This window comes from Streptomyces sp. NPDC048270, assembly GCF_040652335.1.
GTDB lineage: Bacteria > Actinomycetota > Actinomycetes > Streptomycetales > Streptomycetaceae > Streptomyces.
Genome location: NZ_JBEZLV010000015.1, coordinates 24,240 through 139,582 on the forward strand (window position 1 = coordinate 24,240; position 115,343 = coordinate 139,582).

The window sequence follows — 115,343 nt, forward strand, 5'->3', positions numbered from 1 at the left end:
CGCCGGCGGGGCTGGAAACGCCGGCGGGGCTGGAAACGCCGGCGGGGCTGGAAACGCCGGCGGGGCTGGAAACGCCGGCGGGGCTGGAAACGCCGGCGGGGCTGGAAACGCCGCCGCACGGCACCCCGGCAGGCCGGAACGGCCGCGACGCGCGGGGCGCAGATCAGGCCACGCCCGGGGCCGCCCAGGGACAGAGCCTGGCGGACACCGGGGCACGGGGTCGGGGGCAGAGCCCCACCACCGGTCCCGCGGGCGTTGCCGGCGGGGCGTGTGCGGTGGGTGTGGTCGGGGGCGGTGGGGTGGCCGCCTCTGAGTTGGTCGGGGGGGACCCCGAGGCGCGGCGGGCCGTGGCCTGGGTGTTGCGGGGGCACTTCGTGGTCGGGACGCTCGACGAGGCCGAGGCGTTCGTCGCGGCGCGGCCCGACGCCGTGGCGGTGACCGTCGAGGGCGACGTACTCGGGGCGCACCTCGCGCACGGCGGCTCCGCGGGGGCGCCCAGCCTGATCGAGGTGCAGGCGGCGGTCGACGAGGCGGCGGGCGAGCTGTCCCGGCTCGACGCGCGGTGCCTCGAGCTGGCCGCGGCCCAGTCGGCCGCCCAGGCGCGGCGGCAGGACGCGGCCGCCCTGGTCGAGGAGCTCGCCGAGCGCCGCCGGGCCGGGGAGCGGGCCCGGGCCGGGGTCGCGCAGCAGCTCGGCCGCCTCGCCGGACAGGCGAAGGGCGCGGTCGGCGAGGCCGAGCGCAGCGCCACCGCGGCGGCCAAGGCCCAGGACTCCCTGGAGCAGGCGCTGCTGGACGTGGAGGAGTGCGCCGAGCAGCTCGCGACGGCCGAGGAGATGCCCGCACAGGAGGAGCCGGACACGTCCAGACGGGACCGGCTGGCCGCCGACGGGGCCAATGCCCGGCAAACGGAGATGGAGGCCCGGCTCCAGCTCAGGACCCACGAGGAGCGGGTCAAGGCGCTGGCCGGAAGGGCGGATTCGCTCGACCGGGCGGCCCGCGCCGAGCGGGAGGCCCGCGCCCGCGCCGAGCGCCGCCGGGCCCGCCTGCGGCACGAGGCGGAGGTCGCCCGGGCCGTCGCCGACGGCGCCCGCCAGCTGCTCGCGCACGTGGAGGTCTCGCTGGGCCGCGCCGACGGGGAACGCGCCGGCGCCGAGCACGCCAAGGGCCTGCGCGAGCGGGAGCTCGCGGACGCCAGGAACAGCGGCCGGGACCTGAAGGGCGAACTCGACGAGCTCACCGACTCGGTGCACCGCGGCGAGGTGCTCGGCGCCGAGAAGCGGCTGCGCATCGAAGCGGTGGAGGCCAAGGCGCTGGAGGAGTTCGGCATGGAGGCGGCCGGCCTCGTCGCCGAGTACGGGCCCGACCAGCCCGTACCGCCGTCGCCGCCCGCCGAGGGCGAGGCGCTGCCCGAGGACCCGGAGCACCCCCGCAACCTGCCCGGCCCCTTCGTCCGCGCCCAGCAGGAGAAGCGGCTCAGGGCGGCCGAGCGCGCCTACCAGCAGCTCGGCAAGGTCAACCCGCTCGCGCTGGAGGAGTTCGCGGCGCTGGAGGAGCGCCACCAGTTCCTCAGCGAGCAGCTGGAGGACCTGCGCAAGACCCGCGCCGACCTCCTTCAGGTGGTGAAGGAGGTCGACGAGCGCGTCGAGCAGGTCTTCACCGAGGCGTACCGGGACACGGCCCGGGAGTTCGAGGGGGTCTTCTCGCGGCTGTTCCCCGGCGGCGAGGGCCGGCTGGTCCTCACCGACCCCGACAACATGCTGACCACTGGCGTCGACGTCGAGGCCCGCCCGCCGGGCAAGAAGGTCAAGCGGCTGTCGCTGCTGTCGGGCGGCGAGCGCTCGCTGACCGCCGTGGCCCTGCTGGTGTCCATCTTCAAGGCGCGCCCCAGCCCGTTCTACGTGATGGACGAGGTCGAGGCCGCACTCGACGACACCAACCTGCAGCGGCTGATCCGGATCATGGAGGAGCTCCAGGAGAGCTCCCAGCTGATCGTGATCACCCATCAGAAGCGGACGATGGAGGTCGCCGACGCCCTCTACGGCGTCTCGATGCAGGGCGACGGCGTCTCCAAGGTGATCAGTCAGCGGCTCCGCTGACTTCCCTGGCTCCACGTTAAGTTCACAAAGTGAACACTAAATCGCGCCTTCAGTTGGCATCCATCCGTCCTTGATGCATTTTTCACGAGGCCTTGACTTCAGAAAGTGAAGTCATAAGCTCTGCTGTGCCGTGTCCGACGTTCAGGTGGTGGTGAGCCGCATGCTGTGCGCCACTAGAGGAACACGCGCATAGACACACACCCCCACACCGCCCGCCGTCGGCGCCGGGCCCAGGAGCGCACCTTGACCAGCACAGCGAACGCACCCGCGTCGGGCGGTGGCCGGCCGGCGCAGCCCGATCACCTCGGGCACGTCATCTTCATCACCGCCGCAGCGGCCATGGGCGGCTTCCTCTTCGGCTACGACAGCTCCGTCATCAACGGCGCCGTCGAGGCGATCCGCGACCGCTTCGACGTAGGCTCCGGCACCCTCGCCCAGGTGATCGCCGCCGCGCTGATCGGCTGCGCCCTCGGTGCCGCCACCGCCGGCCGCATCGCCGACCGGATCGGCCGCATCCGCTGCATGCAGATCGCCGCGGTCCTGTTCACCGCCAGCGCCATCGGCTCGGCGCTCCCGTTCGCCCTCTGGGACCTCGCCGTCTGGCGGGTCGTCGGCGGCTTCGCCATCGGCATGGCCTCGGTCATCGGCCCGGCCTACATCGCCGAGGTCTCCCCGCCCGCCTACCGCGGCCGCCTCGCCTCCTTCCAGCAGGCCGCGATCGTGATCGGCATCGCCATCTCCCAGCTCGTCAACTGGGGCATCCTGAACCTCGCCGACGGCGACCAGCGCGGGAAGATCGGCGGCCTGGAAGCCTGGCAGTGGATGCTCGGCGTGATGGTCGTCCCGGCCGTCCTCTACGGCCTGCTGTCCTTCGCCATCCCCGAATCCCCGCGCTTCCTGGTCTCGGTCGGCCGCATGGAGAAGGCCAAGACGGTGCTGCGCGAGGTCGAGGGGTCGGGCATCGACGCCGACGCCCGGGTCCGCGAGATCGACCGCGCCATCCATTCGGAGCAGAAGTCGACGTTCAAGGACCTCCTCGGCGGCCGCTTCGGCTTCCTGCCGATCGTCTGGATCGGCATCGGCCTCTCCGTCTTCCAGCAGCTGGTCGGCATCAACGTGATCTTCTACTACAGCTCCTCGCTGTGGCAGTCGGTCGGCATCGACCCGAGCGCCTCGTTCCTCTACTCCTTCGAGACCTCGGTCGTGAACATCATCGGTACGGTGATCGCGATGGTCTTCGTGGACCGGATCGGCCGCAAGCCGCTGGCCCTCATCGGCTCCGCCGGCATGGCGATCTCCCTCGCGCTCGCCGCCTGGGCCTTCTCCTACAAGTCCGGCGCCGGCGGCGACATCGCCCTGCCGCACGCGCAGGGCATCGTGGCCCTGATCGCCGCCAACTGCTTCGTGCTCTTCTTCGCCCTGTCCTGGGGCGTGGTGGTCTGGGTGCTCCTCGGCGAGATGTTCCCGGGCCGCATCCGCGCCGCCGCCCTCGGCGTCGCCGCGGCCGCCCAGTGGATCGCCAACTGGGTCATCACCGTGTCGTTCCCGACCCTGTCGGACTGGAACCTGTCCGGCGCCTACATGATCTACACGTTCTTCGCCCTGCTCTCGATCCCGTTCATCCTCAAGTGGGTGCCGGAGACCAAGGGCAAGGCGCTGGAGGAGATGGGGTAACCATCCCCCGCCACCGCCCCTTCTCCTCGATGCTGCCCCGGCTCAGTCCTTGAGCCGGGGCAGTACCTGTTCGCACAGCAGGTGCAGGCTGCGCCAGCCCTCGTCCAGGGGCATCCCGCCGCACAGCGGGTGCAGCACCAGGTTCCCCGCCTCGCCGGCGCCGCGGGCGTACGCCACCGCCTCGTCCGGGGTCAGGACGCGGTACACGCCCTCCTCGCGCAGCTCGGCCACCGAGCCCGCGGCGGACCGCACCGCGCTGCGGATGTCCTTGGACTGCCACGACGCGTACATGCTGGCCTCGTGCAGGAAGCGCCCGCCGTGCTCGGCCCAGACCCGGTCGGGGTCCTCCGCGATGTGCAGCAGCGGGGTCTCGGCCGCGGGCATCATGCAGAAGCCCTCCGTGCCGTACTCGGCGAGCCGCTCCTGGTAGTACGCCTCCAGCTCCGGCAGGTGCGCGCTCGGGAAGAACGGCAGGCCCAGCCGGGCGGCGCGCCGGGCCGCCGCCTGCGAGCTCCCGCCGACCAGGAGCATCGGGTGCGGCCGGGTGAACGGCCGCGGGGTCACCCGTACGGTGCGGCCCCGGAACTCGAACGGCTCGCCGGTCCACGCCTTCAGCAGGGTCTCCAGCAGCTCGTCCTGGAGCCGGCCGCGCCGCCCCCACTCCACGCCGTGCTGCTCGTACTCCTCGGGCCGGTAGCCGATGCCCGCCACGGTGACCAGGCGCCCGCCGCTCAGCAGGTCCAGGACGGCGATGTCCTCCGCCACCTTCAGCGGGTCGTACAAGGGGCCGATGATCGCCGAGACGGTGACCGCGATCCGACGGGTGGCGCCGAACACGGCGCCCGCGAAGGCGAAGGGGGAGGGCAGCCAGTTGTTGCCGGTGCCGTGGTGCTCCTCGGTCTGGACGGTGTCGATGCCGCGGTCGTCCGCGTACCGCGCCATCTCCAGCGCCGCCTTGTAGCGGGCGGACAGGGATTCGGGGGTGCCGTTCGGGTCGACGAGATTGAACCGGGCCACGGTGATGGGCATGGAGGAGTCCCCCTTCGCCGGATGTGGGTGGGCGGGCGAAGGGGGACGTTAGCTGACGTAGCGTCAGTTGGACAGGGATCCGGCGAGCTCGGGCTCCTCGGCCGCAGCGGCCGCCTCCGGGGCGGGCGTGCGCGGCAGTGCGGCGTACAGCACGGCCGAGGTGAGGATGCCGGCCGCCCAGCCGAGGCCGTTCTGCCCGATCCAGGTGGTGGCGAGCGGTCCGCTGAACCAGTCGACCTTGGTGAACAGCAGGCCCACGACCAGGGCGAGGGCCCACGCGGTCATCGCCTGCCAGGCGAAACCGCCCTTGTACCAGTAGGCGCTGGTCCGTGTGGTGTCCAGCAGCGCCGGGCCGTCGTAGGCCTTCCGGCGCAGCATGTCCACGCCGAAGACGCCGATCCACGCGGAGAAGGCCACGGCCAGCAGGGTCAGGAAGGAGATGAAGGAGCCGAAGAAGCTGGTCGCCACCACCATCAGCAGGAAGCCGAAGACCAGGCTGATGAGCGCGTTGACGCTGACCGCCCAGGTGCGCGGGACCTTGATGCCGAGGGTCTGCGCGGTGAAGCCGGCCGAGTACATGGACATCGAGTTGATGAGCAGCATGCCGACGAGGGCGATGAGCAGGTACGGGACCGCGATCCAGGTCGGCAGCAGCTCGCCGATGAAGGAGACCGGGTCCTGGGCGCTGGCCAGGTCCGGGGTGCCGACGGCCATGACCGCGCCCATCAGGACCATGGGGAGCACGACCACGCCGGCGCCGCCGATCGTCGCGCCGACCATGCCCTTGGAGGAGGCGGTGCGGGGCAGGTAGCGGGTGAAGTCGGGGCCCGAGGGCACCCAGCTGATGCCGCCGGCGGCGATGGTGCCGATGCCCGCGATCATCATCGCGGTGGAGCCGGCCGGCTTGCCGAAGACGGCGGACCAGTCGGTGGTGGCCACCAGGTACCCGAGGACCAGCACGCTGAAGGCGCCGAAGAGGTACGTCGACCACTTCGAGCAGACGCGCAGCGCGTTGATGCCGAGACCCGAGACGACGAAGGTGCAGCCCACGAAGAACAGCAGGGTGACGACGATCAGCGGGGTGTTGCTCTTGATGCCGAAGAGCAGGTCGAGCACGGTCAGCACGGCGTAGGCGCCGCTCACCGCGTTGATGGTCTCCCAGCCCCACCGGGCCACCCATATGAGGGCGCCGGGGAAGAGGTTGCCGCGCTGGCCGAAGACGGCCCGCGAGAGCGCCATGCCCGGGGCGCCACCCCGCTTCCCGGCGATCGATATCAGGCCCACGATGCCGTACGAGACGACCGGCGCGGCGACCGCGACGATCAGCACCTGCCAGATGTTGAGCTTGTTGAAGATCACCAGTCCGGCGCCCATGGTCAGCAGCAGCACGCTGATGTTGGCGGCGACCCAGGTGGGGACGAGCTCGCGGACCCGGCCGCTGCGCTCGCCGTCCGGCACCGGCTCCAGGCCGCGGGTCTCGATCGCGGTCTCTTCGGCAGACATGCAGTACTCCGTGGGGGAGGGAGTGGAGGGGGAGTCGCTCATCATCGTAGATTTGCCTCTAAAACCACAAATAGAGGCTTACGACCCGGTGGGAACCTCCAAGGTCCGGGTTACGGGGCGGCTGTGGCAGATACTGGGTGGGTTATGGACATCCTCATCCTTGCTGTAGTCATCGCCCTGGTCGCGGTCGGCGCGATCAGCGGGCTCGTGGTCAGCAGCCGCAAGAAGAAGCAGCTGCCGCCCACGGCGCCGTCGAGCACGCCGACCATCACTGCCCCGCCCGCCGAACCCCAGGTGGGGGAGGACGCCGCACCGACGGTCGAAGAGCCGCGCCGCACCATCGAGGAGGTCGCCCTCCCCGACGCCGAGGCCGCTCTCGCGACGCCGCCCGCCGTCGAGGACCCGGTCGTGGAGGCGCCGCCCGCGCCCGCGATCGAGGTGCCCGAGCCCACCGCCGGGCGCCTGGTCCGGCTGCGCGCCCGCCTCGCCCGGTCGCAGAACTCCCTCGGCAAGGGGCTGCTCACGCTGCTCTCCCGGGAGCACCTCGACGAGGACACCTGGGAGGAGATCGAGGAGACCCTCCTCGTCGCCGACGTCGGTGTCGTCCCGACCCAGGAGCTGGTCGACCGGCTCCGCGAGCGGGTGAGGGTGCTCGGCACCCGCACCCCGGCGGACCTGCGCGCCCTGCTCAAGGAGGAGCTGCTGACGCTGCTCGGCACCGACTTCGACCGCGCCGTGAAGACGGAGAGCGGCGAGGACACCCCCGGTGTGATCATGGTCGTCGGCGTCAACGGCACCGGCAAGACCACCACCACCGGCAAGCTGGCGCGCGTGCTCGTCGCCGACGGCCGCAGCGTGGTGCTCGGCGCGGCCGACACCTTCCGCGCCGCGGCCGCCGACCAGCTCCAGACCTGGGGTGACCGTGTGGGGGCCCGTACGGTGCGCGGCCCTGAGGGCGGCGACCCGGCGTCGATCGCCTACGACGCCGTGAAGGAGGGCATCGCCGAGGGCGCCGACGTGGTGCTCATCGACACCGCGGGCCGCCTGCACACCAAGACCGGCCTGATGGACGAGCTCGGCAAGGTCAAGCGCGTCGTGGAGAAGCACGGCCCGCTCGACGAGATCCTGCTGGTCCTGGATGCCACCACGGGCCAGAACGGCCTGACCCAGGCCCGTGTCTTCGCCGAGGTGGTGGACATCACCGGCATCGTGCTGACCAAGCTCGACGGCACCGCCAAGGGCGGCATCGTCATCGCCGTCCAGCGCGAGCTCGGGGTCCCGGTCAAGCTCATCGGGCTCGGCGAGGGCCCGGACGACCTGGCGCCCTTCGAGCCGGAGGCGTTCGTCGACGCCCTGATCGGCGACTGACGGGCCCGCCTTCCCCCCCCCCCCCCCACGTGCGGGTGCCCCCGCGTTCCGGCCGGAACGCGGGGGCACCCACACGTGGGGGGGGAGGCGCTACCGGCGCAGGCGGTGGCAGATGTACGCGAGGGTGCCGAGCAGCAGCCGGGCCTGGGGCGGGCTCCCGGCCGCGTCGAGCGCGGGCGGCCGCAGCCAGCCGGCCTGGCCGAGTCCCGCCCGGTCGGAGGGCGGGGCCGTCACGTGGCAGCCGTGGCCGAGTGCCCGCAGGTCGAGGTCCGCGTCGTCCCAGCCCATCCGGTACAGCAGCTGCGGCAGCTCGGCCGCGGCGCCCGGCGCCACGAAGAACTGCGCCCGGCCGTCCGGGGTCTCGATGACCGGCCCGAGCGGCAGGCCCATGCGCTCCAGCCGGACCAGCGCGCGCCGGCCGGCCTCCGCGGAGACCTCGATGACGTCGAAGGAGGGGCCCACGGGCAGCAGCACCGCCGCGCCCGGGTACTCGCCCCAGGCCTCGGTGACCTCGTCCAGGGTGGCCCCGGCCTTGACCGTGGGGGCGAAGGGGAGGGGATGCGCCCCGGGGGCGGGGCACCGCGCGTCCCCGCAGGAGCAGTCGCGTGCGGGCGCCGCCGCACGAGCCCCCGGGACCACGTCCCAGCCCCACAGTCCGGTGTACTCCGCCACCGCCGTGCACTCCGAGGTCCGGCCGCGGCGCCGGGCGCCGGAGCGGAACTCCCTGGTGCCGCGGCTACCGCCGATCGTGAAGCCCATGCCCATGCCCCCTCCAACGGGTCGGACGCTCCGGTGGTTACGGGACCGGCGGGACCGGCGCACTCCTCGCCGCGTGCGCCCCGAGCGCACTCCTGTCCACCCATCCCTTTTCACCTCGGTGTCAAGTGAATCGCGCCTGGCCGGTGGCGAGTTCATTCAAAGGGGTGGCGAATGGTGGCGTTTCTGGAATCGACCTCGCCGGAGGGGTGATCGTAGGATTACTTTCGGTACATGAACCCCGAAGGCGAACCCATCCGTGGGTATGCCGGAGGCAATACGTGAAGGACTCGTGAAGGTCCGTGGCGACGATTGCCGTTCCCGTCAGGGTTCGTGTGGAAGAGGCTGAGCGGATGGGGGCGTTCCAGTGAGCGGCAACGGCGCAAGCGGAACGGACGAGGATGCTGCGGAGTCCGCAGACCGGAACGTCCAGCTGACGTCGTGGTTCGTCCGCAGCGGCTGGTCGAAGGGCGAACTCGCCCGCCAGGTCAACCGCCGGGCCCGCCAGATGGGCGCGCACCACATCAGCACGGACACCTCCCGGGTGCGCCGCTGGCTCGACGGCGAACAGCCCCGCGAGCCCGTCCCGCGGATCCTCTCCGAGCTGTTCTCGGAGCGCTTCGGCTCCGTCGTCGCCATCGAGCAGCTCGGCCTGCGCACCGCTCACCAGACCCCCTCCGTCTCCGGTGTCGACCTGCCCTGGGCCGGCCCGCAGACCGTCGAGCTGCTCGGCGAGTTCTCCCGCAGCGACCTGATGCTGGCCCGCCGCGGCTTCCTCGGGACCTCGCTCGCCCTCTCCGCCGGCCCCGCCCTCATCGAGCCCATGCAGCGCTGGCTCGTGCCGGCCCCGGCCGCCGACCCGGGGCCGCGTACGGCGGGGCCGGCGGGCACGCTCGGCGGGCCCCGCCCGCCGCGGCTCTCCGAACCCGAGCTCGACCTCCTCGACGCCACCACCGTCATGTTCCGCCAGTGGGACGCCCAGTGCGGCGGCGGACTGCGCCGCAAGGCCGTCGTGGGCCAGCTCCACGAGGTCACCGACCTGCTCCAGGAGAACCACCCGGCGCACGTCATGAAGCGGCTCTTCAAGGTCGCCGCGGAACTCGCCGAACTGGCCGGCTGGATGAGCTACGACATCGGCCTGCACCCCACCGCGCAGAAGTACTTCGTCCTCGCCCTGCACGCCGCCAAGGAGGCCGGGGACAAGCCGCTCGGCTCGTACATCCTCTCCGGGATGAGCCGCCAGATGATCCACCTCGGCCGCCCCGAGGACGCCCTGGAGCTCATCCACCTCGCGCAGTACGGCAGCCGCGACTGCGCCGGCCCGCGCACCCAGGCCATGCTGTATGCGATGGAGGCCCGCGCCTACGCCAACATGGGGCAGCCCAGCCGCTGCAAGCGGGCCGTGCGGATGGCCGAGGACACCTTCGGCGACGTCGGCTTCGGGGGCGAGCCCGAACCCGACTGGATCCGCTTCTTCTCCGAGGCGGAACTGAACGGCGAGAACTCCCACTCGTACCGGGACCTGGCCTACGTCGCCGGGCGCAGCCCCACCTACGCCTCCCTCGCCGAGCCCGTCATGGAGCGGGCCGTCGAACTGTTCGAGAAGGACGAGGAGCACCAGCGCTCCTACGCCCTCAACCTCATCGGCATGGCCACCGTCCACCTGCTCCAGCGCGAGCCCGAGCAGGCCACCGTCCTCGTCGGCCGGGCCCTCGACGTGGCGCAAAAGGTTCGGTCCGAGCGGGTGAACACCCGGCTCCGCAAGACCGTCGACACGGCCGCCCGTGAGTACGGCGACGTCGCCGACGTCGTCCGGCTCACCGACATCCTCGCCGCCCGGCTCCCCGAAGCCGCGGAGGCCGTCTGACGGCCCTCCCGGCCGCCCCCGAGGCCCCGGCCGCGGCAGGCAACCCCGTGAGGCCCGATCAGGCTCCCCCAGCCAGGACATCCGGGTACTGCCGCGGCCGGCTCACGCCGGCCGTCCGTTCATGGACGCGTAACACGCCCGACCTCTTCGTCACGGGCACGAAACACCTTGCGGCGCCGCCGGAAACCGGCCTGCGCGAATCTCAGGGCCAATAACCGGCCAGTCCGGGCCAGCCCTCCACCCGGCCGGACCCCTTAACGCCGCTCAGGTTTTCACGATCGCCCGCACGCGAACGTACCGACGACGAGGAGACGCCGATGGCATCAGCCATCACGACCCTCGCGGCAGACGCCCCGACGCTGTCTGCCGCGAACACCGGGTTCATGCTCATCTGCTCCGCCCTGGTCATGCTGATGACCCCGGGACTCGCCTTCTTCTACGGAGGCATGGTCCGCGTCAAGAGCAGCCTCAACATGCTGATGATGAGCTTCATCAGCCTCGGGATCGTCACGATCCTGTGGGTCCTCTACGGCTTCAGCCTCGCCTTCGGCACCGACTCCGGCTCCCTCATCGGCTGGAACTCCGACTACGTGGGCCTCAGCGGCATCGGCATCACCGAGCTGTGGGACGGCTACACCATCCCGGTCTACGTCTTCGCAGTCTTCCAGCTGATGTTCGCCGTCATCACCCCCGCCCTGATCAGCGGCGCCCTCGCCGACCGCGTGAAGTTCAGCGCCTGGGCCCTGTTCACCGCCCTGTGGGTCACCGTCGTCTACTTCCCCGTCGCCCACTGGGTCTGGGGCGCGGGCGGCTGGCTCTTCGAGCTCGGCGTGATCGACTTCGCGGGCGGCACCGCCGTCCACATCAACGCCGGCGCCGCCGCCCTCGGCGTGATCCTGGTCATCGGCAAGCGCGTCGGTTTCAAGAAGGACCCGATGCGCCCGCACAGCCTCCCCCTGGTGATGCTCGGCGCCGGGCTCCTCTGGTTCGGCTGGTTCGGCTTCAACGCCGGATCCTGGCTCGGCAACGACGACGGCGTCGGCGCGGTCATGTTCGTCAACACCCAGGTCGCCACCGCCGCCGCCATGCTCGCCTGGCTCGCCTACGAGAAGCTGCGCCACGGCTCCTTCACCACCCTCGGCGCCGCCTCCGGCGCGGTCGCGGGCCTCGTCGCCATCACACCCGCGGGCGGAGCCGTCAGCCCGCTCGGCGCGATCGCCGTCGGCGCCATCGCCGGCGTCCTGTGCGCCATGGCGGTGGGCCTCAAGTACAGGTTCGGCTTCGACGACTCCCTCGACGTGGTCGGCGTGCACCTCGTCGGCGGTGTCGCCGGCTCCCTGCTCGTGGGCCTCTTCGCCACCGGCGGAGTCCAGTCCGACGTCGCGGGCCTCTTCTACGGCGGCGGCCTGGAGCAGCTCGGCAAGCAGGCCGTCGGAGTCTTCGCCGTCCTCGCCTACTCTCTCGTCGTGTCCGCGCTGCTCGCCTTCCTCCTCGACAAGACGATGGGGATGCGGGTCACCGAGGACGACGAGGTCTCCGGCATCGACCAGGTCGAACACGCCGAGACCGCCTACGACTTCAGCGGAGCGGGCGGCGGAGCCTCCTCCAGGAGCACCGCCGTACCCGTCCCCGCCGCCGCGAGCAAGAAGGTTGACGCATGAAGCTGATCACCGCGATCGTCAAGCCGCACAAGCTGGACGAGATCAAGGAAGCCCTCCAGGCCTTCGGGGTCCAGGGGCTCACGGTCACCGAGGCCAGCGGCTACGGCCGCCAGCGCGGCCACACCGAGGTCTACCGCGGCGCCGAGTACACCGTGGACCTCGTACCCAAGATCCGCATCGAGGTGCTCACGGACGACGCCGACGCCGACGACGTGATCGACGTCATCGTGCGGGCCGCCGCCACCGGCAAGATCGGTGACGGCAAGGTGTGGAGCGTGCCCGTGGACTCGGTCGTCCGGGTCCGCACCCGCGAGCGCGGCGCTGACGCGCTTTAGGTGACGGGAGCTCCTGGGTGACGAGCGTCGAAGAGACCACGGACCACACGGCCGACTCGGGACCCAGCGGATACGCCGCGGCCCGGCTGCGACTCCTCCAGGAGGAGTCGCGGTCCGGGCCTTCGCGGCGTTCCGCCCTGGCCGGACTGACCGACACATGGCTGAACGCGCTGTTCGCGACCGCCGTCCGGGAGACCGGCGTGCGCGGCGCCTCCCTGGTGGCCGTCGGCGGCTACGGGCGGGGCGAGCTCTCCCCGCGCAGCGACCTCGACCTGGTGCTGCTCCACGACGGCAAGGCCGAGCCGCGGCAGCTCAGCGCGCTGGCCGACCGCCTCTGGTACCCGGTGTGGGACCTGGGCCTCGCCCTCGACCACTCCGTACGGACACCCGGCGAGGCCCGCAAGACGGCCGCCGAGGACCTCAAGGTGCACCTCGGGCTGCTGGACGCCCGCCCGGTCGCCGGAGACGCCGGCCTGCTCGCGGGCCTGCGCACCTCCGTCCTGGCCGACTGGCGCAACCAGGCCGCCAAACGCCTCCCCCAGCTGCACTCCCTGTGCCGGGAGCGGGCCGAGCGCGCCGGGGAGCTCCGCTTCCTGCTCGAACCCGACCTCAAGGAGGCCCGCGGCGGGCTGCGGGACGCCACCGCGCTGCGGGCGGTGGCGGCGTCCTGGCTCGCCGACGCCCCGCGCGAGGGCCTCGCCGAGGCCCGGCGCCGGCTCCTCGACGCCCGGGACGCCCTGCACCTGGTGACGGGCCGGGCCACCGACCGGCTCGCGCTCCAGGAACAGGACCAGGTCGCGGCGCAGCTCGGGCTGCTCGACGCGGACGCGCTGCTCCGCGAGGTGTACGAGGCCGCGCGGGTCGTCGCGTACGCCGGCGACGTGACCTGGCGCGAGGTCGGGCGGGTGCTGCGGGCGCGCTCGGCCCGGCCGCGGCTGCGCGGCCTGCTCGGCACCCGGGCCCCGGCGGCGGCCCCGCGGGCACCGCTCGCCGAAGGGGTCGTGGAGTCCGACGGCGAGGCCGTCCTGGCCCTGGCCGCGCGACCCGACCGGGACCCGGCCCTGGCGCTGCGGCTCGGCGCGGCCGCCGCGCAGGCGGGGCTGCCGGTCTCCCTGCACGCCCTGCGCAGGCTCGCCGCCCAGGCCAAGCCGCTGCCGGTGCCGTGGCCGGCGGAGGCCCGCGAACAGCTGCTGACGCTGCTGGGCGCGGGGGAGCCGATGGTGGCCGTGTGGGAGGCCATGGAGGCGGAGGGCCTGATCACCCGGCTGCTGCCCGACTGGGAGCGGGTCAGGTGCCGGCCCCAGCGCAACCCCGTCCACACCTGGACCGTGGACCGCCACCTGATCGAGACGGCCGTGCGCGCCTCGGCCCTCACCCGCCGGGTCGGCCGCCCCGACCTGCTCCTGATGGCCGCCGTGCTGCACGACATCGGCAAGGGCTGGCCGGGGGACCACTCGGTCGCGGGCGAGACGATCGCCCGCGACGTCGCCGCCCGGGTCGGCTTCGACGCCCGCGACGTCGCCGTCCTGGGCACGCTCGTACGCCACCACCTGCTGCTGATCGACACCGCGACCCGGCGCGACCTGGACGACCCGGCGACCGTCCGCTCGGTCGCCGGGGCCGTGGGGTCGGTGGGGACGCTGGAGATACTGCACGCCCTGACGGAGGCCGACGCCCTGGCCACCGGCCCGGCGGCGTGGAGCGCCTGGCGGGGATCGCTCGTCGCGGACCTCGTCGCGCGCGTCGCGGCCGTCCTGCGCGGGGCGCCGCAGGAGGTGCGGGAGCCGGAGATCCCGACGACCGAGCAGGAGCGCCTGGCGGTGGAGGCCCTGCGCACCGGGGAGCCGGTGCTCGCGCTCCACGCCCGCCAGGAGGAGGACGCGGTCGGCGTGGAGCTGGTCGTGGCCGTCCCCGACCAGCCGGGGGTCCTCCCCGCGGCGGCCGGGGTCCTGGCCCTGCACCGGCTGACCGTCCGGGCGGCGGACCTGCGGTCCGTGGAGCTCCCGGACCGGCTCGGCGAGGTTCTGGTGCTGCGGTGGCGGGTGGCGGCCGAGTACGGGGCGCTGCCCGAGGCCGCCCGGCTGCGCACCGACCTGGTCCGGGCCCTGGACGGCTCGCTGGACGTCCCGTCGAAGCTGGCGGACCGCGAGGCGGCGTACCCGCGCCGGCGCGGGGTGGTCCCGCCGCCGCCCCGGGTCACGGTGGCCGCGGACGTCTCCGCCCTGGCCACGGTCCTGGAGGTGCGGGCCCCCGACGCGGTCGGCCTGCTGCACCGGATCGGCCGTGCGCTGGAGACGGCGGGGGTGCGGGTGCGCAGCGCGCACGTCTCGACGCTGGGGGCCAACGCGGTGGACACCGTGTACGTGGTCGACGGCGACGGCAAGCCCCTGCCCCCGCGGGAGGCCGCCGCCCTGGCCGCCTCGGTGCAGGCCGCCCTTTCGTAGCCCCCCGCGGTCCGATCCCCGCACCCGGGATCGGACCGCAGGGTTCAGTGCGCGGCGCGGCCCGATACCCTGGGGGACGACCACAACGCCCCCGACCCGAGGAATCGCGACCACCGTGTTCGATACGCTCTCCGACCGCTTGGCGAATACCTTCAAGGGCCTGCGCGGCAAAGGCCGGCTGTCCGAGGCTGACATCGACGCAGCGGCCCGGGAAATCCGTATCGCCCTCCTCGAGGCCGACGTCGCCCTCCCGGTCGTCCGCTCCTTCATCGCGAACGTCAAGGAACGCGCGCGCGGCGAAGAGGTCAGCAAGGCCCTGAACCCGGGCCAGCAGGTCCTCAAGATCGTGAACGACGAGCTCGTCACGATCCTCGGCGGCGAGACCCGGCGGCTGCGCTTCGCCAAGACCGCCCCCACCGTGATCATGCTGGCCGGTCTCCAGGGTGCCGGTAAGACCACCCTCGCCGGAAAGCTCGGCCTGTGGCTCAAGGGGCAGGGCCACACCCCGCTCCTGGTCGCCTGCGACCTCCAGCGCCCCAACGCCGTGAACCAGCTCTCCGTCGTCGCCGACCGCGCGGGCGTGGCCTTCTACGGCCCCCAGCCGGGCAACGGCGTCGGTGACCCGGTCCAGGTCGCGAAGGACTCGATCGAGTACGCGCGCACCAAGCAGCACGACATCGTCATCGTCGACACCGCCGGCCGCCTCGGCATCGACCAGGAGCTGATGCAGCAGGCCGCGGACATCCGCGACGCCGTCAGCCCCGACGAGATCCTCTTCGTCGTCGACGCCATGATCGGTCAGGACGCGGTCAACACCGCCGAGGCCTTCCGCGACGGCGTCGGCTTCGACGGCGTCGTGCTCTCCAAGCTCGACGGCGACGCCCGCGGCGGCGCCGCGCTCTCCATCGCGCACGTCACCGGCAAGCAGATCATGTTCGCCTCGAACGGCGAGAAGCTCGACGAGTTCGACGCCTTCCACCCGGACCGCATGGCGGGCCGGATCCTCGACATGGGTGACATGCTCACCCTGATCGAGCAGGCCGAGAAGACCTTCAGCCAGGCCGAAGCCGAGAAGATGGCGGCCAAGCTGCAGAAGGGCCCCAAGGAGTTCACGCTCGACGACTTCCTGGCCCAGATGGAGCAGGTCCGCAAGATGGGCTCCATCTCCAAGCTGCTCGGCATGCTGCCCGGCATGGGGCAGATCAAGGACCAGATCAACAACATCGACGAGCGCGACGTGGACCGCACCGCCGCGATCATCAAGTCGATGACCCCGGCCGAGCGCCAGGACCCGACGATCATCAACGGCTCGCGCCGCGCCCGTATCGCCAAGGGCTCCGGCACCGAGGTCAGCGCGGTCAAGTCGCTCGTGGAGCGGTTCTTCGACGCCCGCAAGATGATGTCCCGCATGGCCCAGGGCGGCGGCATGCCCGGCATGCCCGGCATCCCCGGGATGGGCGGCGGCCCCGGCCGGCAGAAGAAGCAGGTCAAGCAGGCCAAGGGCAAGCGCAAGAGCGGCAACCCGATGAAGCGCAGGGAAGAGGAGGCCGCGGCTGCGGCCCGCCGCGAGCAGGGTCCGCAGGCGGCCGAGCCCGCGCCCGGCGCCAACCCGTTCGGCCTGCCGGCCGGCGGCGGTCAGCCCGGCCAGGACTTCGACCTTCCGGACGAGTTCAAGAAGTTCATGAAGTAGTACCCGCCCAGGCGGGAAGCGCAGGGCCCCGGTCGTGACCCCACGGCCGGGGCCCTGCGCGTTCTGCAGGGGCAATGGGGGGATTTGTCGCTTATCGTCTGCCGGGAGGACGGCAGAAGGAGGCGCCCCGTGCCCACCCCCACCCCGGTACCGCCCCGCGACAGGGCCGACACGCCCTGGCGCTCCGAGGGCGCGCCGCCCGCGCCTCCGCCGAAGAAGCGGATGCCGGGCGGCTGGCGCGGGCTGATCCTCACCGCCTTGATCGTGTACCTGATCACCAACCTGGTGCTGTCCTTCTTCAACGAGGGGGGCGAGCCGACCATCTCGTACACCGAGTTCAGCAAGCAGGTCGCGGCCGGCAACGTCTCGAAGATCTACTCCAAGGGCGACGCGATCCAGGGCCAGCTCAAGGCCAAGCAGCCGAGGCCCGACGGGGACAAGGGCGACTACACCAAGTTCGTCACCCAGCGCCCCGCCTTCGCCGACGACGACCTGTGGGCGAACCTCACCAAGCAGAACGTGAACGTGACCGCCTCCCCGGTCGTCGTCCAGCGCAGCTTCCTGGCCAACCTGCTGCTCTCCCTCGCCCCGATGCTGCTCCTGGTCCTGCTCTGGGTGTTCATCGCGCGCCGGATGAGCGCGGGGATGGGCGGCGGCATGGGCGGGCTGGGCCGCAAGGCGCCGCCCAAGCCGGTGGAGCTGGACCAGGGCGCCCAGCGCACCACCTTCGCGGACGTGGCGGGCATCGACGAGGTCGAGGGCGAGCTCAACGACGTCGTCGACTTCCTCAAGAACCCGCAGGCCTACCGGAAGCTGGGCGCCCGGATGCCCGGCGGCGTCCTGCTGTCCGGCCCGCCCGGCACCGGGAAGACCCTGCTCGCCCGCGCGGTGGCGGGCGAGGCAGGGGTGCCGTTCTTCTCCGCCTCCGCCTCCGAGTTCATCGAGATGATCGTCGGAGTCGGCGCCTCCAGGGTCCGCGAACTGTTCAGCGAGGCCCGCAAGGTGGCCCCCGCGATCATCTTCATCGACGAGATCGACACCATCGGGCGCGTGCGCGGCGGCGGCGGGACCATGGGCGGCCACGACGAACGCGAACAGACCCTCAATCAGATCCTCACCGAGATGGACGGCTTCTCGGGCTCGGAAGGGGTGGTCGTCCTCGCCGCCACCAACCGCGCCGACGTCCTGGACCCCGCCCTCACGAGGCCCGGCCGCTTCGACCGCACGGTGGTCGTCTCCCCGCCCGACCGGGGCGGGCGCGAGGCCATCCTGCGCATCCACACCCGGGACATCCCGCTCGCCCCGGGCGTGGACCTCGCGCAAGTGGCCCGTACCACCCCCGGGATGACCGGCGCCGAACTGGCCAACCTGGCCAACGAGGCCGCCCTGCTGGCCGTCAAGCGGCGGCAGGACCAGGTCACCCAGTCCGACCTGTCCGACGCCCTGGAGAAGGTCCAGCTCGGCGCGGAGCGCTCCTTGGTCATGCCGCTGGAGGAACGCCGCCGCACGGCCTACCACGAGAGCGGGCACGCCCTCCTGGGCATGCTCCAGCCGGGCGCCGACCCGGTCCGCAAGATCACCATCGTGCCCCGCGGCCGCGCCCTCGGCGTCACCCTCTCGACCCCGGACGCCGACCGGTACGCCTACACCGAGCCGTACCTGCGCGGCCGCATCATCGGAGCGCTCGGCGGCATGGCCGCCGAGCACGTGGTCTACGACGTCATCACCACGGGCGCGGAGAACGACCTCGAACAGGTCACCAACATCGTCCGCGGCATGGTCGGCCGCTGGGGCATGAGCGACCGCGTCGGCAAGCTCACCGCCATCCCGTCCGACGGCGGCAGCCCCTACGGCCTGTCCGCCGCCCCGACCACCCTCGACGCCGTGGACCACGAGATGCGGCGGATCGTCGACGAGTGCTACGCGGAGGCCTGCCGCCTGCTGCGCGACAACCGCCCGAAACTCGACGCCCTGGCCGACGCCCTGCTCGCCAACGAGACCCTGGACGAACGGGCAGCGTACGCCGCCGCCGGCATCACCCGCCTGACGAAGGGCCACGACCCCGCGTGAGCACGGCCGTCAGGCCACCCGGGCGATCACATACCGGAAGATGTTCGGCAGCCAAACGGCCCCGTCCGGCCGCTCGTACGGGTGAAGGGCGACCGCCAGCTCCTTCTCCGCCAGCGCCGGATCGGCCATCCCGAAGCGCGCGGCGTCATCGCCCCCGGCGGAGCCGCCGGTGCCCGCCACGGGGTAGAGCCCCGTCGACAGCAGCCCGCGCACCGCGCTGTCCACGTCCGCGTAGCCGAACGGGCAGAACACCCGCCCCGACCCGTCCGGCCGCAGCCCGGCCCGCTCCACGAGCGCGTCCAGGTCCCGCGGCACGGGACCGCCGCCCAGCACCGCCGGCACGGTGCACCTCTCCGCCGGGCCCCAGTCGGCCAGCACCACCGCCCCGCCGCGCCGGACCGCGGGCAGGGCCGGCTCCAGCGCCGCCGGGTCGGGAGAGAAGGCCAGCAGGGCGTCGTACGGACCCTCGGCCGCCGCGGACGGCGGGGCGCACGGCGGAGCCGCCAGCACCTCCAGGAGCCGTTCGCGGGCCAGCGCCCGCCGGGCCGGATCCGCCTCCACGCCGGTGGCGGCGGCTCCCCGCCCGGCCGCGAGCAGCAGGGGCAGCCCGGCCCCGCAGCCGAGGCCCAGCAGCCGGTCTCCCGGCCCGACCTCCAGCCGGTCGTAGACCGCCTCGTACAGCGGTACCAGCATCCGTTCCTGGATCTCGGCCCAGTCCCGGGCGACGAGCGTCGCGGTCGGCGTCGGTGTCATCGAAAGAGCGCTCCTGATTCCATGTCGCCCCCTTGCCCCCGTTGACAGAGAACTCCCCATCCGCCTCCGCGTCCAGAGGAACGAGCCACCCGATTCACGCTCGGCGCGCCGGGCGCCGTACCATTCGCGCCATGGCAAAGGCACCCGTTCTCACCCCGCAGGCGGAGGATTTCCCCCGCTGGTACCAGGATCTGATCAACAAGGCCGAGCTGGCCGACAACGGTCCGGTCCGCGGCACCATGGTCATCCGACCGTACGGCTACGGCCTGTGGGAGCGGATGCAGCAGGAGATGGACGCGCGGATCAAGGACGCGGGCGCCCAGAACGCGTACTTCCCCCTGTTCATCCCGCAGTCGTACCTGACGAAGGAAGCCGAGCACGTCGAGGGCTTCGCCCCCGAGCTCGCGGTCGTCACGCACGGCGGCGGCAAGGAGCTGGAAGAGCCGGTCGTGGTCCGGCCCACCTCCGAGACGATCATCAACGACTACTTCTCCAAGTGGGTCCAGAGCTACCGGGACCTGCCCCTGCTCATCAACCAGTGGGCCAACGTGGTCCGCTGGGAGATGCGCCCCCGCGTGTTCCTCCGTACGAGCGAGTTCCTCTGGCAGGAGGGCCACACCGCCCACGCCACGTACGAGGAGGCCCGCGACTACGCCGCCCGGATCCACACGGACGTCTACGGCGACTTCATGACGAACGTGCTCGGCATCGACGTCGTGCTCGGCCGGAAGACCGCCAAGGAGCGCTTCGCCGGGGCCATCAACACCCTCACGCTCGAGGGCATGATGGGCGACGGCAAGGCCCTGCAGCTGGGCACCAGCCACGAGCTCGGCACCAACTTCGCCAAGGCCTTCAACACGCAGTACCTGTCGAAGGAAGGCAAGCAGGAGCTCGTCTGGCAGACCTCGTGGGGCGTCTCGACCCGCATGGTCGGCGGCCTGATCATGTCCCACGGCGACGACAACGGCCTGCGCGTCCCGCCGCGCCTCGCCCACGTTCAGGTCGTCGTCATGGCGATCAAGGGTGACGAGGCCGTCGCGAAGGTCCGCGAGCTGGGCGCCCAGCTGAAGGCCGCCGGCATCCGCGTGCAGGTCGACGACCGCGTGGACACCCCCTTCGGCCGCCGCGCCGTGGACTGGGAGCTCAAGGGCGTACCGGTCCGCATCGAGATCGGCCCCCGCGACCTGGAGGCCGGCACCGCGATGCTGGCCCGCAGGATCCCGGGCGGGAAGACCCCGGTGCAGATCGACGCGCTCGCCGACCTGCTGCCCAAGGTGCTCGACGAGGACCAGGCGCAGCTGCTGCGCGAGTCCCGCGAGCGCCGCGAGGCCCGCACCTCGGACGTCTCGACCATCGAGGAGGCCGCCGAGGCCGCCATCGCCGGCGGCTGGGCGCGCATCCCGTGGGCGGACCTGGGCCCGGAGGGCGAGGCGAAGCTGGCCGAGCAGGCCGTCTCCGTGCGCTGCCTGATCGCCGCGGACGGGTCGGTCCCGGAGGCGGACGACGCTCCCGGTACGCTCGCGATCGTCGCGCGCTCGTACTGATCCGCGGACCCGCGGACCCGCAGATTCGCTGATCCGCCGATGTGCTGATCCGCTTGTGCGCCCCGTGCGCGCGGCCCGCGCCGCGCGGCGGGGCGTACTCGTCGTTACGTACCGACTCCTCCTGAGATCGGCGCACCCGTCCTCGTCAGGACGCATGAGACTGAACTGACTGGTACGTGCAAAAAATTTGGAATGGCCCGGAATCGGAACACCGGGGCACCCCGGCTCGTTGTCACGACGTGAGCACGACACCACCTGTTCTCGCCGCAGAGCTGGCGCAGGCGTGGGCCGACATTCAGCGGTACCACTCCGAGCTGCCTGACCTTGCCGCGCCCGAGTCCCTGATCGGAGAGTCCTCGTCCGCCTGTGGCGCCGAACTCTCCTTCGAGCGACTGCTGCACGAGGCAGTCCACGGCATCGCCGCCGCCCGCGGTGTCCGTGACACCTCGCGCGCCGGCCGCTACCACAACCGCAGATTCCTCGCGATCGCCGAGGAGATGGGGCTGGACCACTCCGAGGAGCCCCACGCGAGCAGCGGCTTCTCGCTGGTCGCGCTCAACCCCGAGGCGAAGCGGCGCTACCGGCCCACCATCGAGCGGCTGCAGCGCGCGCTGAAGGCGCACACGGCAGCCACGGCCGCCGACACCAAGCGCAGCTTCCGCGGACCGGCCGCCCGGCACGGCTCCTCCGGCGGCGGCGTCCGGGTCAAGGCGGTCTGCGACTGCGGGCGCAACGTCCGGGTGGTGCCTTCCGTACTCGCCCAGGCCCCCATCGTCTGCGGCGGCTGCATGAAGCCCTTCCGCATCCCCGAGGTGGCGGTGGCGGCGGCCTCCTGACCCTCCCCGCCACCGGACCGGGTGGGCGGGGCCACGGCCGTGCCCGCGGGTGTCCCCCGTACGACGCCGGCGGGGTGCGGGCCCCGCCCGCAGGGGCCGGATCACCCCGCTCGGCAGCGCCGCAGGCGTATGGCACAATGGCTAGCTGTACTCGACAGTCGCATAGGACCCCTCTCTCCTCCGGCTGACGCGTCCATCGGGCACCCGAGTACCGCAACCCCACGTGGCATCTCATGTGCCCAACCACGTCAAGTTCAGGAGACACCACTCCAGTGGCAGTCAAGATCAAGCTCAAGCGCCTCGGCAAGATTCGCCAGCCGCACTACCGCATCGTCGTCGCCGACGCCCGCACCCGCCGGGATGGTCGCGCGATCGAGGAGATCGGTATCTACCACCCGACGTACAACCCGTCGCGCATCGAGGTCAACGCCGAGCGTGCGCAGTACTGGCTGTCCGTCGGCGCCCAGCCCACCGAGGCTGTGCTCGCCATCCTGAAGCTCACCGGTGACTGGCAGGCCCACAAGGGCCTCCCCGCCCCCGCGCCGCTGCTGCAGCCGGAGACGAAGGAGAGCAAGCGTCGCTCCTTCGACGAGTTCGCCAAGGCCCTCGAGGGTGGCGACGCCAAGGGCGAAGCCATCACGCAGAAGGCGAAGAAGGCCGACAAGAAGGCGGACGAGGCTGAGGCCGCCGCCGAGTCGACCGAGGCCTGAGCATGCTCGAGGAGGCTCTTGAGCACCTCGTGAAGGGCATTGTGGACAACCCCGACGACGTGCAGGTCGCCTCGCGCAACCTGCGCCGCGGACAGGTGCTCGAGGTCCGGGTTCACCCCGACGACCTCGGGAAGGTGATCGGCCGCAACGGCCGCACCGCACGTGCTCTGCGTACCGTCGTGGGCGCCATCGGCGGCCGGGGGATCCGCGTCGACCTCGTCGACGTGGACCAGGTCCGCTGAGACCCGGTCTGCTAGAAGCGTTGAATCACCGGCACGGGCCGGGGAGGGCATTCGTGCCCGCCCCGGCCCGTCGTCGTCTGAACAGGAGATCAAGGTGGAGTTGGTAGTCGCGCGGATCGGCCGCGCCCACGGCATCAAGGGTGAGGTCACCGTCGAGGTGCGCACCGACGAGCCGGAACTCAGGCTCAGTCCCGGCGCCGTGCTCCGGACCGACCCGGCGTCGGCCGGACCGCTGGCCATCGAGACCGGCCGGGTGCACAGCGGCCGGCTCCTGCTGCGCTTCGAGGGCGTCAAGGACCGCACCGGCGCCGAGGCGCTGCGCAACATCCTGCTGATCGCGGACGTGGACCCGGCGGAGCTGCCCGAAGAGCCCGACGAGTACTACGACCACCAGCTGATGGACCTCGACGTCGTCCTGGCGGACGGCACCGAGATCGGCCGGATCACCGAGATCTCCCACCTGCCCTCGCAGGACCTCTTCATCGTCGAGCGGCCGGACGGCTCCGAGGTGATGATCCCCTTCGTGGAGGAGATCGTCGCCGAGATCGACCTCGAGGAGCAGCGCTGCGTCATCACCCCGCCGCCCGGGCTGATCGACGAGGGCGAAGCGGTCATCGCCTCGACCCGCGACGAGGACGTCCAGAGGTCCGGGGACGACGCCTGATGCGTCTCGACGTCGTCACGATCTTCCCCGAGTACCTGGAACCGCTGAACGTCTCCCTCGTCGGCAAGGCGCGCGCCCGCGGCCAGCTCGACGTGCACGTCCACGACCTGCGGGACTGGACGTACGACCGGCACAACACGGTCGACGACACCCCGTACGGCGGCGGCCCCGGCATGGTCATGAAGACCGAGCCGTGGGGCGAGGCCCTGGACTCGGCGCTGGCCGACGGCTACGAGGCGGGCGCGCACGGCCCCGTCGTGGTCGTGCCCACGCCCAGCGGCCGGCCCTTCACCCAGGAACTGGCCGTCGAACTCTCCGAGCGGCCCTGGCTGATCTTCACACCCGCCCGCTACGAGGGCATCGACCGCCGCGTCATGGACGAGTACGCCACGCGCATGCCGGTCTACGAGGTCTCCATCGGGGACTACGTCCTGGCGGGCGGCGAGGCCGCCGTCCTGGTCGTCACCGAGGCCGTGGCCCGGCTGCTCCCCGGGGTGCTCGGCAACGCCGAATCGCACCGCGACGACTCGTTCGCCCCCGGCGAGATGGCCAACCTCCTGGAAGGGCCCGTCTACACCAAGCCCCCCGAGTGGCGCGGCCGGGGCATCCCGGACGTTCTGCTCAGCGGCCACCACGGCAAGATCGCCCGCTGGCGGCGGGACGAGGCCTTCCGCCGGACCGCCCGCAACCGCCCGGACCTGATCGAGCGCTGCGAGGCCTCCGCCTTCGACAAGAAGGACCGCGAGATCCTGTCCATCCTGGGCTGGGCGCCCTCGGCCGACGGCCGATTTTGGCGCAGGCCCCAGGCCGTGGAAGAATAGGCGGCTGCTGTGTGCTCGCGGACGCCCCTGCCACAGGGGGACCGTCGCCCGCCGAGTACCACGGCTCCCGAATTCTCTACGGAAACCCGCACCGGCGACCTGTGGCGTCGTGCGAAGAAAGCAGACGAAGAACATGTCTCACCTGCTCGATGGCGTCAACGCCGCCGCGCTCCGCTCGGACGTCCCGGCCTTCCGCCCGGGTGACACGATCAACGTGCACGTCCGCGTGATCGAGGGCAACCGCTCCCGTATCCAGCAGTTCAAGGGTGTCGTCATCCGCCGCCAGGGCGCCGGTGTCTCCGAGACCTTCACCGTTCGCAAGGTCTCCTTCAGCGTCGGCGTGGAGCGTACCTTCCCGGTCCACTCCCCGATCTTCGAGAAGATCGAGCTCGTCACCCGTGGTGACGTGCGCCGCGCCAAGCTGTACTACCTCCGTGAGCTCCGCGGCAAGGCCGCGAAGATCAAGGAGAAGCGCGACAACTGAGGTCCCCTCCGGTGTCCCGGGGTGGCCGGATAGGCTCGCCCCGATGGACACCGAAGCACCTCACACACAGCGCGGCCACTCTTCCCCCGGCAAGGGGGAGGGGCGGTCGCGTTTCGCGTTTTCCGCGGCCCTGCGCCCGCTGACCTGGCGACGGGCCGGAGTGCTCGGTGTCATCTGCACCGTCTTCCTGCTGCTGCTCGGCAATTTCGTGGTCCAGCCCTTCCTGATCCCGAGCCGCTCCATGGAGCCGACGCTCGAGGTCGGCGACCGGTTGCTGGTCGACAAGCTGGCGTACCGTTTCGGCGAGCAGCCGCGCCGCGGCGACGTGGTGGTCTTCGACGGCACCGGGTCCTTCGTACGGGAGCGCCCCGCGGGCCATCCGGTCGGCGAGCTGCTGCACGGCGCGGCCTCGGCCCTCGGGCTCGCGGAGCCCTCCGACACCGACTTCGTCAAGCGGGTCGTGGGCGTCGGCGGCGACGACGTGGTGTGCTGCGACGCCGGGGGACGCATCGAGGTCAACGGCGTCCCGCTGGACGAGCCCTACCTCTACCCGGGCGACGCGCCCTCGAAGGTGCCCTTCCGGATCGTCGTACCCCTTGGGACCCTGTGGGTGATGGGTGATCATCGGTCCCAGTCCCGCGATTCGCGGGACCACCTGGGAGAACCGGGCGGGGGGATGGTGCCGGTGGAGAAGGTGATCGGGCGGGCCGGGTGGATCGGCTGGCCCGTCTCGCGCTGGGGCTCGGCCGGCGGCGGCCATGGGTAGCCGCGGGCGCCCGCGCGGCGGGCGGGAACCCGAGCCCGGACCCGAGCCGGAGCCGGAACCCGTGGTGGAGGGCGGCCGGGCCGAGCGGCGCCGGACGGCCCGCCGAGTACGGCGGCGGCGGCGCACGCGCCGGGCGGGCGAGCTCCCCCTGCTGGTGGTCGTGGCGCTGTGCATAGCCCTGCTCCTCAAGACCTTCCTGGTGCAGGCCTTCTTCATCCCGTCGGGTTCGATGGAGCAGACCATCCGGATCGGCGACCGCGTGCTGGTGGACAAGCTGACCCCCTGGTTCGGCTCCGAGGTCGAGCGCGGCGACGTCGTCGTGTTCAAGGACCCCGGCGGCTGGCTCAAGGGCGACGCGGCCCGGCCGGCCCCGGACCCGGTCGGGGTCAAGCAGATCAAGCAGGCCCTCACCTTCATCGGCCTGCTGCCCTCGGCGGACGAGCAGGACCTGATCAAGCGCGTCATCGGGGTCGGCGGGGACACCGTCAAGTGCTGCGACGCCCGGGGCCGGGTCACCGTCAACGGCTCGCCGCTCGATGAGCCGTACGTGAACGCGGGCAACGCGCCCTCGGAGACCCGCTTCGAGGTGCAGGTGCCGCCGGGCAGGCTCTTCGTGATGGGCGACCACCGGGCGAACTCCTCCGACTCCCGCTTCCACCTCGACGAGGCCTTCGAGGGCACCATCGACGAGAACGAGGTCGTGGGCGAGGCCGTGGTGATCGCCTGGCCGTTCGGACACTGGCGCCGGCTGGACACGCCCGCGACCTTCCGGATGGTTCCCGACCAGGCGCGGCGCGAGGCGCACGGGCGTCGTCGGCGCCGTCGGGCGCCACCGTTCGCATAGTGTGTCCTGGATCTCCCGCGCCTTAGGGAACTCCCGCTCGTTAAGGGAGGGGAGGGCCCGTCTTCCGGTCTCGGAGCGGGCGGCGAAACCGAGTGAGGAGTGGATGTGGGGGACGTGGCGGTAGGCGCACGATCCGGACGCGACGAGGGTGAGGAGCGGCCGGACGACGCCGTCAAGCACGAGGCCGAGGAGGACAGCGGCGCCAAGGCGCGCCCGCACCGGTCCTTCTGGAAGGAGCTTCCGCTCCTGATCGGTATCGCGCTGCTGCTGGCCCTGCTGATCAAGACCTTCCTCGTGCAGGCGTTCTCGATCCCGTCCGACTCGATGCAGAACACCCTGCAGCGCGGGGACCGGGTGCTCGTGGACAAGCTGACCCCGTGGTTCGGCTCAGAGCCCGAGCGGGGCGAGGTCGTCGTCTTCCACGACCCGGCGAACTGGCTGTCCGGCGAGCCCACGCCGGAGGCGAACCTCGCACAGAAGATCCTCAGCAAGATCGGCCTGATGCCGGACGCCTCCGAGAAGGACCTGATCAAGCGGACCATCGCCATCGGCGGTGACACGGTCGAGTGCAAGAAGGGGGGACCGGTCGTCGTCAACGGCAAGGAGCTCGACGAGCCGTACATCTTCCCCGGCAACACTCCCTGCGACGACGCCCCCTTCGGTCCGCTCACGGTGCCCAAGGGCAAGATCTGGGTGATGGGCGACCACCGCCAGAACTCCCAGGACTCCCGCTACCACATGCAGGACTCCACCCAGGGCTTCGTGCCGGTCGACAAGGTCGTCGGGCGGGCCGTCGTGGTCGCGTGGCCGATCACCCGCTGGTCCACCCTCCCGATTCCGGACACCTTCGACCAGCCGGGCATCGGCAACCAGGCCGCGGCCACCGCGCTCGGCCTCGGGGCGGCCGGCCTGGCGCCGGTCGGGCTGGCTCCGGCCGCGCTCGGCCTCACGGGCGCCGTGCCGCTGGTCATGTGGCGCCGGCGGAGGCTGACCACGGGCCGTACCGCCGGGTAGGGTGCCGCCCAGGTCGACGATCTCCGACGTGGGGGCGCTGCAATGGGCGGAACACAGGCAATACGCAGTGGCAAGGACGGCCACGGTGGTCTCGGCAACCTGTTGTCGGGCATCGCCGTGGCCGTCGGCTTCGCGCTCTTCCTCGGCGGATTCGTGTGGGGGGCGCTGGTCTACCGGCCCTACACCGTGCCCACCGACTCGATGATGCCCACGGTGCTGCCCGGGGACCGGGTGCTGGCCCAGCGCATCGACGGCGGCGAGGTGCGCCGTGGGGACGTGGTCATCTTCACTGACTCCATGTGGAGCGATCTGCCCATGGTCAAGCGGGTCGTCGGCATCGGCGGCGACACCGTGAAGTGCTGCGGAGCGGGCGGCGAGCTCACCGTGAACGGCACCGCCCTCGACGAGCCGTACGCCGACCTCACCCGGCCCGACCCGGGCCTGGCGATGCCGCCCGGGCAGGCGCCCGCCCCCGGGACCCCCTTCGAGGTGACGGTTCCCGAGGGGAACCTCTTCCTGCTCGGTGACCGCCGGGCCGCCTCCGTCGACTCCCGGTCCCACCTCCAGGACGCCGGGCAGGGCACCGTGCCCCGGTCCACCGTGAGCGCCCGTGTCGATGCCGTGGCCTGGCCCTCCATGGCGATGCTGGAGCGGCCCCGTACGTACGCGGCGCTGCCCGGCGGGATCTCCCCGCACGGGCCGCTGCGGCTCCAGCTCGTGACCGTGGCGGCCGGCGCCGCCCTGGTGCTGCTGGGCGCCGCCCACGGGCCCGTCGTACGGCTCCTGGGGCGCGGGCGGCGGGAGCGGGCCGGTGCCAGCTGACCCGACGGGGGCCGCGGCCCCCGGTCCCCGCAAGGTGTCGCGGCTGATCGTGCTGGACCCGGCGGACCGGATCCTGCTGCTGCACGGCTTCGAACCGGCGGACCCCGCGGACGACTGGTGGTTCACCCCCGGTGGCGGGCTCGAGGACGGCGAGAGCCGGGAGCAGGCGGCGCTGCGGGAACTCGCCGAGGAGACGGGGATCACACAGGTGGATCTCGGGCCGGTGCTGTGGCACCGGTACTGCTCCTTCCCCTTCGACGGGCGCCGGTGGGAGCAGGACGAGTGGTACTTCCTGGCCCGAACCGCCCAGACGGAGACCGAGCCGGGAGGGCTCACCGAGCTGGAGCGGCGCAGTGTCACCGGAGCCAGGTGGTGGACCTCCGAGGAACTTCTCTCGGCACGTGAGACGGTGTACCCGACCAGACTCGCCGAGCTGCTCCGTACGCTGCTCGACGACGGTCCTCCGGGTGCGCCGGTGGTCCTGGCCCCGGAAATCGTTTAGGGGCGCAGGGGCCTGGCGCACAATAGGGGGACGCACGGCTGAAGGGGAACATGCCATGAGTGCCGAGGACCTCGAAAAGTACGAGACCGAGATGGAGCTGAAGCTCTATCGGGAGTACCGCGACGTCGTCGGGCTGTTCAAGTACGTGATCGAGACCGAACGCCGCTTCTACCTCACCAACGACTACGAGATGCAGGTGCACTCGGTCCAGGGGGAGGTCTTCTTCGAGGTCTCCATGGCCGATGCCTGGGTCTGGGACATGTACCGGCCGGCCCGGTTCGTGAAGCAGGTGCGGGTGCTGACGTTCAAGGACGTGAACATCGAGGAGCTCAACAAGAGCGACCTCGAACTGCCGGGCAGCTAGTTCCCGGCGCTGGTTCCTCCGCCGTACGGGTGACCGGGTTATCCACAACGGCGGAGTTGTCCACCAAGATCCACAAGGTGGGCGGGGGCGCGCGATCGTCGGTACCGGAGGTGGTGCCGGATGAACGCGAAGGGCGTGGCACAGCAGGCATTGGGGCGGTACGGCGAGGAGCTCGCGTCGCGGCGGCTGGCCGAGGCCGGGATGACCGTGATCGCGCGGAACTGGCGGTGCCGCGGCGGGGAGATCGACATCGTCGCCCGGGACGGGGACGCCCTCGTCGTCTGCGAGGTGAAGACCCGCCGGGCGGGGGCCTTCGAGCATCCCATGGCCGCCGTGCGGCCGGGCAAGGCCGAGCGCTTGCGGGTGCTCGCCGGGCGCTGGCTCGCCGACCACGGCGGACCACCGCCCGGCGGGGTGCGCATCGACCTGGTCGGAGTCCTGCTGCCACGGCGCGGTGCGCCCGTGGTGGAGCACGTCAGGGGGGTGGCCTGATGGGATTCGCCCGAGCCTGTTCGGTGGCCCTGGTGGGCGTCGACGGCGTCGTGGTGGAGGTCCAGGCCGACCTGGAGCCCGGGGTCGCGGCCTTCACGCTCGTCGGGCTGCCGGACAAGACCCTGGTCGAGAGCCGGGACCGGGTGCGGGCCGCCGTGGTCAATTCGGGTGCGGCCTGGCCGCAGAAGAAGCTCACCGTCGGGCTCAGCCCGGCCTCCGTACCGAAATCCGGGGCGGGCTTCGACCTGGCCGTGGCGGCAGCGGTGCTCGGCGCGGCCGAGGTGGTCGACCCGGGCGCGATCACCGATCTCGTCCTGATCGGCGAGCTCGGGCTCGACGGCCGGGTGCGTCCGGTCCGCGGGATCCTCCCGGCGGTCCTGGCCGCCGCCGAGGCCGGGTACCGGCAGGTGGTGGTCCCGCAGCAGTGCGCCGCCGAGGCCGCGCTCGTGCCGGACGTCTCGGTGCTCGGCGTGCGCAGCCTGCGCCAGCTGATCGCGGTCCTGACCGACGAGCCGGTTCCCGAGGATGATCCGCCCGACCCGCCGGGCCGCCCCGACCCGATGCTGGCCGGGCTGGTCCTCCCGGGGGCGGGCCTGGGCACGGGCCTGGCACCCGGCCGCTGCGGCCAGGGGGACGGGGACTTCCCCGACCTCGCCGACGTGGCCGGGCAGCACACCGCGCGCCGGGCCCTGGAAGTGGCGGCCGGCGGGGGCCACCACCTGTTCCTCAGCGGGCCTCCCGGGGCGGGCAAGACCATGCTGGCCGAGCGGCTGCCCTGGATCCTGCCGCCGCTCACCCGCCAGGACTCCGTGGAGGTCACCGCCGTCCACTCGGTGGCGGGCATCCTCCCGCCCGGCGAACCGCTCGTCGCCCGGCCGCCCTACTGCGCACCGCACCACTCGGCGACCATGCAGTCACTGGTGGGCGGGGGCAACGGGATCCCGAGGCCGGGGGCCGTCTCGCTGGCCCATCGGGGCGTCCTCTTCCTGGACGAGGCCGCCGAGTTCCACGGCCGGGCGCTCGACGCGCTGCGCCAGCCCCTCGAATCGGGTCATGTGGTCATCGCCCGCGCGGCCGGGGTGGTGCGGCTGCCGGCCCGGTTCCTCATGGTCCTCGCCGCGAACCCGTGCCCGTGCGGGCGCCACACCCAGCACGGGTCCGCGTGCGAATGCCCGCCCTCGGTGGTCAGGCGCTATCAGGGCAGGTTGTCCGGGCCGCTGCTCGACCGGGTGGACCTGAGGGTGGAGGTCGAGCCCGTGACCCGGTCCGACCTGCTCGGGCAGGGCGGCCGCGGGGAGTCCACCGCGGTGGTGGCCGACCGGGTCCGGGAGGCCAGGGACCGTGCCGCCGTCCGGCTCGCCGACACCCCCTGGCGGCTCAACTCCGAGGTGCCCGGCCAGGAGCTGCGCACCCGGTGGCGGGCGGGCCCCGGAGCACTGGCCGTGGCCGAGCGGGACATGGAGCGCGGCCTGCTCAGCGCACGCGGGCTGGACCGGGTGCTGCGCGTCGCCTGGACCGTCGCCGACCTGCGGGGGCGCGACCGGCCCGAGGCCCTGGACGTGGGCGTGGCCCTGGAGCTGCGCACCGGCATCGCCCGCGGGGCGACCCTGGTGGCGGGGGCCGGGCCGTGACGGGGGAGGAGGACCTGGAGCCTTCGCCCGCCCTGAGCCACGGGTGGACCGGAAGGCTGACCGGATCTGGGGCGGGGCCCAGGCCGGGGTCCGGCGCGGAGCTGGGGTCCGGGTGGGGGTTCGGGCCGGGGACCGGGGGGCCGCCGCCGCCGGGTGATGCCGGTGGCGGGGGCGGGGATTGCTCGGGCGGGGTCGGGGAGCGGGAACTGCTGGCCAGGGCGGCGCTGACCCGGGTGCTGGAGCCCGGGGACGAGCGGGGCGGGCGCTGGTTGCGGGAGTACGGGGCCGTCGGGCTGATACGCATGCTGACCGGGGCCGAGGCGCGGGCCCCGGCCGGGGTGGGGGCCGAGCGGCTCGCCGGATACCGCCGACGGGCCGCGCTGGCCGACCCCCGGCGGGACCTGGCGGCGGCCGCCGGGTCGGGCAGCCGGTTCGTGTGCCCCGGGTCGCCGGAGTGGCCCACCCAGCTCGACGACCTCGGCGACGCCCGGCCCGTGGGGCTGTGGCTGCGGGGCCGGCCGAACCTGCGGACCTGGGCGCTGCGTTCGGTGGCCGTGGTCGGGGCCCGGGCCTGTACTCCGTACGGGGCGCACATGGCCCAGACGCTGGCCGCCGGGCTCGCCGAGCGGGGCTGGGTCGTCGTCTCCGGAGCCGCGTACGGGATCGACGGGGCCGCACACCGCGGGGCGCTCGCCTCGGGCGGCGCCACCGCGGCGGTGCTCGCCTGCGGGGTGGACGTCGCCTATCCCCGCGGACACGCCGGGCTCCTCGGCCGGATCGCCGGCCAGGGCCTGGTCCTGGGGGAGTTGGCGCCCGGCAGCCACCCCACCCCGAGCCGGTTCGTCCTGCGCAACCGGGTCATCGCCGCCCTCACCCGGGGCACGGTCGTCGTGGAGGCCGCCCACCGCAGCGGCTCGCTGGTCACGGCCCGGCGGGCCCAGGAGCTCGGGAGGTTCACGATGGGCATCCCCGGGCCCGCGACCAGCGGGCTCTCCGGCGGGGTGCACGAACTGCTGCGGGGCGAGGCCGTACTGGTCACCGACGCGGCGGAGGTGGTCGAACTCGTCGGCTCCATGGGCGAGCTGGCTCCCGAGCGGCGCGGGCCCGTGCTCGCCCGGGACCTGCTGGACCGGGAGACCGGCCGGGTGCTCGACGCGCTGCCGGCCGGGCGGGCCGTCCCGGCGGAGGAACTGGCACGTGCCTGCGGCAACGGCACCGATGAAGTCATCGGCAGACTGTACGAACTTCACTCTCTGGGGTTCGTCGAACGGCAGGGCGACGGCTGGCAGTTGAGCAGACGGCCGCCTGGAGGCGGCACACAAACCGGAGCCGCCCGGCGAGGCGGTCGTTGACCTGGGGCGTTCCGGTGAAAGAGTGAGCCCGATGAGAAACGCCGCGAGACGCGGTCCTCCCGGTGGCGGTTGCCGGGACCGTGCGCCAGGCGCCGGTCCCGGGTCGCCCGTGCGAGTCGGGGCGCCTCTGCGCCCCCGCGCCATCCCGTACTCTTCGCGCACCGCGACACTTCCGTCACGCTACGCTCCCAAGGAATCCGGCTCCGGCAAAGGCGAAGCATGCCCCAGCACACCTCAGGGTCCGACCGCGCTGCGGTGCCCCCCGCTGCCCGCGGCAGTGGGCGGTCCACCGCGCCCTCGTCCCTGGAGGCGCTCTGGCGCTCGTACAAGGACTCCGGTGACGAGCGGCTGCGGGAGCAGCTGATCCTGCACTACTCGCCGCTGGTCAAATACGTGGCCGGCCGTGTCAGCGTGGGTCTGCCGCCCAATGTGGAGCAGGCCGACTTCGTCTCCTCCGGGGTCTTCGGACTGATCGACGCCATCGAGAAGTTCGACATCGACCGGTCGATCAAGTTCGAGACGTACGCGATCACCCGGATCCGCGGGGCGATGATCGACGAGCTGCGCGCGCTGGACTGGATCCCGCGCTCGGTGCGGCAGAAGGCGCGCGCGGTGGAGCGGGCCTACGCCACGCTCGAGGCCCAGCTGAGGCGCACTCCGACCGAGAGCGAGGTCGCCGGGGAGATGGGGATCGGTGTGGAGGACCTCCACACGGTCTTCAGCCAGCTGTCCCTGGCCAACGTGGTCGCCCTGGAGGAGCTGCTGCACGCCGGCGGGGAGGGCGGCGACCGGCTCTCGCTGATGGACACCCTGGAGGACACCGCAGCGGACAACCCCGTGGAAGTGGCGGAGGACCGGGAGTTGCGGCGGCTGCTGGCCCGGGCCATCAACACCCTTCCCGAGCGGGAGAAGACGGTGGTCACCCTCTACTACTACGAGGGGCTCACGCTGGCCGAGATCGGCAACGTGCTGGGCGTGACCGAGAGCCGGGTCAGCCAGATCCACACCAAGTCCGTGCTCCAACTACGGGCGAAGCTCGCCGATGTGGGGCGGTGAGCTTGCGGCACCTCCGTAGAGTGGAGACGTGCCCAGGATTCGAGCGGCCTCCGTGGCCGAGCACCGGTCGATGCAGCGCGGCGCCCTGTTGGACGCCGCGCGCTCCCTGCTGTCCGAAGGCGGGACGGAGGCTCTGACCTTCCCCGCCCTGGCGGAGCGCACCGGCCTCGCCCGGTCCTCCGTGTACGAGTACTTCCGCTCCCGCGCGGCCGTGGTCGAAGAGCTCTGCGCGGTGGACTTCCCCGTGTGGGCCGCCGAGATCGAGGCGGCCATGGAGCAGGCCGAGTCGCCCGAGGCGAAGATCGAGGCCTATGTGCGGAGCCAGCTGGCGCTGGTGGGCGACCGGCGGCACCGCGCGGTGGTGGCCATCTCCGCGAGCGAGCTCGACGCCGGGGCGCGGGAGAAGATCCGCGCGGCCCACGGCGGGCTGGTGGCGATGATCGTCGAGGCCCTGGCCGCCCTGGGGCAGGCGGAGCCGAGGCTGGCCGCGATGCTGCTGCAGGGGATCGTGGACGCCGCGGTCCGGCGGATCGAGCTCGGTGCCGCCGAGGATCCCGAGGTCGTCACCCGGGCCGCCGTCGCCATGGCCCTGCGGGGCGTCGGGGGCTGATCCCCTGGGCCCGCTGATCCCCTGGGCCCGCGAGCCCCCCGAGCCCCTGGGCCCCCCGAGCCCCTGGGCCCCCCGAGCCCCTGGGCCCCCCGAGCCCCTGGGCCCCCCGAGCCCCTGGCGCCTGGGCCCGCGGCGCCCCTGGCCCCTGAGCCCCTGGGCCCGCCGAGCCCCTGGCCCCCGAGCCCCTGGCCCCCGAGCCCCTGGCCCCCGAGCCCCTGGCCCCCGAGCCCCTGGCCCCCGAGCCCCTGGCCCCCGAGCCCCTGGGCCCGCGGCGCCCGGAGCTCCCGTGCCTCAGGGCCCGGCGGGGCCGGGGTCCGGCAGGAGGCGGGGAGCGGGGCGGGGCAGGAGGGTGAGCGGGTTGAGGTAGGCCTCGCCCGACAGCAGGCCCCAGTGGAGACACGGTGCCGGGCAGTGGGAGCCCTCCGTCAGGACCGCCACCACCTGGCCCGCCGTGACCGCCTCCCCCTCCGCGACCAGCGCGCGCACCGGCTCGTACGTCGTGCGCAGGCCGTTCGGCAGGGTCAGGGAGAGCACGCCGCGGCCCGCGACCCGGCCGGCGTAGTGCACCCGGCCCGGGCCGACCGCACGGACCTCCGCGCCCACCGGGGCCGACAGGTCCACGCCGCGGTGGCCTGCCGCGTACGGGGTCGGCGGCGGATCCCACCAGCGGGCCACGGTCAGCGGCGCGGGCAGCGGGCGCACACCGGGAACGGCGGCCTGGACCAGGGCGAAGAGCAGGCTGAGCAGCAGAGTCGTCATGGCCTGAGCGTCCCGCCCCCGGCCGTCCGGCGGGCCGCCCTGTGGACAGGCCGCGGGGTGTGGACAACGGCGTCACCCGGCATACCGCCGGGTCCCGTACACTTCTTGTGGCGATCCGGGTCACCGGGTCGACTTCGCACGCCCCAGCACCAGCCGGAAACGGCCAGGTGAGAGCGCCTCTCGGTCCCTATCGGGGCAGGGCGCGGCGGGGCGTCAGGACCAAACCGAGAAACCAAGGAGATGGCCATGGCCGTCGTCACGATGCGGGAGCTGCTGGAAAGCGGCGTCCACTTCGGTCACCAGACCCGCCGTTGGAACCCGAAGATGAAGCGCTTCATCTTCACGGAGCGCAACGGCATCTACATCATCGACCTGCTGCAGTCGCTGTCGTACATCGACCGCGCCTACGAGTTCGTGAAGGAGACCGTCGCGCACGGTGGCTCCATCATGTTCGTCGGTACCAAGAAGCAGGCCCAGGAGGCCATCGCCGAGCAGGCGACGCGCGTTGGCATGCCGTACGTCAACCAGCGCTGGCTGGGTGGCATGCTCACCAACTTCTCCACCGTCTACAAGCGCCTCCAGCGTCTGAAGGAGCTTGAGGCGATCGACTTCGAGGACGTCGCCGCCTCGGGTCTCACCAAGAAGGAGCTCCTGGTCCTCTCCCGCGAGAAGACCAAGCTGGAGAAGACCCTCGGTGGTATCCGCGAGATGTCGAAGGTCCCCAGCGCCGTCTGGATCGTCGACACCAAGAAGGAGCACATCGCCGTCGGTGAGGCGCGCAAGCTCCACATCCCGGTCGTCGCGATCCTCGACACCAACTGCGACCCCGACGAGGTCGACTACAAGATCCCGGGCAACGACGACGCGATCCGCTCCGTCACCCTGCTCACCCGCGTGATCGCCGACGCCGTCGCCGAGGGCCTCATCGCCCGCTCCGGCGCTGCGACCGGCGACTCGAAGCCGGGCGAGAAGGCCGCTGCCGAGCCGCTCGCCGAGTGGGAGCGCGACCTGCTCGAGGGCGACAAGAAGGCTGACGAGGCCCCGGCCGCCGATGTCGACGCCGCCAAGGTGGACGCCGACGCCGCAGCCGAGGTCGCCGCCGAGGTCACCCCGGCCGCCGAGACCGTCGAGGCCCCGGCCGCCGACGCCCCGGCCGCCGACGCCGAGCAGGCCTGACCCACTGAGAGCGCCCGGCGTTCACGCGCCGGGCACTCACAGCACGGACGATGACGGCGGGGGAGCCGCGCCTGGGGCGCGGCACCTCCGCCGTTCACCCGTAGATCTACGACTTCGAGAGAGAATCACAGACTCATGGCGAACTACACCGCCGCTGACGTCAAGAAGCTCCGCGAGCTCACCGGCGCCGGCATGCTGGACTGCAAGAACGCGCTCGTGGACGCCGACGGTGACGTCGACAAGGCCCAGGAAGCGCTCCGCATCAAGGGTCAGAAGGGCGTCGCCAAGCGCGAGGGCCGCTCTGCCGAGAACGGTGCGGTCGTCTCCCTCATCGCCGACGACAACACCTCCGGTGTCATCGTCGAGCTGAAGTGCGAGACCGACTTCGTCGCCAAGGGCGAGAAGTTCCTGGCCGTCGCCAACCAGCTGGCCGCCCACGTGGCCGCCACCTCCCCGGCCGACATCGAGGCGCTGCTCGCGTCCGAGATCGAGCCCGGCAAGACCGTCACCGCTTTCGTCGACGAGGCCAACGCCAACCTCGGCGAGAAGATCGTCCTGGACCGCTTCGCGCAGTTCACCGGCGGTTACGTGGCTGCGTACATGCACCGCACGATGCCCGACCTGCCGTTCCAGATCGGCGTCCTGGTCGAGCTCGACAAGGAGAACGCCGAGGTCGCCCGCGGCGTCGCGCAGCACATCGCCGCGTTCGCCCCGCAGTGGCTGTCCGCCGACGACGTCCCGGCCGAGAAGGTCGAGTCCGAGCGTCGCATCGCCGAAGAGGTCACCCGCGCGGAGGGCAAGCCCGAGGCTGCCATCGCGAAGATCGTCGAGGGTCGCGTCAACGGCTTCTTCAAGGACGCCACGCTGCTCGGCCAGGCCTACGCCCTGGACAACAAGAAATCCGTCCAGAAGGTCCTGGACGAGGCCGGTGTCACCCTGAAGCGCTTCACCCGCATCAAGGTCGGCATCTGAGTCCGTCCGTACAACGACGGACACCGGACCCCGGTAGGGTCTGAGGCAGTCACCCGCGCTTGCGCGAGGCGACCGCAGATCTGACGAGGAGGCCATTGCCGCAGAGGGAACCGCAAGGACCCACCGGCAATGGCCTTCTTCGTATGTGCACGAGGAGATCTCCATGAATCAGGGCGTGGACCCCCACACCGCATCCGACGACAAGAGCGACCAGGACAAGAAGGGCCGCCGCTTCATGCTGAAGCTGTCGGGCGAGGCCTTCTCGGGTGGCAGAGGACTGGGCGTCGACCCCGACGTCGTCCACGCCATCGCGCGCGAGATCGCCGCGGTGGTCCGTGACGGCGCGGAGATCGCCGTCGTGATCGGCGGCGGGAACTTCTTCCGCGGCGCCGAGCTCCAGCAGCGCGGCATGGACCGGGCGCGGTCCGACTACATGGGCATGCTCGGCACCGTGATGAACTGCCTCGCACTCCAGGACTTCCTGGAGAAGGAGGGCATCGACTCCCGCGTGCAGACCGCCATCACCATGGGCCAGGTCGCGGAGCCCTACATCCCGCTGCGCGCCGTACGGCACCTGGAGAAGGGCCGTGTCGTCATCTTCGGCGCCGGCATGGGCATGCCCTACTTCTCCACCGACACCACGGCCGCCCAGCGCGCCCTGGAGATCGACGCCGAAGCCCTGCTCATGGGCAAGAACGGGGTCGACGGGGTCTATGACTCCGACCCGAAGAAGAACCCGGACGCGGTGAAGTTCGACGCGCTGGAGTACGGCGAGGTCCTCTCCCGCGATCTGAAGGTCGCGGACGCCACCGCCATCACGCTGTGCCGCGACAACAAGCTGCCGATCCTCGTCTTCGAACTGCTCGCCGAGGGCAATATCGCCCGCGCCGTCAAGGGTGAGAAGATCGGCACGCTCGTCAGCGACCAGGGAACCCGGGCCTGAGCAGTCCGCTGCCGGACCGAGCCCGGACCGGCCCCGCCCGTCATGCCCGCCTGAACCATCCATTCAAGACATGCAGGAGCACGTGGTGACCGAAGAGATCCTCCTCGAGGCCGAGGAGAAGATGGAAAAGGCCGTCGTCGTCGCCAAGGAAGACTTCGCCGCGATTCGCACCGGTCGTGCGCACCCGGCGATGTTCAACAAGATCGTGGCGGACTACTACGGCGCCATCACGCCCATCAACCAGCTCGCCTCCTTCTCGGTCCCCGAGCCGCGCATGGCGATCGTGACCCCGTTCGACAAGAGCGCCCTGCGCAACATCGAGCAGGCCATCCGCGACTCCGACCTCGGTGTCAACCCGAGCAACGACGGCAGCATCATCCGGGTGACCTTCCCCGAGCTGACGCAGGACCGCCGCAAGGAGTACATCAAGGTCGCCAAGAACAAGGCCGAGGACTCCAAGGTCTCCATCCGCTCCATCCGCCGCAAGGCGAAGGACGCCCTTGACAAGCTGATCAAGGACAAGGAGGCCGGCGAGGACGAGGTGCGCCGCGCGGAGAAGGAGCTCGACGACACCACCGCGAAGTACGTCGCGCAGGTGGACGAGCTCCTGAAGCACAAGGAAGCCGAGCTCCTCGAAGTCTGATGAACGACTCTTCCTGGCAGCCGGAGCCGGTTCCGGCGGGTCCCGCATACGATGCGCAGGTGGGCCCGCACACTCGGCCCATGCCCATCGTGCCCGATGCCGCCGGCCGTGACTTCGACGACCGGGAAGCACGCGATCGGGGGGCCGCCGCGGACGGCGGCCCCCTCTTCCGCGCCGAAACGCCGCCGCAGGAGCCCATGCCCAGCCCCCCGCCCCCGCCTTCGCAGGCACCGCAGGACGCCTCGCCTCCGCCGCCGAAGAAGCGGGCGGGGAGGGACCTGCGCGCCGCCATAGGGGTCGGCGTCGGCCTCGGCGCGGTGATCTTCGCGTCGCTGTTCATCGTCAAGGCGGTCTTCGTCGGCGTCATCGTCGTGGCGGTCGTCGTGGGCCTGTGGGAGCTGACCTCCCGGCTGCAGGAGAAGAAGGGCATCAAGGCCCCGCTGGTCCCGCTCGCCGTCGGCGGCGCGGCCATGGTCATCGCCGGATACGTCCGGGGAGCCGAGGGCGCCTGGGTGGCCATGGCCCTGACGGCCCTCGCCGTCCTGGTCTGGCGGATGACCGAACCGCCCGAGGACTACCTCAAGGACGTCACGGCGGGTGTCTTCGCCGCGTTCTACGTGCCCTTCCTGGCCACCTTCGTCGCCATGCTGCTCACCGCCGAGGACGGGCCGCAGCGCGTGGTCACCTTCCTGGTGCTGACGGTGGTCAGCGACACCGGGGCTTACGCCGTCGGCTGGCGCTTCGGCAAGACCAAGCTCGCGCCGCGCATCAGCCCCGGGAAGACCCGCGAGGGGTTGTTCGGCGCGGTGGCGTTCGCGATGGCGGCCGGCGCGCTGTGCATGGAGTTCCTGATCGACGGCGGCTCGTGGTGGCAGGGGCTGCTGCTGGGGCTGGCGGTCGCGGTCAGCGCCACGCTGGGCGACCTCGGCGAGTCGATGATCAAGCGCGACCTGGGCATCAAGGACATGGGCACCCTGCTCCCGGGCCACGGCGGCATCATGGACCGGCTGGACTCGCTGCTGCCGACCGCCCCGGTGGTGTGGCTGCTGCTGGCGGCCTTCGTCGGAACCGGCTGACAGGGCTCGGGTTATCCTGGAGGGCGCGCCGCGTGGACGTGGCGCGCCCTTTCCGTCGCGCGGCCGAGCCGCGGACCGGCCCTGCACGCGCGGGGTGACCCCCCACCTCGTCGTACTGAGGAGTACCGCATGGCCCCCCGTCCCGTTCCCGGTGAGCTCACCTTCGTCGCGCCCCGCGGAGCGAAGCGGCCGCCCCGGCACCTCGCCGACATGACCCCGGCCGAACGCCGCGAGGCGGTCGCCGCGATCGGCGAGAAGCCGTTCCGGGCCAAGCAGCTCTCCCAGCACTACTTCGCGCGCTACGCGCACGACCCGGCCGAGTGGACCGACATCCCGGCGGGCTCGCGGGAGAAGCTCCAGCAGGAGCTGCTCCCCGACCTGATGAACGTCCTGCGGCACATCAGCTGCGACAACGACACCACGCGCAAGACCCTGTGGAAGCTGCACGACGGCACGCTCGTCGAGTCCGTGCTGATGCGCTACCCCGACCGGGTCACCATGTGCATCTCCTCGCAGGCCGGCTGCGGCATGAACTGCCCGTTCTGCGCCACCGGCCAGGCCGGTCTGGACCGCAACCTCTCCACCGCCGAGATCGTGCACCAGATCGTCGACGGCATGCGCGCGCTGCGCGACGGCGAGGTCCCCGGCGGCCCGGCCCGCCTGTCGAACATCGTCTTCATGGGCATGGGCGAGCCGCTGGCCAACTACAACCGCGTGGTCGGCGCCATCCGCCGCCTCACCGACCCGGAGCCCGACGGCCTCGGCCTGTCGCAGCGCGGCATCACGGTCTCCACCGTCGGCCTGGTCCCGGCCATGCTGCGCTTCGCCGACGAGGGCTTCAAGTGCCGTCTCGCGGTCTCGCTGCACGCCCCCGACGACGAGCTGCGCGACACCCTGGTCCCCGTGAACACCCGCTGGAACGTCCGCGAGGTGCTGGACGCGGCCTGGGAGTACGCCGAGAAGTCCGGCCGCCGGATCTCCATCGAGTACGCCCTGATCCGCGACATCAACGACCAGGCCTGGCGCGGCGACCTGCTGGGCAAGCTGCTCAAGGGCAAGCGCGTCCACGTCAACCTGATTCCGCTGAACCCGACGCCGGGCTCCAAGTGGACCGCCTCGCGGCCCGAGGACGAGAAGGCCTTCGTCGAGGCCATCGCCCGGCACGGGGTGCCCGTCACCGTTCGGGACACCCGCGGCCAGGAGATCGACGGCGCGTGCGGCCAGCTCGCCGCCTCGGAGCGCTAGTTTCCGCCGCGAGAGGCCTCTATTCGGCCACGGGGTACCCTGTGGCCGAACCAATTTCATATTCCGACAGGGGAGCGCCACAGCGCTGAGAGTGCGGTTCCGTCACCGCAGACCCTCTGAACCTCGCCCCGGTCATTCGGGGTAGGAAGTTCGGTCACCACTCATGCTGTTGCGCCCTGCCCGGCGTCCGCTCCCACAGAGCGCCGGGCAGGGCCGCGTCTTCTCCTGGTCATCCAGGAGGAATCACCAGTGAGCACCACCAAGAAGATCGCGGGCGCCGCGCTCGCGGCCGCGCTGGGCGTCACCACGCTCAGCGCCTGCGGCGGCGGCGACGCCAAGGACAAGAACGCGGGCGCGAGCGACGCCCCGAAGTCCAAGACCGTCACGCTCGTCTCCCACGACTCCTTCAACGTGACCGACGCGGTCCTCAAGGAGTTCGAGCAGCAGAGCGGCTACACCGTCAAGGTCCTGAAGTCCGGGGACGCCGGCGCGGCGCTCAACCAGGAGATCCTCACCAAGGGCACCCCCCGCGGCGACGTCTTCTTCGGCGTGGACAACACCCTGCTCTCGCGCGCCCTCGACAACGGCATCTTCACGCCGTACGAGGCCAAGGGCCTGGGCGGGGTGAAGCCGGAGTTCCAGCTCGACAAGGAGCACCGGGTCACCCCGATCGACTCCGGCGACATCTGCGTCAACTACGACAAGGCCTACTTCGCCGACAAGAAGATCGCCCCGCCGCAGACGCTGGACGACCTGGTCAAGCCGGAGTACAAGAACCTGCTGGTCACCGAGAACGCCGCGACCTCCTCGCCGGGCCTCGGCTTCCTGCTCGCCACCGTCGGCAAGTACGGCGACGAGGGCTGGAAGGACTACTGGAGCAAGCTCAAGGCCAACGGCGTCGAGGTCGTCGACGGCTGGGAGCAGGCCTACAACGAGCGCTTCTCCGGCTCCGCGGGCGGCAAGAAGGCCAAGGGCGACCGCCCGCTGGTGGTCTCCTACGCCTCCAGCCCGCCGGTCGAGGTGCTGTACGCCGAGCCGCAGCCGGCCGAGGCCCCGACGGGTGTCGCCACCGGCACCTGCTTCCGCCAGACCGAGTTCGCCGGCCTGCTGAAGGGCGCGAAGAACGAGGAGGGCGGCAAGGCCCTCGTGGACTTCCTGATCAGCAAGAAGTTCCAGGAGGACATGCCGCTCCAGATGTTCGTGAACCCCGTGACGAAGGACGCCGCCCTGCCGGAGCTGTTCACCAAGCACGGCGTGGTGGTCGACAAGCCCGAGAACGTGGCTCCCGAGACCATCGCCAAGAACCGTGAGCAGTGGGTCAAGGCATGGACCTCGCTCGTCGTGAAGTAGGCGGCACCAAGGGAACGGGCGCGGCGCCGGGGGGCGCCGCGCCGGTCCCCGGCCCCCGCGAAGGCGGCCGGGCCCTGGCCGTACGGCTCGCCCTGATGGCCGTGCCCCTCGCCTTCTTCGGGCTGTTCTTCGCCTATCCCGTGGCCTCGATCGTCGGGCGGGGCCTCAAGACGGACGCCGGCTGGCAGCTCGGGAGGATCGGCGAGGTGCCGACCCGGCCCGACATCGCCGACGTGCTCTGGTTCACCACCTGGCAGGCGCTCGCCTCCACCGCGCTCACCCTGCTGATCGCGCTCCCCGGCGCCTACGCCTTCGCGCGCTTCGAGTTCCCCGGCAAGCAGGTGCTCCGGGCCCTGGTGACCGTCCCGTTCGTCCTGCCGACCGTGGTGGTCGGCACCGCCTTCCTCGCGCTCGTCGGCCGGGGCGGGCTGCTCGACGAGCTGGCGGGCGTCCGGCTCGACACCACCGTCTGGGCGATCCTCCTCGCGCACGTCTTCTTCAACTACGCCGTCGTCGTCCGCACGGTCGGCGGACTGTGGGCCCAGCTCGACCCCCGCCAGGAAGAGGCCGCCCGGGTCCTGGGCGCCGGCCGCTTCGCCGCCTGGCGGCGGGTGACGCTGCCCGCGCTGGCCCCGGCCGTGGCCGCGGCCTCGCTGATGGTGTTCCTGTTCACCTTCAGCTCCTTCGGCGTCGTACTGATCCTGGGCGGGCCCTCGTACTCCACCCTGGAGGTGGAGGTCTACCGGCAGACCGCGCAGCTCCTGGACCTGCCCACGGCGGCCGTGCTGACGATGGTGCAGTTCGCGGCGATCGGCGCGATCCTCGCGGTGCACGCCTGGACGGTGCGCAAGCGGGAGACGGCGCTGCGGCTGGTCGATCCGGGGCGCACGACGCACCGGCCGCGCGGCTGGGCGCAGCGCACCCTGCTGGGCGGGGTGCTGCTGACGGTCGCCCTGCTGATCGTGGCCCCGCTGGCGGTGCTGGTGGAGCGGTCCTTCGACGCGCCCGGCGGATACGGGTTCGGCTTCTACCGGGCGCTGCAGGAGGTGGGCGCGGGCGGCGGGACCTTCCTGGTGCCGCCGCTGGAGGCGATCTGGAACTCCCTGGAGTACGCGCTCGCCGCCACCGCCATCGCCCTGGTCATCGGAGGGCTCGCCGCGGCGGCCCTGACGAGGCGCGGCGGCCGGTTCGTACGGGGCTTCGACGCGCTGCTGATGCTGCCGCTCGGGGTGTCCGCCGTGACGGTCGGCTTCGGCTTCCTGATCACCCTGGACGAGCCGCCGCTCGACCTGCGGACCTCGTGGATCCTGGTGCCGCTCGCGCAGGCCCTGGTGGGTGTGCCGTTCGTCGTACGGACCATGCTGCCGGTGCTGCGCGCGGTCGACGGGCGGCTGCGGGAGGCCGCCGCCGTGCTCGGCGCCTCCCCGCTGCGGGCCTGGCGGGAGGTGGACCTGCCGCTGGTGCGGCGGGCGCTGCTGATCGCGGCGGGCTTCGCCTTCGCCGTCTCGCTCGGCGAGTTCGGCGCGACCGTCTTCATCGCCCGGCCGGACCAGCCGACGCTGCCGGTGGCCGTGGCGCGGCTGCTGGGGCGGGCCGGGGAGATGAACTACGGGCAGGCGATGGCCCTGAGCACGATTCTGATGCTGGTGTGCGCGGTGTCCCTGCTGGTGCTGGAGCGACTGCGGCCCGACAAGACCTCGGGAGAATTCTGATGACACTGCTCCGGCTGGACGGGGTGTCGGTCCGCTTCGGAGAGCGCGCGGTCGTCGACGACGTGGACCTGGAGGTCGCCGAGCACGAGACCGTGTGCGTGCTGGGGCCGAGCGGGAGCGGCAAGTCGACCCTGCTGAGGGTCGTCGCCGGGCTCCAGCCGGTGTCCGCGGGCCGGGTGACGCTGGGCGGGGCGGACCAGGCCGGCGTGCCCGTGCACCGGCGGGGCGTGGGCCTGATGTTCCAGGACCACCAGCTCTTCCCGCACCGGGACGTCGGCGGGAACGTCGCCTTCGGGCTGCGGATGCGGGGCGGGAGCCGCGGTTCGCACCAGGCTCAGGTCGCGCAGCTGCTGGAACTGGTCGGCCTCCCCGGGGCGCAGGACCGCGCGGTGGCCTCGCTGTCGGGCGGCGAGCAGCAGCGGGTGGCGCTGGCCCGGGCGCTGGCCCCGTCGCCACGGCTCCTGATGCTCGACGAACCGCTGGGGCAGCTGGACCGGGGGCTGCGCGAGCGGCTCGTGGTCGAGCTCCAGGGGCTGTTCACCCGGCTGGGGACCACGGTGCTGGCCGTCACGCACGACCAGGGCGAGGCCTTCGCGCTGGCCGACCGGGTGGTGGTCATGCGGGACGGGCGCGTGGCGCAGGCCGGGACGCCGCTGGAGGTGTGGCAGCGTCCGGCCTCGGAGTTCGTGGCCCGGTTCCTCGGCTTCGAGAACGTGGTCCCGGCCGTGGTCGCGGGCGGCGTCGCGGGGACCCCGTGGGGCAAGGTCCCGGTGCCGGCCGGATCCCCGGAGGGCGGGCAGCGGCTGCTGGTGCGCCCGGCCGGAGTCGTCCTGGCCGCGGACGGGCTGTGGTGCGAGGTCGTGTCCCGCACCTTCCGGGGCACGCACGTGGCACTGCTGCTGCGCCCCGAGACGGGGCCGCCGCTGGAGGCGGAGTGCGACCTGGCGGGGGCACCGGCCGCGGGGGACCGGGTCGCGGTCACCTTCACCCCCGCCGAGGTGGTGGTCCTGCCGGCGGACACGGCCTAGGGCCGGATGGCGTCGCAGGCCACCGGCAGGTGGCGGGGCCCGCGCAGGACCGCGTTCTTGCGGTAGGGCGGCGGGTCCTCCAGCAGGCGCGGGTTCTCCAGCCGCCGTGCGAGCTCGCTCAGGGCCAGCTGGGCCTCCTGCCGGGCCAGCGGGGCGCCGAAGCAGCTGTGGATGCCGCTGCCCAGGCCGAGGTGCTGGATGTCCCCCCGGTCCGGGTCGAAGCGGTCCGGGTTCTCGAACCGCTTCGGGTCGCGGTTCCCGGAGGCCAGGATCAGCCACAGGGACGCGCCCTTCGGAATGGTGACCCCGGCGACCTCGATCTCGGAGAGGGTGCTGCGCTGGGGCAGCAGCTGCACGGGCGGCTCGTACCGCAGGAGCTCCTCGACGATGGGCACGGACAGGGAGGGGTCCTCGCGCAGCCGCTGGAGGACCTCCGGGTGGCGCAGCAGGGTCAGCATGCCGTTGGTGATGAGGTTGACGGTGGTCTCGTGACCGGCGATCAGCAGGAGGGCCGAGGTGCTCAGCACCTCCATGGTGGTCATCGAGCCGTCGGGGCCGTCCGCCGTCGCCAGTTGGGACAGCATGTCGTCGCCGGGGTTCTTGCGGCGCTCCTCGATCAGTCCGGCCAGGTACATGCCCAGCTCCATGCGGGCGTCCATGGCGCCCTTGCCGTGCTGGGCGGGGTCCGCGTCCGGGTCGGGGTCCAGGCTGGCTGCGAGGGCCTCCGCCCAGACGTGGAAGCGCGGCTCGTCCTCGCGGGGCACCCCGAGCAGCCGGCAGATCACCGAGACGGGGAAGGGGTAGGCGAACTGGTCGACCAGGTCGATCCGGTCGAGGTTCCCGGTGGTGGCGATGCCCTCGATGAGCCCGGAGACGAGGCCGCCGAGCTCGCCCAGCATGTCGTGGACCCGGTGGGGGGCGTGCGGAGGCCCGAACGGCCGGTTCGTCATCCGGCGCAGGCGGTCGTGGTCCGGCGGGTCGAGCTTGAGGAAGGACGGGGGCAGGGTCGTCCCCTCCTCCTCGGACTGGCCCAGCGGATCGTCGCCGGCCGCCTTCAGGTTCTTGGCGTCGGAGCTGATCCGGGGGTCGTGCAGCAGGCTCTGGATCTCGTAGTACGTGCTCACCACGTACGGTCCGCCGTTGCCGTTGTGGAAGACGGGGGTCTTGCGCAGCTCCTCGTACAGCGGGTAGGGGTCGGCGCGGTTCGAGTAGTCGATGATCTCCCGCAGGATGTCTTGGGTCATGACGGGTCCTCGTGCTCCTCAGGGAGGGCGCGGTCAGTGGCGCGCGGGGGTGAAGGTCATCTTCCGGTCGGCCGGCGAGTAGCCGCTGAGGGTGATGGTCGGCCCGTGGGTGGGAACCGAGGGGTCGGGGAAGTCGGCCGGCACCGGCTTGTTCCCCTCGGGCCTGCGGTCCACCGTGGAGAACGGCGGCGGGAACGGCGCGGTGGCCTCGATCTGCTGCTCGTAGAACTGGAGCCAGCGGCACTGGTCGAAGGTGACGGCGGCGATCACGCGCCCCTGGTACCCGTACACGGCGACGAACCGGCGCTCGGCCCGCGAGCCCTGCGTGAAGAGGATCTCGGTCCCCATCGGCGGCACCCCCACCGACTTGATGTTCACGCCGAACTGCGAGGACCAGAACGCCGGCACCCACAGGTGGGGGCGGCGGTCCGTGCTCTCGCTGAGCATGTTGTGCGCGGCGGTGTCGGCCTGGGCGACGGCGTTGCCCCAGTGCTCCAGCGACAGGAACTGGTAGCCGAACAGGGCGTGCGGGGAACGCGCCACGTCACCCGCCACATAGATGTCGTCGGTGACGATGCCCCGGATGTCGAAGGCCCGGCAGCCCGCGTCACAGGCGATGCCCCGGGGACCCGCGCCCAGCCCCGACCCGGCCAGCCACTCGGTGTTGCGCTGCGCGCCCAGCGAGACGACCACCACGTCGGCCTCGACGGTGGACCCGTCGGAGAGGTGGGCGGCGCGGACCCGGCCCGCGGGGTCACCCTCCAGCCCGGTCACCATGACCCCGGTGCGCAGGTCGACCCCGTGCTCGCGGTGCATCTCCGCGGCGACCTCGCCGATGACCCCGCCGAGCGCGCCGACCAGCGGCGCCGCGCCCCGTTCGGCGACGGTGACGTCCAGGCCGCGTTCCCGGCAGGCGGAGGCGATCTCGGACCCGGTGAACCCGGCCCCGATGACGAGCACCCGGCGGGGGCCGGCGGTCAGGGCCCGTTGCAGTCCCTCACCGTCGTCGCGGGTGCGCAGGACGAAGACTCCTTCCAGGGCGCCCTCCTCCTCGTTGGGCCACGGCCGCGCGCGGACCCCGGTGGCGATCAGCAGCCGGTCGTACTCGACCTCGTCGCCGTTGCCGAGGCGGACCCGCCGGGCCGCCATGTCCAGGCCGGTGGCGGGCACCCCGAGGCGCCAGTCGGCGTCGATCGCCCGGCGGCGGGGGAGCGCGGTGTGGTCCGCGACCGCGTTGCCCAGCAGGACCTGCTTGGACAGCGGGGGCCGGTCGTACGGCTCGTACGGTTCGTCGCCGATCATCGTGAGCGAACCGGCGAAGCCCTTCTCGCGCATGGTCTCGGCGGCCCGCAGACCGGCCAGCGAAGCGCCGACGACGACGATCCGGCCGTCGCGCTTGAGCCGCTCCAGGGCCCCGTCGTGTGTTCCGGCACCGGTCACCGTGCGCCTCCGGAACGGGCACCGGACCCGGTCGCGGCCTCGGGGGAGGGCATGTGGGCCATGTCCTCGTCCGTGAGCTCGAGGAGGATCGCACCGACCGGGCAGGCGGCCACGGCCCGTTCGACGTTCTCCCGCTGTTCGGCGGCCGCCTCCGGGTTGTAGAGCAGCGACTCGTCGCCGTGCATGGCGAACACGTCGGGAGCGAGGAAAGCGCACTGGGCGTATCCCTGGCAGCGGTTGAGGTCGACGACAAGCCTCATGACGGTTCTGCCTTTCCCTCGGCTGTACTTCCCCGTCACCCCCGCGATCCTCCCCTTCCCCCAGCATGCACGCGGGGCCCACAGGCTGCCCGGCGGAGCACGAAGGGCCAGCTCAGAGGGGGTCGGAACGGGCTCAGGCAGGGTCCGGGCGAACCGCGCCGGGGCCGCCCGGGGCGGCGCCGCGCCGGGCGCGCAGGATGTGCACGCTGATGACCAGCGCCCAGGCCGGGAACAGCAGCTCGGACCAGGGCATGCCGGATCCCACGACGAGCAGGACCAGGCCCACGAGGGTGCCGAGCAGGGCCAGCGGACGCGGGAACACACCGAGCAGCCGGCCGATGGTCGAGGTCGCGAGGACGAAGACCGAGGCCATCCGCATGGCGTACGTCGACAGCAGGGTGTAGGCGAAGTGGCGGCCGAAATCGGAGGGCGTGCCCTCCTCCAGGACGGTGCCCGCCGCCGCGGCGGAGGCGAACAGCGTGGCCACGAAGACGAAACCGCTGCCGAGGAACACGGTGGCGATGAACCGGTCCTCGGCCTCACCCGTGTGCGCGCGCAGGGCGCCCATGAACCACAGGAAGAAGATGCCGGCGAAGGGCACGATCTCCAGGCTTACCCGGACGGCCCAGCGGCGGTCCGGGGCGATGGGCGCGTCGGCGGCGTCGCCCGACGGGACGGCGATGCGCATCAGGACGATCGCGGCCGCGAGCAGCAGGGCGAAGGCGATTCCGGCCAGCCCGGCCGCCCGCGGTGTCTTCAGCCGATCGGTCGTGGGCTCCATGGGGCGCCTCGCTCTCTCCCCCCGGTCCAGCAAGCGGCAGCAGCCGCCGCACCACCACCGGGGGCGGCCGACCGGGTGACGCGGCCCCGGCCGGCCCGCGGGTCAGCCGACCGGCTCCGGCACGGGGGCCGGGGCCTCCTCCTCGGCCCCCTCGTGCTTGCCGTACCAGGCGACGGCCACCGCTCCGGTGACCGCCAGCACGAAGCCGAGGACCGCCAGCCAGGCCAGCCCCGGCCGGGAGGCGTCGCCGAGCCAGAGCACGCCGATCGCGCCCGGCAGGACCGTCTCGCCGACGACCAGGGCGGCCGTCGCGCCGTTCACCGAACCGATCTGCAGGGCGACCGTGTGCAGGTACATGCCGCCGAAGCCGGCCACGAGGATGGCGTACAGGGCCGGGTCGGTCAGCAGGGTGCCCAGGTCGAACGGGTCGACGCCGTCCAGGATCCGCACCCCGACGCCCAGCGCGCCGAAGCCCAGGCCCGACAGCAGGCCGGCCAGGATCGCCGCGCCCCCGCCGAGGAGCCGTACGGCGACCGTGCCGCCGACCATCAGCAGCAGGGTGATCCCCAGCAGCCACCAGTGGGTGGACATCGGGGCGTGGTGCCCGCCCTCGTGGCCCGCGGCCGTCGCCAGCAGCACCAGCGCCGTGCACACGACGCCGATCGAGGTCCATTCCTTGCGGGTCAGCCGGATGCCCAGCATCTTGACGCTGAGCACGGCCGTGATCACGAGGTTGGCGCTGATCACCGTCTGGGACAGGAACAGCGGCAGCAGGCGGGCCGCCAGGGCGCCCAGCCCGAAGCCCACGAAGTCGAGGATCGTCCCGACGATGAACTCCCAGGTCATCGCCGCCTTCGCGGTCGACGCCAGGTTGGGGCCGCCGTGCGCCGTCACCCCGGCGGCGGTCGGGGACATCCGGGCGGCGCGGCGCGATCCGACGGCTTGCAGGACGGATCCCGTGCCGTAGCAGATGGACGCCGCGACAGCGGTCAGCAGGCCTATGAGCACCGAAGGCTCCGTTCACGTCTGGCAGGTTTTGCGGTACCACTGCCAGACGTCAGAACGGGCCGGGAAGTTGCCTCCCGGTGTCAGGCCATTGACGCGAGGGCGTCCGGGACCTCGTCCACCGAGTCCACGAGCGCGATCCGGGACTCCATCGCCCGGCCGCGCGCCAGGGCCCGGAGCAGGGGCCAGGCGGGAAGGTGCTCGGTCCAGTGCGCCCGGTTGACCAGGACCATCGGCGCCGGCTCGCCCCGCGACGCGTAGTAGTTCGGGGTCGCGCTGTCGAAGACCTCCTGGACCGTGCCCGCCGCGCCCGGCAGGAACACCACGCCCGCCGTGGACCGGGCCAGGAGTCCGTCCTCGCGGGTGGCGTTCGCGAAGTACTTGCCGATGTGGGCCGCGAAGGCGTTCGGCGGCTCGTGCCCGTAGAACCAGGTCGGGATGCCCACGGAGTCGCCGCCGCCCGGCCACCGGTCCCGTACGGCGAAGGCCGCCCGGGCCCAGTCGGAGACCGACGGGACGAAGGACGGGGCCTTGGCCAGCAGCTCCAGGGCCTCGGCGAGGGCCTCGTCCGGGGCGGGGGCCAGATAGGCGCCGAGGTTGGCGGCCTCCATCGCGCCGGGCCCGCCGCCGGTGGCCACGGTGAGCCCGGACCGGGTCAGCGCCCGGCCGAGCTCCGCCGCGCCGCGGTAGTCCGTACCGCCGCGGGACATGGCGTGGCCGCCCATGACGCCGACGACCCGGGCGCCCTGGAGGTGCTCGTCGAGGGCGTCGGAGACGGCGTCGTCGTGGATGGAGCGGAGCATCGAGGAGAAGATGTCGCCGTCGGCCTTGGTCTCCTGGAACCAGGCGTAGGCCTGGGCGTCCGGGGTGGACTCGTACCCGGCCGGCAGTCCGGCGAACAGCTCCTCGGGCGTGTAGAGCAGGCCCCGGTAGGGGTTGAACGGCAGGTCCGGGACGGGCGGGAAGACCAGCGCACCGTCGGCGCGGACCTTCACCGAGGCGTCGGGCTCCATCGCGCAGCCCAGGAAGACGGCGTCCGAGGTGTCCGCGGACAGCAGCGCGAAGGTCCGCTCCAGCAGGTTGACCGACTGGACGCGGTAGCCGCTGAGCGAGCCGCGGGCCACGACCTGGTCGAATTCGGCGAGCGTCTCGATCTCGGTGTCGATGTATCCGTTGACCATTCGGCCCACCCTAAGGGCTGCTCGCGTCAGCGGGTCAGGGCCAGTGACGTCAGCTGTGCCACACCCCAGCTGAGGGGGACGCACACGGCGACCAGCGCGGTGGCCCGCAAACTCGCGGCCGTACGCAGGACCTTGGCCGGTGCGCCGAGGTCGGCCAGGGCCTCGCGGCCGGCGGCCCGGCTCTGCCGGGAGTCCACCGCGGATGTGAGAAGGGTCGCGGCGGCGCACAGGGCCACCAGGGCCGCGGCCGGACCCGTCAGCGGCCCGAGGGGGAGGAGCAGCCCGCCGTGGTCCCGCAGGGCCAGGGCGGTGAGGGCGGCCGCCCCGACGGCGCAGAGCACCCCGAGCGGCGGGCCGAGCCGGGGCGCCTCCTCCTGGAGGGCCCGGCCGGCCAGCAGCCGCAGCGCCCCGGGGCGGGCTGCCTGGACCAGCGTGCCGCAGGCGTAGGCCAGGCCGGGTCCGGCCAGGGCCAGGCCGGCGGCGGTCAGCGACCAGCCGGCGAGCATCCCCGGCCCGCCCGGTCCGGCGTAGGCCTCGACCGCGAGTCCGCAGGCGGTGATCGCGATGCCCCACGGCAGCCCGGTCTGCGGGGCCAGGGGCCTGCGCCGGGGCAGGGTGAGGACGGCGGCCGACGCGGTCAGCGGGACCAGGAGCAGCAGGGTGAGCGCGGCCGCCACGGGCAGCGGCTGGTCGGCGTGGAGCAGCGCGGCGCCGGCCCCGTCGAAGGGCAGCCCGGCCACGTCGCCGCGCAGGTGGAGGAAGGCGGCCAGGGCCAGGGCGCTGCCCAGGGCGCAGGCGACCGCGGTGGAGATCGCCGCGACCAGGCTGAGCCGGACGGGGCCCAGCCCGGCGGCGTCCAGCCCCGCCCGGGGCCGGGTCGCCGGGTCGGTACGGGCGACCGCGACGGCGAACTGGACGGTGGCGGCCAGCGGCACCAGGGCCCACAGCAGGCGAGGGAACGATCCGCCGGGGCGGGCCACCGCCCCGGCGAGCACGTAGAGGAGGAGGAACCCGGTACCGGCCGAGGCGGCGGCCACGAGCAGCCGGCGCAGCTGGACCAGCGGCCGGGAGCCGCGGGCTAGGCGGAGAGCGAGCACGCGGCCTGCCCCTCCGTGGTCTCGTCGGCCGGAGGCCCGGGCGGTTCCGAGGCGGCCGGGGCCGTGGCGGCGGGCCGGCCGTCGAGCAGGGGGACGCGGCGGTCGGCGGCCGCCGCGGTCTCCTCGTCGTGGGTGGCGAGCACCACGGTGATCCCGTGCGAGCGGGCCGCGGTGGTGAGCGTCCGGAGCAGCAGGGCGCGCTCGGCCCGGTGCAGCGGAGCCGTGGGCTCGTCGCCGAAGACCACCGCGGGCTCGTTGACCAGGGCCCGGGCCAGTGCCACCCGCTGGCACTCGGCCCGGTTGAGGGCGCTGGGCCGCTTGCGGGCGAAACCGCCGATGTCCAGGCGCTCCAGCCATTCGCAGGCGGCGTGCTTGGCGGTGCGGTGCGAGGCGCCGGCGAGCAGCAGCGGCAGGGCCGCGTTCTCCCACACCTTCAGCTCGGGCAGCAGCTGCGGCTCGGGGCCGATCCAGCCGAACCGGTCGCGGCGCAGCCGTTCGCGGGTCAGGGCGCCCATGGTGTGCACGGGGACGCTGTTGAACCAGACCTCGCCCTGCTCGGGGCGCAGCTGTCCGGAGAGGCAGCGCAGCAGGGTGGTCTTGCCGCTGCCTCGCGGGCCGGTCAGGGCCAGGATCTCGCCCTGGCGGACCCCGACGGAGACACCGACGAGGCCGGGGGATCCGCTGTGGGAGTAGTGAAGGGACCTCGCCCACAGGACATCATTGTCGGGTGGGGCGGTCTCGGGTGGAGCCACCATGGCGTACACCTCCGTCCGGGGGAACGAAGCGGAGCCGGTTCGGTCACTGGCGCCGCAATGAGATGTAAAGAGATGAACGTCTTAAATGGTGACAGCACACGGCCCGGACCCCCGCGTTCTCACTCGAACGGGGGATCCGGGCCATGTGATCGGCCTATTTACGGCCTGGTCCGGCGGCTGATCAGAGCTTGGTCCACGCCTCGGTGAGCACCGAGCGCAGGATGCCCTCGATCTCGTCGAAGGTGCCCTGGTCGGCGATCAGCGGCGGGGCCAGCTGGATGACCGGGTCGCCTCGGTCGTCGGCCCGGCAGTACAGGCCGTTCTCGAAGAGGGCCTTGGAGAGGAAGCCGTAGAGCACGCGCTCCGTCTCCTCGTCCGTGAAGGACTCCTTGGTGTCCTTGTCCTTGACGAGCTCGATGCCGTAGAAGAAGCCGTTGCCGCGGACGTCGCCGACGATGGGCAGGTCGTGCAGCTTCTTCAGCGTCGAGAAGAAGGCGTCCTCGTTGTCCAGCACGTGCTGGTTGAGGCCTTCCTTGTCGAAGATGTCGAGGTTGGCCAGCGCGACGGCCGAGGAGACCGGGTGGCCGCCGAAGGTGTAGCCGTGCAGGAAGGTGTTGTCACCCTTGTAGAACGGCTCCGCGATGCGGTCCGAGACGATGCAGGCGCCGATCGGGGAGTAGCCCGAGGTCATGCCCTTGGCGCAGGTGATCATGTCCGGGACGTAGCCGAACTTGTCACAGGCGAACATCGTGCCGAGGCGGCCGAAGGCGCAGATCGTCTCGTCGGAGACGAGCAGCACGTCGTACTCGTCGCAGATCTCGCGGACGCGCTGGAAGTAGCCGGGCGGCGGCGGGAAGCAGCCGCCGGCGTTCTGCACCGGCTCCAGGAAGACGGCGGCGACGGTGTCGGCGCCCTCGAACAGGATCTCCTGCTCGATCTGGTCGGCGCACCAGCGGCCGAAGGCCTCGGGGTCGTCGCCGTAGATCGGGGCGCGGTAGATGTTGGTGTTCGGCACCTTGTGCGCGCCGGGGACCAGCGGCTCGAAGGGGGCCTTCAGGGCCGGCAGGCCGGTGATGGACAGGGCGCCCTGCGGGGTGCCGTGGTAGGCGACCGCACGCGAGATGACCTTGTACTTGGTGTGCTTGCCCTGGAGCTTGAAGTACTGCTTGGCGAGCTTCCAGGCCGTCTCGACGGCCTCGCCGCCACCGGTGGTGAAGAAGACCTTGTTCAGGTCGCCCGGGGCGTAGTCGGCGAGGCGCTCGGCGAGCTCCACGGCCTTGGGGTGCGCGTACGACCAGATGGGGAAGAACGCGAGTTCCTGCGCCTGCTTGTAGGCGACCTCGGCCAGTTCCTTGCGGCCGTGACCCGCGTTGACCACGAACAGGCCGGCGAGGCCGTCGAGGTAGCGCTTGCCCTTGTCGTCGAAGATGTAGGTGCCCTCACCACGCACGATGGTGGGCACGGGTGCGTTCTCGTAGGACGACATGCGGGTGAAGTGCATCCACAGGTGGTCGTACGCGGTTTTGGAGAGGTCCTGGCTCACGGGTTATCGAGTTCCCCACATGTAGGTCTGCTTCTTCAGCTTCAGGTAAACGAAGCTTTCGGTTGATCGCACGCCGGGGAGCGCGCGGATCTTCTTGTTGATCGTTTCGAGCAGGTGGTCGTCGTCCTCGCAGACGATCTCCACCATCAGGTCGAACGACCCAGCGGTCATCACCACGTACTCGCACTCGGCCATGGCGGTCAGGGCGTCCGCCACCGGGTCGAGGTCGCCCTCGACGTTGATGCCGACCATGGCCTGGCGTCGCAGGCCCACGGTGAGCGGGTCGGTGACGGCGACGATCTGCATGACGCCCTGGTCGAGCAGCTTCTGTACGCGCTGGCGCACAGCCGCTTCCGACAGGCCGACGGCCTTGCCGATCGCTGCGTAGGGACGGCGACCGTCCTCCTGCAGTTGCTCGATGATCGCCAGGGACACAGCATCGACCGAAGGGGACGGTTGTCTGTTCCTGGAATCTGCGCTTCGACTGACCACGACCACACTGTGCACGAGGAGTCGTCTGTTCCGCAAGGCGGAATCGATGAAATCCGTCGTTTGGCGACTCGGATCTCACTGATTTCGTAGTTCACCGTGTCTGGCTCTGTCGAAAGCATCCGCCGAGGAGCTACTCTTTGGGGATCGTCTCAATCGTTGGACATGGGATCAGGAGAGTGGCTGTAGTGACCACCGAACTGCGTCGTCTGCGCAACTACATCGGCGGAGAGTTCAAGGACGCCGCCGACGGGCGGACCACCGAGGTGGTCAACCCCGCCATCGGCGAGGCGTACGCCACCGCCCCCCTCTCGGGCCAGGCCGATGTCGACGCGGCCATGGCCGCCGCCGCGGCCGCCTTCCCCGGCTGGCGCGACACCACGCCCGCCGAGCGCCAGAAGGCCCTGCTGAAGATCGCGGACGCCTTCGAGGCGCGCGCGGACGAGCTCGTCGCCGCGGAGTCGGAGAACACCGGCAAGCCGCTGGGCCTCACGGCCAGCGAGGAGCTGCCGCCGATGGTCGACCAGATCCGCTTCTTCGCCGGCGCCGCCCGGCTGCTCGAGGGCCGCTCGGCCGGCGAGTACATGGAGGGGATGACCTCGATCATCCGCCGCGAGCCGGTCGGCGTCTGCGCCCAGGTCGCGCCGTGGAACTACCCGATGATGATGGCCGTGTGGAAGTTCGCCCCGGCCATCGCCGCGGGCAACACCGTGGTGCTCAAGCCCTCGGACACCACCCCCGCCTCCACCGTCCTGATGGCGGAGATCATCGACTCGATCCTGCCCAAGGGCGTCTTCAACGTCATCTGCGGTGACCGCGAGACCGGCAAGGCGATGGTCGAGCACGAGACCCCGGCGATGGCCTCCATCACCGGCTCGGTGCGCGCCGGCATGCAGGTCGCCGAGAGCGCCTCGAAGGACGTCAAGCGCGTCCACCTGGAGCTCGGCGGCAAGGCCCCGGTCGTGGTCTTCGAGGACGCCGACCTCGCCAAGGCCGTCGAGGACATCGCGGTCGCCGGCTACTTCAACGCCGGCCAGGACTGTACGGCCGCCACCCGCGTGCTCGTCCACGAGTCGATCCACGACGAGTTCGTGTCCGCGCTGGCCAAGGCCGCCGCCGACACCAAGACCGGCCAGCCGGACGACGAGGACGTGCTCTACGGCCCGCTGAACAACCCGAACCAGCTCAAGCAGGTCGCGGGCTTCATCGAGCGCCTCCCCGCCCACGCCAAGGTCGAGGCGGGCGGCCACCAGGTCGGCGAGAAGGGCTACTTCTACGCCCCGACCGTGGTCTCGGGGCTCAAGCAGGACGACGAGATCATCCAGAACGAGGTCTTCGGCCCCGTCATCACCGTCCAGTCCTTCACGGACGAGGCCCAGGCCGTGGCGTACGCGAACGGCGTCGAGTTCGCCCTCGCCTCCTCGGTGTGGACCAAGGACCACGGCCGCGCGATGCGGATGTCCAAGAACCTGGACTTCGGCTGCGTGTGGATCAACACCCACATCCCGCTCGTCGCCGAGATGCCGCACGGCGGCTTCAAGAAGTCCGGCTACGGCAAGGACCTCTCCGCCTACGGCTTCGAGGACTACACCCGCATCAAGCACGTCATGACCTCGCTCGACGGCTGACCTCCGCACCGGTCAGAGCAGGCCGCCTGAGGGGCGGGCGGTAGACAACATGTCTATTGCCCGCCCCTTCGCGTTTCCCCGAGGCTGTGGCCATGCCTCAACTCGCCTTCTCCCGCCGCGCCGCCCTGCGCGGCCTCGGTGCCACGGGCCTGCTGGCCGCCCTCGCCGGCTGCGGGGTGCCCGCCGCCTACGTCCCCGAAGGGCGGCGTGAAGGAATCGACCGGTCCGAGCGCGACCGGACCCTCTCCTTCTCCAACTGGCCGCTGTACATCGACACCGACGAGGAGGACGAGGAGAGCCGTCCGACCCTGGACGCCTTCTCGGAGCGGACCGGCATCGAGGTCCGGTACTCCGAGGAGATCAACGACAACGACGAGTTCTTCGGCAAGGTCAGCCCCGCCCTGATGAACCACCAGGAGACGGGCCACGACCTGGTCGTGGTCAGCGACTGGATGGCCGCCCGCTTCGTCCACCTGGGCTGGGCCCAGAAGATGGACCGCTCGGCGCAGTCCAACGTGGACCGCTACCTGGACCCCCAGCTGCGTTCCCCCGCCTTCGACGAGGGCCGGCTGCACACCGTCCCCTGGCAGTCGGGAATCACCGGCATCGCCTACAACCGCAAGGCCCTGGGCCGGGAGATCAAGTCCGTGGGCGACCTCTGGCAGCCGGACCTCGCGGGCCGGGTCACCCTCTTCTCCGGCCTCGACGAGTCCTTCGCCCTCCTGATGCAGGGCGACGGCGTGGACGTCACCCGCTGGACGGAGGCCGACTTCCACCGGATGTGCGACCGGGTCGAGAGCATGGTGAGGAAGAAGCACATCCGCCGCTTCACCGGCAACGACTACACCTCCGATCTGAGCAAGGGCGACGTCCTGGCCTGCCAGGCCTACTCCGGCGACGCCATCCAGCTCCAGGCGGACAACCCGGACATCGAGTTCGTGGTGCCGGAGGAAGGGGCCGAACTCTGGGCGGAGAGCCTCCTCGTGCCCAACCTCGCCCGGCACAAGGCCAATGCGGAGGCCCTGATCGACCACTACTACGATCCGGAGGTCGCCGCGGAGCTCGCCGCCTCCGTCAACTACGTCTGCCCCGTCCCGGCCGCCCGCGAGGTCCTCGCCGGCTCGGACGACCAGGAGACCGCCGAACTGGCCGAGAACCCGCTGATCTTCCCCGACGACGAGATGCGCGAGCGCTTGGTCGTCGCCCGGGACATCTCCTCGGCCGAACGGCGCGCCCTCGCCCGCCGGTGGAACGCGATCGTCGGACTCTGATCACGGTACGGGCACAGAGTTGAACATGTTCAGCAATGGGGCTGAACGCGTTCAGAAATGTGCGTACGCTTCCTTCCATGAGCGAGAGAAGCGCCCTTCAGCGGCGGATCCGTGCCTGGTTGACCCTGTTCCTCGTCTGCCTCGTGCTCAGCGGACTGACCGCCTTCCCGCTGGTCAGTGAACTCCGCTGGGCCAACGCCCTGGTGGACAACGAGTGGCTGCGGCGGGTGGGCGACGGCCTGGACCGTGCCGATGCCGACTACCCCTTCCTCCTCTACGGCACCGACTGGCTCGCCTTCGCCCACCTGGTCATCGCCGTCTTCTTCTACGGCGTCCACCGTGATCCGGTGCGGAACATATGGATCGTCGAAGCCGGCATGATCGCCTGCGCCGGCATCATCCCCCTGGCCCTGATCTGCGGCCCGATCCGCGGGATCCCCGTCTGGTGGAGCGTCATCGACATGGCTTTCGGCGTCTTCGGTGTGATCCCGCTGCTGGTGCTCCGCCGCATGATCAAGCGCCTGGAGGCCATGCCTACCGAGTGAAGGCCGCCAGCACGATCCCGAGGGCGACCGGGTTCGTGTCCTGGCCCTTGGCATCGGTGGAGTTCACCGAGTACACGAGGGTGCGGGAGAGGTCTCGGGTCGCCCCGATCGCCGTGTTGTAGCCGTAACGGCCGCCGGTCTTGCCCCAGGCCACCGTGCCGTCGGGCAGGACGAACCGCGACATCCCCGCCGTCAGCACGGCGTCCTCCCCGGTGGCGGAGTCCTTCACCCCGGGCACCGTGAACATCTCCTCCAGCTGCGCCTTGGGCACGATCCGGCCGCCAAACAGCGCCACGGTGAAACGCTCCAGATCGGCCGTGGTCGATATCAGGTCCCCGGCCGCCCAGTTGGAGGAGCTGTTCCACTCGGTCACGTCGACCAGCACGCTGCTCCCGTCGGCCCGCTCCACGGCCTGGTAGCCGCGGTTGTGCGGGCCCGGTATCCGCGTCTGCGTACGGGACGGCAGCGAGGTGTGCCGCAGGCCCAGCGGCTCGATGATCCGCGCGGTCACCGCTTCCGCGTACCCCGTGCCCGTCAGCCTCTCGACCAGCAGACCCAGGATCGTGTAGTTGATGTTGAGGTAGTGCTGCTTCTCACCCGGCCTGAACTCCGGCCCCTTGGCCACGGCGTCGGCGACCATGGCCCGCGGGTCGGCGAGGTCGAACCGGTGCGCGTACTGCGCCTCGAACGAATCCCCCGGGCCGTCGGCGGGCCGGATGCCGCTCGTGTGGTTCAGCAACTGCCGCACGCTGACCGGCTCGAAGGTGCCGGGCAGCAGCCCCGGCAGGTACTCCTGCACCGGCCGGCCCAGATCCACCGCGCCCTCGGCCGCCAGCTGGAGCACCACCGCCGCGGTGAAGGCCTTCGTCACCGACCCCGCCCGGAAACGGCCCTGCTCCACCGCCGCCCGCCCGGTGCGGATGTCGGCGACACCCGAACTCCCCTGCCATCTGCCGCTCGAACCGCCCACCCGGACCAGCGCGGCCGTCGCGGAATCGTGCCGCGGACCCAGCCCGGCGATCGCCTTGCGCAGCGCGGCCGCATCGGGCGGCGTGCCGACGAGGGGTGCCGCCGGCCCGGCGGAGGCGGGAGCGGCTGCCGGAGCCGGAGCCGGAGCCGCATGGGCGAGGGCCGGGCCGGAAGCGACCCCCAGCACCAGGGCGGTGGCGATCAGCGTGCGCGTAGATGCGTTCATGACGGGATCCCCCTGTGAGACATCCGGGGCCACTGCGGCCTCCGATGACTCAATGCTGCTGGTCACAGGGGTAGTTGCGGATCACCCCACGGAGGGGTCTTCAGCGGTACGACAACTCACCGGCGCGAGGGAGCCGACACGCCCGGCTCTCACCCCGCAGAGGGAGATACCCCAGAGGCAGATACCCCAGAGGGAGCCCCCGCAGGAACCGCCGCCCCCGCCGAACCCGCCGCGATCAGACCCGTCTCGTACGCGCAGATCACCGCCTGGATCCGGTCGCGCAGCCCCAGCTTCGCCAGCACGTTCCCCACGTGCGACTTCACCGTGTGCTCGCTCACCACCAGCGCCGCCGCGATCTCCGCGTTCGAGAGCCCCCGGCCCAGGTGCAGCAGCGTCTCCCGCTCCCGCGCCGTCAGCACCTCCAGCCGGTCCGCCGCGAACGCCGGCACCGCGGGGCGAGCCGTCGCCGCCGTGTACTCCTCGATCAGTCGTCGCGCCACCGAGGGCGCCAGCAGCGACTCGCCCGCCGCCACCACCCGTACGGCGTGCACCAGATCGTCCCGCCGCACGTCCTTCAGCAGGAACCCGCTCGCCCCCGCGTGCAGCGCCTCGTACACGTACTCGTCCGCGTCGAAGGTCGTCAGCATCACCGTCCGGCACGCGCCCCGCGCCGAGATCGCCCGGCACGCCTCGATCCCGTCCAGCACCGGCATCCGGATGTCGAGCAGCGCCACGTCCGGCGCGTGCCGGGCCACGGCCTCCACCGCCGCCGCGCCGTCCCCCGCCTCGGCCACGACCTCGATGTCGTCCTGGGCGTCCAGGATCATCGCGAACCCGCTGCGCACCAGCTCCTGGTCGTCCGCCACCACCACACGGATCGTCAACTCCCCACCTCCACCGGCGAGGTTACAAGTACGGCGCGCAGCCGGAACCCGAGCCCGCCCGGCCCCGGACCGGCCTCCACCGACCCGCCGTGCGCGGCCGCCCGCTCCCGGAGCCCGATCAGGCCGTGCCCGCCCGGGCCGCCCACGGTGCCGCCCGCGAGAGCTCCCCCGGACCCAACCCCCGCACCGGCCCCGGGTCCGCCTCCGCCCGGCCCCCGCCCGTCGTCCGTCACCGTGACCGTCAGCTGCTCCCGCTCGTGGTGGAGCAGGACCGTCACCCGTCCGGCCGCGGCATGCTTCACCACGTTCGTCAGGGCCTCCTGCACGATCCGGTACACGGCCGTGTCCACCGCCGCGGGCAGCGCCCGCACCTGCCCGGTCTCCTCGTACGAGACCTCCGGACCGCCCTGCCGCACGCGGTCCAGCAGCCGGGGCAGCGCCGCCACCCCCGGCTGGGGCTCCCGCGGCGCCGGACCGTCCTCCCGCAGCACCCCGAGCATCGCCCGCAGCTGCACCATCGCCTCCCGGCCCGTCTCCGAGATGGCCTCGAAGGCCGCCTCGGCCCGCTCCGGAGCCCGGCGCACCGCCACGGGCCCCGCCTCCGCCTGCACGACCATGATGCTCACGGCGTGCGAGAGGATGTCGTGCATCTCCCGGGCGATCCTGGCCCGTTCACGGGCCACGGCCTGCTCCGCCTCGATCCGGTTCGCCCGCTCCAGCTGCGCCGCCCGGTCCTCCACCGCCGCGGTGTAGGCCTGCCGCGTGTACTGGAGCCGGCCCAGCGCGTAGGCGGCGCCCGCACAGAACATGGTGAAGGACAGCTCCCTGGCCGTGCCCGTCTCCAGGCCCGCGGACGCGACGACGGCCGCCACCGAGAGCACCCCGACCGACACCCGCACCCGGGCCGGGCACATCAGGGCGACCGTGTAGAAGGCGAGCAGCCCCGCGTACGGCAGTGGCTGTCCCGGTCCGTCCATCGCCAGCCGGTAGACCCCGCCGACCAGCAGGATCACCACCAGCACGGTGACCGGCCGGTGCCGCCGCCACACGAGCGGCAGCACCCCCAGCGTGGTCATCGCGTAGGAGCCCCAGGTCACGGGCGGCAGCCCGGCCTCCCGCGGCAGGACGAACGGCATCGTGACGGCCAGCTGCACCAGCACCGTCAGGCCCAGGTCCACGCCCCACGGCCGGGCCCGGCCCAGCCGGGCGGCCAGGGCGCGTATCACAAGCCGAGCTCGGCGGCCCGTACGGCCGTGAGCGCGTCCACCCGGTTCGTGGTGATCGAGTCCACCCCGGCCCTGACCAGCGCCCGCATCGTCCGCTTGGTGTCCGCGGTCCAGGCGGACACCAGCAGGCCGTCCCGGTGCAGCGCGTCCGTCAGCTCCCGGCTCACCAGGCCGAAGCGGTAGTTGAGCCAGCGCGGGGCCACCGCGTCGAGCAGCACCCGGCGGGGCGGTGACAGCGTGGTCCAGGTCAGCGCGATCTCCGCGCCCGGATCGGCGGCGCGGACCGCCAGCATGGTGTTCGGCCCGGCGCAGTAGGAGGTGCGCTCGCGCGCCCCGCACTCGCGGACCTGGCCCACGACCGTGCGCACCGCCTCGTAGGAGGCGCCGGGAAGGTCGAGCATCAGCCGTCCCGCCCCCGCCGCCAGCACCGCCTCGCGCAGCGTCGGAACCCCGCCGCCGGTCAGCTCCCTGAGCTGCGGGGCCGTGACGGCGTCGAGCCGCACGTCATGGCCCCACAGCCGCTCCAGCGTCTCGTCGTGGAGCAGGACCGGCACCCCGTCGCGGGTCAGCCGTACGTCGATCTCGACCGCGTCCGCCCCGCGCGCGAACGCGGACCGGATCGAGGGCAGGGTGTTCTCACGGACACGGTAGGGATCGCCGCGGTGGCCGACGGCAGTCAGAGTGCGCATGGCCCCATTCTCAGGGCCGACGGCGTCAGCGGGTCGTCAGCGCGCGAGCCATTCGGCCGTGTACGCGTCGATCTCCGCGGTGAGCTTCGCCTTGCCGGCCCCGTCGAGGAAGGAGGCCTCGACCGCGTTCTTGGCCAGCTGGGCCAGACCGCGCTCGTCCAGGTCGAGGAGGCGCGCCGCCACCGCGTACTCGTTGTTCAGGTCGGAGCCGAACATCGGCGGGTCGTCGCTGTTGATGGTGACGAGCACGCCCGCGGCCACCATCTCCTTGACGGGGTGCAGGTCCAGGTCGGTCACCGCGCGGGTGGCGATGTTGGAGGTCGGGCAGACCTCCAGTGCGATGCGGTGCTCTGCCAGGTAGGCGAGCAGTTCCGGGTCCTGGGTGGAGCTGGTGCCGTGGCCGATGCGCTCGGCGCCGAGCTCGCGGATGGCGTCCCACACCGTCTCGGGGCCGGTGGTCTCGCCGGCGTGCGGCACGCTGTGCAGGCCGGCGGCGCGGGCGCGGTCGAAGTACGGCTTGAACTGCGGGCGCGGGACGCCGATCTCGGGGCCGCCGAGACCGAAGGAGACCAGGCCCTCGGGGCGCAGGTCGACGGCGAGGCGGGCGGTCTCGGCGGCGGCCTCCAGGCCGGCCTCGCCCGGGATGTCGAAGCACCAGCGCAGGATGACGCCGAGCTCGGTCTCGGCGGCCTTGCGGGCGTCCTCGATGGCCTCCATGAAGGCCTTCTCCTCGATGCCGCGGCGGGTGGAGGAGTAGGGGGTGATGGTCAGTTCCGCGTAGCGGATGTTCTGCCGGGCCATGTCGCGGGCCACCTCGTAGGTGAGGTGGCGTACGTCGGCGGGGGTGCGGACGAGGTCCACGACCGACAGGTAGACCTCGACGAAGTGCGCGAAGTCGGTGAAGGTGAAGTAGTCGGCGAGCGCCTCGGGATCGGTGGGGACCTTCGAGTCGGGGTGCCGGGCGGCGAGCTCGGCCACGATGCGCGGGGACGCCGAGCCGACGTGGTGGACGTGGAGTTCCGCCTTGGGCAGCCCTGCGATGAAGGGGTGCAGGTCGGTCATGAAGGTGCCTCCGGGAGGACGCGCGTGCGGTCAGGTCGGCCCTCATCGTAGGCACGCCGGTGACTGTCGGTGGCAGCGCTTAGCATGGCCGTACGAGAGGGGGGCGCCGTATGAACGAACAGAGCCCTGAGCCGAGGGACCCGTGGGCGCTGCCCGAGCGGCCGGCGGTGGACCTCGGCAAGCAGCAGGCCGCGCCGGGAGCGCCGTCCGTGCACGACCAGCCGACGCTCGCCGGGATGCCGGGGGCCGGGGCACCGCAGCCCGCCGCCCCGCAGTCCGCGCCGACACCCAACACGCCGCCCGCGTACGGCTATCCGGCGCAGCCGGACCCGGCCGGCTACGGATATCCCGCCGCGCCCTCCGCCGTACCGGGGTACGGGTACCCCGGCGACACCGGGTACCAGGCCATGCCCGGATACCCCGGCGACACCGGATACCAGCCCGTGCCCGGATACCCCGGGTACCCGGGCACGTCCGGATACCCCCTGTACGCGACGCCGAAGAGCAACGGCTTCGGCGTCACCGCCCTCGTTCTCGGCATCCTCTCCGTCGTCGGCTGCATCACCAGCTTCCTGGCCATCGCGATCGGCATCGGGGCGGTCGTCTTCGGCGCCCTGGGCAAGGGCAAGGCGACCCGCGGCGAGGCCGACAACGGCGGGATGGCGCTGGCCGGCATCATCCTCGGCGCGATCGGCATCGTGCTGGGGGCCCTGATGCTGCTGGCCATGTTCGCCCCGTTCCTGGACGGCGACTGGGGCGACGGCTCCCCCTACGAGAGCCCCTACTCGGACTCTCGGGAGCGCGAGAAGATATGAGCCCCGGGCTCAAGCCCGGGGCTCACCTCGTCCTCTCGCCCCCAACCGTGCTCAGTCGCGGGACTCCCACGGCCAGTCGGCGTCCTGGCCGCGCTCGATGAGGGACACCATGCGGAAGGCCGCGTCGCCGAGCCCGCCGAAGGTGTGCCGGTTCGCGGAGCCGGACGGCGCGTGGCCCACCCGGTAGCCCGCCAGGTTCCAGGTGTACACCGGGACCGTCTGCGGGACCTCGGCCGCGGGGTCCCCGCCGTAGCCGTACGAGGCGGCCTGCTCGTCGGTGACGACCAGCACCCGGTCGTGACCGCGGTAGTGCTGCCGGACGGCCTGGGCCGTGTAGGTGCCGCCGAGGTTCCCGAACCGCTCCAGCACCTTCAGCACGGACTCGCCCCGCGTGTACGGGACCACCGCACTGGTGGTGCCGAACTGGACCAGGTCCGCCTGCTCGGCGCGCAGCGCGAGCGCCGCTCCGAACACGGCGGCCGCGTCGGCCCGGTTGAGCTGCGAGCGGTCCGAGAGCGGGGACCACATCGAGCCGGACCGGTCCACGAGGACCAGCGTCCGGCCGGGCAGCGCCGGTACGTTGGCCAGCGAGTGGCCGAGCGCCCGCTCGAGCGGGTACGCCCAGCGCAGCGAGGGCGCGTGCTGGTAGGCGGCCAGGTAGCGGAAGGGGAACTGCCGCGCCCGGGCGACGGCCTCCGGGTCGGAGATCCTCGCCGCGACCTCCGCGGCCACCTCGTCCGAGACCCCGGCCTGGTCGAAGTTGCGCAGGTTGCGCAGCAGGGCCATCGCGCCCATGGACGGGATGACCGCCTCCCAGGCGGCCGCGTCCATGGGCCCCTGCAGCCAGCCGGCCAGTGCCTCCCAGGTCATGCCCGCCCGCGCGAGCCGGTCGGCGCCGTCGGGCGCGGTGACCACACCGCGCCGCTCGGACACCGGGAGCGCCATCAGCGCCCGGTGGGCGGCGAGGGTCCGGTCGCCGGCCGGGGCCTCGGCGCTCTCCGGGTGGTGCCGGCGGTCCAGGGCGTAGCGGAACAGCTCGCCCTGCCAGGGCTTGGCCGGGTCGGGGGAGGCATGCACGAGGTTGAGGACGTCGCCGAAGCGGTAGCTCTTGGAGTCGGTGTCGTACTTCAGCAGCGAGCTGCCGGAGTAGAGCCGGCGCACGGCGTCGGCGATGCCGCGCTTGACGGGCTTGGGCACGTTCCGCCCGTACGTCGCCGTCCAGTAGGCCAGCAGTTCACCGGGCTCGTCCGCGCGCCTCAGTACGGAGTCCACGACCTGGCGGTTCGCAGGGCCGTCGGCGGCGTCCGCGTCGAGGCGCGCCTTCACGTACTCGGCGGCGCCGACGAGCGAGGCGGTGCGCATGTTCGCCTCCCCGCGGAGCCAGCCCAGCAGGCCGGCCGTCCACGCGGGATCCTCGACCGCCAGACGCCGCACCAGGGCCGCGAAGCGGTCGTCGCGGGCCTCGCCGCTCTCGTAGGCGGTGCGCTGGGTCACGAAGTTGGCGACCGCGAGCAGGAACAGCTCGGAGCGCGGATCGCGCAGGTGGCCGGGGCCGCCCTGGTGGGTGCGGGCGCGGCCGGCCGAGCGCACGGGCGAGGTGGGCGCGGCGTTCGCGCCGGTCGCGGCGGGCGTCGCCTTGGCCGTGCGGCGCAGGTTGAAACGAGCCATGTGAATCCCCCCGAATTCAAAGAAGGCGGGGGAGGCGTGACGTGGGGGATGCCCGAGATCAGGAGTCGGCGGCGGACCATTGCCCGGCGAGCTGTCGCACTGCTCCACCGGCCCGTTCCCTCGCGGGTGACGAACCGGGTGGGATTCGAACCCACGACCTCCGGGTCCCAGAAGGAGCCGTCGCCTGCGCACCGGGCATCCCCCACGCGTGCCTCCCGAGATCAAAGTGGCGGCGGCCTGGTGTCTTTGCGAAAGAAGGAGCCGCTGCCCGCGCACCGGGAGGTGCGTGACGTAGGTGTCCAGAGATCGAGTTCGGCGAAACCACGTGGTGCTCTAACCGACTGAGCTACACCGGCACGAAGCCGGTGACGGGACTCGAACCCGCGGCCGCCCCATTAACAGTGGAAGTATGTCTCGCCTGCGCACCTGGACGAGGATCACGTTAGGCGGCGGTCCCGGGGCGCGCCACGCAATTACCGATCGGCCTGCCGCAGCCGTTCCCGGGCTTCCATCAGGGCGAAGCCCAGCAGGTTCAGGCCCTGCCAGCGGGCCGGGTCCAGGGCGCGCTCGTCGTCTGCCGCCAGGCCGATGCCCCAGATGCGGTCCAGGGGACTCGCCTCCACCAGGACCCGGTCCCCGGTGGACAGCAGGTACGAGCGCAGCGCGGGGTCGGAGTCGAACTTGTGGACGCTGCCCTCCACGACCAGGGCGAACCGCTCCCGCTGCCACACGGCGTCGTCGAAGCCGCGCACGAGCCGTCCGGCCTTCTTCGCCTCGGCCGGGGTGCGGGCCGCGAGGGCCGCCCGCTCCGCCTCGGCGTCCTCGAAGAGGCGGGCCTTCCCGGCCATCATCCAGTGCTCGGCGGTCGCATAGCGGACGTCACCCACAGTGAACTCGGCCGGCCACCACTGGCTCAGGCAGCTCGGGCCCAGGCTTCCGTCGGGCCTCGGCCGGTGCCCCCAGAAGGGCAGGTACTTCACGCGCTCACCACGGCTGACCTGCTTGATCAGATTGTCGATCATCTCCATGCACGCGAGTCTGGCAGTCGCCACGGACAACTCGTACGGGATTTCGGGCGCGCCTCGACACTTGGTCGACCGAATCCGTCGCGTAATCAAAAGGCAACAACGGAATCACTTGGACAGGGGACTCTCCTCTGCCAGGATCGGCACTCAATTCGAGCTGTAGCTCGAACTGTAGCTACGGAGAGCGTGAGAGCGTGATGGGCAACCGCTTCCAGGTCAAGGACCGCTTCGCGGACGGCGCGCAGTACATCGACGGACAGCTCAGGTCCGGCACCTCGGGCCGGTCACACACCGTGGTCGACCCGGCCACCGGGGACGAGGTCCTCACCTACGAGCTCGCGAGCACGGCGGACGTGGACGAGGCCGTCGCCGCCGCCAAGAGGGCCTTCCCGGGCTGGTCGGCCGCCACCCCCGGCGAGCGGTCGGACGCCCTGCACCGGCTGGCCGCCGTACTGGCCGAGCAGGCCGAGGACTTCGCGTACGCCGAGTCCCTCCAGTGCGGCAAGCCGATCAAGCTGTCCACGGAGTTCGACGTCCCGGGGACCATCGACAACACCGCCTTCTTCGCCGGGGCCGCGCGCCACCTCCAGGGGCAGGCGGCCGCCGAGTACTCCGGCGACCACACCTCCTACGTGCGCCGCGAGGCCATCGGCGTGGTCGGCTCCATCGCCCCCTGGAACTATCCGCTCCAGATGGCCGCGTGGAAGATCCTCCCGGCCATCGCCGCCGGCAACACGATCGTCCTCAAGCCTGCCGAGCTCACCCCGCTGACCTCCCTGATGTTCGCGCAGGCCGCCAAGGAGGCGGGCCTGCCCGACGGAGTGATCAACATCGTCACCGGCGCGGGACGCGAGGCCGGCGAGCACCTGGTCGGCCACCCCGACGTGGTGATGACCTCCTTCACCGGCTCCACCGCCGTCGGCCGGCGCGTCGCCGAGATCGCCACCGCCACCGTCAAGCGGCTCCACCTGGAGCTCGGCGGCAAGGCGCCCTTCCTGGTCTTCGACGACGCCGACCTGGAGGCCGCCGCGCACGGCGCCGTCGCCGCCTCCCTCATCAACACCGGCCAGGACTGCACGGCCGCCACCCGCGCCTACGTCCAGCGCCCCCTCCACGACGCCTTCACCGCCCGCGTCGCGGAGCTGATGGACACCGTCCGGCTGGGCGACCCCTTCGCGTCCGGCACCGACCTCGGCCCGCTGGTCTCCCACGCCCAGCGCGACCGGGTCGCCGCCTTCGTCGAGCGGGCCCGCGGCTACGCCACCGTCGTCACGGGCGGCGAGATCCCGGGGGGCGAGCTCGCCGCGGGCGCGTACTACCGGCCCACCCTCATCGCCGGAGCCGCCCAGGACAGCGAGGTGGTCCAGTCCGAGATCTTCGGCCCGGTCCTCGTGGTCCTGCCCTTCGACACCGACGACGAGGGCATCGCGCTGGCCAACGACACCCCGTACGGACTCGCCGCCTCCGCCTGGAGCCGCGACGTCTACCGCGCCAACCGTGCCACCCGCGAGATCAAGGCGGGCTGCGTCTGGGTCAACGACCACATCCCGATCATCAGCGAGATGCCCCACGGCGGCTACAAGGCCAGCGGCTTCGGAAAGGACATGTCGGCCTACTCCTTCGAGGAGTACACGCAGGTGAAGCACGTGATGTACGACAACACCGCGGTGGCCGAGAAGGACTGGCACCGCACGATCTTCGGGGACCGATAAGAACTCGCCGCCCGACCAGCGGTACACCTCCCGAAAGGGCACAGCGCATGGAGCAGTTCGAGCCCGACCGCCTCTCGGCGGCGCAACTCGCCGCGATGCGGCGCAGCCTCACCAGCGGGCGCGGCGCCCTCACCCGCCGCTCGCTGCTGCGCGCCTCCGGAGTCGGAGCGCTCACCCTCGGCGGCCTGTCCGCCCTCGCCGGGTGCGGGATCCCGCCCGCCAAGCGCGAGGGCGACGCGGCGGTGGCCTCCGACGACCACTCGGCACAGGAGAAGGAGATCAACTTCTCCAACTGGACCGAGTACATGGACACCAGTGACGACGAGAAGACCCGGCCCACCCTGGAGGAGTTCACCCAGCGGACCGGGATCGAGGTCAAGTACACCGAGGACATCAACGACAACGTCGAGTTCTTCGGCAAGATCCGCCCCCAGCTCGCCGCCGGCCAGGACACCGGCCGCGACCTGATCGTCGTCACCGACTGGCTGGCCGCGCGCATCATCCGCCTCGGGTGGGCGCAGAAGCTGGACCCCTCCCAGCTGCCGCACGCCTACGCCAACCTGATCCCGCAGTTCCGCACCCCCGACTGGGACCCGGGCCGCGCCTACAGCTACCCGTGGACCGGCATCGACACGGTCATCGCCTACAACACCAAGGCCACGGACGGGAAGAAGGTCGACTCCGTCACCCAGATGCTGGACGACCCCACCCTCAAGGGCCGGGTCGGCTTCCTCACCGAGATGCGCGACAGCGTGGGCATGACCCTGCTCGACCAGGGCAAGAACCCGGCGAACTTCACCACCGCCGACTTCGACGGCGCGATCGGCCGCCTGCAGAAGGGCGTGGACTCCCACCAGATCCGCCGCTTCACGGGCAACGACTACACCGCCGACCTCGACAAGGGCGACCTCGCCGCCTGTCTGGCCTGGGCGGGCGACGTCATCCAGCTCCAGGCGGGCAACCCGGACATCCAGTACGCCATCCCCGCCCCCGGCTACATCACCTCCAGCGACAACCTGCTGGTCCCCGCCAAGGCCCGGCACAAGGCCAACGCGGAGAAGCTCATCGACTACTACTACGAGCCCCCGGTCGCCGCCCAGCTGGCCGCGTTCATCAGCTACGTCTGCCCGGTCGAGGGCGTCAAGGACGAACTCGCCAAGATCGACCCCGCACTCGCGGACAACCCGCTGATCGTCCCGGACAAGGCCATGGCCGCCAAGGCCCACGCCTTCCGCTCCCTGACCAGCGAAGAAGAGACGGCGTACGAGGAGAAGTTCGCCAAGCTCATCGGAGCCTGACGCCCCGCGGCGAGCCGCAGCGCACCGGGGCGCCGCCCACCGGACGACACCGGCGGCCGCACCCCCGGCCGGCTCCGCCCGGCCCAGCCCCCTTGACCCTTCCCCCACCCAACCCCGGGACCCACCCATGACTGAGAAGACCGCGGGCGGCGACGTCCGCCTCGCCGGGATCAGCAAGCACTACGGCACCTTCACCGCTGTGCACCCGCTGGATCTCACCATCCCCCAGGGCTCCTTCTTCGCCCTGCTCGGCGCCTCGGGCTGCGGGAAGACCACCACCCTGCGCATGATCGCCGGCCTGGAGGAGCCCTCCACCGGCACCGTCAGCCTCGGCGACCGGGAGGTCACGCACCTGCCGCCGTACAAGCGCCCGGTCAACACCGTCTTCCAGAGCTACGCCCTCTTCCCGCACCTGAACATCTTCGAGAACGTCGCCTTCGGCCTGCGCCGCCGCGGCATCAAGTCGGTCAAGAAGCAGGTCGACGACATGCTGGAGCTGGTCCAGCTCGGCCAGTTCGCCCAGCGCAAGCCGCACCAGCTCTCCGGCGGCCAGCAGCAGCGCGTCGCCGTGGCCCGCGCCCTGATCAACCACCCCCAGGTGCTCCTGCTCGACGAGCCGCTCGGCGCCCTCGACCTCAAGCTGCGCCGCCAGATGCAGCTGGAGCTCAAGCGCATCCAGACCGAGGTCGGCATCACCTTCGTGCACGTCACGCACGACCAGGAGGAGGCCATGACCATGGCCGACACCGTCGCCGTGATGAACGGCGGGCGGGTCGAGCAGCTGGGCGCCCCGGCCGAGCTCTACGAGAACCCGGGCACGACCTTCGTCGCCAACTTCCTCGGCACCTCCAACCTCATCGAGGCCTCGGTGGAGTCCGCCGGCTCCGAGGTGGTCGTCTCCGCCGCCGGTACGAAGCTCCGGCTGCCCGCGGCGCGCTGCGCCACCACCCCCAGCGGCGGCGGCAAGCTGCTGGTCGGCGTGCGCCCGGAGAAGATCTCCCTGGTGCACGCCGACGAGGAGCACACCATCGCGGCCGGCCGCAACAAGGTACCCGGCCGGATCGCGGACTCCTCCTTCATCGGCGTCTCCACCCAGTACGTCATCGACAGCCCGGTCTGCCCCGAGCTGGAGGTGTACGCCCAGAACATCGAGCGGGACGGCCGGCTCGTCCCGGGCGCCGAGGTGATCCTGCACTGGAACCCGGAGCACAGCTTCGGCCTCGACGCCGCCCAGGACATCGACGCGGGCATCGAGACGGTCGAGGAGTCCGCGTGACCGGGCCCGCCGTGGAGACAGCGCCGCCCCAGGCGCCCGCCCCCGCCGAGCCCCCGGTGCACAAGGCGTCCCTGCGCAAGCGGCTCATCCCGTACTGGCTGCTGCTCCCGGGCATCTTGTGGCTGCTGGTCTTCTTCGTGCTGCCGATGGTCTACCAGGCCTCCACCTCGGTGCAGACCGGCTCGCTCGAAGAGGGCTTCGAGGTCACCTGGCACTTCCGGACCTACTGGGACGCCTTCACCGAGTACTACCCGCAGTTCCTGCGCTCCCTGCTCTACGCCGGCACCGCCACCGCGCTGTGCCTGCTCCTGGGCTACCCGCTGGCCTACCTGATCGCCTTCAAGGCGGGCCGCTGGCGCAACCTGCTGCTGGTGCTGGTCATCGCGCCCTTCTTCACCAGCTTCCTGATCCGCACCCTCGCCTGGAAGACGATCCTGGCCGACGGCGGCCCGGTGGTCGCCGTCCTCAACAACGTCGGCTTCCTCGACGTCACCAGCTGGCTCGGCCTCACCCAGGGCGACCGGGTGCTGGCCACCCCGCTCGCGGTCGTCTGCGGTCTGACGTACAACTTCCTCCCCTTCATGATCCTGCCGCTGTACTCCTCGCTGGAGCGCATCGACACCCGCCTCCACGAGGCGGCCGGGGACCTGTACGCCCGCCCCGCGACGGTCTTCCGGAAGGTGACCTTCCCGCTGTCCATGCCGGGCGTGGTCTCCGGAACCCTGCTCACCTTCATCCCGGCGAGCGGCGACTACGTCAACGCCGAGCTGCTCGGCTCCACGGACACCCGGATGATCGGCAACGTCATCCAGTCGCAGTACCTGCGGATCCTGGACTATCCGACGGCGGCCGCGCTGTCCTTCATCCTCATGGCCATTGTGCTGATCATGGTCACCATCTACATCCGCCGAGCGGGGACGGAGGACCTGGTCTGATGCGTTGGCTTCGCCGCAATCTCGTAGTGATCGCCGGTCTCGGCACGCTCGCCTACATGATCCTGCCGAACGTGGTCGTGACCGTGTTCTCCTTCAACAACCCCACCGGGCGGTTCAACTACGCCTGGCAGGAGTTCTCACTCGACGCGTGGAAGGACCCCTGCGGGGTCGCCGACCTGTGCGGATCCCTCTCGCTCTCGCTCCAGATCGCCCTGTGGGCCACCATAGGCGCGACCGTCCTGGGCACCGCGATCGCCTTCGCGCTCGTCCGCTACCGCTTCCGGGCGCGCGGCGCGGTCAACTCGCTGATCTTCCTGCCCATGGCCATGCCCGAGATCGTGATGGCGGCCTCGCTGCTCGCCCTCTTCCTCAACATGGGCATCCAGCTGGGCTTCTGGACGATCCTGATCGCGCACGTCATGTTCTGCCTCAGCTTCGTCGTCGCCGCCGTCAAGGCGCGGGTGCTGTCCATGGACCCGCGGCTGGAGGAGGCCGCCCGCGACCTCTACGCGGGCCCGGTGCAGACCTTCGTACGGGTCACCCTGCCGATCGCCGCACCCGGTATCGCGGCGGGAGCGCTGCTCTCCTTCGCGCTCTCCTTCGACGACTTCATCATCACCAACTTCAACTCGGGCAACACCGTCACCTTCCCCATGTTCGTGTGGGGATCGGCCCAGCGCGGTACGCCCGTGCAGATCAACGTCATCGGCACGGCGATGTTCGTCATCGCCGTACTGGTGGTCCTCGCCGGCCAGATGGTCGGCAACCGCCGCAAGAAGGCACAACCGAAGTAGACCCCTGTAGGGAGTTGGAAGCCATGGCCCCAGTCGCCATGCGTAGTGTTGCGAAATCCCTGTCCGGAGCGAAGCCCGTCTCGTACTGGCTGGACGACCCCGGCAAGCCCGCCGCCCAGCCGGCGCTCACCACCGACGAGCGGTGCGACCTGCTGGTCGTCGGCGGCGGCTACAGCGGACTGTGGACCGCGCTGCTCGCCAAGGAGCGCGACCCCGGCCGGGACGTGGTGCTGATCGAGAGCAAGGAGGCGGGCTGGGCCGCCTCCGGCCGCAACGGCGGATTCTGCGCCGCCTCGCTCACCCACGGACTCGCCAACGGGATGGCCCGCTGGCCCGGCGAGCTCGCCAAGCTGGAGGAGATGGGCGCCCGCAACCTCGACGCCATCGAGGAGGCCGTCGCCCGCTACGGCATCGACTGCGACTTCGAGCGCACCGGCGAGATCGACGTCGCCACCGAGCCCCACCAGGTCGAGGAGCTGCGGGAACTGCACGACGAGGCCCAGCGGCTCGGCCTCGCGGGCCGCACCGAATGGCTCGACGCAGAGGCGCTGCGCGCCGAGGTCGACTCCCCGACCTTCCTCGCGGGGCTCTGGGACCGCGACGGCGTCGCCATGCTCAACCCGGCGAAGCTGGCATGGGGCCTCAAGCAGGCCTGTCTGGACCTCGGGGTGCGGATCTACGAGAACACCCGCGGCCTGAAGATGGCCCCGGCGGGCCGGGGGATGACCGTCCAGACCCCGTACGGCACGATCTTGGCGCGCCGGGTGGCCCTGGGCACCAACATCTTCCCGTCCCTGGTGCGCCGCATCCGCCCGTTCACCGTGCCCGTCTACGACTACGCGCTGATGAGCGAGCCGCTGGACGAGGCCCAGCTCGCGGCCATCGGCTGGAAGAACCGGCAGGGGCTCGGGGACAGCGCCAACCAGTTCCACTACTTCCGGATCACCAAGGACCACCGGATCCTGTGGGGCGGATACGACGCGATCTACCCCTACCGCGGGAAGCTCGACTCCGAGTACGACCACCGCCCCGAGACCTACCTGAAGCTCGCGGAGCACTTCTTCACCGCCTTCCCGCAGCTGGAGGGCCTCAGGTTCAGCCACGCCTGGGGCGGGGCGATCGACACCTGCTCGCGCTTCTCGGCCTTCTTCGGCACCGCGCACTCCGGGAAGGTGGCCTACGCGGCCGGGTACACCGGGCTCGGGGTGGGAGCCACCCGCTTCGGCGCCGACGTGATGCTGGACCTGCTCGACGGGGTGCCCACCGAGCGCACCCGGCTGGAGATGGTGAAGTCCAAGCCCATGCCGTTCCCGCCCGAGCCCTTCGCCTGGACCGGGATCACCCTCACCAAGTGGTCGCTGGCCCGCGCCGACCGCCACGGCGGGCACCGCAACCTCTGGCTGCGCACCCTCGACCGGCTGGGACTCGGCTTCGACAGCTGACCCGCCGCGTGACCGGCCCGCGTCCCCGGCCCCACCCCCGGCGCACGCCCCGGGCGCACGACGCCGGTTGGCCGTGTGACCCGCTTCACCACCATGGAGTAACGGAACCCGCGTCATAGCCGCGCCCGGCCGCGCTCTCTCCCGGTGAGAACCCTTCACCGCACGAGACGAACGGAGGCCGGGCGATGACGACCCCGGTGGACAAGGCGGCAGTGGAATGGCTCGTATCGGGGGCGCCGGATCCCGACGCCAGCCGGTGGGAGTGGGAGCACAACCCCCTCGGGGTGGTCCTGCTGCCCGCCGGCCGGCGCTGGGACGTGCTGATCCTGCCCGGGGAGCTGGGGCAGGCCACCCTCGACGTACTGCACCTGCTCCTGGAGCGGCCCGGCCCGGTGCTCGGTGATTTCGGCACCACGTCGGGGAGCCGAACGGTGTTCGGCCGGCTGGGCTTCTTCGTGCCCCCCGGCACGGCGTCGCGCTGGGTCGGCACGGGCGTGCGGGGAGCGGGCCGCGGGACCTGGATCGTGGTCCCGTACCCCGGCCGGGCGACGGGCGGGGTGCGCTGGCTGGTGCTCCCCGACGGGGAGGGGACCCTCACCGATCCGGCCGTGCTGGAGCTCGCCATGCACGAGGCGGCCGCGCGCGTGGCGGCGGAGGAGGGCGGGAGGCCTTGACAAGTCCATTGGTCTGGACCATCTTGAGCGCCGCCCCCGGCTGCCGCCGGGAGGTGCCCGCAGACCCCCTCCATCCCCCCATGACCCGGAGGCAGTTGTGCGCAGAGCCTGGTCCCTCCTCACGGCCGCCGCCCTCGCGGCGGCCGGCTTCCTCGCCGCGGGCCCGCCGGCCGCCGCGGCCGACGCCGATCTCGTGCGCAACGGCGGCTTCGAGGCCGGCCTCGACGGCTGGAGCTGCTCGGCGGGCAGCGGAGCGGTCGTCACCACCCCCGCCCACAGCGGCAGTTCCGCCCTCAAGGCCACCCCGGCCGGACAGGACAACGCCCGCTGCGCCCAGAGCGTCACCGTCAAGCCCGACTCGACCTACACGCTGACCGCCTGGGTGCAGGGCGCCTACGTGTACCTCGGCGCGACCGGGACCGGCACCACCGACGTGTCCACCTGGACCCAGACCCCGGGCGCCTGGAAGCAGCTGACGACCAGCTTCCGCACCGGCCCGTCGACCACCTCGGTCACGGTCCACACCCACGGCTGGTACGGCCAGCCCGCCCACTTCACCGACGACCTCACCTTGGTCGGCCCCGACCCCGGCGGCCCCGGCCAGCCCCAGCCCCCGGCCGCCCCCACCGGCCTGAGCGCGAGCGCCACCTCCTCGACCTCGGTGTCCCTGTCCTGGTCGGCGGTGCCCGGAGCGAGCTCCTACACCGTCCACCGGGACGGCGCCGCGCCCCAGTCCGCCACCTCCGCCGCGGCGAGCGTGACCGGCCTCGCCGCGTCCACGACGTACACCTTCCGGGTCAGCGCGGTGAACGCGGCGGGCGAGTCCCCCAAGAGCGCCCCCGTCTCCGTGACCACGACGGGCGGCGGCGGTGGCGGCGGTGGCGGACTTCCCGCGCACGCGTTGGTCGGCTACCTGCACGCGAGCTTCGCCAACGGCTCCGGCTACGTGCGGATGGCCGATGTGCCCGCCTCCTGGGACGTGGTCAACCTCGCCTTCGGCGAACCGACTTCGGTGACCTCCGGCGACATCCGCTTCCAGCTCTGCCCGGTCGCCGAGTGCCCGAACGTGGAGAGCCCCGCGGAGTTCAAGGCGGCCATCAAGGCCAAGCAGGCCGCGGGCAAGAAGGTGCTGATCTCGATCGGCGGCCAGAACGGCCAGGTGCAGCTCGCGACCACGGCCGCCCGCGACACCTTCGTCTCCTCCGTCGGCAGGATCATCGACGAGTACGGCCTCGACGGCCTCGACATCGACTTCGAGGGCCACTCCCTGTCGCTGGCCACCGGGGACACCGACTTCCGGGCCCCCACCACCCCGGTCATCGTCAACCTGATCTCCGCCGTGAAGACCCTGAAGGCCAAGTACGGCCCGGACTTCGTCCTGACCATGGCCCCCGAGACCTTCTTCGTCCAGCTCGGCTACCAGTTCTACGGCTCCGGCCCCTGGGGCGGCCAGGACCCGCGCGCCGGCGCCTACCTGCCGGTCATCCACGCCCTGCGCGACGACCTCACCCTGCTCCACGTCCAGGACTACAACTCGGGTCCGATCATGGGCCTGGACAACCAGTACCACTCCATGGGCGGCGCGGACTTCCACATCGCCATGACCGACATGCTGCTCACCGGCTTCCCGGTCGCCGGGAACACCGCCCGCGTCTTCCCGCCGCTGCGCCCCGAGCAGGTGGCCATCGGCCTCCCGGCCACGACGAACGCGGGCAACGGCCACACCCCGCCCGCCGAGGTGAACAAGGCCCTGGACTGCCTGACGAAGAAGACCTCCTGCGGCGGCTACCAGACCCACGGGACCTGGCCCGCGCTGCGCGGCCTGATGACGTGGTCCATCAACTGGGACCGCTTCGGGGGAGGGGAGTTCAGCCGGAACTTCGACGCGTACTTCGGGGGCTGAGCCGGGCGGCCCACCGCACGCCGAGCAGCAGGGGCGCGCACATCAGCAGGCTGGCCAGCACGTCCAGCGGCCAGTGCCAGCCCCGCAGGACCAGCCCGACGGCCGTTGCCCCCGTGAGGACGAGGGCGGCGGCCGTCGGCCATGCCCGGCGGGTGTACGGGCGCACGAGCAGGGCCGCGCCGAAGTACGCGACGGCGGCGGTCGCCGTGTGGCCCGAGGGGAAGTAGCCGGCGGCCCAGGGCTCCAGCGGGCCCGGGCGGGCGGTCCACTGCTTGAACGGGATGACCAGGGCCGGCACCAGGGCCATCGCCAGCGCCGCCGCCCCGGCCGCCAGGCGCCGGCCGCGCCAGGCGGCGTAGGCCGCGGCCAGGACGAGGACGGGCACGGCGACCGGCACGTTGCCCAGGTCCGAGAGGCGCTCGGTGACGGAGTCCGGCACGGAGCGGACCAGGGCGCGGCTCAGCGCGTGGTCAGGCCCCAGCAGCGGGCCGGAGACCAGGACCTGCCAGGTGGCCAGGAAGAAGAGGAGGCCGCAGACCGCGGCGGCGAGGAGGTGAATGGCCGGCCGTCCCGGAACAGGGGGGATGGTTCCGGGACGGCCGCCCGGATCGGGTTGCCGCTCGCCCCGGGGGGTTTGGGGCGGTCGGCTGTCCGATCGGTGAGGAGTGTGCGCGAACGCATGCCCAGTACGGCGCTGGGGAAGCCCGGTACCGGAATCGCCCTCGGTTGCCCGGGAGCGGGGTGTCTCACTCATCTGCAGAAACCGTACGGCAGCGAGCGGGGGGCCGACAGCAGGATCGCGCACCCGCCATCGGCCCCCCACACGTTCTTCACAGCGTCCGACTGTTACCGGTGGTAGAAATCGGACGCCGCGCTCGGGTGTTCTAGCCGTTCGCTCAGATGCCCGCGAACGCGGCCTCGAGGATGTCCAGGCCCTCGTTCAGCAGGTCCTCGCCGATGACGATCGGCGGGAGGAAGCGGAGCACGTTGCCGTAGGTGCCGCAGGTGAGGACGAGCAGGCCCTCGGCGTGGCAGGCCTTGGCGAGCGCGCCGGCCGCCTCCGGGAACGGGGTCTTGGACGCGGGGTCCTTGACCAGCTCGATCGCGATCATGGCGCCGCGGCCGCGGATGTCGCCGATGATCTCGTACTTCTCCTGCATGGCCGTCAGGCGGGCCTTCATGACGGACTCGATCTTCTTCGCCGCGGCGTTGAGGTCGAGCTCCTTCATGGTCTCGATGGAGCCGAGCGCACCGGCGCAGGCCACCGGGTTGCCGCCGTAGGTGCCGCCCAGGCCGCCCGCGTGCGCGGAGTCCATGATCTCGGCGCGACCGGTCACGGCGGCGAGCGGCAGGCCGCCCGCGATGCCCTTGGCGGTGGTGATCAGGTCCGGGACGATGCCCTCGTCCTCGCACGCGAACCACTGGCCGGTGCGGCAGAAGCCGGACTGGATCTCGTCGGCCACGAAGACGATGCCGTTGTCGTTGGCGAACTTCACGATCGCCGGGAGGAAGCCCTTCGCCGGCTCGATGAAGCCGCCCTCGCCGAGCACCGGCTCGATGATGATCGCGGCGACGTTGTCGGCGCCGATCTGCTTGGTGATCTGGTCGATCGCCTGGGCGGCGGCCTCGGGGCCGCAGTTCTCGGCGCCGGTGGGCCAGCGGTAGCCGTAGGCGACCGGCACGCGGTAGACCTCGGGGGCGAACGGACCGAAGCCCTGCTTGTACGGCATGTTCTTCGAGGTCAGCGCCATCGTGAGGTTCGTACGGCCGTGGTAGCCGTGGTCGAAGACGACGACGGCCTGGCGCTTGGTGTACGAACGGGCGATCTTGACGGCGTTCTCGACGGCCTCGGCGCCCGAGTTGAACAGGGCCGACTTCTTGGCGTGGTCGCCGGGGGTCAGCTCGGCGAGGGCCTCGCAGACCTCCACGTAGCCCTCGTAGGGGGTGACCATGAAACAGGTGTGGGTGAAGTCCGCGAGCTGCGCGGAGGCGCGGCGCACGACGGCCTCGGCGGAGGCGCCGACCGAGGTCACGGCGATGCCGGAGCCGAAGTCGATCAGGCGGTTCCCGTCGACGTCCTCGATGATGCCGCCGCCCGCGCGGGCCGTGAAGACGGGGAGCACGGAGCCCACGCCGCCGGCCACCGTCTCGAGGCGGCGGGCCTGCAGCTCCTGCGACTTGGGGCCGGGGATCGCGGTGACGATGCGGCGCTCCTGCGGGACAGCGGTCATAGAGGGCTCCTGGGGGGTGTTTTCGGACGCACTTGTGTCTTTGTCCGCAGGCTAGGCCCGGCGGCGGGGGTACGGCATGCTCCGTTCGGGAGTGGTGCCCGCGTGTCCTTGTCCGTGACGGCCATAGGAAGGCCCCGGAGGGATCTTGCCGGACGCGCGGCGAAACCCCCTGCGGGTACGGGCCCACGGCCGCCGCCGGGCAACTACATTGAGCGGCGCAGCGCAGGAACGGGCAGGGGGCAGGGGTTTCATGGACACCGACGGCACGCACGAGACGCGCCCGCCCGGTACCGGGCAGATCCCCCGGCCGGCCGGCCCGCCGCCGGGCCTTCCGCCCAAGCCGGCCCACGCGCCCGCGGGCGGGCCCTCGCTGGGGGAGTGGCTGCGCGTCCCGCGCGCCTCGGACGGGCCCGGCGTCTGGTCGTACGGACACGTGCCGCGGGCCGCCGAGGAGCCCGAGGAGACCCCGACCCGCCAACTGGTCAGCGGCGCCCTGATCGCCCTGCTGGCCGGCCTGCTCCTGTGGTCCCTGCTGTGGAACGGCTACCTCGGCGGCTTCTGGCTCTGGCCGCTCTACATGTTCACGCCCGACTCCTGGGCCGGGACGCTCCCCTCCGTCGTGGCCGCGTACATCTGGTACGCCGTGGTCGCCGGCATCCTGCTCTTCGGCTTCGGCCGGCTCGGCCGCTGGCCGGAGCTGGCCCGCCGCCTGCTCACCGGCCGCCCCCCGCGCGCCGCGCACCCGGCCGCCCCGGTCCGCCCCGAGGCGGGCGGCCCGGAGGATCCCGCGCGTTGGCCGCAGCTGCGGGCGGCCGGACTGGGCGAGGCCGCGGACCGGCTCGAGGGCGAGGCCGGGGCCGGGCGGATGAACGACGTGGACTACACCCGGATCCGGCGGGCCTGGGACTCCGTGCGGGTCGACCCCTCCCGGCTGCGGGCCTTCGCCGAGGCCGTGCGCGACAAGGGCGCGGGGGCCTGCGCGCACCCCTCCGGGGCGCGGGACCTGCCGGTGCGCGCCGCCCGCCACGACCTGCTGGCCCGGCAGGTGCGGCTCGGCACCGTCGAGGACGGCCCGCGCAACCCCTACGTCCGGCGCGGCACCTCGCTCGCCCTGGACCCCGCCGTCCTGGGCACCTCGCTGCTCGCCGTCGGGCCCTCGGGGTCCGGCAAGACCCGGCGCCTGGTCCGGCCCGTCGTGGAGTCCCTCGCGCTCCAGGCGCTCGCCGGACAGGCCGCCGTCGTCGCCGTCGGCGCGGCCGGCTCCCAGCTCGGCCCGGACGCCGCCTACGACGTCGTGGTCCGCATCGGCGACCCCGAGTCCGTCTACGACCTCGACCTCTACGGGGGCGCCACCGACCCCGACGAGGCCGCCACCCTCCTCGCCGAAGCCTTCGTCGGCGACGTCCCCGGCATCGAGGTGCGCCGGGCCGCGACCGCGCTCGCCCAGCTCCTCGGCCCGTTCCGGGCCGCCTACGGCCGCTTCCCCGCGGTGCCCGAGCTGCGCGAACTGCTCGACCCGCTGCCCGACGCCTTCGGCGCGCTGCGCCGGGAGCTGGCCGGCGCCGGAGCGCACGCGATGCTCCGCGAGCTCGACGCCCGGGAGCGGCAGCACCGGATCCCCGGCGACCCGGGACCGGCCCTCGCCGACCGGGTGGCGCTGCTCGACCGGCCGGCCTTCGCCGCCTTCTTCGACACCACCGGCCAGAACCGGCCCTTCTCCCTGCGCACCCTCGAGCACCCGATCCGGGTCCGCGTCGACCTGCCCGAGCGCGCCCACGCCGACGCCTCCCGGATGCTGGCCCGGCTGCTCCTCACCCAGTTCAACGCCGCCGCGGCCGCCCGCACCGACCGCTCCCTCTTCGCCTTCCTCGCCTTCGACGACGCCTCGCACACCCTGACCCCGCAGAGCGTCCGGGGCGTGCAGCGGCTGCGCTCGGCCAACGCGGGAGTCCTGCTCACGCTGCGCACGCTGGACGACGTACCGGAGGAGCTGCGGACGCCGCTGCTCGGCTCGGTCGGCTGCCGCATGGCCTTCTCCGGGGTCACCACCTGGGACGGCAAGCGCTTCGCCGAGGCCTGGGGCACCGAATGGGTGGAGACCCGAGACGTCACCCACCGCACGGTCTTCGCCGACCAGCCGCTGACCCGCCTGATCCACGCCTTCCGCAAGCTCGTCACCGGAAAGGCGGTCACCACCGACGCGGTCACCGTGCGCCAGGTGGAGCGCGAGCGGTGGTCCGCCTCGGACCTCGCGCACGCCGTGCCGCCGGGGCACGCGGTGCTGTCACTGACCTCCGTCGAAGGGGAGCGGGCGGCTCCGCTGCTGGTCCGGCTCGGCGGAACGGACTGAACCGAACCGTACGAGGTGGCAGAATCGAGGGGAGCCGTTCATACGACACGGCGAAAACGGGTGCGGCCCCTCTGATGCGCTTTGCGCCGGACCCCTTCCGCCGTCCCCTCCCGCTAAGGCCCCGGTAACCGATGCCGCTCACCCTCGCCTCGCTCGTCCAGCACTCGGCCCTCAAGCTCAGCGTCCGGGCGGGGGAGGGCCGCCTCGACACCCCCGTGCGCTGGGCCCACGTCAGCGAGCTCGCCGACCCCGTGCCCTACATGGAGGGCGGGGAGCTGCTCCTGATCACCGCGATGAAGCTGGACGCGGAGGACCCGCGGGAGATGGGCCCCTACGTACGCCGGCTGGCCGCGGCAGGGGTCGTCGGCATCGGCTTCGCCGTCGGCGTCAACTACGAGGCGATCCCCGAAGCACTGGTCGAGGCCGCCCGCACGGAGGACATGCCGCTGCTGGAGGTACCGCGGCGGACCCCCTTCCTCGCCATCAGCAAGGCCGTCTCCGCGGCGCTCGCGGCCGACCAGTACCGGGCCGTCACCGCGGGATTCGAGGCGCAGCGCGAGCTGACGCGGGCCGCGCTCTCCGCCGACGGGCCCGCCGACCTGCTGGCGAAGCTGGCCGCGCACGTGCACGGCTGGGCCGCGCTGTACGACGCCTCGGGCTCGGTCGTCGCGGCCGCCCCCGACTGGGCCGCCCGGCGCGCCGCCCGGCTCACCCCGGACGTGGAGCGGCTGCGGGAGCGGCCCGCGCCGGCGAGCGCCGTCGTCGGCGGCTCGGAGGACCGGGTCGAACTGCAGTCGCTGGGCACGGGGCGGCGCGCGCGCGGCGCCCTCGCCGTCGGCACCGGGGCCCCGCTGGGCACGGCCGAGCGCTACGCCGTGCACTCCGCGGTCGCGCTGCTCACCCTCACCACCGAGCGCTCCCGTTCGCTGCACGACGCCGAGTCCCGGCTGGGCGCCGCCGTGCTGCGGATGCTGCTGGCCGGGGAGGCGGAGCACGCGCGGGCCGTCGCCGGTGACCTGTACGGGGTCCTGCTGGAGGCGCCGTTCCGACTGATCACGGCCGAGCCGGCGCTGCCGGGGACGGCCCAGCCGGAGGGGCTGGCCCTGCTGGCCGACACGGTGGAGTCGGCCGCGTCCCGCGCCGGGGAGCCGCTGCTGGTGGTCCCGGAGCCGGGCCGGCTCGTGGTCCTGGCCGCCGACGGGGGAGCGGCCGTACAGGCGTGCATGGACCACGCGGAGGCGCTGGAGGCGCGGCGCGGCCGGGACGCCGCCGGTCCCGAGCCCGACGAACTCGTCGTCGGCCTGTCCGCGCCGGCCGGCCCCGCCACCGTCGCGGCGGCCCTGAAACAGGCCGACCAGGCCCTGGCCGTGGCCCGGCGGCGGGGCAGGCCGATGGTGGAGCACGAGGAGATGGCGGCGGGGTCGGTCCTGCCCCTGCTGGCCGACGACGCCGTACGGGCCTTCGCGGACGGCACCCTGCGCGCGCTGCGGGAGCACGACGCGACCGGGCGCGGCGACCTGGTGGCCTCGCTACAGGCCTGGCTCTCCCGCCACGGCCAGTGGGACGCGGCCGCGGCCGACCTCGGCGTGCACCGCCACACCCTGCGCTACCGGATGAAGCGGGTCGAGGAGATCCTCGGCCGCTCCCTGGACGACCCGGACGTCCGGATGGAGCTGTGGCTCGCCCTCAAGTCCTCCCCGCACCCCGCCTGAGCGGACCGACAGTGACAAACCGGCGAAGCCGGGACGTCCGCCGCTCCACCCCGGCTAAACGACGCGGGGCCCGCCGAGTCCTACGGTGGAGGGGACAAGCCCCCACCGCACACTCGAAGGGCCGGGATTCGCATGACTTCCACCCACGCCTTCTGGCTCGCCGGCCGCCTGGCCACCGGCGAGGACAGCTTCGACGTCCACTCCCCGTGGGACGGACGCCTGGTCGGCACGGTCAGCGTGCCCACCGACGCCCAGGTCGAAGAGGCCGTGGCCGCGGCGTACGCCGTGACGGCGGAGTTCTCCGCGACCCCCGCCCACGTGCGTGCCGCCGCCCTGGACCACGTGTCCAAGCGGCTCGCCGAGCGCACCGAGGAGATCGCCCAGCTGATCTCCGCCGAGAACGGCAAGCCCATCAAGTGGGCGCGCGGTGAGGTCGGCCGTGCGGTGTCCGTCTTCCGCTTCGCCGCCGAAGAGGCCCGCCGCTTCAACGGCGGAGAGGCCCAGCGCCTCGACACCGACGCCGGCGGCGTCGGCCGTCTCGCGCTGACCCGCCGCTTCGTCAAGGGCCCGGTCCTCGGCATCGCGCCCTTCAACTTCCCGCTGAACCTGTGCGCCCACAAGGTGGCCCCGGCCATCGCCGTCGGCGCGCCGATCATCCTCAAGCCCGCGCCGGCCACGCCGCTGTCCGGGCTGATCCTCGGTGAGCTGCTCGCCGAGACCGACCTCCCGGCCGGCTCCTGGTCGGTCCTGCCGGTCGCGAACGAGAAGATGCCCGCCCTGGTCAAGGACGAGCGCCTGCCCGTCATCTCCTTCACCGGCTCCGACACCGTCGGCTACGCCATCCAGCAGTCGGTGCCCCACAAGCACTGCACGCTGGAGCTCGGCGGCAACGCCGCGGCCGTGGTCCTCGCCGACTGGTCCGCCGAGGCCGACCTCGACTGGGCCGCGACCCGCATCGCGACCTTCTCGAACTACCAGGCCGGCCAGTCCTGCATCTCCGTGCAGCGCGTGATCGCCGACGCCTCCGTCTACGACCGCCTCGTCGAGAAGGTCGTCGCGAAGGTACAGGCCCAGGTCACCGGCGACCCGTCCGACTCGGCCACCGACGTCGGCCCCCTCGTCTCCGAGGACGCCGCCCGGCGCGTCGAGACCTGGGTCGACGAGGCCGTGTCCGCCGGCGCCAAGCTGCTCACCGGCGGCAAGCGCGAGGGCGCCTCGTACGAGCCCACCGTGCTCGCGGAGGTCCCGGCGGGCGTCAAGCTCGCCACCGAGGAGGTCTTCGGACCGGTCCTGACCCTGACCCGCGTGGAGAACGCCGACGAGGCCTTCGCCGCGGTGAACGACTCCAAGTTCGGTCTGCAGACCGGCGTCTTCACCCGCGACATCCAGGTCGCCTTCCGCGCCCACCGCGAGCTCGAGGTCGGCGGCGTGGTCGTCGGCGACGCGCCGTCCTACCGCGCCGACCAGATGCCCTACGGCGGCGTCAAGCAGTCGGGTGTCGGCCGCGAGGGTGTCCGCTACGCGATGGACGACTACACGTACGAGCGAGTCCTGGTCCTGACCGGCCTCGACATCTGATCTCGTACCGCCAAAAAGCCGACGGCCGGAGCCTACTGTGCGGGGGCTCCGGCCGTCCCCCTTTTCCTTCGCGCCGACATTGGGTACGACTCCCAGGTAGCACCGGCCGGTAATCCGGTGAACCCCCCGACTCGGCGGCGAGGTGAGTCCCCTCATGTCCGCAACACAGCCCGTACAGCCCAAGGTGACCGAGCGCGAGGCACGGCAGGTCGCGGAAGCGGCCCGGGAACAGGACTGGCGCAAGCCCAGCTTCGCCAAGGAGCTCTTCCTCGGCAGGCTGCGGCTCGACCTGATCCACCCGCACCCGCTCCCCGCCGACGAGGACGTCCGGCGCGGCGAGGCCTTCCTCGCCCGGCTGCGGACCTTCTGCGAGAACGAGATCGACGGAGCCCGCATCGAGCGCGAGGCGAAGATCCCCGACGAGACCGTGCGCGGGCTCAAGGAGCTCGGCGCCCTCGGCATGAAGATCGACCCCAAGTACGGCGGCCTCGGCCTGACCCAGGTCTACTACAACAAGGCGCTCGCCCTGGTCGGCTCGGTCAGCCCCGCCATCGGCGCCCTGCTCTCCGCCCACCAGTCCATCGGCGTCCCCCAGCCGCTGAAGATCTTCGGCACGCAGGAGCAGAAGGACGCCTACCTGCCGCGCTGCGCCACCACCGCCATCAGCGCCTTCCTGCTCACCGAGCCGGACGTGGGCTCCGACCCGGCGCGGCTGGCCACCACGGCGGTCCCCGACGGGGAGGACGCGTACGTCCTCGACGGGGTGAAGCTGTGGACCACCAACGGGGTCGTCGCGGACCTGCTCGTGGTGATGGCCCGGGTGCCCCGGAGCGAGAACCACCGCGGCGGGATCACCGCCTTCGTCGTCGAGGCCGACTCGCCGGGCATCACCGTCGAGCACCGCAACGCCTTCATGGGCCTGCGCGGCCTGGAGAACGGCGTCACCCGCTTCCACCAGGTCCGGGTCCCCGCCGGCCAGCGCATCGGAGCCGAGGGCTCCGGCCTCAAGATCGCCCTGACCACGCTCAACACCGGGCGGCTGTCGCTGCCCGCCATGTGCGTCGGCGCCGGCAAGTGGTGCCTGAAGATCGCCCGCGAGTGGTCCGGCGTACGCGAGCAGTGGGGCCGCCCGGTCGCGCGGCACGAGGCGGTCGGCGCCAAGATCTCCTTCATCGCCGCCACCACCTTCGCCCTCGAGGCCGTCGTCGACCTCGCCTCCCAGATGGCCGACGAGGACCGCAACGACATCCGCATCGAGGCCGCCCTCGCCAAGCTCTACGGCTCGGAGATGGCCTGCCTGATGGCCGACGAGCTGGTCCAGATCCGCGGCGGCCGCGGCTTCGAGACCGCCGAGTCCCTCGCGGCCCGCGGCGAGCGCGCCGTCCCCGCCGAGCAGATGCTCCGCGACCTGCGCATCAACCGGATCTTCGAGGGCTCGACCGAGATCATGCACCTGCTGATCGCCCGGGAGGCCGTCGACGCCCACCTGTCGGTCGCCGGCGACCTCATCGACCCGGACAAGGACCTCGGCGACAAGGCCAGGGCGGGCGCCCGCGCCGCCGGGTTCTACGCCCGCTGGCTGCCGAAACTCGCCACCGGCGCCGGCCAGGTGCCCGGCACCTACCGCGCCTTCCACCCCGCCGGCCACCCGGACCTCGCCACCCACCTGCGCTACGTCGAGCGCGCCGCCCGCAAGCTCGCCCGGTCCACCTTCTACGCGATGTCCCGCTGGCAGGGCCGCATGGAGACCAAGCAGGGCTTCCTCGGCCGGATCGTCGACATCGGCGCCGAGCTCTTCGCGATGAGCGCGGCCTGCGTCCGTGCCGAGCACCTGCGCGCCACCGGCGACCACGGCCGGGAGGCCTACCAGCTGGCCGACGCCTTCTGCCGGCAGTCCCGGATCCGGATCGAGGAGCTCTTCGGCCGGCTGTGGAGCAACACCGACGACCTCGACCGCAAGGTCGTCGCGGGGGTGCTGAGCGGCACCTACACCTGGCTGGAGGACGGCATCATCGACCCCTCCGGAGACGGCCCCTGGATCGCGGACGCCGCCCCCGGCCCCTCGACGCAGCAAAACGTGCACCGTCCCCTCCGCTGACCTGCGATCATCGCCGGACGCCGGACAGGCGTACGAGGATGAGTGCACGTACGGACAGCCGTACGTGCGAGCACGGGCAGGGCGGAGAGAACGATGCCGACGGCCGAGGAAGACCGCACCAGCCGACGGCTGGCCTGGTGCGTGGCGCACCTGCTGCGCCACGCACCGGACCATGTCGTCGCCGACCTGACCGGCCGGCTCGACGCGCCGGCCCGCAAATACCTGTGCCGCGACGCGTGGCTGTCGCCCTCGACCGTCAGCCTGCTGCTGCGCCACGGCACCGAGCAGGACCGGCAGTACGTCGCCCGCAACCCGCACGTCGTCGGACGCCCCCTGCCCGGACTGCCCGGCCCTGCGCGGTACGCGGCCCGCCCCGGGCCCTCGCCCGAACTGCTGGCGGACGTCGGCCCCGGCCCGTTCACCACCGGCGAGCTGGTCGCGCTGCTGCGCCGGCACGGCCGCCGGCCCCGGATCCCGCTCACCCTGCTGCGGATGCCGCACGCCCCCCTCGACCCCGCGACGGTGCTGCACGAGCACGCCCGGGACCCGCTGCCGCCCAGCGCGGTCGAGGCCCTCCTGCTGGCCGGCGCACTGCCCCCGGAGGCCTGCCGGGCACTGCTCGACGCGGGACCCCAGGACACCCGGGCGCACCGGTGGTACCGGCCCGCCGTCCGGGCCGTCCGGATGGGGCTGCTCACCTGCGACGAGCTCGTCGCCCACATCGCCCCCGCGCACCGCACCCTGCTGCTCACGGACCTGCCCGCGACCCGGGGCCTGCGCTGGTCCCTGCCCGAGCGGACCGGGATGCGCACGGCCGTCGCCCGGGCCCTGCGCCCGCTGCGGGACGACCCCCGGCTCTGGTCGGAGCTGCTCCGCCGCGCCCCCGGCTTCCGCGGGACCCTGCCGGTCCTCGTGGCCCGGATCGTGCGCGGGACCCTGCCGGAGCCCGACGGCGGGCCGGACGTCCCCGGCCTCTCCGACGCGGTGCGCTCCCTGGCCCCCAAGGCCGCCGGGCCCGCCGGGGGCGTGGACCGCGAACTGGCCCTGGCCAGCCTCGCCGTGCCCATGCCCTCCGTCGAGGAGGACATCCGCTGGGTGCGCGACTGCCTGGCCCGCGGGCTGCTCACCGGGGAGGACGTGATCCGCCACAAGGCGCCCGCCTGCTGGGCCCTGGACGAGGGCCACTGGCTGGGCGAGGTGGACCACCCCGACCGCCACGACCGGGCCGCGCCGGTGCTCGCCGCCCGGGCCGAGGCCGACCGGCTGTTCGCCCTGGCCCTCGGCGCCGATCCGGACGCCTGGTGGCGCGTCGCCGTCACGCTCCCCGACTTCGCCGGAACGCTGCCGCACCTCCTCCTGCGGGTCACGGAAGGGGGCTCCGTGTCGGGCCGCTCCTGAGTTCCGGCAACAATGGGGGGCATGAGCGACCGCCCAGCCCCCCTCGCCGATCCGCACCTCCTCTTCGACCCCGCGGCCGGCCGCCGGGACATCGTCATCCTCGGGTCCACCGGTTCCATCGGCACCCAGGCCATCGACCTGGCCCTGCGCAACCCGGACCGGTTCCGGGTGACCGCGCTGTCCGCCGCCGGCGGCCGGGTCGAGCTGCTGGCCGAGCAGGCACGGCAGCTGCGGGTCACGACGGTGGCCGTGGCCCGCGAGGACGTCGTGCCGGCCCTCAAAGAGGCGTTGAGCGCCCGGTACGGCACGTCCGAGCCGCTGCCCGAGATCCTCGCCGGGCCGGACGCGGCGGCCGAGCTTGCGGCCTCCGAGTGCCACACCGTCCTCAACGGCATCACCGGCTCCATCGGCCTCGCGCCCACTCTCGCCGCACTCCGGGCGGGCCGGACCCTGGCGCTGGCCAACAAGGAGTCGCTGATCGTCGGCGGCCCGCTGGTGAAGGCCCTCGCGCGGCCCGGCCAGATCATCCCGGTGGACTCCGAGCACGCGGCGCTCTTCCAGGCGCTCGCCGCCGGGACCCGGGCCGACGTGCGCAAGCTCGTCGTCACGGCCTCCGGCGGCCCCTTCCGCGGCCGCACCCGCGCGGAGCTGGCCGGGGTCACCGTCGAGGACGCCCTCGCGCACCCCACCTGGGCCATGGGGCCGGTGATCACGGTCAACAGCGCCACGCTCGTCAACAAGGGGCTCGAGGTGATCGAGGCGCACCTGCTCTACGACATCCCCTTCGACCGCATCGAGGTCGTGGTCCACCCCCAGTCCTACGTGCACTCGATGGTCGAGTTCACGGACGGCTCCACCCTCGCCCAGGCCACCCCGCCGGACATGCGCGGCCCCATCGCGATCGGCCTCGGCTGGCCCCAGCGGATCCCGGACGCCGCCCCCGCCTTCGACTGGACCACGGCCTCCACCTGGGAGTTCTTCCCGCTGGACACCGAGGCCTTCCCGGCGGTCGGCCTGGCCCGGCACGTGGGCGCCCTCGGCGGCACTGCCCCGGCCGTGTTCAACGCGGCCAACGAGGAGTGCGTCGAGGCGTTCCTGGCAGGTCGGCTGCCGTTCACGGCAATCATGGATACCGTCTCTGCCGTGGTCGACGAGCACGGGGCGCCGCGGTCGGGAACCTCCCTGACCGTGCAGGACGTCCTTGAAGCAGAGGCCTGGGCCCGGTCCCGGGCGCGGGAGATGGCGGCGCGGGCCGCCGTGGAGGCGAGCGCATGACACTGCTGATGACGGTGCTCGGGGTGGTGATCTTCGCGGTCGGCCTGCTGGTCTCGATCGCGTGGCACGAGCTCGGACACCTCTCCACGGCCAAGCTCTTCGGCATCCGGGTGCCGCAGTACATGGTGGGCTTCGGCCCGACCCTCTGGTCGCGGAGGAAGGGCGAGACCGAGTACGGGATCAAGGCCATCCCGATGGGCGGCTACATCCGCATGATCGGGATGTTCCCGCCCGGTGAGGACGGCAAGGTCACCGCCCGCTCGACCTCGCCGTTCCGGTCGATGATCGAGGACGCGCGCTCGGCCGCGTACGAGGAGCTGCAGCCCGGGGACGAGAGCCGGCTCTTCTACACGCGCAAGCCGTGGAAGCGCGTGATCGTGATGTTCGCCGGTCCGTTCATGAACCTCGTGCTCGCCGTGGCGATCTTCCTCACCACGCTGATGGCCTTCGGGCTGAACACGCAGACCACGACGGTCGCCACCGTCTCGGACTGCGTCATCCAGCAGAGCGAGAAGCGCGACAAGTGCGCCCCCGGCGACCCGGCCGCCCCCGCCAAGGCGGCGGGCCTCAAGGCCGGCGACAGGATCGTCGCCTTCAACGGCCGCCCGGTCGAGGACTGGTCCGCCCTGCAGAAGGACATCCGCGCCACCGTCGGCCCCGCCACGATCACCGTGGAGCGGGCCGGCGAGAAGGTCGGCCTCACGGCGAACCTGATCGAGAACAAGGTCGCCAAGACCGACGCCGACGGCAGGTACGTCAAGGACCAGTACGTCACGGCCGGCTTCCTCGGCTTCGCCCCCGCCTCCGGCTACGTCCCGCAGTCCTTCGGCCAGTCCGTCGACCGCATGGGCGAGATGATGGCGGCCGGCGTGCAGTCGCTGATCGACCTGCCGTCCAAGGTCCCGGACCTGTGGAACGCGGCCTTCAACGGCGCCGAGCGCGCGCAGGACAGCCCCATGGGCGTGGTCGGCGCGGCGCGGGTCAGCGGTGAGATCTTCACCCTCGACATCCCCGCCCAGCACCAGCTGGTGTTCTTCCTCAACCTGCTGGCCGGCTTCAACCTCTCGCTGTTCCTCTTCAACATGCTGCCGCTGCTCCCGCTCGACGGCGGGCACATCGCGGGAGCCCTGTGGGAGTCGGTCCGGCGGGGCGTGGCCCGGGTCTTCCGGCGCCCGGACCCCGGCCCCTTCGACGTGGCCAAGCTGATGCCGGTCGCCTATGTGGTGGCCGGGCTGTTCATCTGCTTCACGCTGCTGGTGATGGTGGCGGACGTGGTGAACCCCATCAAGATCACCTGAGCGCGGCGGGTCCTACACGACGCACGCGGGAGCCGGGCACGCATCGTGCCCGGCTGCCTACGTTCGGGTGGCGCGGCCCCTCGGATGCGAGGGGCGCACCGTGATTGGCGTAATCTCGAAGCCTGGAGCCCGTCGATTTCGGGACCTTGATCCACACCTTGGGGTTGCACAGCAGATGACTGCCATCTCTCTCGGAATGCCGTCCGTGCCGACGAAGCTTGCCGACCGCCGGGTCAGCCGCAAGATCCAGGTCGGTTCCGTGGCCGTCGGCGGTGACGCACCCGTCTCGGTGCAGTCGATGACCACCACCCGTACCTCCGACATCGGCGCCACGCTCCAGCAGATCGCCGAACTGACGGCCTCCGGCTGCCAGATCGTCCGCGTGGCCTGCCCCACGCAGGACGACGCGGACGCCCTCGCCGTCATCGCGAAGAAGTCGCAGATCCCGGTCATCGCCGACATCCACTTCCAGCCCAAGTACGTGTTCGCCGCGATCGAGGCCGGCTGCGCCGCCGTCCGCGTGAACCCGGGCAACATCAAGCAGTTCGACGACAAGGTCAAGGAGATCGCGCGGGCCGCCAAGGACACCGGCACCCCGATCCGGATCGGCGTCAACGCGGGCTCCCTCGACGCCCGGCTGCTGAAGAAGTACGGCAAGGCCACCCCCGAGGCGCTGGTCGAGTCCGCGCTGTGGGAGGCCTCCCTCTTCGAGGAGCACGGCTTCGGCGACATCAAGATCTCGGTCAAGCACAACGACCCGGTCGTCATGGTCAACGCCTACCGCCAGCTGGCCGCCGCCTGCGACTACCCGCTGCACCTCGGCGTCACCGAGGCCGGCCCCGCCTTCCAGGGCACCATCAAGTCGGCCGTCGCCTTCGGGGCACTGCTCTCCGAGGGCATCGGCGACACCATCCGCGTCTCCCTCTCCGCGCCGCCGGTCGAGGAGGTCAAGGTCGGCAACCAGATCCTGGAGTCGCTGAACCTCAAGCCGCGCCGCCTGGAGATCGTCTCCTGCCCGTCCTGCGGCCGCGCCCAGGTCGACGTCTACAAGCTGGCCGAAGAGGTCACGGCGGGCCTGGAGGGCATGGAGGTCCCGCTGCGCGTCGCGGTCATGGGCTGCGTCGTCAACGGCCCCGGCGAGGCCCGCGAGGCCGACCTGGGCGTGGCCTCCGGCAACGGCAAGGGCCAGATCTTCGTGAAGGGCGAGGTCATCAAGACCGTCCCCGAGTCGAAGATCGTCGAGACCCTCATCGAAGAGGCGATGAAGATCGCCGAGCAGATGGAGAAGGACGGCGTGACCTCGGGCGAGCCGACGGTCGCCATCGGAGTCTGATCCTCCCGACCCGTGCCCCGGCCCCGTTCCCGCAGCTCGCGGGCGGGGCCGGGGCTTTTTCGTGACCTGGGAGACCGGGCATCCATCCGCCCCGGCGGGTACAGTGCGGAGATCAGCAGACTTGTACGGTGAGGCCCCAGTGTTGACGCAGACCACCACCCGGGTCCTTGAGCCCGGTGATCTCGACGCCGCGCTCGACGTCCTCGGACGCGAGCCGGTCGAGAACGCGTTCGTCACCTCCCGGGTCCAGGTCGCCGGGCTCGACCCCTGGCGCCTGGGCGGCGAGATGTGGGGATGGTACGCCGACGGCGAGCTCCGCTCCCTCTGCTACGCGGGCGCCAACCTGGTCCCCGTCTGCGCGGAGCCCGACGCCGTACGCGCCTTCGCCGACCGCGCCCGCCGCACCGGCCGCCGCTGCTCCTCCATCGTGGGCCCCGCCGAGCCCACCCGGCTGCTGTGGCAGCTCCTGGAGCCCAGCTGGGGCCCCGCCCGCGACGTGCGCTCCCGCCAGCCGCTCATGGTCATCGAGGGACCCTCCACCACGGTCGCGGCGGATCCGCTGGTCCGCCGTGTCCGCAAGGACGAGATGGACCTGATCATGCCCGCCTGCGTGGCCATGTTCACCGAGGAGGTCGGCATCTCGCCGATGGCCGGTGACGGCGGTCTGCTCTACCAGGCGAGGGTCGCCGAACTCGTCGGCAGCGGCCGCTCCTTCGCCCGGATCGAGGACGGGAAGATCGTCTTCAAGGCCGAGATCGGCGCCGCCACCTCCGGCGCCTGCCAGATCCAGGGCGTGTGGGTGGCCCCCGAGTTCCGCGGCCGCGGCTACTCGGAGACCGGGATGGCCGCCGTCGTCGGCTACGCCCTGCGCGATGTGGCCCCCGTGGTCAGCCTCTACGTGAACGACTTCAACACCGCCGCCCGGGCCTCCTACCGGCGGGTGGGCTTCCGCGAGGTCGGCGCGTTCATGAGCGTGCTGTTCTGAACCGGCCGAACCCGTACCGGCCCCTCCCTACCGCGAAGTAAGGTCGCCGCATGCTGCCTTCCGGACTCCGCATCGGCCCCCTCGACCTCGCCGCCCGGGTGGACGAGGCCCTGCGCGTGCAGGCCGTCGCCTTCGGCCTCAGCGAGGAGGAGGTCGGCATCCGGCGCTACATCGTGCAGCGCCACATGGCCTGCCGCGGAGCCCGCGCGCTGGGGGCCTTCGCCGAGGACGGCGCGCTCACCGGATTCGTCTACGGGATGCCCAACGACCGCACCCACTGGTGGTCCACCATCGTCGAGCCCTACCTGCGGGCCGGCGGCCACGAGCACTGGCTGGACGGCTCCTTCGTGATCACGGAGCTCCACGTCCACCCCGGGTTCCAGGGCCACGGCGTCGGCCGCGCGCTGATCACCGAGATCACCGACAGCGCCGCCGAACCGCGCTCGATCCTCTCCGCCATCGACACCGACAGCCCCGCCCGCGGCCTCTACCGGGCCCTCGGCTACACGGACCTCGCCCGCCAGGTCCACTTCCCGAGCGCGAGCCTGCCGTACGCCGTCATGGGCGCCCCGCTGCCGCTGCCGAGGCCCTGAGCCGCAGCCCCGGGAAACGCGGTACCCCCGCCGGTGCGGCCGCCGGTAATCTCCCGGCATGTCCACACCTCACGTGCAGCGCATGTCCCGACTCATGGCCAAGACCCTCCGCGAGGACCCGGCCGACGCCGAAACCCTCAGCCACCGGCTGCTGGTCCGCGCCGGCTACGTCCGGCGCACCTCGGCGGGCGTGTGGACGTGGCTGCCGCTCGGCAAGCGGGTCCTGGACAACGTCTCGCGCGTCGTCCGCGAGGAGATGGACGCCATCGGGGCCCAGGAGGTGCTCCTCCCCGCGCTGTTGCCGAAGGAGCCGTACGAGGTCAGCGGGCGCTGGTCGGAGTACGGGGACCTGCTGTTCCGGCTCAGGGACCGCAAGGGCGCGGACTACCTGCTCGGCCCCACCCACGAGGAGATCTTCACCCTGGTGGTGAAGGACCAGTGCACCTCGTACAAGGACCTGCCGGTCATGCTCTACCAGATCCAGACCAAGTACCGGGACGAGGCGCGGCCGCGGTCGGGAGTGCTGCGCGGGCGCGAGTTCCAGATGAAGGACTCGTACTCCTTCGACGTGTCCGACGAGGGGCTGGCGCAGTCGTACGCCCTGCACCGCGCCGCCTACCAGCGCATCTTCACCCGGCTCGGGCTGGACCACCGGATCGTGTCGGCCGTGTCGGGGGCGATGGGCGGCTCGGCGTCCGAGGAGTTCCTCGCGCCCGCGGAGGCCGGCGAGGACACCTTCGCGGACTGCCCCGCCTGCGACTACGCGGCGAACACCGAGGCGGTGACCTTCGGCCTGGCCCCGGTCGCCGGCGACCACGGCCCCGTGGAGGAGCTGGACACCCCCGAGACCCCGACGATCGAGTCCCTGGCGGCGCTACTCGGCGTCCCGGCCTCGGCGACCCTGAAGAACCTGCTGGTCAAGGTGGACGGGGAGATCGTGGCCGTCGGCGTCCCGGGCGATCGCGAGGTCGACCTCGGCAAGCTGGGCGAACACCTGGCCCCGGCGGCCGTCGAGCTCGTGACGGCCGAGGACTTCGAGGGCCGGCCCGATCTCGTACGGGGCTACGTGGGCCCGCAGGGCCTGGACAAGGTCCGCTACCTGGCCGATCCCCGGGTGGCGCCGGGTTCGGCGTGGGTCACGGGCGCCAACAAGGCCGACACCCACGCGCGCAACGTGGTCTGCGGGCGGGACTTCGAGGTGGACCGGTACCTGGACGTGGTGGTGGTGGAGCCGGGCGACCCCTGCCCGTCCTGCGGGGCGGGCCTGCGACTGGACCGCGCGATCGAGATCGGCCACATCTTCCAGCTGGGCCGCAAGTACGCCGACGCCTTCGGCCTGGACGTGCTGGGCAGGGAGGGCAAGCCGGTGCGGGTGACGATGGGCTCGTACGGCATCGGCGTCTCACGGGCGGTGGCGGCGCTGGCCGAGCAGACGGCGGACGAGCGAGGCCTGTCCTGGCCGGCGGCCGTGGCTCCGGCCGATGTCCACGTGGTGGCCGCGGGCAAGGCCGTGCCGCTGGCGCTGGCCGAGCAGGCGGCGTCGGCCCTCGGGGAGGCGGGGCTGCGGGTCCTGCTGGACGACCGTCCCGGGCTGTCGCCCGGCGTGAAGCTGACGGACGCGGAGCTGATCGGCGTGCCGTGGATCCTGGTCGCGGGCCGTCGCTCGGCCGAGGGCGTGGTCGAACTCCAACACCGCGCGACGGGCCACCGCGAGGACCTCCCCCTCACCGAGGCCCTCACCCGCCTGACCAACCGCCCTTGACCCACCCCGAGCCTCCCGCCGGGGGTACCGGGCCCGGCTCAGGGACCGGGGCTCCGCCCCGGGACCACCGCCTCAATCGCCGGCGGGGCTGAATGCATGGGGCTCCGCCCCGGACACCGCGCATTGGGTGCGGGCTGCCCTGGGCTTGCCGCCTGGGGCCGGGTGCGGCTCAAGAATCGGGGCTCCGCCCCGGACCCCGCGCCTCAATCGCCGGCGGGGCTGGTTTGGCCCGGACGGGCTGGATGGGCGGGGCTCCGCCCCGGGCCCGGCGTATCGCCGTGGGTCGTGGGTGTGGGCTGCCGTGTGCCTGTCGGGTGCGGCTCAAGGATCGGGGCTCCGCCCCGGACCCCGCGCCTCAAACGCCGGCGGGGCTGGATTGGTCCCAGACGGGGTGGATGGGTCCGGCGGGGCTGAGATTGGCCCCCGGCCGGGGTGGATGGGTGCGGAGGGGCTGGATTGGCCGCCGGGCGGGGTGGATTGGTCTGCGGACGGGGTGGATGGGTCCGGAGGGGCTGGTTTGGCTGGGCTGGGGTGTGGACGGGCTGGCCGAGGCGGGTTGCCGCGTAGCGGCGAGCCGGACTTCGGGCGGCCGCGGGTTCCGGGCTGGGCCGGGGTTTTCGGGCCGTGGCCGGGCCCTTGCGGCACGCAGTCGGGGGACCATCCAGCCCCGCCGGCGTTTGAGGCGCGGGGTCTGGGGCGGAGCCCCAGGTCTTTGAGCCGCGCCGGCGATTGAGGCGCGGGTCCGGGCGGAGCCCGGTTTCGGGAAGGGGCGGGGTGGGGGAGAGCCCCGCGCAGCGGGCCACGCCTAGGCGCGTGGATCGTCCCGGTCCTGCTGCGGCGGCGGCGCCCCGTCCAGGGCCAGGTCGACGGCCGGAGCCGGCGCCCCGGCATCAGCCGGAGAGGCCACGGCCGAGCCCGGGCCCGCAGCCGGGGTGTCCGACGGGGCCGGGACCGCGGACAGTGGGCCCGGGCCGGGAGGGGTAGGGGCTTCGCCCGGAGCCCGGGTGTCCGACGGGGCCGGGGCCGCGGACAGTGGGCCCGGGCCGGGCGGGGCCGGGGCACCGGGGGCCGAGGCTGGGGGTTCGCCCGGGGCCGGGGTGTCCGGGGCGGCCGGGGCCGCGGGCAGCGAGGCCGGAGCGGACGGGGCGGCCGCAAGGGCCGGGGATTCGGCGGCGGACGGGGTGGCCGCAAGGGCTGGGGATTCGGCGGCGGACGGGGTGGCCGCAGGGGTGGACGGGGTCGGGGCTTCGCCCAGGGGCGGGGCTTCCGCGGCGGGCGGGGCGGTCGCAGCGGGCGGTGGCGTGGGGGCCGCTCGTTCCAGGAAGCGGAGGAGTTCCACCGGGAAGGGGAGGACCAGCGTCGAGTTCTTCTCCGCGGCCACCGCGATCACGGTCTGGAGCAACCGCAACTGCAGCGCGGCCGGCTGCTCCGACATCACCCCCGCGGCCTCGGCGAGCTTGTGCGAGGCCTGGAGCTCGGCATCCGCGTTGATGACCCGCGCCCGCCGCTCCCGGTCCGCCTCCGCCTGCCGCGCCATCGACCGCTTCATCGTCTCCGGCAGGGACACGTCCTTGATCTCGACCCGGTCGATCTGCACGCCCCACCCCACCGCAGGACTGTCGATCATCAGCTCCAGCCCCTGGTTGAGCATCTCCCGGTTGGACAGCAGATCGTCCAGGTCCGACTTGCCGATGATCGACCGCAGCGAGGTCTGCGCCATCTGCGAGACGGCGAACCGGTAGTCCTCCACCGCCACGATCGCGTTCGCCGGGTCGACGACCTTGAAGTACACGACCGCGTCCACCCGGACCGTGACGTTGTCCCGGGTGATGCCCTCCTGGGCCGGCACCGGCAGCGTCACGATCTGCATGTTGACCTTCCGCAGCCGGTCGACCACCGGAACGATCACGGTGAAACCGGGCCCCCGGATGTCGTTCCGCAGCCGGCCGAGGCGGAACACCAAGCCCCGCTCGTACTGCTTCACCACGCGCGCGGCGGCGCCCACATACACCGCGACACCGGCCGCGGCGGCGATTCCCGCTGTCAGGAGTTCTTCGACCATGAGGGCGACCCCCTGCCGGACATAGCCGGACATGCCTATCACCTACGGTATGCCCTACAACCAGGCGGCGAACTCCAGCAACAGCTCCGCATCCCGGCGCCGCCCGGCGGCCAGCGCCCGGTGCCCGGACTCCACCGCCCGGAACACCGTCCAGCCCCGCAGCCGGTCCCGGTCCACCTCCAGGGCGTCGGCCAGCCGGTTCACCCGGCGCCGGGCGCCCGCGGCCCCCGCCGAGGTGGCCACCTGGTCCTCCAGCCGGTCCCGGGCCAGCCGCGCCAGGTCGTACGCCCGCTCGCCGACGACCGGTTCCGGACCCACCGTCAGCCACGGTGCGCGCTCGCCCGCGAGGACCTTGCCCTGCCGGAAGTTGCCGTGCAGCAGCAGTTCCTCCGGCGGCGCCGCGACCAGCTCCTCGCGCATGGCCAGAGCCGTGTCGGCCAGCGCCCGGACCTCCGCCGGGGCCGCCCGCAGCACCGCCGACTGCCGCTCCGTCCGCTCGGCCACCGTCTCCCAGACGTGCCCGGCCGGCGGTGCCACCCACAGCCTGCGCAGCGTGCCGCCGGCCTCCAGCAGCGCCTTGGCGTCCGGCAGCGACCGCAGCGACACCTCCGGGTGCAGCCGCTCCAGCAGCAGCGCCCCGTCCTCCTCGTGGTAGCGCGAGTCGAGGACCCGTACCGCCCCGAAGCCGCCCCAGTGCGCCAGGGCGGCCAGTTCCCGGTCCGGCCGGGCGCGCGGCGGAGCCAGTTTCAGCGCGGCCGGGGTCCCGTCGGCGTACTGGACGAGGACGACCAGACTGCTGCGGCCGCCCGGGGCCTGCACCCGCTGGGACCGCACCTCGCGCCGGGACAGCGCAGCCTCGGTGAGCCCCGGCAACTGCTCCAGCCACTCCGCGTCCTGCGCCGATTCCGGCATCTCGCCGAGCGCCCGTACAAGCCGCTGCGGCGGTTCGAAAGCCATGCGTGCGTGGTCCCTTTCAGCTGTGCCGGGCCCGTTTCGCCACTTCAGCGCTTTTCGGTGAGCCCAGGGAAGGCTACGCCGACACCGCGCCAGCGTGCCGCGCGCACGGCCGCGGCGCTCAGCGCGTCGGCCGCCTCACGGCGCAGCGGACCCTCCGCCGCACGCACCAGATCGGAGTACGCGCCCGCCACCCGGTCCTCGATCTCGGCGGCCAGCCGCTCCGCGTCGGCGGCGCCGCGCACCTCGAAGGGCAGGGCGTACGCGGCCTCCGCGGGCCGCGGCGCGCCGCCCAGCTCCCGTACCGTCCGGGCCAGCGAGTCCCGTCGCGCGAGGTGGCCGCCGTAGGCCTCCCGGGCCTCGGTCGCGCGGGCCCCGGCGGTCCGGGCGCCGATCACCCCGTAGCCGTACGCGGCCGCGTGCTCGGCGGCGAGCGCGGCCTGGGCGGCCTCCAGGGCCCGGCCGGCGGGCGAGGGTTCGGGCTTCACGGCGTGGCTCCGGGGGTCGAGGCGAGCAGGTACGCGTGGACGGCTCCGCAGGCGGCCACCGAGGCCAGCATCCGGGCCAGCTCTCCCGGCGCCCCGGCCAGGTCGATGGTCCGGGCCTCCGACAGGCTCCGCTCGGCGTCCGCGAGGGCGGTCAGGGCCTCGGCGGGCTTCGGCGCCACCGGCTCCGCGCCCGGCGCGGGGGCGGCCGCGCCCGCACCGCCGGACGGGGAGGCGGAAGCCGCCGGGGACGGAGCGTCGGAAGGGCTGAGGGAGAAGGCCGCCGCGTGCGCGGCGACGGCGGCGCGCAGCGGCGCGAGCCGCGCCGCCAGCGCCGGATGGGCGGCGGCCGTGGCGTCGTAGCGCTCCAGCAGCCGCGCACTGTCACGAACGGCCGCTTCCCGCATCCGCCGTTCGAGTGGAATCCCGGTGTCAGTGCCGGGCGAACCGGCGTCGGAGCACCCCGCGAGCAGCACGGATCCGGCCGCTCCGGCCGCTCCGGCGAGCAGGCTCCTGCGCGAGGGCCTCGATGGCAGAGTCCAGGGCACGGCGACGTCCTCGGGGGTGATGGCGGGGCAGGTGTGATCACCGTACCCGGGGCCCCGTCCACAGGGCGGACGGCAACACCCTCCGCGACCGGATACCCTTTGACCTGACGCACGACGGAAACCACAACAGCACACGCGGCCGAGGAGTCACCCGGATGAGCACCACCCAGAGCGACAGGCTGCGCGGACTGCTGGAGCCGCTCGTCGCCGCCAAGGGCCTGGACCTCGAGGAGATCGAGCTGTCCAAGGCGGGCAAGCGCCGGATGCTGCGGATCATCGTGGACTCCGATGAGGGTGTGGAGCTGGACGCGTGCGCCGAGCTGAGCCGTGAGGTCTCCGACCAGCTCGACGAATCCGACGTGATGGGCGAGGACGAGTACGTCCTCGAAGTCAGCTCCCCCGGCGCGGACCGCCCCCTCAGCGAGCACCGCCACTACGTACGGGCGACGGGCCGCCTCGTGAAGTTCCAGTTGGCGGAGGGCGGGGAACTGATCGCCCGCATCCTCGACGTCGACGACGAGGGAATGGACCTCGAGGTCCCGGGCGTGAAGGGCCGCAAGGCGACCGCCCGCCGCATTGCTTTCACCGACATCGCCAAGGCGCGTGTCGAGATCGAGTTCAGCCGCAAGGACAAGAAGGAAGAGGAGGCGTAGCCGTGGACATCGACATGAGTGCCCTGCGGGGTCTGGTCCGGGAGAAGGAGATCTCCTTCGACCTGCTCGTCGAGGCGATCGAGTCGGCCCTCCTCATCGCGTACCACCGGACCGAGGGGAGCTTCCGCCGCGCCCGCGTCGTGCTGGACCGCACCAACGGTCACGTGGTCGTGTGGGCGACGGAAGACCCGAGGGACCTCGAAGAGGGCCAGGAGCCCAAGGAGTTCGACGACACCCCGTCGGACTTCGGGCGCATCGCCGCGACGACCGCCAAGCAGGTGATCCTGCAGCGTCTGCGCGATGCCGAGGACGACCTGACCTTCGGCGAGTTCGCCGGCCGGGAGGGCGATGTCATCACCGGCGTCGTCCAGCAGGGCAAGGACCCCAAGAACGTCCTCGTCGACATCGGCAAGCTGGAGGCCATCCTGCCGGTGCAGGAGCAGGTCCCCGGCGAGGAGTACACCCACGGGCTGCGCCTGAAGGCGTACGTCGTGCGGGTGGCGAAGGGTGTCCGCGGTCCGTCCGTGACGCTTTCGCGCACCCACCCGAACCTGGTGAAGAAGCTCTTCGCGCTGGAGGTCCCGGAGATCGCGGACGGCAGCGTCGAGATCTCGGCGATCGCCCGTGAGGCCGGTCACCGCACCAAGATCGCCGTCCGGTCCACCCGCTCGGGCCTCAACCCGAAGGGCGCCTGCATCGGCCCGATGGGCAGCCGAGTGCGCAATGTCATGGCCGAGCTGCACGGCGAGAAGATCGACATCGTCGACTGGTCGGACGACCCGGCGGAGATGGTCGCCAACGCGCTGTCACCCGCCCGGGTGAGCAAGGTCGAGGTCGTGGACTGGGACACCCGGTCCGCGCGGGTGACCGTGCCCGACTACCAGCTGTCGCTGGCCATCGGCAAGGAGGGCCAGAACGCCCGCCTCGCCGCGCGGCTCACCGGCTGGCGCATCGACATCCGTCCCGACACCGAGGCGTCCCCGGACGCCGACGCGGACCGCGACGGGGAATAAACCGGTACCGCCCGGGGTTGCCCGGGCGGTAGACAGGGACCACACGACGGCCGTACCACCGGCCGGTGGATCACCACAACACAACAGCCGTTCGATTTTCGCCCGGAACTTGTCGGGGGAGGGTCGGTGCGGGGAGGTAGACTTAGGCGTGTCTGGCCGGACGCAAGCCCGCGCATGCCCCGAACGCACCTGTGTGGGGTGTCGGGAGCGAGCGGCCAAGAGCGATCTGCTGCGCATCGTGGCGGTCGAGGACGAATGCGTCCCCGATCCACGCGGTACGCTGCCCGGCCGGGGTGCATATGTGCACCCTGCCGTGGTCTGTCTCGACCAGGCGGTCCGCCGCCGGGCGTTCCCCCGGGCCCTCAGGTCCGCCGGAGCGCTCGACACGACGGAACTGCGCAACGCCCTGGCCCCCGAGGCCGAGGCGACACCGTAAGAAGTAGTACGGCACGGATACCCCGTGCGGTCAGGTACCTCGCGAGTTGGAAGTAGGTCGAGATTGCGATGAGCACTCGATGAGTACGCGATGAGTACGCCCATGAAGTAGCGACGGTCCGGCGTAACCCGGACCTAAAAGGAGCGAAGTGGCTAAGGTCCGGGTATACGAACTCGCCAAGGAGTTCGGGGTGGAGAGCAAGGTCGTCATGGCCAAGCTCCAAGAACTCGGTGAATTCGTCCGTTCGGCGTCCTCGACGATCGAGGCGCCGGTTGTACGCAAGTTGACTGACGCACTGCAGGGGCCCGGCGGCAACGCCGGCAAGTCCGCTGCCAAGCCCGGCGCGCCCCGCAAGGCCGCGCCCGCCAAGCCCGCAGCGCCCTCCCCGGCCGCTGCGGCACGTCCTGCTGCCCCGAAGCCCGGCGCACCGGCCCCCAAGCCGGCCGCCGCAGAGGCTCCGGCCGTCAGCGCCCCGGTGACTCCGGCCGCATCCGGCCCGCGTCCCGGCCCGAAGGCTCCGGCCGCCCCGAAGCCCGCTCCGGCGGCTCCCGTGGCGACCGAGTTCTCCGCGCCTCCGGCGGCTCCCGCCGCCCCGGCGCGCACCGAGCGTCCCGCTGCCGCCCCCGGTCCCCGTCCGGCGCAGCAGCGTCCGGCCGCCCAGGGTGGTCAGCCCGGCGCCCGTCCCGGCGCCCCGCGTCCGGCCGGCGCCACCCCCGGCGCCCAGGCCCCGCGCCCGGCCGGTGCTCAGTCCCCGCGCCCCCAGGGCGCACGTCCGGCGGGTCCCCGCCCGGGCAACAACCCCTTCACCTCCGGCGGCTCGACCGGCATGGCGCGCCCGCAGGCGCCCCGTCCGGCCGGCGCTCCCCGTCCCGGTGCCCCCGGCGCCGGTGGCGGCCAGGGTGCTCCCCGTCCGCAGGGCGGCCCCGGCGGCGCCCCGCGTCCGCAGGGCCAGGGCGCAGGCCGTCCGACCCCCGGCGGCATGCCCCGTCCGCAGGGCGGCGCTCCGCGTCCCGGTGGTGCTCCCGGTGGTAACCGTCCGAACCCGGGCATGATGCCGCAGCGTCCCGCTGCCGGTGGTCCCGGTCCCCGTCCCGGTGGCGGCCCCGGTGGCCGTGGTCCCGGTGCGGGCGGTCCGCGTCCCGGTGGCGCCGGTCGTCCCGCGGGCGGCGGCTTCGCCGGCCGTCCGGCCGGTCCGGGCTCGCGTCCCGGCGGCGGTGGCGGCTTCGGCGGCCCGCGTCCCGGTGGCGGCGGCTTCGGCGGCGGTCCGGCCGGTGCCGGTGGCGGCGGTCGTCCCGGCTTCGGCGGGCGTCCCGGTGGTCCCGGTGCCCGTGGTGGCACGCAGGGTGCCTTCGGCCGTCCCGGCGGTCCGGCCCGTCGCGGCCGCAAGTCGAAGCGTCAGAGGCGCCAGGAGTACGAGGCCATGCAGGCCCCGTCCGTCGGCGGCGTGATGCTGCCCCGCGGCAACGGCGAGACCGTTCGCCTGTCGCGCGGTGCGTCCCTCACCGACTTCGCGGAGAAGATCAACGCCAACCCGGCGTCGCTGGTCGCGGTCATGATGAACCTCGGCGAGATGGTCACTGCCACGCAGTCCGTCTCCGACGAGACGCTCGAGATGCTGGCCGGCGAGATGAACTACACGGTTCAGATCGTCAGCCCGGAGGAAGAGGACCGCGAGCTCCTCGAGGGCTTCGACATCGAGTTCGGCGAGGACGAGGGCGGCGAGGAATACCTCATGCCGCGTCCGCCGGTCGTGACCGTCATGGGTCACGTCGACCACGGTAAGACCCGACTGCTCGACGCCATCCGCAAGACGAACGTCGTTGCGGGCGAGGCCGGTGGCATCACGCAGCACATCGGTGCGTACCAGGTCGGTACCGAGGTCAACGGTGAAGAGCGCAAGATCACCTTCATCGACACCCCGGGTCACGAGGCGTTCACCGCCATGCGTGCCCGTGGTGCCAAGTCGACCGACATCGCGATCCTCGTGGTCGCGGCCAACGACGGCGTCATGCCGCAGACGATCGAGGCGCTCAACCACGCCAAGGCCGCCGGCGTCCCGATCGTCGTCGCGGTCAACAAGATCGACGTCGAAGGCGCCGACCCGGTCAAGGTGCGCGGTCAGCTCACCGAGTTCGGTCTGGTCGCCGAGGAGTACGGCGGCGACACGATGTTCGTCGACATCTCCGCCAAGCAGGGTCTGCACATCGACTCCCTGCTCGAGGCCGTCGTCCTCACCGCCGACGCCTCGCTCGACCTGCGCGCCAACCCGGAGCAGGACGCTCAGGGTATTGCGATCGAGTCCCACCTCGACCGCGGCCGCGGTGCCGTTGCCACCGTCCTCGTCCAGCGCGGTACCCTCCGCGTCGGCGACACGATGGTCGTGGGCGATGCCTACGGCCGCGTGCGCGCCATGCTCGACGACAAGGGCAACAACGTCGAGGAAGCGGGTCCGTCGACCCCCGTCCTGGTCCTGGGTCTCACCAACGTCCCCGGCGCCGGCGACAACTTCCTCGTCGTCGACGAGGACCGTACGGCCCGTCAGATCGCCGAGAAGCGTGCTGCGCGTGAGCGCAACGCCAACTTCGCCAAGCGCGTCCGTCGTGTGTCCCTCGAGGACCTCGACTCCGTGCTCAAGGCCGGTCTGGTCCAGGAACTCAACCTCATCATCAAGGGCGACGCGTCCGGTGCGGTCGAGGCTCTCGAGTCCTCGCTGCTCCAGCTCGACGTCGGTGAAGAGGTCGACATCCGGGTCCTGCACCGCGGTGTGGGTGCGGTCACCGAGTCCGACATCTCGCTGGCGATGGGCTCCGACGCCATCGTCATCGGTTACAACGTCCGTGCGGCCGGCCGTGCCGCGCAGATGGCGGACCGCGAGGGCGTCGACGTCCGCTACTACTCGGTGATCTACCAGGCCATCGAGGAGATCGAGGCGGCCCTGAAGGGTCTCCTCAAGCCGGAGTACGAAGAGGTCGAGCTCGGTACGGCGGAGGTCCGCGAGATCTTCCGCTCGTCCAAGCTGGGCAACATCGCCGGTGTCCTCATCCGGTCCGGCGAGGTCAAGCGCAACACCAAGGCGCGGCTCCTGCGCGATGGCAAGGTCATCGCCGAGAACCTCACCATCTCCGGTCTGCGCCGCTTCAAGGACGACGTCACCGAGATCCGCGAAGGCTTCGAGGGCGGTATCAACCTCGGCAGCTACAACGACATCAAGATCGACGACGTCATCGCGACGTACGAGATGCGCGAGAAGCCCCGCGCGTAAGCGCGAGGCGGTTCGCACCGTGTCGTAACTCGTAACACCGGGGCCGGTCGGCGGAATATCCGTCGATCGGCCCCGGCCGTTGCGTGTACGGTTCTGATGACCCGGCCGCACGGCGGACGGGTGATCCTGACGGGCGACGGTCCGGCAGGCCATCGAACCCGCACCGGCGGGACATCCGGAACTGCATGTACGTGGGGACTCTGTCCTTCGATCTGCTCCTCGGCGACGTCCACTCGCTGAAGGAGAAACGCTCCGTCGTCCGGCCCATCGTCGCCGAGCTCCAACGCAAGTTCTCCGTGAGCGCGGCCGAAGTGGGCGACCAGGACCTGCACCGCAGGGCCCGTATAGGGGTCGCTCTGGTGAGTGGGGACGCGGGGTTCCTCTCGGACGTACTGGACCGCTGTGAGCGGCTGGTCGCGGCGCGTCCGGAAGTGGAGCTGCTGTCCGTACGACGGCGCCTCCACGGTGATGAAGACTGATTGCTTGTCTGCAAGAAAAGAAGGAGACGGACCAGTGGCCGACAATGCGCGGGCGAAGAAGCTGGCGGACCTCATCCGGGAGGTGGTGGCGGAGAAGCTGCAGCGCGGTGTCAAGGACCCCCGCCTCGGTACGCACGTGACCATCACGGACACCCGGGTCACCGGCGACCTGCGGGAGGCCACGGTCTTCTACACGGTCTACGGGGACGACGAGGACCGGGCCAGCGCGGCAGCGGGCCTGGAGAGCGCCAAGGGCGTACTGCGCTCCGCGGTCGGCCGGGCGGCGGGGACCAAGTTCACGCCCACCCTGACCTTCGTCGCGGACGCCCTCCCGGAGAACGCCAAGACCATCGAGGACCTCCTCGAAAAGGCGCGGACCTCCGACGCCCAGGTCCGTGAGGTCTCCTCGGGTGCCAAGTACGCCGGCGATGCCGACCCGTACAAGAAGCCCGACGAGGACGCCGACGACTCGGACGAGGACGCAGCCGCGGAATGAGCAGCAACGCAGGGAAGACTCCGGACGGCTTGGTCATCGTCGACAAGCCGTCCGGCTTCACTTCGCACGACGTGGTCGCCAAGATGCGCGGGATCGCCAAGACCCGCCGCGTCGGCCACGCCGGCACGCTCGACCCGATGGCGACGGGCGTGCTGGTCCTGGGCGTCGAGAAGGCCACCAAGCTCCTCGGCCACCTCGCGCTCACGGAGAAGGAGTACCTCGGCACGATCCGCCTGGGCCAGAACACCCTGACGGACGACGCCGAAGGCGAGATCACCTCTTCCACGGACGCCGCCGGGGTCACCCGGGAGGCCGTGGACGCGGGCATCGCCAAGCTGTCCGGCGAGATCATGCAGGTCCCGTCCAAGGTCAGCGCCATCAAGATCAAGGGCGTGCGCTCCTACAAGCGCGCCCGAGACGGCGAGGACTTCGAGATCCCGGCCCGCCCGGTGACCGTCTCCTCGTTCCAGGTGTACGACATGCGCGAGGCGGAGGCCGAGGACGGCACCAAGGTCGTCGACCTGGTCGTCTCCGTCGTCTGCTCCAGCGGTACGTACATCCGCGCCCTGGCCCGTGACCTCGGCGCCGACCTGGGCGTCGGCGGGCACCTCACCGCGCTGCGGCGCACCCGGGTGGGCCCGTACAAGATCGACCGGGCGCGCACGCTGGACCAGCTCCAGGAGGAGCTGACCGTCATGCCGATCGGCGAGGCGGCGGCCGCGGCCTTCCCGCGCTGGGACCTGGACGCCCGGCGCGCCTCGCTGCTCGCCAACGGCGTGCGGATCGAGATGCCCGACGCGTACGAGCCCGGCCGGACCGTGGCGGTCTTCGGACCGGAGGGAACGCTGCTCGGGCTCGTGGAGAGCAAGGGCGGCAAGGCCAAGTCCCTCGCGGTCTTCGTCTGACCCAGCGCCGGTCCGTCCGCCGCCGGTCCGTCCGCCGCCGGTCCGTCGGCTGCCGGTCCGTCGGCTGCCGGTCCGTCGGCTGCCGGTCCGTCGGCTGCCGGTCCGTCGGCTGCCGTGCGGCGGTCGTCGTTGACGTTGACGTGGAGCGGTGAGCGCACCTCCATCGGCGCTCACCGCTCCACGACCCCCCTCGGGTAGGTCTCTATCCATCCGGAGCCCCTAATTCACCCGTCCGAGCAGGCGCTCGGAGTGAATGGAGGGAGCGTAAGGGGGCGCTTTCGCCTCACGTGCTGTTCTCGCTGATCTTCACCTGCCTACCGTCGTGGTCACGGGGCGTTGCGGGGGAGTGGTGCGGCCATGGCGGAGCTCGTCACAATCTGCGATCTCGCCGGTCGGGCGCGCGGCAGCGGGTTCGTCGCCGACGACCGCGGGACGGTGGTCACCAGCCATGAGGCGGTCGACGGGCTGAGCCGCGTGGTGCTGCGCGCGCCGGGGGCGGCCGGCCGGACCTGGCTGGCCGAGGCGGGTGACGTGACCGCCCTGCCGGAGCTCGCGCTGGCGCTCGTACGGACCGACGGGCTCGGGCTGCGTCCGCTGCCGGTGGCCGTGCGCGAGGCCATCTCCCCGGGGACGTACGTACGGCTGCCCGCGCGGGGGTGGCGTCAGGCGCGGGTGCTCGGGGGCGCCGAGGTCACCTACCAGGCGGGCACGGCGGGCGGCCCGCACGCCGTGCCCGTGCGGGCCGCGGTGGAGCTGGCGATCGGAACGGACGGGCGGGACGCGCTGAGCGAAGGCGGGGAGGCCTGCGGTGGCCCGGTCCTCGACGCGGGGACGGGGGCGGTGCTCGCGGTCCTGGGCACCGCTCTGCGGGCGGAGCACCGCTCCGGCGGCTTCGCGGTCGCCCTGCGCGCGGCGGCCGTCGCCGACCCGTCCGGTCCGCTGGCCGCCCTGCTGGAACGCAACGCCGCGACCGTGCCCGCGTACGGGCCGGACCTGAACCTCGCCGGAGTCCTGGAGCTGACCGGGGCCACCGTGGGCGCGGCCCTTCCCCCGCCCGGGGCCGAGGCCGGCTGCGAGGCCGGCTGCGAGGCCGGCTGCGAGCCGGTGGAGCGGCCGGGGGTCGCGGCCGAACTGGAGGCGTTCACGGCCGGGGACCGCCTCGTCCTCGGCCTGGTCGGCGAGCCGGGCACCGGCCGCACCACCGCGCTGGCGGCCCTCGCGGTACGCCGGGCCGGCGGGGCCCGCCCCGCCCCGACGCTGTGGCTGCGCGGTGCCGACCTGACGGCCGCGGACACCTCGCTGGCCGACGCGGTGACGCGGGCCCTCACCGCCGCCGCGACCCGCACCGTCACCACCGCGGGCCCGCCGAACAGGCCGCTCGAGCCGGCGGGGCCGGCGGGGCCGGCGGGGCCGGCCGCGTGGCCGGGGTCAGCCACGGCGTGCGGGCCGGCCGGGGCGCCCGGGTCGACGGCAGCGTCGGCTTGGTGTGTGCCGTGTGCTTCGTCTGCGTCGGCTGGGGCTTCCGTGCCGTCTGCTTGGCCTGCGTCGGATGGGGCGCCTGGGTCGGGGGGTCAGCCGCCTGTGGGGGCCGGGTGGGGCGGGGTGTCGGGGCCGTGTGCTTCGTCCGCGTCGGCTGGGGCTTCCGCGCCGTCTGCTCGGCCCGCGTCGGACGGGGGGCTCGGGCCGGGGATGCAGGACGTACGGGCCGGGTGGGGCGGGGTGTCGGGGCCGTGTGCTTCGTCTGCGTCGGCTGGGGCTTCCGTGCCGTCTGCTCGGCCCGCGTCGGACGGGGGGCTCGGGTCGCGGATGCAGGACGTACGGGCCGGGTGGGGTGGTGCGGCGGGGGCGTCCGTGTGGTCTGCGCTGCCTGGGCCGGCGGCGGACCCCGGGCCGTCCACGTGGTCGGGGCCGTCTGTGGCGGCCGGGACTTCGGCGCCCTCTGCCGGGCCCGCGTCGGCCGGGGCGCCCGGGCCGGGGGCCCAGCCCGTGTCGCCCGGGTCGGGTGGGGCGGCGGGGCCGGGGACCCGGCACGCATCGCCCCGGTCGGGTGGGGCGGCCGGGCCGGGGGCCCGGCACGTATCGCCCGGGTCGGCCGGGCCGGGGGCTCAGCCCGTATGGCCCGGGTCGGACGGGGCGGCGGGGTCGGCTGCGTGGTTCTTGTTGTCCGGGGCGGCCGCGGTTTCGGTGCCGGCCCCGGCGTTCGTGGCGGGCGCCGCGTCCGGGGCGCCGACCAGCCGGCCGGTGGCGGCCGGGGCGGACGTGTCCGCGGGGCTGCGCGGGGAGGGCGCGGGTCCCGCCCCCGCCGATGCCGGTCACGTGGCGCGGGTGGCCGCGGCGGCCGGGCGGGAGCTGCTCGTCGTGCTCGATGCGCCCGAGGAGATGCCGCCGGAGCTCGCGCACCGCCTGGGGGCCTGGACCGAGGCGACCGCGCAGTGGCTGCGCGCGACGGGAGCGCGGCTGGCCGTCGCCGCTCGGCCCGAGCACTGGGAGCGGGCCGGCGCCCTGTTCCCGCCCGAGGTGCTGCACACGCCCGCCCGCCCGGCCCGGCGGATGCCGCCCGCCCTGCCGCTCGGCGACCTCACCGCCGCCGAGGCCGAGGCCGTGCGGGCCCGCCTGGGTGTACCCGAGGGCGCCGTCCGGGCCACCGACGCCCGCCACCCGCTCACCCTGCGCCTCCTCGCCGGGATCCGCGCCGCCGGGGTCACGGCCGGCCGCCCCGGCCGCGACGAGGTCTTCGCCGCCCACCTGGACCTGCTGTGCCTGCGCGCCGCGGTCCGCATCGCCGCCGACCACGCCGCCGGTAGCCGGGTGCACGGCCCCGGAGTGCGGCGGCTCGCCGCACGTGTGGCAGGCAGGATCCACGAGGCCGCCCGGCGCTGTCTGGGGCCGGGTCAGGGGGCCCTCGCCCGGAGCGACTTCGAGGAGCTCTTCCCGTGGCGCACCGGCTGGGCCTCCGCCGTGCTCGCCGAACGGCTGCTGGTGCCCGCCGGACCCGGCTACCGATTCGCCCACGAGGAGCTGGCCGACTGGATCCAGGCCTTCCACCTGGATGTCCCGACCGCCCTGGACTGCCTCGTCCACCGGCCCGCCAGGTCCGGCCTCCCCGTGCCCCGGCACCGGATCGGGCCCGTCCTGGAGGCCCTGCGCAGACTGCCCGCCGAGAGCCTGCGCGGCGAGCTGGAGCGCCTGGTCCACCGCCTGGGCGCCTTCGCCGAGGACGGGCCCGGCGCCACCGGACCCGACCGGATCTGGTGGGCCGCCCGGCTGTTGCGCGAAACCCTGCTGCGGGCGCCCGACGCCCACCCCCACCTCCCCGTCCTGCACGCCCTCGCCGAGCACGTGGCCCGCGCCGGCCCCGACGGGTTCGGGGGCCGGTTCTGGAACCGGCTGCGGCTGCCCGAGTCCGACCGCCTCGACCTCCTGCGCCATCTGCTGCCCGCCGACCCCGCCGACGCGGTCCCGGGCGAGCGCTACCTCGACGCCGCGGCCCGCCGGCTCGCCCGGGACCCCCGGCTCGCGCAGCCCCTGCTCTGCGCGTGGTTCTCCGACGGGCGGCGGCTGCGCGGCCGGCCCGGGGCCACCGTCGCGACCGCCGCGCAGGCCCTGCTGCACACCCACCGGCGGCTCGCCGTCGACGACCTGACCGAGGCGCTCGTCACCGCCGCGCACCCCCGCGCCGACGAGCTGCTCGCCGTACTCGCCGAGGAGGAGCCCTCCGCGATGTGCCGGGCCGTGGACCGCTGGGCCCACGACGAACGGCCCGGGCGGCGGGTCGCGGCCGCCGCGTACGGCCTCGCCACCGCCGCGCACGTGCGCACCCCCGCCGACCGCGAGTTGCTGCGCTACGCCGCCCAGGCCCTGCTGGCCCGCCCCGCCGACGCGGCCCTGCACGGCAGCGCCCTGGCGACGCTGCTGCGCGACCCACAGGTGCGCGGCCGCTACCTGCCCGACGCCCTCGCCTGCTTCCGCGCCCCCGACCACGGCGCCCGGCTGCCCGCGGCCGCGCTGGTCGCGGCCCTGCCCGTACTGCCCGACCCGGACGCGGTGTTCGACGCGCTGCGGGCCCGGGCCGACGGGGAGGTGCTGCGCGCCCTGGCCGCGCTGACCACGCCGGGTCTCGCCCGGCGCGCCGGGGACCTCGTACGCGAACACCTCGCGCGCCGCCCCGAGGACGCCCCGCACGCGGCCGCCTTCGTCGACCGGCGCCTCGAGCAGGGCCCGGCCGCGGGCCCGGTGCTGCGCCCGCTGGTCCAGGACCTGCTGCGGTCCGCCCCGGCGGCGGTACGGGCCGAGCTGGCCGCCGTACTGGCCGCGCCGGGCGGCGAGCCCTCGTACGCGCTGCGCGGGGAGCTGGCCGACGTACTGCTGCGCAAGGAGACCGACCGGCGGGTGCTCGACGCGTTCCTGGGGGCGGTCGCGGCGGGGGCCGCCGCGCGCCCGGAGGAGCGGACGCGGGAGCTGCTGCGGCGCACCGGCCGGCAGCTGCTCGGGGCACCGGGCGGGCCCGCGGTGTTCGAGCGCCGGACGGTGGAGCTGGCCCGGTCCGAGCCGGCCTTCGGGGCGCTCGTGGCGCGGTGGCTGGCGCAGGCGGGGGCGGAGGCGGCGGCCCTGCTGGGCCCGAGCGCGCGGCGGACCGTGGAGACCCTGAGCAGGGCGGCTCCGGACGTGACGTGAGGCGGGGCCGCGACGACGCGGGCGTGCCCGTCCCAGCCGGACGCCGATGCGGGCCCGCGGGCACCGGCATGGCAGTCTTAGACCTGTAATCGGCAATCAGTACAAGGCCTACACGGGTTCGGGCGAGGAGCGGTCACAGTGCAGCGCTGGCGTGGCTTGGAGGACATCCCCCAGGACTGGGGACGCAGCGTCGTCACCATCGGCTCCTACGACGGTGTGCACCGGGGTCATCAGCTGATCATCGGACGCGCCGTGGCCAAGGCGCGCGAGCTCGGCGTCCCGTCCGTCGTCGTCACCTTCAGCCCGCATCCGAGCGAGGTCGTCCGCCCCGGCAGCCACCCGCCGATCCTGGCCCCCTACGACCGGCGCGCCGAACTGATGGCCGGGCTGGGGGTGGACGCGCTGCTGATCCTGCCCTTCACGGCGGAGTTCTCGCAGCTCTCCCCGGCCGACTTCATCGTGAAGGTGCTCGTCGACAAGCTGCACGCACGGGCGGTCATCGAGGGCCCCAACTTCCGCTTCGGCCACCGGGCCGCCGGGAACGTGGACTTCCTGCGCGAGCTGGGCGGCACCTACGACTACGAGGTCGAGGTGGTGGACCTCGTCGAGCGCGGCGAGGCGGGCGGCGGCGTGCCGTTCTCCTCGACCCTGGCCCGCAGGCTGGTGGCCGAGGGGGACATGGACGGCGCGGCCGAGATCCTCGGGCGTCCGCACCGGGTCGAGGGCGTGGTCGTGCGCGGTGCGCAGCGCGGGCGCGAGCTCGGGTACCCGACGGCGAACGTCGAGACGGCGCCGCACACCGCGATCCCGGCGGACGGGGTGTACGCGGGCTGGCTGACGGCCGACGGGGAGCGGATGCCCGCGGCGATCTCGGTGGGCACGAACGTGCAGTTCGACGCGACCGAGCGGACCGTGGAGGCGTACGCGATCGACCGGATCGGGCTGGACCTGTACGGGCAGCACGTCGCCGTCGACTTCCTCGCGTACGTGCGGGGGATGGCCAGGTTCGAGTCGCTGGACGGGCTGCTGGAGGCGATCGCGGACGACGTGAAGCGGGCGCGGGTGCTGACGGACGCGTACGACTCGGCGCGCTGACGGCAGGCCGGGGTGACCGGCTCGCAGAGACAGGCGAGGGCCCGTACCACCCCGGTGTCCGGGGCGGTACGGGCCCTTCCTGCTGTCGGCCGCTGTCGGCCGGTCAGCCGAGGCGCGGGTCCCGCGGCGGCTGCTGGGGCTGCGGCGGCGGGGCTGCCGGGGGCTGCTGGGGCTGCTGCCAGGGCTGGCCCGGCTGCGGGTAGGGCTGGGCGTACGGCTGCTGCGGCTGCGGCTGCGGGTACGGAGGCTGCGCCTGGGGCTGGCCGTACGGGGGCGGCTGCTGCTGCGGGTGGGGCTGGGGGTGCTGCTGGTGCTGCTGGTGCGGGGCTCCCCAGTGGCCCTGCGGGGCCTGCTGTTGGGCCCGCAGGAAGTCCTCCGCCACGAGGGCGGACAGGTTGAAGTAGGCCTCGCGGGTCTTGGGCCGCATCATGTCGAGGTCGACCTCGGCGCCGGCCGCGAGGTGTTCGTCGAACGGCACGACGACGACGCCGCGGCAGCGGGTCTCGAAGTGCTGCACGATGTCCTCGATCTTGATCATCTTGGCGGTCTCGCGGACCCCCGAGATGACGGTGAGGGAGCGCGAGACGAGGTCGGCGTACCCGTGGGCGGAGAGCCAGTCGAGGGTGGTGCTGGCGCTGCTCGCGCCGTCCACGGACGGGGTCGAGATGATGATCAGCTGATCGGCCAGGTCCAGGACCCCGCGCATGGCGGAGTACAGCAGGCCGGTGCCCGAGTCGGTGAGGATGATCGGGTACTGGCGGCCGAGCGTCTCGATGACGCGGCGGTAGTCCTCGTCGTTGAACGTCGTCGAGACGGCCGGGTCCACGTCGTTGGCGATGATCTCCAGTCCGGAGGGCGCCTGCGAGGTGAACCGGCGGATGTCCATGTACGAGTTCAGGTACGGGATCGCCTGGACCAGGTCGCGGATCGTGGCCCCGGTCTCGCGGCGCACCCGGCGGCCGAGCGTTCCGGCGTCGGGGTTCGCGTCGATGGCCAGGATCTTGTCCTGGCGCTCGGTGGCGAGGGTGGCGCCGAGGGCGGTGGTCGTCGTGGTCTTGCCGACGCCGCCCTTGAGGCTGATGACGGCGATGCGGTAGCAGGACATGACCGGGGTGCGGATCAGGTCCAGCTTGCGCTGGCGCTCCGCTTCGGCCGCCTTGCCGCCGAAGCGGAAGCGGCCGCCGGCGCCGCCGCCGTTGTTGCTGCTCTTGGGCTTCTGCTTGTTGCGCAGCAGGCGGTCCGAGGACAGCTCCACGGCGGCCGTGTAGCCGAGCGGCGCCCCGCCGCCGGGGGCCTGGCCCGAGTACCGGGCGTCGTGCGGCTGCGGGGGCTGCGGCTGCGGCTGGTGCTGCTGAGGTCCGGTGGGCCACTGGGCGCCGGAGCGGGGGTCGTGCTGCGGCACCGGGCCCGGAGCGGCCGGAGCCGGGCCGGGGGCCGGAGCCGGCGGCTGGAACGGGTAGGCGTCATGGGCCGGGAACGCGGGCGGCGGCGCCTGCGGCGGGACACCGGGTCCCCCGAACGGGTTCTCCGCTCCGGCGTGCGGTACGTCCGTAGGGCTGACCGGCGCGGCCTGCTCCCCGGCGGGCACGGCGTCGGCCGCGGCCGGCGCGGGGGCCTCTGCCCCGACCGGGGGCAGGGCCGGAGCCGGGTAGGCCGGGGGCCCGACCGGCGCGGGCGCCTCGACGGGCGCCGGCGCGTGGAGCTCGGCCGCCGGCGGCGGAGGCAGGTCCGGAGCCGGGTGCGCGGGAGCGCCGGCCTCGGACGGCGGGAGCGCCGGGGCGCGGTACGCGGGCGCTTCGATGCGGGCCGGGTTCTCCGCCGGTGCGGGAGGAGCCGGGGCCGGGGGCACCGGCGCCGGGGGAGCCGCCGGTGCGGACGCCTCGGCCCGGTACGCGGGCGGCTCGAGCCGTGCGGGGAACTCGGCTGGCGGGGTGGGCGCCTCGGGCTCGGACGACGGGAGCGCCTCGGCCCGGTACGCGGGCGGCTCGAGCCGTGCGGGGAATTCGGCTGCCGGGGCGGGCGCCTCGGGTTCGGCCGGCGGGAGCGCCTCGGCCCGGTACGCGGGCGGCTCGAGCCGTGCGGGGAATTCGGCCGCCGGGGCGGGCGCCTCGGGCTCGGCCGGCGGGAGCGCCTCGGCCCGGAACGCCGGAACCTCGACCGCGGGCAGCGGCGGAGCCGGGAAGGCCGGTCCCGCGTCGGCCGGAGCCGGGAATGCCGGTCCCGCGTCGGCCGGAGCCGGGAAGGCCGGTCCCGCGTCGGCCGGAGCCGGGGGCTCGGCCGGGGTCTGGGCCCGCGCCGGCGACGGGGCGGGCGGGCCCGCGTCGTCCGACGGGGGCCGCGGCGCCGGCGGAGCCATCCGCATCGTCGGGGGCGAGGCCACGTCCGACGGGCGGTGGGGCTCGAAACCGCTGCCCTCGGGCAGCCCCGGTACCTGCGCGGCGGGAGCCGCACCCTGCGTGTACCAGGCCGGCGGGGTGTAGTCGATGGTGAACTCGCCCGTCAGCTCGGGCTCCGCGTCGGACTGATCGTCCGTCGGGACGTCCCACGTCCCGCCGCGCCTCTCGTTCCGATCGCCGCTCACTGGTCCTCCTGGTCTGTCGAACACTGGTCCGGCGCCCACCTCCGCGCCGCGCCCACGCTCAGCCTAATCGCGGCCCGGTACGGTGTCCGCCCCCGTCTGCCCTGCCCGCGCTCAGTCGATGCGGCGGGCCGCGCCCAGCAGGCCCGTCTCCGCTTCCGTCCCCTGCGTCAACACGAACTGCCGGTCCCGTGGCGTGCACCACAGGGTCACCCCGTCGCCCAGCGTCGGCAGGGAATCCACCGCGGGCCGCGGCAGGCCCATCAGCCGGCCGATCTGCTCCGCCTCGTCCGGCGACACCCGCTGCACGCCCACCAGCGAGGACTGCTGGAGCAACCGCGGAGCCGTC

The 115,343-nt window shown here is 72.7% G+C and carries 97 protein-coding genes, 1 pseudogene and 1 riboswitch (1 of these 99 only partly in view); of the genes and pseudogenes, 68 read left to right on the forward strand and 30 right to left on the reverse strand.

Annotated features, from left to right (window positions below; all coding sequences use genetic code 11):
• A partial coding sequence (locus tag AB0D66_RS15705; RefSeq protein ID WP_362302520.1) for an AAA family ATPase occupies positions 1 to 2,096 on the forward strand: 2,096 nt, incomplete at its 5' end.
• Positions 2,097 to 2,339: 243 nt separating this feature from the next.
• Positions 2,340 to 3,770, forward strand: a complete 1,431-nt coding sequence (locus tag AB0D66_RS15710; protein ID WP_362302523.1) for a sugar porter family MFS transporter — start codon at positions 2,340 to 2,342, stop codon at positions 3,768 to 3,770.
• 42 nt (positions 3,771 to 3,812) lie between these two features.
• On the opposite strand, the gene AB0D66_RS15715 is transcribed toward AB0D66_RS15710, so the two are convergent.
• Together AB0D66_RS15715 and AB0D66_RS15720 are read right to left on the reverse strand one after the other, a co-directional pair.
• Positions 3,813 to 4,799, reverse strand: coding sequence for an LLM class flavin-dependent oxidoreductase (locus AB0D66_RS15715; RefSeq protein ID WP_362302526.1), 987 nt, complete (start codon positions 4,797 to 4,799; stop codon positions 3,813 to 3,815).
• Positions 4,800 to 4,862: 63 nt separating this feature from the next.
• Positions 4,863 to 6,302, reverse strand: coding sequence for a cytosine permease (locus AB0D66_RS15720; RefSeq protein WP_362302529.1), 1,440 nt, complete (start codon positions 6,300 to 6,302; stop codon positions 4,863 to 4,865).
• A 144-nt stretch (positions 6,303 to 6,446) separates the two neighbouring features.
• Between AB0D66_RS15720 and ftsY the strand changes: the two genes are divergently transcribed.
• A complete protein-coding gene (gene ftsY, locus AB0D66_RS15725) occupies positions 6,447 to 7,670 on the forward strand; it encodes a signal recognition particle-docking protein FtsY (RefSeq protein ID WP_362302532.1) in 1,224 nt (407 codons plus the stop codon).
• A 90-nt stretch (positions 7,671 to 7,760) separates the two neighbouring features.
• On the opposite strand, the gene AB0D66_RS15730 is transcribed toward ftsY, so the two are convergent.
• Positions 7,761 to 8,429 (reverse strand): bifunctional DNA primase/polymerase, encoded by a 669-nt coding sequence (locus AB0D66_RS15730; RefSeq protein ID WP_362302535.1) that lies wholly within the window; start codon positions 8,427 to 8,429, stop codon positions 7,761 to 7,763.
• A 364-nt stretch (positions 8,430 to 8,793) separates the two neighbouring features.
• Here AB0D66_RS15730 and AB0D66_RS15735 point away from each other — a divergent pair, with 364 nt between their 5' ends.
• The 6 genes from AB0D66_RS15735 to ftsH all read left to right on the forward strand — a co-directional run bounded on the left by AB0D66_RS15735 (position 8,794) and on the right by ftsH (position 18,493).
• Complete coding sequence (locus AB0D66_RS15735; protein ID WP_362302538.1) at positions 8,794 to 10,293, forward strand: hypothetical protein; 1,500 nt, start codon at positions 8,794 to 8,796, stop codon at positions 10,291 to 10,293.
• Positions 10,294 to 10,610: 317 nt separating this feature from the next.
• Positions 10,611 to 11,954, forward strand: a complete 1,344-nt coding sequence (locus AB0D66_RS15740) for an ammonium transporter (protein ID WP_362302541.1) — start codon at positions 10,611 to 10,613, stop codon at positions 11,952 to 11,954.
• Entirely contained in the window at positions 11,951 to 12,289 is a 339-nt protein-coding gene (locus tag AB0D66_RS15745; protein ID WP_069922130.1) for a P-II family nitrogen regulator, read from the forward strand. Before AB0D66_RS15740 ends, AB0D66_RS15745 begins: the two co-directional genes overlap by 4 nt.
• Before the next feature lie 17 nt (positions 12,290 to 12,306).
• Complete coding sequence (locus tag AB0D66_RS15750) at positions 12,307 to 14,733, forward strand: [protein-PII] uridylyltransferase (protein WP_362302546.1); 2,427 nt, start codon at positions 12,307 to 12,309, stop codon at positions 14,731 to 14,733.
• A gap of 115 nt (positions 14,734 to 14,848) precedes the next feature.
• Positions 14,849 to 16,423, forward strand: coding sequence for a signal recognition particle protein (gene ffh, locus AB0D66_RS15755; RefSeq protein ID WP_362302549.1), 1,575 nt, complete (start codon positions 14,849 to 14,851; stop codon positions 16,421 to 16,423).
• Positions 16,424 to 16,552: 129 nt separating this feature from the next.
• The gene (gene ftsH, locus AB0D66_RS15760; RefSeq protein WP_362302552.1) at positions 16,553 to 18,493 is read left to right on the forward strand and encodes an ATP-dependent zinc metalloprotease FtsH; all 1,941 of its coding nucleotides are present in this window, start codon (positions 16,553 to 16,555) and stop codon (positions 18,491 to 18,493) included.
• 9 nt (positions 18,494 to 18,502) lie between these two features.
• On the opposite strand, the gene AB0D66_RS15765 is transcribed toward ftsH, so the two are convergent.
• A complete protein-coding gene (locus tag AB0D66_RS15765) occupies positions 18,503 to 19,246 on the reverse strand; it encodes a methyltransferase type 11 (protein WP_362302556.1) in 744 nt (247 codons plus the stop codon).
• Positions 19,247 to 19,377: 131 nt separating this feature from the next.
• Here AB0D66_RS15765 and proS point away from each other — a divergent pair, with 131 nt between their 5' ends.
• The 18 genes and pseudogenes from proS (at position 19,378) to AB0D66_RS15855 (ending at position 34,000) form a co-directional block, all read left to right on the forward strand.
• Positions 19,378 to 20,790 (forward strand): proline--tRNA ligase, encoded by a 1,413-nt coding sequence (gene proS / locus AB0D66_RS15770; RefSeq protein ID WP_362302559.1) that lies wholly within the window; start codon positions 19,378 to 19,380, stop codon positions 20,788 to 20,790.
• 239 nt (positions 20,791 to 21,029) lie between these two features.
• On the forward strand, positions 21,030 to 21,626 hold the full coding sequence (locus AB0D66_RS15775; RefSeq protein ID WP_069922136.1) for a hypothetical protein: 597 nt from the start codon (positions 21,030 to 21,032) through the stop codon (positions 21,624 to 21,626).
• 272 nt (positions 21,627 to 21,898) lie between these two features.
• Positions 21,899 to 22,336: a 30S ribosomal protein S16 gene (gene rpsP / locus AB0D66_RS15780; protein ID WP_031144168.1), complete on the forward strand. Its 438-nt coding sequence runs from the start codon at positions 21,899 to 21,901 to the stop codon at positions 22,334 to 22,336.
• A 2-nt stretch (positions 22,337 to 22,338) separates the two neighbouring features.
• Positions 22,339 to 22,578: an RNA-binding protein gene (locus AB0D66_RS15785; protein ID WP_007266827.1), complete on the forward strand. Its 240-nt coding sequence runs from the start codon at positions 22,339 to 22,341 to the stop codon at positions 22,576 to 22,578.
• A gap of 94 nt (positions 22,579 to 22,672) precedes the next feature.
• Positions 22,673 to 23,242, forward strand: a complete 570-nt coding sequence (gene rimM / locus AB0D66_RS15790) for a ribosome maturation factor RimM (protein ID WP_362302565.1) — start codon at positions 22,673 to 22,675, stop codon at positions 23,240 to 23,242.
• The gene (gene trmD / locus AB0D66_RS15795; RefSeq protein WP_362302568.1) at positions 23,242 to 24,063 is read left to right on the forward strand and encodes a tRNA (guanosine(37)-N1)-methyltransferase TrmD; all 822 of its coding nucleotides are present in this window, start codon (positions 23,242 to 23,244) and stop codon (positions 24,061 to 24,063) included. Before rimM ends, trmD begins: the two co-directional genes overlap by 1 nt.
• Positions 24,064 to 24,196: 133 nt before the next feature.
• Positions 24,197 to 24,547: a 50S ribosomal protein L19 gene (gene rplS, locus AB0D66_RS15800; protein ID WP_073911044.1), complete on the forward strand. Its 351-nt coding sequence runs from the start codon at positions 24,197 to 24,199 to the stop codon at positions 24,545 to 24,547.
• A 43-nt stretch (positions 24,548 to 24,590) separates the two neighbouring features.
• On the forward strand, positions 24,591 to 25,313 hold the full coding sequence (gene lepB / locus AB0D66_RS15805; protein WP_362302572.1) for a signal peptidase I: 723 nt from the start codon (positions 24,591 to 24,593) through the stop codon (positions 25,311 to 25,313).
• Positions 25,306 to 26,309, forward strand: a pseudogene (gene lepB, locus AB0D66_RS15810) (signal peptidase I). The gene lepB (AB0D66_RS15805) and the pseudogene lepB (AB0D66_RS15810) overlap by 8 nt, the downstream one beginning before the upstream one ends.
• Positions 26,272 to 27,171 carry a signal peptidase I gene (gene lepB, locus AB0D66_RS15815; RefSeq protein WP_362302575.1) on the forward strand — a complete coding sequence of 300 codons (900 nt, stop codon included), beginning with the start codon at positions 26,272 to 26,274 and terminating at the stop codon, positions 27,169 to 27,171. Before lepB (AB0D66_RS15810) ends, lepB (AB0D66_RS15815) begins: the two are co-directional and overlap by 38 nt.
• Before the next feature lie 42 nt (positions 27,172 to 27,213).
• Complete coding sequence (gene lepB / locus AB0D66_RS15820; RefSeq protein ID WP_362302578.1) at positions 27,214 to 27,993, forward strand: signal peptidase I; 780 nt, start codon at positions 27,214 to 27,216, stop codon at positions 27,991 to 27,993.
• Positions 27,983 to 28,495, forward strand: coding sequence for an NUDIX hydrolase (locus AB0D66_RS15825; protein WP_362302581.1), 513 nt, complete (start codon positions 27,983 to 27,985; stop codon positions 28,493 to 28,495). Before lepB (AB0D66_RS15820) ends, AB0D66_RS15825 begins: the two co-directional genes overlap by 11 nt.
• A 55-nt stretch (positions 28,496 to 28,550) precedes the next feature.
• Complete coding sequence (locus tag AB0D66_RS15830; RefSeq protein ID WP_005311352.1) at positions 28,551 to 28,859, forward strand: DUF2469 domain-containing protein; 309 nt, start codon at positions 28,551 to 28,553, stop codon at positions 28,857 to 28,859.
• 120 nt (positions 28,860 to 28,979) lie between these two features.
• Positions 28,980 to 29,351 (forward strand): YraN family protein, encoded by a 372-nt coding sequence (locus tag AB0D66_RS15835; protein WP_362302584.1) that lies wholly within the window; start codon positions 28,980 to 28,982, stop codon positions 29,349 to 29,351.
• Complete coding sequence (locus tag AB0D66_RS15840) at positions 29,351 to 30,982, forward strand: YifB family Mg chelatase-like AAA ATPase (RefSeq protein WP_362302587.1); 1,632 nt, start codon at positions 29,351 to 29,353, stop codon at positions 30,980 to 30,982. Before AB0D66_RS15835 ends, AB0D66_RS15840 begins: the two co-directional genes overlap by 1 nt.
• 206 nt (positions 30,983 to 31,188) lie before the next feature.
• A complete protein-coding gene (gene dprA, locus AB0D66_RS15845) occupies positions 31,189 to 32,334 on the forward strand; it encodes a DNA-processing protein DprA (RefSeq protein ID WP_362302820.1) in 1,146 nt (381 codons plus the stop codon).
• A gap of 219 nt (positions 32,335 to 32,553) precedes the next feature.
• Positions 32,554 to 33,390, forward strand: a complete 837-nt coding sequence (whiG, locus tag AB0D66_RS15850) for an RNA polymerase sigma factor WhiG (RefSeq protein ID WP_362302590.1) — start codon at positions 32,554 to 32,556, stop codon at positions 33,388 to 33,390.
• Positions 33,391 to 33,460: 70 nt separating this feature from the next.
• Complete coding sequence (locus tag AB0D66_RS15855; RefSeq protein ID WP_362302823.1) at positions 33,461 to 34,000, forward strand: helix-turn-helix domain-containing protein; 540 nt, start codon at positions 33,461 to 33,463, stop codon at positions 33,998 to 34,000.
• A gap of 291 nt (positions 34,001 to 34,291) precedes the next feature.
• Here AB0D66_RS15855 and AB0D66_RS15860 read toward each other — a convergent pair whose 3' ends face one another.
• A complete protein-coding gene (locus tag AB0D66_RS15860; protein WP_362302593.1) occupies positions 34,292 to 34,759 on the reverse strand; it encodes a M23 family metallopeptidase in 468 nt (155 codons plus the stop codon).
• A 246-nt stretch (positions 34,760 to 35,005) separates the two neighbouring features.
• On the opposite strand from AB0D66_RS15860, the gene rpsB reads away from it, so the two are divergent.
• The 9 genes from rpsB (at position 35,006) to AB0D66_RS15905 (ending at position 44,904) form a co-directional block, all read left to right on the forward strand.
• Complete coding sequence (gene rpsB / locus AB0D66_RS15865) at positions 35,006 to 35,935, forward strand: 30S ribosomal protein S2 (protein ID WP_362302596.1); 930 nt, start codon at positions 35,006 to 35,008, stop codon at positions 35,933 to 35,935.
• Positions 35,936 to 36,070: 135 nt separating this feature from the next.
• Positions 36,071 to 36,907 (forward strand): translation elongation factor Ts, encoded by an 837-nt coding sequence (gene tsf / locus AB0D66_RS15870; RefSeq protein WP_362302599.1) that lies wholly within the window; start codon positions 36,071 to 36,073, stop codon positions 36,905 to 36,907.
• Positions 36,908 to 37,070: 163 nt separating this feature from the next.
• On the forward strand, positions 37,071 to 37,850 hold the full coding sequence (pyrH, locus tag AB0D66_RS15875) for a UMP kinase (RefSeq protein WP_073913371.1): 780 nt from the start codon (positions 37,071 to 37,073) through the stop codon (positions 37,848 to 37,850).
• Positions 37,851 to 37,935: 85 nt separating this feature from the next.
• The gene (frr, locus tag AB0D66_RS15880; protein WP_362302603.1) at positions 37,936 to 38,493 is read left to right on the forward strand and encodes a ribosome recycling factor; all 558 of its coding nucleotides are present in this window, start codon (positions 37,936 to 37,938) and stop codon (positions 38,491 to 38,493) included.
• The gene (locus AB0D66_RS15885) at positions 38,493 to 39,569 is read left to right on the forward strand and encodes a phosphatidate cytidylyltransferase (RefSeq protein WP_362302606.1); all 1,077 of its coding nucleotides are present in this window, start codon (positions 38,493 to 38,495) and stop codon (positions 39,567 to 39,569) included. Before frr ends, AB0D66_RS15885 begins: the two co-directional genes overlap by 1 nt.
• A 129-nt stretch (positions 39,570 to 39,698) precedes the next feature.
• Entirely contained in the window at positions 39,699 to 40,814 is a 1,116-nt protein-coding gene (rlmN, locus tag AB0D66_RS15890) for a 23S rRNA (adenine(2503)-C(2))-methyltransferase RlmN (protein ID WP_362302609.1), read from the forward strand.
• A 58-nt stretch (positions 40,815 to 40,872) separates the two neighbouring features.
• Positions 40,873 to 40,980: riboswitch (TPP riboswitch) on the forward strand.
• 83 nt (positions 40,981 to 41,063) lie between these two features.
• Positions 41,064 to 42,164 carry a thiamine ABC transporter substrate-binding protein gene (locus tag AB0D66_RS15895; RefSeq protein ID WP_362302612.1) on the forward strand — a complete coding sequence of 367 codons (1,101 nt, stop codon included), beginning with the start codon at positions 41,064 to 41,066 and terminating at the stop codon, positions 42,162 to 42,164.
• 95 nt (positions 42,165 to 42,259) lie between these two features.
• On the forward strand, positions 42,260 to 43,876 hold the full coding sequence (locus tag AB0D66_RS15900; RefSeq protein WP_362302826.1) for an iron ABC transporter permease: 1,617 nt from the start codon (positions 42,260 to 42,262) through the stop codon (positions 43,874 to 43,876).
• Positions 43,876 to 44,904 (forward strand): ABC transporter ATP-binding protein, encoded by a 1,029-nt coding sequence (locus tag AB0D66_RS15905; RefSeq protein ID WP_362302615.1) that lies wholly within the window; start codon positions 43,876 to 43,878, stop codon positions 44,902 to 44,904. Before AB0D66_RS15900 ends, AB0D66_RS15905 begins: the two co-directional genes overlap by 1 nt.
• On the opposite strand, the gene AB0D66_RS15910 is transcribed toward AB0D66_RS15905, so the two are convergent.
• The 10 genes from AB0D66_RS15910 to AB0D66_RS15955 form a co-directional block, all read right to left on the reverse strand.
• Positions 44,901 to 46,148: a cytochrome P450 gene (locus AB0D66_RS15910; protein WP_362302618.1), complete on the reverse strand. Its 1,248-nt coding sequence runs from the start codon at positions 46,146 to 46,148 to the stop codon at positions 44,901 to 44,903. The two genes, AB0D66_RS15905 and AB0D66_RS15910, sit on opposite strands and share 4 nt — an antisense overlap.
• Positions 46,149 to 46,181: 33 nt before the next feature.
• Positions 46,182 to 47,588: an FAD-dependent oxidoreductase gene (locus AB0D66_RS15915; protein WP_362302621.1), complete on the reverse strand. Its 1,407-nt coding sequence runs from the start codon at positions 47,586 to 47,588 to the stop codon at positions 46,182 to 46,184.
• The gene (locus AB0D66_RS15920; protein ID WP_362302624.1) at positions 47,585 to 47,848 is read right to left on the reverse strand and encodes a ferredoxin; all 264 of its coding nucleotides are present in this window, start codon (positions 47,846 to 47,848) and stop codon (positions 47,585 to 47,587) included. Before AB0D66_RS15920 ends, AB0D66_RS15915 begins: the two co-directional genes overlap by 4 nt.
• A 133-nt stretch (positions 47,849 to 47,981) precedes the next feature.
• A complete protein-coding gene (locus tag AB0D66_RS15925; protein ID WP_362302627.1) occupies positions 47,982 to 48,629 on the reverse strand; it encodes a hypothetical protein in 648 nt (215 codons plus the stop codon).
• 102 nt (positions 48,630 to 48,731) lie between these two features.
• Positions 48,732 to 49,637 (reverse strand): hypothetical protein, encoded by a 906-nt coding sequence (locus AB0D66_RS15930; RefSeq protein ID WP_362302629.1) that lies wholly within the window; start codon positions 49,635 to 49,637, stop codon positions 48,732 to 48,734.
• An 80-nt stretch (positions 49,638 to 49,717) separates the two neighbouring features.
• The gene (locus tag AB0D66_RS15935) at positions 49,718 to 50,815 is read right to left on the reverse strand and encodes a Rossmann fold nucleotide-binding protein (RefSeq protein ID WP_362302632.1); all 1,098 of its coding nucleotides are present in this window, start codon (positions 50,813 to 50,815) and stop codon (positions 49,718 to 49,720) included.
• Positions 50,816 to 50,841: 26 nt separating this feature from the next.
• Positions 50,842 to 51,912, reverse strand: a complete 1,071-nt coding sequence (locus tag AB0D66_RS15940) for a hypothetical protein (protein WP_362302635.1) — start codon at positions 51,910 to 51,912, stop codon at positions 50,842 to 50,844.
• Positions 51,894 to 52,667 carry an ATP-binding cassette domain-containing protein gene (locus AB0D66_RS15945; protein WP_362302638.1) on the reverse strand — a complete coding sequence of 258 codons (774 nt, stop codon included), beginning with the start codon at positions 52,665 to 52,667 and terminating at the stop codon, positions 51,894 to 51,896. Before AB0D66_RS15945 ends, AB0D66_RS15940 begins: the two co-directional genes overlap by 19 nt.
• Before the next feature lie 181 nt (positions 52,668 to 52,848).
• On the reverse strand, positions 52,849 to 54,210 hold the full coding sequence (locus AB0D66_RS15950) for an aspartate aminotransferase family protein (RefSeq protein ID WP_362302641.1): 1,362 nt from the start codon (positions 54,208 to 54,210) through the stop codon (positions 52,849 to 52,851).
• A gap of 3 nt (positions 54,211 to 54,213) precedes the next feature.
• Positions 54,214 to 54,717 carry an Lrp/AsnC family transcriptional regulator gene (locus AB0D66_RS15955; protein WP_069922162.1) on the reverse strand — a complete coding sequence of 168 codons (504 nt, stop codon included), beginning with the start codon at positions 54,715 to 54,717 and terminating at the stop codon, positions 54,214 to 54,216.
• Between the two features lie 170 nt (positions 54,718 to 54,887).
• Here AB0D66_RS15955 and AB0D66_RS15960 point away from each other — a divergent pair, with 170 nt between their 5' ends.
• The 3 genes from AB0D66_RS15960 to AB0D66_RS15970 all read left to right on the forward strand — a co-directional run bounded on the left by AB0D66_RS15960 (position 54,888) and on the right by AB0D66_RS15970 (position 58,143).
• Positions 54,888 to 56,327: a gamma-aminobutyraldehyde dehydrogenase gene (locus tag AB0D66_RS15960; protein ID WP_362302645.1), complete on the forward strand. Its 1,440-nt coding sequence runs from the start codon at positions 54,888 to 54,890 to the stop codon at positions 56,325 to 56,327.
• A 92-nt stretch (positions 56,328 to 56,419) separates the two neighbouring features.
• Positions 56,420 to 57,598, forward strand: coding sequence for a spermidine/putrescine ABC transporter substrate-binding protein (locus tag AB0D66_RS15965; protein WP_362302648.1), 1,179 nt, complete (start codon positions 56,420 to 56,422; stop codon positions 57,596 to 57,598).
• A gap of 77 nt (positions 57,599 to 57,675) precedes the next feature.
• The gene (locus tag AB0D66_RS15970) at positions 57,676 to 58,143 is read left to right on the forward strand and encodes a hypothetical protein (protein WP_362302651.1); all 468 of its coding nucleotides are present in this window, start codon (positions 57,676 to 57,678) and stop codon (positions 58,141 to 58,143) included.
• On the opposite strand, the gene AB0D66_RS15975 is transcribed toward AB0D66_RS15970, so the two are convergent.
• The 5 genes from AB0D66_RS15975 to AB0D66_RS15995 form a co-directional block, all read right to left on the reverse strand.
• Positions 58,133 to 59,338 (reverse strand): serine hydrolase domain-containing protein, encoded by a 1,206-nt coding sequence (locus AB0D66_RS15975; protein ID WP_362302653.1) that lies wholly within the window; start codon positions 59,336 to 59,338, stop codon positions 58,133 to 58,135. The two genes, AB0D66_RS15970 and AB0D66_RS15975, sit on opposite strands and share 11 nt — an antisense overlap.
• 149 nt (positions 59,339 to 59,487) lie before the next feature.
• The gene (locus AB0D66_RS15980; RefSeq protein WP_362302656.1) at positions 59,488 to 60,222 is read right to left on the reverse strand and encodes a response regulator transcription factor; all 735 of its coding nucleotides are present in this window, start codon (positions 60,220 to 60,222) and stop codon (positions 59,488 to 59,490) included.
• Complete coding sequence (locus AB0D66_RS15985) at positions 60,219 to 61,358, reverse strand: histidine kinase (RefSeq protein WP_362302829.1); 1,140 nt, start codon at positions 61,356 to 61,358, stop codon at positions 60,219 to 60,221. The genes AB0D66_RS15980 and AB0D66_RS15985 overlap by 4 nt, the downstream gene beginning before the upstream one ends.
• An 86-nt stretch (positions 61,359 to 61,444) precedes the next feature.
• Positions 61,445 to 62,137 carry a glycerophosphodiester phosphodiesterase gene (locus AB0D66_RS15990; RefSeq protein ID WP_362302659.1) on the reverse strand — a complete coding sequence of 231 codons (693 nt, stop codon included), beginning with the start codon at positions 62,135 to 62,137 and terminating at the stop codon, positions 61,445 to 61,447.
• A gap of 36 nt (positions 62,138 to 62,173) precedes the next feature.
• Positions 62,174 to 63,199 (reverse strand): adenosine deaminase, encoded by a 1,026-nt coding sequence (locus AB0D66_RS15995; RefSeq protein ID WP_362302662.1) that lies wholly within the window; start codon positions 63,197 to 63,199, stop codon positions 62,174 to 62,176.
• Positions 63,200 to 63,309: 110 nt separating this feature from the next.
• Here AB0D66_RS15995 and AB0D66_RS16000 point away from each other — a divergent pair, with 110 nt between their 5' ends.
• Positions 63,310 to 64,014, forward strand: a complete 705-nt coding sequence (locus tag AB0D66_RS16000) for a hypothetical protein (RefSeq protein ID WP_362302665.1) — start codon at positions 63,310 to 63,312, stop codon at positions 64,012 to 64,014.
• Positions 64,015 to 64,065: 51 nt separating this feature from the next.
• Here the strand turns inward: AB0D66_RS16000 and AB0D66_RS16005 are convergent, their stop codons facing one another.
• Together AB0D66_RS16005 and AB0D66_RS16010 are read right to left on the reverse strand one after the other, a co-directional pair.
• Complete coding sequence (locus AB0D66_RS16005) at positions 64,066 to 65,682, reverse strand: TROVE domain-containing protein (protein ID WP_362302668.1); 1,617 nt, start codon at positions 65,680 to 65,682, stop codon at positions 64,066 to 64,068.
• A gap of 473 nt (positions 65,683 to 66,155) precedes the next feature.
• The gene (locus tag AB0D66_RS16010) at positions 66,156 to 66,710 is read right to left on the reverse strand and encodes an NADAR family protein (protein WP_362302671.1); all 555 of its coding nucleotides are present in this window, start codon (positions 66,708 to 66,710) and stop codon (positions 66,156 to 66,158) included.
• Positions 66,711 to 66,904: 194 nt separating this feature from the next.
• Between AB0D66_RS16010 and AB0D66_RS16015 the strand changes: the two genes are divergently transcribed.
• The 8 genes from AB0D66_RS16015 to AB0D66_RS16050 all read left to right on the forward strand — a co-directional run bounded on the left by AB0D66_RS16015 (position 66,905) and on the right by AB0D66_RS16050 (position 76,741).
• Positions 66,905 to 68,419, forward strand: coding sequence for a gamma-aminobutyraldehyde dehydrogenase (locus AB0D66_RS16015; RefSeq protein ID WP_362302832.1), 1,515 nt, complete (start codon positions 66,905 to 66,907; stop codon positions 68,417 to 68,419).
• Between the two features lie 47 nt (positions 68,420 to 68,466).
• Positions 68,467 to 69,717, forward strand: coding sequence for a spermidine/putrescine ABC transporter substrate-binding protein (locus AB0D66_RS16020; RefSeq protein ID WP_362302674.1), 1,251 nt, complete (start codon positions 68,467 to 68,469; stop codon positions 69,715 to 69,717).
• A 127-nt stretch (positions 69,718 to 69,844) separates the two neighbouring features.
• Positions 69,845 to 70,993, forward strand: coding sequence for an ABC transporter ATP-binding protein (locus AB0D66_RS16025; RefSeq protein WP_362302677.1), 1,149 nt, complete (start codon positions 69,845 to 69,847; stop codon positions 70,991 to 70,993).
• Complete coding sequence (locus AB0D66_RS16030; protein WP_362302681.1) at positions 70,990 to 71,928, forward strand: ABC transporter permease; 939 nt, start codon at positions 70,990 to 70,992, stop codon at positions 71,926 to 71,928. Before AB0D66_RS16025 ends, AB0D66_RS16030 begins: the two co-directional genes overlap by 4 nt.
• Positions 71,928 to 72,722 carry an ABC transporter permease gene (locus AB0D66_RS16035; protein ID WP_362302684.1) on the forward strand — a complete coding sequence of 265 codons (795 nt, stop codon included), beginning with the start codon at positions 71,928 to 71,930 and terminating at the stop codon, positions 72,720 to 72,722. Before AB0D66_RS16030 ends, AB0D66_RS16035 begins: the two co-directional genes overlap by 1 nt.
• Before the next feature lie 23 nt (positions 72,723 to 72,745).
• Positions 72,746 to 74,164: an FAD-dependent oxidoreductase gene (locus tag AB0D66_RS16040; protein WP_362302687.1), complete on the forward strand. Its 1,419-nt coding sequence runs from the start codon at positions 72,746 to 72,748 to the stop codon at positions 74,162 to 74,164.
• A gap of 185 nt (positions 74,165 to 74,349) precedes the next feature.
• Positions 74,350 to 74,838, forward strand: a complete 489-nt coding sequence (locus AB0D66_RS16045) for a hypothetical protein (protein WP_362302690.1) — start codon at positions 74,350 to 74,352, stop codon at positions 74,836 to 74,838.
• A 97-nt stretch (positions 74,839 to 74,935) separates the two neighbouring features.
• The gene (locus tag AB0D66_RS16050; protein WP_362302693.1) at positions 74,936 to 76,741 is read left to right on the forward strand and encodes a glycoside hydrolase family 18 protein; all 1,806 of its coding nucleotides are present in this window, start codon (positions 74,936 to 74,938) and stop codon (positions 76,739 to 76,741) included.
• On the opposite strand, the gene AB0D66_RS16055 is transcribed toward AB0D66_RS16050, so the two are convergent.
• Complete coding sequence (locus AB0D66_RS16055) at positions 76,707 to 77,180, reverse strand: phosphatase PAP2 family protein (RefSeq protein ID WP_362302696.1); 474 nt, start codon at positions 77,178 to 77,180, stop codon at positions 76,707 to 76,709. The two genes, AB0D66_RS16050 and AB0D66_RS16055, sit on opposite strands and share 35 nt — an antisense overlap.
• A 457-nt stretch (positions 77,181 to 77,637) precedes the next feature.
• A complete protein-coding gene (gene gabT / locus AB0D66_RS16060) occupies positions 77,638 to 78,972 on the reverse strand; it encodes a 4-aminobutyrate--2-oxoglutarate transaminase (RefSeq protein ID WP_362302699.1) in 1,335 nt (444 codons plus the stop codon).
• Between the two features lie 250 nt (positions 78,973 to 79,222).
• Here gabT and AB0D66_RS16065 point away from each other — a divergent pair, with 250 nt between their 5' ends.
• The 11 genes from AB0D66_RS16065 (at position 79,223) to AB0D66_RS16115 (ending at position 95,354) form a co-directional block, all read left to right on the forward strand.
• Positions 79,223 to 81,322, forward strand: a complete 2,100-nt coding sequence (locus AB0D66_RS16065) for an ATP-binding protein (protein ID WP_362302701.1) — start codon at positions 79,223 to 79,225, stop codon at positions 81,320 to 81,322.
• A 131-nt stretch (positions 81,323 to 81,453) separates the two neighbouring features.
• Entirely contained in the window at positions 81,454 to 83,034 is a 1,581-nt protein-coding gene (locus tag AB0D66_RS16070) for a PucR family transcriptional regulator (RefSeq protein ID WP_362302704.1), read from the forward strand.
• A gap of 132 nt (positions 83,035 to 83,166) precedes the next feature.
• Entirely contained in the window at positions 83,167 to 84,612 is a 1,446-nt protein-coding gene (locus AB0D66_RS16075) for an aldehyde dehydrogenase family protein (protein WP_362302707.1), read from the forward strand.
• 154 nt (positions 84,613 to 84,766) lie between these two features.
• A complete protein-coding gene (locus tag AB0D66_RS16080; RefSeq protein WP_362302710.1) occupies positions 84,767 to 86,710 on the forward strand; it encodes an acyl-CoA dehydrogenase family protein in 1,944 nt (647 codons plus the stop codon).
• 93 nt (positions 86,711 to 86,803) lie between these two features.
• Positions 86,804 to 88,108, forward strand: a complete 1,305-nt coding sequence (locus AB0D66_RS16085; protein WP_362302713.1) for a hypothetical protein — start codon at positions 86,804 to 86,806, stop codon at positions 88,106 to 88,108.
• A 12-nt stretch (positions 88,109 to 88,120) separates the two neighbouring features.
• On the forward strand, positions 88,121 to 89,383 hold the full coding sequence (dxr, locus tag AB0D66_RS16090) for a 1-deoxy-D-xylulose-5-phosphate reductoisomerase (RefSeq protein ID WP_362302716.1): 1,263 nt from the start codon (positions 88,121 to 88,123) through the stop codon (positions 89,381 to 89,383).
• Positions 89,380 to 90,681: a site-2 protease family protein gene (locus AB0D66_RS16095; protein WP_362302719.1), complete on the forward strand. Its 1,302-nt coding sequence runs from the start codon at positions 89,380 to 89,382 to the stop codon at positions 90,679 to 90,681. Before dxr ends, AB0D66_RS16095 begins: the two co-directional genes overlap by 4 nt.
• Positions 90,682 to 90,856: 175 nt before the next feature.
• Complete coding sequence (gene ispG / locus AB0D66_RS16100) at positions 90,857 to 92,014, forward strand: flavodoxin-dependent (E)-4-hydroxy-3-methylbut-2-enyl-diphosphate synthase (RefSeq protein ID WP_362302722.1); 1,158 nt, start codon at positions 90,857 to 90,859, stop codon at positions 92,012 to 92,014.
• Positions 92,015 to 92,153: 139 nt separating this feature from the next.
• Positions 92,154 to 92,999, forward strand: coding sequence for a GNAT family N-acetyltransferase (locus AB0D66_RS16105; RefSeq protein WP_362302725.1), 846 nt, complete (start codon positions 92,154 to 92,156; stop codon positions 92,997 to 92,999).
• A gap of 50 nt (positions 93,000 to 93,049) precedes the next feature.
• Positions 93,050 to 93,592, forward strand: coding sequence for a GNAT family N-acetyltransferase (locus tag AB0D66_RS16110; protein ID WP_362302728.1), 543 nt, complete (start codon positions 93,050 to 93,052; stop codon positions 93,590 to 93,592).
• A gap of 58 nt (positions 93,593 to 93,650) precedes the next feature.
• Complete coding sequence (locus tag AB0D66_RS16115; protein WP_362302731.1) at positions 93,651 to 95,354, forward strand: proline--tRNA ligase; 1,704 nt, start codon at positions 93,651 to 93,653, stop codon at positions 95,352 to 95,354.
• An 805-nt stretch (positions 95,355 to 96,159) separates the two neighbouring features.
• Here the strand turns inward: AB0D66_RS16115 and AB0D66_RS16120 are convergent.
• The 4 genes from AB0D66_RS16120 to AB0D66_RS16135 are packed head-to-tail and all read right to left on the reverse strand — an operon-like array spanning position 96,160 to position 99,403.
• Positions 96,160 to 97,416, reverse strand: coding sequence for an SPFH domain-containing protein (locus AB0D66_RS16120; RefSeq protein WP_362302835.1), 1,257 nt, complete (start codon positions 97,414 to 97,416; stop codon positions 96,160 to 96,162).
• A 54-nt stretch (positions 97,417 to 97,470) separates the two neighbouring features.
• Entirely contained in the window at positions 97,471 to 98,373 is a 903-nt protein-coding gene (locus tag AB0D66_RS16125; protein ID WP_362302734.1) for an aminoglycoside phosphotransferase family protein, read from the reverse strand.
• A gap of 44 nt (positions 98,374 to 98,417) precedes the next feature.
• A complete protein-coding gene (locus AB0D66_RS16130) occupies positions 98,418 to 98,858 on the reverse strand; it encodes a ferritin-like domain-containing protein (protein WP_362302737.1) in 441 nt (146 codons plus the stop codon).
• Positions 98,855 to 99,403, reverse strand: a complete 549-nt coding sequence (locus AB0D66_RS16135; RefSeq protein ID WP_362302740.1) for a hypothetical protein — start codon at positions 99,401 to 99,403, stop codon at positions 98,855 to 98,857. The genes AB0D66_RS16130 and AB0D66_RS16135 overlap by 4 nt, the downstream gene beginning before the upstream one ends.
• A 155-nt stretch (positions 99,404 to 99,558) precedes the next feature.
• Between AB0D66_RS16135 and rimP the strand changes: the two genes are divergently transcribed.
• From rimP to AB0D66_RS16180, 9 genes are all read left to right on the forward strand, one after another.
• Positions 99,559 to 100,056 (forward strand): ribosome maturation factor RimP, encoded by a 498-nt coding sequence (gene rimP, locus AB0D66_RS16140; RefSeq protein ID WP_362302743.1) that lies wholly within the window; start codon positions 99,559 to 99,561, stop codon positions 100,054 to 100,056.
• A gap of 2 nt (positions 100,057 to 100,058) precedes the next feature.
• Positions 100,059 to 101,069 carry a transcription termination factor NusA gene (gene nusA / locus AB0D66_RS16145; protein ID WP_362302746.1) on the forward strand — a complete coding sequence of 337 codons (1,011 nt, stop codon included), beginning with the start codon at positions 100,059 to 100,061 and terminating at the stop codon, positions 101,067 to 101,069.
• 148 nt (positions 101,070 to 101,217) lie between these two features.
• Entirely contained in the window at positions 101,218 to 101,505 is a 288-nt protein-coding gene (locus tag AB0D66_RS16150; RefSeq protein ID WP_361753503.1) for a YlxR family protein, read from the forward strand.
• 148 nt (positions 101,506 to 101,653) lie between these two features.
• On the forward strand, positions 101,654 to 104,767 hold the full coding sequence (gene infB, locus AB0D66_RS16155) for a translation initiation factor IF-2 (protein ID WP_362302751.1): 3,114 nt from the start codon (positions 101,654 to 101,656) through the stop codon (positions 104,765 to 104,767).
• Positions 104,768 to 104,952: 185 nt separating this feature from the next.
• A complete protein-coding gene (locus AB0D66_RS16160; RefSeq protein ID WP_030651158.1) occupies positions 104,953 to 105,246 on the forward strand; it encodes a DUF503 domain-containing protein in 294 nt (97 codons plus the stop codon).
• 34 nt (positions 105,247 to 105,280) lie between these two features.
• Positions 105,281 to 105,742, forward strand: a complete 462-nt coding sequence (rbfA, locus tag AB0D66_RS16165; RefSeq protein ID WP_362302754.1) for a 30S ribosome-binding factor RbfA — start codon at positions 105,281 to 105,283, stop codon at positions 105,740 to 105,742.
• Positions 105,739 to 106,647 carry a tRNA pseudouridine(55) synthase TruB gene (gene truB, locus AB0D66_RS16170; RefSeq protein ID WP_362302757.1) on the forward strand — a complete coding sequence of 303 codons (909 nt, stop codon included), beginning with the start codon at positions 105,739 to 105,741 and terminating at the stop codon, positions 106,645 to 106,647. The genes rbfA and truB overlap by 4 nt, the downstream gene beginning before the upstream one ends.
• 357 nt (positions 106,648 to 107,004) lie before the next feature.
• On the forward strand, positions 107,005 to 111,321 hold the full coding sequence (locus AB0D66_RS16175) for a hypothetical protein (protein WP_362302760.1): 4,317 nt from the start codon (positions 107,005 to 107,007) through the stop codon (positions 111,319 to 111,321).
• A 138-nt stretch (positions 111,322 to 111,459) separates the two neighbouring features.
• Positions 111,460 to 112,416 (forward strand): bifunctional riboflavin kinase/FAD synthetase, encoded by a 957-nt coding sequence (locus AB0D66_RS16180; protein ID WP_362302763.1) that lies wholly within the window; start codon positions 111,460 to 111,462, stop codon positions 112,414 to 112,416.
• A 103-nt stretch (positions 112,417 to 112,519) separates the two neighbouring features.
• On the opposite strand, the gene AB0D66_RS16185 is transcribed toward AB0D66_RS16180, so the two are convergent.
• Positions 112,520 to 114,997, reverse strand: coding sequence for an SCO5717 family growth-regulating ATPase (locus tag AB0D66_RS16185; protein WP_362302765.1), 2,478 nt, complete (start codon positions 114,995 to 114,997; stop codon positions 112,520 to 112,522).
• Between the two features lie 111 nt (positions 114,998 to 115,108).
• A protein-coding gene (locus tag AB0D66_RS16190; RefSeq protein WP_362302768.1) for a hypothetical protein crosses the window boundary here: on the reverse strand, positions 115,109 to 115,343 show its end. 464 nt of this gene lie beyond the right edge of the window; only the last 235 of its 699 coding nucleotides appear in the window; the start codon falls outside the window, past its right edge; its stop codon occupies positions 115,109 to 115,111.

Bases quoted from the DNA above. Each gene is read 5' to 3' on its own strand.
- AB0D66_RS15975 (WP_362302653.1), bottom strand. From the start codon at position 59,338: ATGAACGCATCTACGCGCACGCTGATCGCCACCGCCCTGGTGCTGGGG.
- AB0D66_RS15740 (WP_362302541.1), top strand. From the start codon at position 10,611: ATGGCATCAGCCATCACGACCCTCGCGGCAGACGCCCCGACGCTGTCT.
- AB0D66_RS16120 (WP_362302835.1), bottom strand. From the start codon at position 97,416: ATGGTCGAAGAACTCCTGACAGCGGGAATCGCCGCCGCGGCCGGTGTC.
- AB0D66_RS15985 (WP_362302829.1), bottom strand. From the start codon at position 61,358: ATGCCGTTCGTCCTGCCGCGGGAGGCCGGGCTGCCGCCCGTGACCTGG.
- AB0D66_RS16085 (WP_362302713.1), top strand. From the start codon at position 86,804: ATGCCGACGGCCGAGGAAGACCGCACCAGCCGACGGCTGGCCTGGTGC.
- AB0D66_RS16075 (WP_362302707.1), top strand. From the start codon at position 83,167: ATGACTTCCACCCACGCCTTCTGGCTCGCCGGCCGCCTGGCCACCGGC.
- rplS (WP_073911044.1), top strand. From the start codon at position 24,197: ATGTCTCACCTGCTCGATGGCGTCAACGCCGCCGCGCTCCGCTCGGAC.
- AB0D66_RS15855 (WP_362302823.1), top strand. From the start codon at position 33,461: ATGCAGCGCGGCGCCCTGTTGGACGCCGCGCGCTCCCTGCTGTCCGAA.
- AB0D66_RS16005 (WP_362302668.1), bottom strand. From the start codon at position 65,682: ATGGCTCGTTTCAACCTGCGCCGCACGGCCAAGGCGACGCCCGCCGCG.
- AB0D66_RS16095 (WP_362302719.1), top strand. From the start codon at position 89,380: ATGACACTGCTGATGACGGTGCTCGGGGTGGTGATCTTCGCGGTCGGC.
- ftsY (WP_362302532.1), top strand. From the start codon at position 6,447: ATGGACATCCTCATCCTTGCTGTAGTCATCGCCCTGGTCGCGGTCGGC.
- gabT (WP_362302699.1), bottom strand. From the start codon at position 78,972: ATGACCGCTGTCCCGCAGGAGCGCCGCATCGTCACCGCGATCCCCGGC.
- AB0D66_RS16115 (WP_362302731.1), top strand. From the start codon at position 93,651: ATGTCCACACCTCACGTGCAGCGCATGTCCCGACTCATGGCCAAGACC.
- AB0D66_RS15860 (WP_362302593.1), bottom strand. From the start codon at position 34,759: ATGACGACTCTGCTGCTCAGCCTGCTCTTCGCCCTGGTCCAGGCCGCC.
- AB0D66_RS16125 (WP_362302734.1), bottom strand. From the start codon at position 98,373: ATGGCTTTCGAACCGCCGCAGCGGCTTGTACGGGCGCTCGGCGAGATG.
- AB0D66_RS15830 (WP_005311352.1), top strand. From the start codon at position 28,551: ATGAGTGCCGAGGACCTCGAAAAGTACGAGACCGAGATGGAGCTGAAG.
- AB0D66_RS16035 (WP_362302684.1), top strand. From the start codon at position 71,928: ATGCGTTGGCTTCGCCGCAATCTCGTAGTGATCGCCGGTCTCGGCACG.
- rimP (WP_362302743.1), top strand. From the start codon at position 99,559: ATGAGCACCACCCAGAGCGACAGGCTGCGCGGACTGCTGGAGCCGCTC.
- AB0D66_RS16040 (WP_362302687.1), top strand. From the start codon at position 72,746: ATGGCCCCAGTCGCCATGCGTAGTGTTGCGAAATCCCTGTCCGGAGCG.
- AB0D66_RS15965 (WP_362302648.1), top strand. From the start codon at position 56,420: ATGCCTCAACTCGCCTTCTCCCGCCGCGCCGCCCTGCGCGGCCTCGGT.
- AB0D66_RS16010 (WP_362302671.1), bottom strand. From the start codon at position 66,710: ATGGAGATGATCGACAATCTGATCAAGCAGGTCAGCCGTGGTGAGCGC.
- AB0D66_RS15995 (WP_362302662.1), bottom strand. From the start codon at position 63,199: ATGACCGACCTGCACCCCTTCATCGCAGGGCTGCCCAAGGCGGAACTC.
- AB0D66_RS15990 (WP_362302659.1), bottom strand. From the start codon at position 62,137: ATGCGCACTCTGACTGCCGTCGGCCACCGCGGCGATCCCTACCGTGTC.
- ispG (WP_362302722.1), top strand. From the start codon at position 90,857: ATGACTGCCATCTCTCTCGGAATGCCGTCCGTGCCGACGAAGCTTGCC.
- AB0D66_RS15715 (WP_362302526.1), bottom strand. From the start codon at position 4,799: ATGCCCATCACCGTGGCCCGGTTCAATCTCGTCGACCCGAACGGCACC.
- AB0D66_RS16025 (WP_362302677.1), top strand. From the start codon at position 69,845: ATGACTGAGAAGACCGCGGGCGGCGACGTCCGCCTCGCCGGGATCAGC.
- AB0D66_RS16045 (WP_362302690.1), top strand. From the start codon at position 74,350: ATGACGACCCCGGTGGACAAGGCGGCAGTGGAATGGCTCGTATCGGGG.
- proS (WP_362302559.1), top strand. From the start codon at position 19,378: ATGGCAAAGGCACCCGTTCTCACCCCGCAGGCGGAGGATTTCCCCCGC.
- AB0D66_RS15910 (WP_362302618.1), bottom strand. From the start codon at position 46,148: ATGACCCAAGACATCCTGCGGGAGATCATCGACTACTCGAACCGCGCC.
- lepB (WP_362302572.1), top strand. From the start codon at position 24,591: ATGGACACCGAAGCACCTCACACACAGCGCGGCCACTCTTCCCCCGGC.
- AB0D66_RS15840 (WP_362302587.1), top strand. From the start codon at position 29,351: ATGGGATTCGCCCGAGCCTGTTCGGTGGCCCTGGTGGGCGTCGACGGC.
- AB0D66_RS15745 (WP_069922130.1), top strand. From the start codon at position 11,951: ATGAAGCTGATCACCGCGATCGTCAAGCCGCACAAGCTGGACGAGATC.
- truB (WP_362302757.1), top strand. From the start codon at position 105,739: ATGAGCAGCAACGCAGGGAAGACTCCGGACGGCTTGGTCATCGTCGAC.
- AB0D66_RS15885 (WP_362302606.1), top strand. From the start codon at position 38,493: ATGAACGACTCTTCCTGGCAGCCGGAGCCGGTTCCGGCGGGTCCCGCA.
- AB0D66_RS15925 (WP_362302627.1), bottom strand. From the start codon at position 48,629: ATGGAGCCCACGACCGATCGGCTGAAGACACCGCGGGCGGCCGGGCTG.
- rpsB (WP_362302596.1), top strand. From the start codon at position 35,006: ATGGCCGTCGTCACGATGCGGGAGCTGCTGGAAAGCGGCGTCCACTTC.
- AB0D66_RS16000 (WP_362302665.1), top strand. From the start codon at position 63,310: ATGAACGAACAGAGCCCTGAGCCGAGGGACCCGTGGGCGCTGCCCGAG.
- AB0D66_RS16020 (WP_362302674.1), top strand. From the start codon at position 68,467: ATGGAGCAGTTCGAGCCCGACCGCCTCTCGGCGGCGCAACTCGCCGCG.
- AB0D66_RS15720 (WP_362302529.1), bottom strand. From the start codon at position 6,302: ATGTCTGCCGAAGAGACCGCGATCGAGACCCGCGGCCTGGAGCCGGTG.
- AB0D66_RS15970 (WP_362302651.1), top strand. From the start codon at position 57,676: ATGAGCGAGAGAAGCGCCCTTCAGCGGCGGATCCGTGCCTGGTTGACC.
- AB0D66_RS15765 (WP_362302556.1), bottom strand. From the start codon at position 19,246: ATGACACCGACGCCGACCGCGACGCTCGTCGCCCGGGACTGGGCCGAG.
- whiG (WP_362302590.1), top strand. From the start codon at position 32,554: ATGCCCCAGCACACCTCAGGGTCCGACCGCGCTGCGGTGCCCCCCGCT.
- AB0D66_RS16065 (WP_362302701.1), top strand. From the start codon at position 79,223: ATGGACACCGACGGCACGCACGAGACGCGCCCGCCCGGTACCGGGCAG.
- dxr (WP_362302716.1), top strand. From the start codon at position 88,121: ATGGGGGGCATGAGCGACCGCCCAGCCCCCCTCGCCGATCCGCACCTC.
- AB0D66_RS16015 (WP_362302832.1), top strand. From the start codon at position 66,905: ATGGGCAACCGCTTCCAGGTCAAGGACCGCTTCGCGGACGGCGCGCAG.
- AB0D66_RS15905 (WP_362302615.1), top strand. From the start codon at position 43,876: ATGACACTGCTCCGGCTGGACGGGGTGTCGGTCCGCTTCGGAGAGCGC.
- AB0D66_RS15835 (WP_362302584.1), top strand. From the start codon at position 28,980: ATGAACGCGAAGGGCGTGGCACAGCAGGCATTGGGGCGGTACGGCGAG.
- AB0D66_RS15900 (WP_362302826.1), top strand. From the start codon at position 42,260: ATGGCCGTGCCCCTCGCCTTCTTCGGGCTGTTCTTCGCCTATCCCGTG.
- AB0D66_RS15730 (WP_362302535.1), bottom strand. From the start codon at position 8,429: ATGGGCTTCACGATCGGCGGTAGCCGCGGCACCAGGGAGTTCCGCTCC.
- AB0D66_RS15935 (WP_362302632.1), bottom strand. From the start codon at position 50,815: ATGGTCAACGGATACATCGACACCGAGATCGAGACGCTCGCCGAATTC.
- AB0D66_RS15920 (WP_362302624.1), bottom strand. From the start codon at position 47,848: ATGAGGCTTGTCGTCGACCTCAACCGCTGCCAGGGATACGCCCAGTGC.
- trmD (WP_362302568.1), top strand. From the start codon at position 23,242: ATGCGTCTCGACGTCGTCACGATCTTCCCCGAGTACCTGGAACCGCTG.
- AB0D66_RS15945 (WP_362302638.1), bottom strand. From the start codon at position 52,667: ATGGTGGCTCCACCCGAGACCGCCCCACCCGACAATGATGTCCTGTGG.
- tsf (WP_362302599.1), top strand. From the start codon at position 36,071: ATGGCGAACTACACCGCCGCTGACGTCAAGAAGCTCCGCGAGCTCACC.
- AB0D66_RS16175 (WP_362302760.1), top strand. From the start codon at position 107,005: ATGGCGGAGCTCGTCACAATCTGCGATCTCGCCGGTCGGGCGCGCGGC.
- AB0D66_RS16080 (WP_362302710.1), top strand. From the start codon at position 84,767: ATGTCCGCAACACAGCCCGTACAGCCCAAGGTGACCGAGCGCGAGGCA.
- rlmN (WP_362302609.1), top strand. From the start codon at position 39,699: ATGGCCCCCCGTCCCGTTCCCGGTGAGCTCACCTTCGTCGCGCCCCGC.
- AB0D66_RS16160 (WP_030651158.1), top strand. From the start codon at position 104,953: ATGTACGTGGGGACTCTGTCCTTCGATCTGCTCCTCGGCGACGTCCAC.
- AB0D66_RS15785 (WP_007266827.1), top strand. From the start codon at position 22,339: ATGCTCGAGGAGGCTCTTGAGCACCTCGTGAAGGGCATTGTGGACAAC.
- AB0D66_RS16110 (WP_362302728.1), top strand. From the start codon at position 93,050: ATGCTGCCTTCCGGACTCCGCATCGGCCCCCTCGACCTCGCCGCCCGG.
- lepB (WP_362302578.1), top strand. From the start codon at position 27,214: ATGGGCGGAACACAGGCAATACGCAGTGGCAAGGACGGCCACGGTGGT.
- AB0D66_RS16070 (WP_362302704.1), top strand. From the start codon at position 81,454: ATGCCGCTCACCCTCGCCTCGCTCGTCCAGCACTCGGCCCTCAAGCTC.
- pyrH (WP_073913371.1), top strand. From the start codon at position 37,071: ATGAATCAGGGCGTGGACCCCCACACCGCATCCGACGACAAGAGCGAC.